The organism is Allobosea sp. WAO (assembly GCF_001509835.1).
In the GTDB taxonomy this organism is placed as follows: domain Bacteria; phylum Pseudomonadota; class Alphaproteobacteria; order Rhizobiales; family Beijerinckiaceae; genus Allobosea.
Genome location: NZ_JXTJ01000003.1, coordinates 1 through 115036, shown reverse-complemented (window position 1 = coordinate 115036; position 115036 = coordinate 1). Strand labels below are relative to the sequence as shown.

Sequence of the window (115036 nt, the reverse complement as noted above, 5' to 3'; positions counted from 1 at the left end):
GCCGATCTGGTGCCGGGCTCGACCGACGAGGACGCCTCGCTCGTCGTCGCGCCGCTCTCGCACGGCGCCGGCGTGCACCAGCTCGTGCTTTCGGCGCGCGGCGCGCCGAGCATCCTCCTGCCGACCGAGCGCTTCGACATCGACGAGGCCTTCCGGTTGGTCGCGAAGTACCGGGTCACCAACATCTTCACCGTGCCGACGATCCTGAAGATGCTGGTCGAGCATCCGGCCGTCGACCAGCACGATCACTCCTCGCTGCGCCATGTCATCTATGCCGGCGCGCCGATGTATCGCGAGGACCAGAAGACGGCGCTGAAGAAGCTCGGCAAGGTGCTGGTGCAGTATTTCGGCCTCGGCGAGGTCACCGGCAACATCACCGTGCTGCCGCCCTATCTGCACGAGGCCGAGGATGGGCCGCAGGCGAGGATCGGCAGCTGCGGCGTCGAGCGCACCGGCATCCAGGTCCAGATCCAGAACGACGAGGGCAAGGAACTCGCCCCCTTTGAGACCGGCGAGATCTGCGTGATCGGCCCGGCGGTCTTCGCCGGCTATTACGAGAACCCGGAGGCCAATGCGAAGTCTTTCCGCGACGGCTGGTTCCGCACCGGCGATCTCGGCCATATGGACGAGCAGGGTTTTGTCTACATCACCGGCCGGGCCTCGGATATGTACATCTCCGGCGGCTCGAACATCTATCCGCGCGAGATCGAGGAGAAGATTCTGACGCATCCCGCCATCGCGGAAGCCGCCGTGCTCGGCGTGCCCGATGCGGTCTGGGGTGAGATCGGCATCGCGGTCTGCGTCGCCCGCGGCAAGGGCCCGAGCGAGGCGGAGCTCGCCGAATATCTCGGCGAGAAGATCCCGCGCTACAAGATGCCGAAGCGCTTCTTCTTCTTCGATGAGTTGCCGAAATCCGGCTATGGCAAGGTGCCGAAACGCCTCGTCCGCGACGAGCTGGAGCAGCGCGGCCTGCTCGATTTCCTGCGCGCGCCGGGCTCCGGCACATGAGGACGGTCCGCCAGCCGGGGCCGGCCCAGCCCGAGCGCGTGCAATGGGCGCAGGCGCGCGGGCAGCGGCTGAGCCTCGAACTAAAGCCCGACCAGTTGCTGCTCGACGCGGTCAGCGAGGCCTTCGCGGCGCATGGCTTCAGCAGCGGCGTGCTGCGCCTGCCGGCAGGGCTGGCGCTCTCGCCCTTCGCCTATGTGATGCCGGCGCTCTCGGCGACGCCGGAATACGCCGCGTTCTACAGCGAGACGTTCAGGCCGGATGGCGTGGCACGGATCGAGACGGGCGCGCTGACCTTCGGCACGCGCGACGGAGCACCCTTCTTCCACGGCCATGCGCTCTGGCGCGAGGCCGATGGCCGGCGCAATGGCGGCCATATTCTGCCCGACCAGAGCTTTCTTTTCGAGCCGATCACGGTCGAGGCGGTTGGGCTAGATGGCGCCGGCTTCGTCGCCGGGCATGATCCCGAGACCAATTTCAAGCTGTTCATGCCGGCCCAAAAGGCGGAGTTCGTGCCGGCACCGCAGGATCGCTTCTTCGTATTGCGGCTGCGCCCGAACCAGGATGTGTTTGGGGCGCTGGAAGGGTTCTGCGCCGAGCGCGGCATCTCCCGCGCCACCATTCATGGTGGCGTCGGCTCGACGATCGGCGCGCGTTTCGTGGACGGGCAGGTCATCGAGCCCTTCGCCACCGAGATCGCGATAACGGCCGGCCATGTCGCGCCCGGCCGGGACGGCGGCCTGGAAGCCGAGATCGCCATTGCGCTCGTCGACTATACCGGCGGCATGGCGCAAGGCCCGCTCAAGCGCGGCGACAACCCGGTGCTGATGACGCTGGAGCTGGTGCTCGAAGCGGAATGAGAATGGGCGCAGCGCCATAGCGCGCCGCTGCGCCCGATCCAGACGTCGCTAAGCTCCCGCCGCCTTGGCATCCTCGCGGATCATCTGCGCGCCCTTCTCGGCGATCATCATCGTCGGCGCGGCGGTGTTGCCGGAGGTGATCGCCGGCATCACGGAGGCGTCGATGACGCGCAGGCCTTTGACGCCGCGCACCCGCAGGCGCTGGTCGAGCACCGCCATCGGATCATCGTCGCGGCCCATCTTCACCGTGCCCGCGGGATGGAAGATCGTCGTGCCGATGCGGGCGGCCGCCTCGGCGATCGCCTCGTCGGTGTCACAGCCGGGGCCGGGCAGGTACTCCTGCGGCCGGAAGCGGGCGAGAGGCGGCTGCGCGACGATGCGGCGCGCCAGCTTCAGCGCGTCGACCGCGACCTGCCGGTCCTCCTGCGTCGCCAGATAGTTCGGCGAGATGGCCGGCGCCGCCTTCGGGTCCGGGGTCTTGAGATGGACGCTGCCGCGGCTCGTGGGTCGAAGATTGCAGACGCTGGCGGTGAACGCGCCGAACGGGTGCAGGCCATCGCCCCATTTGTCGAGCGAGAGCGGCTGGAAGTGGAACTGGAGATTGGGCGTGGCGTAATGCGGGTCCGAGCGGGCGAAGGCCCCCATCTGCGAGGGCGCCATGGTCAGCGGGCCGGTACGACGCGCGGCATATTCGAGCGCCATCAGCGGCCGGCGCCAGAGCTTGGCATATTCGGTGTTCAGCGTGCGCACGCCCTCCACCTTGTAGATCGGCCGCAGTTGCAGATGGTCCTGCAGGTTCTCGCCGACGCCGGGCGCGTGCTGGACCGTCTCGATGCCGAGGCTCTGCAGGCGCGCGCCATCGCCGATGCCCGAGCGCTCGAGGATGGCGGGCGAGCCCACCGCACCGGCACTGAGGATGACCTCGCCGGAGACATGGGCGATGAAGCTCTCATCGGCATCGCTGATCACGACGCCGGTCACCCTGCCGTCCTCGACGATGATGCGCTCGACGGTGACGCCGAGCTCGACGCGGAGGTTTTCGCGGTCGAGCGCCGGCTCGAGAAAGCCGCGGGCCGCGCTCCAGCGCCGGCCGCGCTTCTGGTTCACCTGGAAATAGGAGGAGCCCTCGTTGTCGCCGGTGTTGAAGTCGTCGATCTTGCGAATGCCCGCCGACTCGGCCGCGTCGCGAACCGCGTCGAGGATGTCCCAGCGCACGCGCGGATGCTCGACGCGCCATTCGCCGCCCGAGCGATGGAAGGCGTTGGCCGGCGCGATATGGTCCTCCTGCTTGAGGAACAGCGGCAGGACGTCGTCCCAGCCCCAGCCTTCGAGGCCGAGCTGGCGCCAGCCATCGTAATCGGCCGACTGGCCGCGCATGTAGATCATCGCGTTGATCGCCGAGCAGCCGCCGACGACCTTGCCGCGCGGATAAGCGAGCGAGCGGCCGCCGAGGCCGGGCTGCGGCTCGGTCTGGAACAGCCAGTCGGCCCGGGGATTGCCGATGGCGTAGAGATAGCCGACCGGGATGTGGAACCAGACCCAGTCGTCCTTGCCGCCGGCCTCGAGGATCAGGACATTCTTGCGGCGGTCGGCCGAGAGCCGGTTCGCCAGCACGCAGCCGGCCGAGCCGGCGCCGATGATGACATAGTCGAAAGTGCCGATGCTGGTCTCACCCGCCATGCGCTTCCCGCCCTGATCTATCCCTTGCCTCCAGGGATAGGGCGTGCGGGCGGCGGCGGCAACGCGCCGCCAGTGCGAAAAGGCCTCGCTGCGAATGCGTCTTTGTCTTGGACTGCGGCGCCCCGGCGGGTTCAATGACGACAGTCGAGATCGGAGACCCCTGCCATGCTGCTGCGCATCGAGCCCTTCGAGGATCCGCAGACCGGCCGCTATGCCATCGCGATCCACTACCCGGCCGATGCCGAGCGGCCACTGGTGACGACCGCCCCACGCTACAAGAGCGCCGCCGCCGCCGAGCAGGACATGATCGCGATCCTCTCCGCCGCCGCGAACAATCCGCCGCCGATCGAGCCGCCGAACCGGCGGTGACGCTGCCCTTCCCCCGATGACTCCACCCTCATCCTGAGGAGCCGCGAAGCGGCGTCTCGAAGGATGCCTCAGGAGGTTCCCGCGGTGGCTGGACCATCCTTCGAGACGCGGGCTGACACCCGCTCCTCAGGATGAGGATTGGTAGGTCAGCCCACCCCGACCTGATGCTGCGGCCGGACCTCGCGCCCGCTTTCGGCTGATTCAAGGATCGCGAGGCAGATCTCCAGCGTCGCCATGCCCCATTCGCCGGAGTGCAGCGGCGCCACACCGTCGCGAATGGCTGCGAACATCTCGTCGATCACCTCGGCTCGCGGCACCGCGGGCGCCGGCAGCGGCTCGAACCAGCGCTCGGCATCGGCATAGACCATGACGCCGTCTGCAAGCGGGCGCAGATCGGCCCGCTCGCAGGAGATCACGACCTGACCGAAATGGTTGTGGGCGACGGGCGCGGCAGCGACCGAACTCTTGGCGACGCCGTAGGTGCGGGTGTTCTTGAGGGCCGCCTCCTCTTCCGGCGTCGCGACCCTGGCGAGGCCGCGTCGGGCCGCGCCGTAATTGTCGGGGTCGCGCTGCTGGCCGAGCTCGCCGAGCCAGCCGAACTGCTCGTCGCTGTCATAGCGGCCATAGCCGGAATAGGTCAGGCTGGCGCTGGCACCGCCTTCAAAGGTGAGCAGCGCCTGATAGGCACCCTCGGCCGGCCGGCAGGCATCCCAGCGCCCGGTGATCGCCCGCACGCTCTCGACCTTGCCGCCGGCGAGCAGGCGGGCGACATCGACCTGATGGGCGCCTTGGCTGAAGACGACGCCCCCGCCCTGGGCGGTGTCGAGTTCCTCCGGCCGGCGCGGGCGATAGAGGAAATCGGTGTAGTTCAGCGCCGAGATCATCCGGGCGGCGCCGAAGCGGCCGGAGCGGATCAGCGCCGCAGCATGGAGATAGGGCGTGTCGAAGGAGTGGCTGTGGCCGACCATGAGATGGACGCCGGCCTGCTTCGCCGCCGCGATCATCGCCTGGCAATCCGCGATGGTGAGCGCCATCGGCTTCTCGACCAGGACGTGCTTGCCGTGACAGGCGGCGAGTTCGACATGCTCGACATGGAACTGGTGTGGCGTCGCGATGTAGAGCGCCTCGACTTGCGGGTCGGCGCAGAGCGCCTCGATCTCGGCATAAGCCTTTGCGGGCGCGCCGGGCCGCGAGAAATCCGCCTCGAACTGCGCCCGCGCCTCAGGCCGCGGATCGGCAGCGGCGACCAGCCGACAGAGGGGATGCTGCGACAGGGTCGGCAGCATCAGCATGAAGGCACGCCCGAGGCCGAGGACGCCGAGGCGCAGGGGGTCGCTCATCGGCGGCTCCTCTAGAGGTCCAGCACCAGCTCGGACGACTTCGCCCGCGAGACGCAGATCATGATGTTGCGGGCGCGCTCGTGCTCTGACAGAGCGAGATCGCGATGGTCGGGCTCGCCGGCGATCAGCCGCGTCCGGCAGGTGCCGCAAGTGCCGCTCTCGCAGGAGCTGGGCAGGACCTTGCCGGCCTCGCGCAACGCCTCGAGGATCGACTTGTCGGCCGGCACCACGACGCTGCCGCCGCTCTTCTCCAGCCTGACCGTGAAAGGCCTGTTGTCTTCCGGTCTTGCCCTGGCGGCGCCGAAATCCTCAAAATGCACGGCGGAAGACGACCAGTGCCCGGTCATGTCGCGCACCGCCTCCATCAGGCCGCGCGGTCCGCAGCAATAGAGATGGGCGCCCTTCGGCTCCTCCAACACCGGCCAGAGATCATAGGCCCTGTCGGGATCGCCGCCGTCATGGTGGATCACCACCTTGCCGCGGAACTCCGGGGCGGAGAACTCCTCGCGGAAGGCCATCAATTCGGGCGAACGGGTGAAGTAGTAGAGCTTGAAGGGCTTCGCCCGGGTCGCCGTGAGGTGCTTGATCATGGCGCGGATCGGGGTGATGCCGATGCCGCCGGCGATGAAGATGTAGCTGGCCGGGCCGGACTTCAGCGCAAAATCATTGCGCGGCGTGCCGACTGAAATCGCGTCGCCTTGCTGCGCCTTCTCGATCAGGCAGACCGAGCCGCCGCGGCCGCCGACCTCCTTCTTGACCGCGATGACATAGCGATCGCTCTCGGCCGGATCGTTGCAGAGCGAGTATTTGCGGATCTCGCCATTGGGGACGGTGACGGAAAGATGCGCCCCGGCTGTGAAGGCCGGCAGATCCGAGCCATCGCCGGCCCGCAGTTCGAACAGGCAGATATCCTCGGCGATCATCGTCTTCTCGGCGATCCTGAGGGTGATCGCCCCGCTTCCGTCAGCCATGCGCACCGCCTTGCCCAGCGCCCCGCGCCTGCCTCTCTCGACAAGCGTTTTGAACCCGACTAATCTAAGACTTAGATAACTAAGTAATTTGCCTCTGGCTAGTACCGGGGCAAGCTCCGGGGAGGCCGCCATGCTGACGCATGAGGAGAACGAGATCCTGACCCGCGTCGAGGGCGATGCGCCGATGGGGCAGTTGATGCGGCGGCACTGGACGCCGGCGCTGCTCTCCGAGCAACTCGTCGAGAGCGATGGCGCGCCGGTCCGGGTGCGGCTGTTCGGCGAAGACCTCGTGGCCTTCCGCGACACGGATGGGCGGATCGGCGTGCTCGGCGAGTACTGCCCGCATCGCAAGGCCTCGCTGTTCTTCGGCCGCAACGAGGAATGCGGGCTGCGCTGCCTCTACCACGGCTGGAAGTTCGACGTGGACGGCAACGTCCTGGAGATGGTCTCCGAGCCGCCGGAGAGCGGCTTTGCCGAGAAGGTCAAGCACAAGGCCTATCCGGTGGAGGAGGCCGGCGGCTTCATCTGGGTCTATATGGGCCCGCCCGAACTGAAGCCGGACTTCGAGGCGCCGGCCTGGGCGCCGACGCCACAGGCCAAGGTCTCGATCGTAAAGATCGACCTGCCGGTGAACTGGGCGCAGATCATGGAAGGGCAGATCGACTCGGCGCACTCGTCGAGCCTGCACTCCTCCGACATGAAGCCGGCGCGCGTAACCTCGGCTGGGGCCAATGCGACGCACTGGACGCGGCCCTCGACCGACAAGAACCCCCGCATCCAGGTCCAGCTGACCAATTACGGCTTCCGCTATGCGGCGATCCGCCGACCGATCACCAATGCGCAGACGCATGACTACATCCGGCTGACCGTCTTCGTCGCGCCCTATACGGCGCTGATCCCGCCGAACTCGTCCTATAATGTCGCGACGGTGATCGTGCCCAAGGACGACGTCTCCAGCTATTTCCACTTCATCGCCTGGGGCAATGACGACTGCATCGACCAGGAAGCCTGGCGCAAGTTCTGCGTCGCGCAGGTCGGCATCGATCTCGACAAGAACTACCGCAAGATGCTGCGCAGCAAGGAGAACGACTATCTCCAGGACCGCAAGGCGATGAAGCTCGGCGACTTCACGGGCGTGCCCGGCATCCCCAACCAGGACATCATGATGTGGGAATCGATGGGGCCGATCGCCGACCGCACCAGCGAACGCCTCGGCGCCAGCGACATCGCGATCGTGCAGTTCCGGCGGGTGATGATCGACGCGGCGCGCAAGCTCGCGGCCGGCGGCGAGGCGATCGGCCGGATCGAGCCGCACATCCCGCAGGCGAGGCTTTCCTCCTATCAGGGCATCGTGCCCAAGAGCGAGGATTGGCGGAAGCTCGGCGCCTCCAACGAGGAGATCGCGGTTCTGGAAGGCTTGGAGCAGGACGAGACGGAGGCAGAAATGGCAGGCGCCGGGCGGCGCTGAGGCGTTCCCTGCGACCCCTCATCCAGAGGAGCGGGCTTCAGCCCGCGCCTCGAAGAATGCTCCAGCGCCCGACCGAACCATCCTTCGAGATGCCGCTTTGCGGCTCCTCAGGGTGAAGGCTGAGGATGTCTGCTCGACCTCGCCATCCAGTTTCCCGTATCGGTGCCCAATTGCGAAAGTCTTGGAATGCGAGGCGCGGCCGGGCGAGTGTCCCGACCAAGCAGCGCAGCAAGCCTAACGCATGGAAACGCCGATGCTCGACAAGCCCGCCCCGGCCGGCCGCAGCCTCCATTATGGCGGCGGCTGGCATCATCCGGCGTCCGGCCGCTATGCCTGGACGCTCGATCCCGGCGTGAACGAGCCGATCTGCGAGGTGGCGGAAGCCGGCGCCGCGGATGTCGACGCCGCGGTCGCGGCCGCCAGCGCCGCCTTCAGAGACTGGCGCCGCGCCCTCCCGCTCGAACGCGGCCGGATCCTCAAGGAAATGGCCGAGATCGTCCGCAGGAACGCGCGCGAGCTCGCCGCACTCGACGCGCAGAACTGCGGCAACCCGGTCACCGAAATGCTGGGAGACGCCAAGATCGCCGCTGCGCAGCTCGACTTCTTCGGCGGCCTCGTCACCGAGATGAAGGGCGACACCATCCCGATGGGGCCGGACGCGCTGAATCTGAGCCTGCGCCAGCCGCTCGGCGTGGTCGCGCGCATCCTCGCCTTCAACCACCCCTTCATGTTCTGCGCCGGCAAGATCGCGGCGCCGCTGGCAGCCGGCAACACGGTGATCGTCAAGCCGCCGGAGCAGGCACCGCTTTCGTCGTTGCGGCTCGCCGAACTGCTCGAAGGCCTGCTGCCGCCCGGCGTCTTGAGTGTGCTGCCGAGCGGGCGCGAGGCCGGCGCGGCTCTGGCCTGCCATCCCGGCATCGCCAAGATCGCGCTGATCGGCAGCGTGCCGGCCGGCCGCGCCGTGATGCGGGCGGCGAGCGAGACAATCAAGCCGGTGCTGCTCGAGCTCGGCGGCAAGAACGCGCTGATCGCCTTCGCCGATGCCGACCCCGATGCCGTCGCCGATGCCATCGTCAGCGGCATGAACTTCACCTGGTGCGGCCAGTCCTGCGGCTCGACCAGCCGCGCCTTCCTGCACGACGAGATCTACGAGGCGGTGCTGGCGCGGGTTCCGGCCAAGGTCGCCCGTTTCGTGCCGGGCATTCCGACCGAGCCTTCGACAACCATGGGTGCAATCGTCAGCGCCAGCCAGCATGAGCGCATCCTCGGCTTCATCGCCTCGGCGAAGGCCGAAGGCGCCCGGCTCGTCACCGGCGGCAAGGTACCGGACGCACCGGAACTCGCCCGCGGATTCTATGTCGAGCCGACCGTCTTCGCCGATGTCACGCCCGCCATGCAGATCGCCCGCGAAGAGATCTTCGGACCGGTGCTGGCCGTGGCGCGCTGGCGCGACGAGGCGGCGATGCTGGCGGAGGTCAACAGCGTCGAATACGGCCTGACCTGCTCGATCTGGACCCATGATCTCGGCAAGGCGCATCGCACCGCCATGGAGGTCGAGGCCGGTTATGTCTGGATCAACGAGGTCTCGAAGCATTTCCTCGGCGCGCCCTTCGGCGGCTGGAAGCAATCCGGCATCGGCCGCGAGGAATGCCTGGGCGAGCTGATCGCCTTCACTCAGGAAAAGAACATCCACATCAGCCTGAAGCAGGCGAAAGGTTGAGGGCCGATGTCAGACGCCGTCGCCCAGACCATCCAGGACATCGTCGACGCCAACCGGATTCTCGCCAATGAGGAGGTGCTCGACGGCTTCGGCCATGTCAGCGCCCGCCATCCTGAACGACCCGAGCGCTTCCTGATCTCACGATCGCGCAGCCCGGCCCTCGTCACCGCCGCCGACATCGTCGAACTCGACCTGAATGGCGAACCCGAGGCGCCGCTTTCGGTGGGGCTCTATGTCGAGCGCGTCATCCACGCCGCCTTCTACAAGGCGCGGCCCGATGTGATGGCAGTCAGCCACCACCATGCCGCTTCGGTGATGCCGTACTGCCAGACCGGGATGCCGGTCGTGCCGGTCTTCCATATCGGCGCGGTGATCGGTGCCGAAGTGCCGTTCTGGGACAGCCGCGACGAGTTCGGCGACACCAACCTCCTGGTCGAGAACATGGCGCAGGCGGATTCCCTGGCGCGGGCCTGCGGTCCACATTGGAGTGTCCTGCTGCGCCGCCATGGCGCCTGCAATCTCGGCCGCTCGGTCAAGGAGATGGTGTTCCGCTCGGTCCATCTGAAGCAGAACGCCGAACTGCAGTTCCAGTCGGCGATGCTCGGCGAGGTCTCGCCCCTCACGCCAAGGGAAATCGAGCTCGCTGCCAGCCTCAATCTCGGACCTCTGGTGCAGACTCGGCTCTGGGATTTCTGGAAGGCGCGGCTCGGCGCCTGAACGCCCCCACCAATGCCTGCGGAGACGTATTCATGATCGACATCGGCAAGGCCGGGGGCAAGCTCGCCGGCATCGACCAGCCCCTGCCCTCCGCCGACAATGGCGTCTGGGGCAGCGACGTCGTCGCGCAGATGCTGCGGGCGCTCGACATCCCCTATGTCGCGCTCAATCCGGGCTCCAGCTTCCGCGGCCTGCATGACAGCCTGGTCAACCACACCGGCAACCAGGCGCCGCAAATGCTGCTCTGCCTGCATGAGGAGCACGCGGTCGCGCTCGCCCATGGCTATGCCAAGGTGACCGAGCGGCCGATGGGCGTGATCCTGCACAGCAATGTCGGGCTGATGCACGGCACGATGGCGATCTACAATGCCTGGTGTGACCGGGTGCCGATGCTGATCCTCGGTGCGACTGGCCCGGTCGACGCTGCCCAGCGCCGCCCGTGGATCGATTGGCTGCACACAGCCAAGGACCAGGGCGCGCTGATCCGCCCTTACGTGAAATGGGACGACCAGCCGGTCTCCGTTCCCGCCGCGATCGAGGCGCTGACCAGGGCGGCCAACCTCACCCGCACGGCGCCCTGCGGGCCGACCTATGTCTGCCTCGACGTCTCGATGCAGGAGCAAGCGCTCGACGAGATGCCGACCCTGCCCGATCCGAATCGCTACGCCGTCGCCTCGGCCCCGGTTCCGGCCGCTGCCGATATCGGGACCGCGGCCGACTGGCTCGCCGCGGCAAGGATGCCACTCCTGCTCATGGGCCGGATGTCGCGCAACCCGACCGACTGGGCAAGGCGTGTCGCGCTCGCCGAGCATCTCGGTGCGAGGGTCCTGACCGACATCAAGACCGGCGCGAGCTTCCCGACCAACCATCCGCTCCATGTCACCAAGCCCGGCTTCTTCCTCGACGAAGCCGCCAGTGCGGCGATCCGCGCCGCCGATGTCATCCTGGCGCTCGATTGCGTCGATCTCGGCGGCATGCTGAAGCAGGCGGGCGGCCTGCCGGCAGCGAGGATCGTCAACATCTCGCCCGACCATCAGCTCCATAATGGCTGGAGCATGGACCATCAGGCGCTCGCTCCCGCCGATCTCCACCTCGCCTGCCCGCCGGACGCGGCCCTGCATCTCATCGCCGATGCGCTCGGCATCGACGCCGGCAAGGCACCCGGCGAGCTGCCCGCCCTCCCCGCCTTGCAGGTGGAGGAGGACCGGCCACTCGACGTCGTCAGCCTCGCCGCCGCGATGGGCGAGGCGCTGCGCGACGAGGTGATCTCGCTGGTCCGGCTGCCGCTCGGCTGGGCCGGCGAATCCTGGCATTTCCGGCATCCGCTCGACTATCTCGGCATCGATGGCGGCGGCGGCATCGCAGCCGGTCCCGGCATGCTGGTCGGCGCGGCGCTGGCACTGAAGGATACCGGCCGGCTTCCTGTCGCGGTGCTCGGCGACGGCGACACGCTGATGGGCGTCTCCGCACTCTGGACCGCCGCACACTACCAATTGCCCTTCATGGCAATCGTCTCGAACAACCGCTCCTTCTTCAATGACGAGATCCATCAGGAGCGCGTCGCCAAGCAGCGCCAGCGTCCAGTCGAGAACAAATGGATCGGCCAGCGCATCGCAGAGCCCGACATCGACATCGCCGCAATGGCGCGCGCCCAGGGCCTGGAAGGCATCGGCCCGGTGACGACGACGGCAGCGCTGACGCGGGCCGTGCGGGACGCCGCGCTACTCGCCCGGCAGGGTCGTCCGGTGCTGATCGATGCGCGCGTACTGCCCGGCTACAACCCCGCCATGGCGGCCAGCATGACGCGACATGCGAATGACAAGCCGTCCTACACCTCCTGACCAGCCGTCACGAAGGGGTTTGTGCCTACTCCGGAACCACCGAACGCGTCACACGCGCGCGAAGAATGCCCAGCACCTCGGCAAGACTGCCGGGCGGGACGAAAATATGCCCGCCGCTCTTCTGACGTGTCCACTCGATATGACTGGCTTCGAAAATCGGCAGGAAGCGCTTGTTGAAGGTGATCTTCTGCAGCCGCGGCGGACAGGCCTCCAGCCCGAGGGCGAAGACCCATGAGGCCGGTTCGTGGCTGCAAGAAAAGCTGATGTGAGAGCTCTGCCGGCCCTTGGGGTGGCCGTCCTGCCAGAGCTTCGACAGGCCAAAACGGATGGCGGTCTGGACCACGGCCGCGACCTCCTCGGTCATTTTCCAGCGCAGGGCGAGATATGACCGGCCATTCTGCGTGACAGTCAGCACGCCCTCCTTCTCGATGAGGAGGATGTCGTTCTCGGCATCGTGGAAACATCCTGACCGCAAGATCCCTGCCTTTCTCGCGCGACTTTTCCGGCGCGGCCTCTTCCCTGCCGCAATCGGCGACGATGACGCCGATCCGACTCGGCCGGTTTGACATATCGCAATATTATTTATATCCAACCGGTCGGATATTTTCAATGAGGGTATATGGGCCGCCATCGCACCATCGACCGGGAAGCCGTTCTCGACGCCGCCGAAAAGGTGGTGAGCCGGGACGGCGCCGCGCATCTGACGCTGGAAGCTGTCGCGGCCGAAGCCGGGATCAGCAAGGCCAGCGTGCTCTACGACTACAAGACCAAGCGCGCCCTGATCCGCGCGGTGATCGAGCGGCGCGTCGCCGTCGAGACGGACTACATCCAGACCTTCGTCGATGCGCTGGCCGGTGAGCCCGACGCGCTGATCCGCGGCCGGCTCGCTGCCGCCTCCCGGCCTCGTTCCGACGAGGAGCGCGCCGTGGCGTTCAACCTCTGCGCGGCGCTGGCCCAGGATGCCGGGTTGCGCGAACCGATCCAGCAGATCAACCGCGTACAGGTCGCCGAGATCGCCAGCCAGTCCACCCATCCGCGCGGAGCCATGCTCGCCTTCCTCGCCGCCCAAGGGCTGATGATGATGGAATGGTTCGAGCTGCATTGCTGGTCCGCCGACGAGCGCGAGCGCCTCGTCGCCGACATCGGCTGGCTGGTGGACCAATCTCCGACCTCGCCGGCTCGCTAGCAGACGGCCTTGCCGCAGCAGGCCCGACCTTCGCCCTTACTCATCCGAACCGTCCCCCTACGGATCCTCCGCATGACCTTCCAGATCTCGCACCTTGGCCGCGGCCTCCTGCTCGGCGCGCTCCTGCTCACCGCCGCCTGCTCCGAAGAAAAGAAGCCGGCGCAGGGCGCTGGCGCCCAGCGTCCGCCGGTCGCTATCGGCACCATCACGGTCGAGCCGGAGACCCTGCCGGTCACCAACAACCTGCCGGGCCGAATCGCGCCGACGCGGATCGCCGAAGTGCGCCCACGCGTTTCCGGCATCGTCGTCGAGCGCGTCTTCCAGCAGGGCACCATGGTCAAGCAGGGCGATGTGCTCTACCGGATCGACCCGGCGCCGTTCCGTGTGCGGGTCGCCAGCGCCGAAGCGGCGCTGAAGCGCGCCGAGGCGAGCCAGCTTCAGGCCCGCCAGCACTCTGACCGGATCGTCGAGCTGCTCGATCGCAAGGTCGCCAGCACCCAGCAGCAGGAGACGGCGGTCGCGCAACTGGCCCAGGCCGAGGCCGATGTCGCCGCCGCCCGCGCCGGCCTCGACGCAGCTCAGCTCGATCTGCAGTATTCCGAGGTGCGGGCGCCGATCAGCGGTCGGATCGGGCGCGCTTTGATCACCGAAGGCGCCCTTGTCGGCACCGGCGCCGCCGACATCCTGGCGACGATCCAGCAGCTCGACCCGGTCTATGCCGACTTCACCCAGTCGGCCGGCGAGTTGCTCGCCCTGCGGCAGGCGCTCAAGCTCGGCGCGCTGACCGGCCCCAATCCGGGCGCCGCCAATGTCCAGCTGCTCTTCGACAACGGTGCCACCTACAAGCACCGCGGCCAGTTGCTGTTCTCCGAAGCCACCGTCGACGTGACCACCGGACAGGTGACGCTGCGCGGCCAGTTCCCCAACCCCGACGGCGATCTGCTGCCGGGCATGTATGTCCGCGTCGTCCTCGAGCAGGGCGCGCAGAGCAACGCGCTCGCCGTGCCGCTGCAGGCGATCCAGCGCGATGGCGGCGGCCAGGCGCAGCTCTATGTCCTGAAGGCTGACGGCACGCTGGAGCTTCGTCCGGTCAGGACGGGGCGCACGCTCGACAACCGCCAGGTGATCGATGACGGCCTGAAGGCCGGCGAAGAGGTGGTGGCCGAGGGCTTCCAGAAGATCCGCCCCGGCGCCAAGTTCACCGGCACGCCATGGAAGCCGGCTGCCGCCGACCCTGCCGCCGCCACCGAAAAGCAGGGCTGAGCATCATGCCGAGTTTCTTCATCGACCGCCCGATCTTCGCCTGGGTCGTCGCGATCTTCATCATGCTCGCCGGCGTCATCACCATTCCGATGCTGCCGATCGCGCAGTATCCGAATGTCGCACCGCCGCAGATCACGATCAGCACGAACTATCCCGGCGCCTCGCCGGAAGACATCTACCAGAGCGTCACGCGCCCGGTGGAAGAGGAGCTCAACGGCGTTCCCGGCCTGCTCTATTTCGAGTCGACCTCGGAGGCGAACGGCCGGATCAACCTGACCGTCACCTTCGCGCCCGGCACGAAGATCGGCGAGGCACAGGTCGAGGTCCAGAACCGGATCAGCCGCGTCGAGCCGCGCCTGCCGCAGACCGTGGTGCAGCAGGGCATGCGCGTCGAGCCCGCCGGTACCGGCTTCCTGATGCTGGTGACGCTGACCTCGGCCGACGGCAAGGTCGATGCGGTCGGCCTCGGCGATTATCTCAGCCGCAACGTGCTGGGCGAGATCCGCCGTGTCGCGGGTGTCGGCAGCGCCCAGCTCTTCGCCACCCAGCGCTCGATGCGCATCTGGATGGACCCGGAGAAGATGCTCGGTCTCGGCCTGACCACGGCCGACGTCATCGCCTCCGTGCGAGCCCAGAACGCGCAGGTCGCAGCCGGCCGCATCGGCGCCCAGCCGAATCCGATCAACCAGCAGCTCTCCGCGACCGTGCTGGTCAAGGGGCAGCTGACCTCGCCCGAGCAGTTCGGCGCGATCGTGCTGCGCGCCAACACCGATGGCTCCTCCGTCCGCCTGCGCGATGTCGCCCGGATCGAGGTCGGCGGTGAATCCTACAACTTCTCGACCCGCCTGAACGGCCAGCCGAGCGCCGCGATCGGCGTCCAGCTCTCGCCGACCGGCAATGCGCTCGCGACATCGCAGGCGGTTCGGGCCAAGATGGATGAGCTCGCGCGCTTCTTCCCGGCCGGCCTGAAACACGACATTCCCTACGACACCTCGCCCTTCGTCGAGGTTTCGATCGAGAAGGTGATCCACACCCTGCTCGAGGCGATGGCGCTGGTCTTCGTGGTGATGTTCCTGTTCCTGCAGAACTTCCGCTACACGGTAATTCCGACGCTGGTCGTTCCCGTCGCGCTGCTCGGCACCTGCGCCATCATGTTCGCGGCCGGTTTCTCGATCAACGTCCTGACCATGTTCGCGATGGTGCTGGCGATCGGCATCCTGGTCGACGACGCCATCGTCGTGGTCGAGAACGTCGAGCGCATCATGGCCGAGGAAGGGCTTTCGCCGAAGGAAGCCACCCGCAAGGCGATGACGCAGATCACCGGCGCGATCATCGGCATCACCCTGGTGCTGACGGCGGTGTTCGTGCCGATGGCGTTCTTCCCCGGCGCGGTCGGCATCATCTACCAGCAGTTCAGCCTGACCATGGTCGTTTCGATCCTGTTCTCCGGCTTCCTCGCGCTGACGCTGACGCCGGCGCTCTGCGCCACCTTCCTGAAGCCGATCGCGAAAGGCCATCACGAGGAGAAGAAGGGCTTCTTCGGCTGGTTCAACCGCAATTTCGACAAGCTGTCGCGCGGCTATGGCGGCATCGTCGGCAAGATCACACATCGGCCCGGCCGCTACATGGTGGTCTATCTGGCGCTGCTCGTCGGCCTCGGCTGGAGCTTCATGCGCCTGCCCTCGGCCTTCCTGCCGAACGAGGACCAGGGCTACCTGATCGTCGACATCCAAGCCCCGCCCGAAGCCAGCGCCAACCGCACGCTCGACGTGCTCAAGCAGATCGAGAAGATCGCGCTCGCCGAGCCGGCGGTCGACCGCATGGTCGGCATCTCCGGCTACAGCTTCGGCGGCGCCGGTGAGAACGCGGCGCTCGCCTTCATCACGCTGAAGGACTGGAGCGTACGTGGGGCGAATGATTCCGCCGACGCGATCTCGGCCCGGTTGAACGGCAAGATGTTCCAGATCAAGGATGCGCAGACCTTCGCCTTGTCGCCGCCGCCGATCCAGGGCCTGGGCAACTCCAGCGGCTTCACCTTCCGCCTGCAGGACCGGGCGGGCATGGGCCAGGAGGCACTCGCGGCGGCACGCACGCAACTCCTCGCGGCTGCCGCACAGAGCTCGGTTCTGGCCGGTCTGCGCGTCGAAGGGCTCGCCGACGCTGCCCAGGTCATCCTGGTCATCGACCGCGAGAAGGCGAACACCTTCGGCGTCGCCTTCGCCGACATCAACGCGACGATCTCGGCAAATCTCGGCTCGTCCTATGTCAACGACTTCCCCAATGCCGGCCGCATGCAGCGGGTGACGGTCCAGGCCGATGAGAGCCAGCGCATGCAGACCGCGGACCTGCTGCGGCTGAACGTCCGCAACGCCCATGGCGGCATGGTGCCGTTCTCGTCCTTCGCCACCATCGAATGGTCGAAGGGCCCTTCGCAGGTGGTCGGCTATAACGGCTATCCGGCCGTGCGCATCAGTGGCCAGGCTGCCCCGGGCTATTCCTCGGGCGCCGCCATCGCCGAAATGGAACGGCTGGCGCGCGAGCTCCCGCCCGGCTTCGGCTACGAGTGGAGCGGGCAGTCGCTGCAGGAGATCCAGTCGGGCTCTCAGGCGCCACTGCTGATCGGGCTCAGCATCCTCCTGGTCTTCCTGCTGCTGGCGGCGCTGTATGAGAGCTGGTCGATCCCGCTTTCGGTGATGCTGGTCGTGCCACTCGGCGTGATCGGCTCGGTCGCGGCGGTGACGCTGCGCGGCATGCCCAACGACGTCTACTTCCTCGTCGGGCTGATCGCGATCATCGGGCTGTCGGCCAAGAACGCGATCCTGATCATCGAGTTCGCCAAGGACCTGCACGCTGAAGGCAAGCCGCTGCTCGAAGCCACGGTCGAGGCGGCGCATCTGCGCTTCCGGCCGATCCTGATGACCTCGCTCGCCTTCACGCTCGGCGTCGTCCCGCTGGCGATCGCGTCCGGCGCCAGCGCGGCGAGCCAGAACGCGATCGGCACCGGCGTGCTCGGCGGCATGATCTCGGCGACCGTGCTCGCGATCTTCTTCGTGCCGGCCTTCTTCGTCGTCGTCATGAAGCTGTTCGCTTCCAAGGAGCCGAAGCCCGAGCAGAAGCCGAAGCCGGAACCGGCGCAAGTCGCGATGGCGGCCAAGGACTGAACGACTGGCCCGGCCGCCCACATACCGACGGCCGGGTCCTCGCGGTGATTTCCGAAGGGAAGCCAAGCCGCCTTGCGGCAAGTCAATGTGCCGGCGGCGGCCTCGGGGTAGCAGATTGCGACCGCTACCCCGAGGCGCCCCTTGCAGATCGCGACCTTCCTGCTGACATCCGCTGCGATCCTGCTAACGCCGGGTCCGACCAACACGATTTTGGCCGCGTCCGGCGCTGCAATGGGCCTGCGGCAGGCCAGGCTGCTGCCGCTGGCTGAAGCGCTGGGCTATGCGCTCGCCATTGGCCTTTTTCTCTCGGTCGCGAACCTGCTCAAGGATGTGCCCCAGGCACTGCCGGCGATGAAGGCGATTGCTGCCTGCTGGCTGCTGCTCTCCGCCCGCAAGCTCTGGTCGCTGCCGGTCGTTCCCGACCTGCCCGCGCGCTCCGGCGCCTTTGCCCGAGTACTCGTCACCACCCTCCTCAACCCGAAGGCCATGCTTGTCGGGACGCTCTCGATCCCGGCCCTGCTGCCGGGGCAGCCGGCGCTCGGACTGCTGGCCTTCGTCGCGCTCTCGATTGCCGCCGGCTTCGGCTGGACGCTGCTCGGCGCAAGCCTGCCGGCAAGGCTGCGGCGGCATTCCTACAGGATGGCGGCAATGATCGTCTGCGGCTTTGCCGTCGCGGCGGCCGTCAGCGCGGCGCAGTGAGAAACTGAGCGGCGCCAGTCGAACGCGGCGCCGCCCTGCCCTGATGGCGCCTACGCGCCCTTTGCGTCCCGCCTGGCCTGAGCGCGCTTGCCGGCCTGCGAGACGCTGCCGACCTTGGCCCGGTTGACGCTGAAGCGACGCTTGCGGCTCTCGATCGCGATCATGCCGTCGCCCGCGGTCTTGTCGGCCGGCCGGGCCTTGGCCTTGCTGCCGGCCTTGAGCGCCAGCGCCCTGCGGGCAGCCTCCTTCATCTCCTCATGGGCGGCGATCGCCCGGCGGCGCGCCGTCTCGCGGTTGAGCCGCTTGGCGGCCTGCGCCCAGACCTGCTTGCGGCGGGACGGACGCTCCACCTCACCTGGAAAGCTCGCGCCACGCGCATCGGCCTTGCCGCGGATGCTACGGCGCATCTGCCGGACGAAGGTGCGCTCCTTCTCCTGCAGGTCGCGGATTCGTTTGCGCATCTCGGCCAGCGCCTTGTCGTCGGCATCGACGATGGCCGGGTAATGCGTCCCTGCGACGAAGGCGATCTCGTCCTGTTTGAGCAGGGAATTCTCGGTCTTGATCGACAGCGTCATCGCGTGCGCCTCCATGCTTGGCCGGGAGGCACAGTATTCGGCGGCTCACGCGCCCTGGCAACCGCGACGCAGGCGCGCGGGTTTCCCCGGCACCTGCGATCCTAGGCACAAGCGCGCGTTCACCGGACGACGGCGCCCGGCGCGGCGATAGCGTGGAGCGAGTTATGTTTGGAGGCCCGGAGGGCGAAGGCTCTCAGGGCTCCGGACTCAGGCGGCGCGCCCCGGCATCGTCGCAGGCGGCATGCCATCCTTGATGATGCCCCTGAGCTGCCCCCTCAGTTCCGGGCTGTCCTTGTGGCCATGCACGGCGATGGCATGCTGGACGGCAGCCTCCAGCAACTCCGTTTCAGAATCGGCGCTGATCGCGATCGAGCACTTCATCTCGCTCGGGAATGCACGGCAATCGATGAACTTGCGTCCCATGGCGTCCTCCCCTTTGGGAGACAATCGAGCACCCCTTCCCCGCCTTGTGGCGATGAAGGCTGCTCGGGCCAAGTATAGCTTATCCGAAGGGGCTTGGAAAAAGGCGACGTGCCCTTCCAGGGCGGCAAACGCCGGCCTACCGACGAACGAATCGGCCCAGCAAGGTCGACGAAGCAGGGAGATCAACAACCTGAAAGGGTTGGATGGTGCCGCAAGAGGGATTCGAACCCCCGACCCCCTCATTACGAATGAGGTGCTCTACCAGCTGAGCTATTGCGGCGACGGGTGGGGCTGTACCAGCCCGCCCCCCTTTTGACAAGGCGGACAAGCGCCACAAGGCACAGGGATTCAGCCTTGAGGGCGAAATTCCCGGAACCGCGGGAGCGCCGTACCTTCAGCCCTTCTTGAGCTTCTCCGTCTCGGCCTTCTCCTGGCCGAGCGCGACGATGCCGCGGCGGATGGCTCTCGTGCGGGTGAAGTGCTTGTGCAGCGTATCGCCGTCGCCATAGCGGATGGCGCGGGTGAGCAGCGCGAGGTCCTCGTTGAAGCGGCCGAGCATCTCCAGCACCGCCTCCTTGTTGGCGAGGAAGACGTCGCGCCACATGGTCGGATCGGAGGCGGCAATACGCGTGAAGTCGCGGAAGCCGCCGGCCGAGAACTTGATTACCTCCGACTGCGTCACCGCCGCCAGATCCTCGGCGGTGCCGACGATGTTGTAGGCGATCAGGTGCGGCAGATGGCTGGTGATGGCGAGGACAAGGTCATGGTGCTGCGAGCCCATCACCTCGACGATCGCCGCCATGCCTTCCCAGAACTGACGGGTGCGGGCGATCGCTGCCTCATCGGTGCCGGGCGGCGGCGTCAGGATGCACCAGCGGTTGAGGAAGAGGCTGGGGAAGCCGGCATCGGGGCCGGAATTCTCGGTGCCGGCAACCGGATGGGCCGGGACGAAATGCACGCCCTCGGGCAGATGCGGGCTGACCGCCTCAACCACCGCATGCTTGACCGAGCCGACATCCGAAAGGATCGCGCCGGGCTTCAGAACGCCGGCGATCTGCGCCGCCACCGCGCCGCAGGCGCCGACCGGCACGCAGAGCACGACATGATCGGCGCCACGTGCGGCATCAACCGCGCTCTCCGCCACCTCGTGGCCGAGATCGAGTTCGCGAGCGCGGCGCCGGACATCGGCGTCGCGGTCGCTCAGCACGATATGGCCGGCGAGGTTCAATTCCTTGGCCGCATGCGCGATCGAGGAGCCGATCAGGCCGATGCCGATGATGGCGAGCCGCCCGAAGAGCGGCTCGTCGCGGCGCGGCGCGAAGGTTTCGGCCGCGCTCACGCGGCCTTGCCCAGGAACTCGGTCAGGGCCGAGACAACGAGGCGGTTCGCCTCCTCGCCGCCGATGGTCATGCGCAGCGCATCGGGCAGGCCATAGGAGGCGACCGAACGCAGGATCAGGCCACGCTGGGTCAGGAAGGCGTCGGCCTCCTTCGCCGTCCTGCCGGCGGCAGCCGGGAAGTGGATCAGGATGAAATTGGCGACCGAGGGCGTCACGGTAAGGCCGAGCTTCTCGAGCTCGGCCGTGGTCCAGGCCAGCCATTTGTCGTTGTGCTCGATCGCCGAGGCGATGTGGGCATCGTCGGCGATCGCGGCGGTGCCGGCCTCGATGGCCGCGCCGTTGACGTTGAACGGGCCGCGGGTGCGGTTGAGCGCGTCGACGACCTCGGCCGGCCCGTAGAGCCAGCCGAGACGTAGATTGGCGAGGCCATAGATCTTCGAGAAGGTGCGCGTCATCACGACGTTCTCGCTCTCGGCGACCAGTTCGAGGCCGGAGGCGTAGTCGTTGCGGCGGACATATTCGGCATAGGCCGCATCCAACACCAGCAGCACATGCCGCGGCAGGCCGGCATGCAGGCGCTTGACCTCGTCGAAGGGCAGATAGGTGCCGGTCGGATTATTGGGGTTGGCGAGGAAGACGATCTTCGTCTTCGGCGTCACCGCCTTCAGGATCGCGTCGACATCCGTCTTCAGATCCTTCTCGGGCACGACGACCGGCGTGCCGCCCGCAGCGAGGATGGCGATCTTGTAAACGAGAAAGCCGTGCTCGGTGAAGATGCCCTCGTCGCCTTCGCCGAGATAGACCTTGGTGATCAGCTGCAGGAGCTCGTCCGAGCCGGTGCCGCAGACGATGCGGCCGGCATCGAGCCCGTAACGGCCGGCGATCGCCTCGCGCAGCTTCGTCGCCGAGCCGTCGGGATAGAGCTCGAGCTTGCCGGCGAGCGCGCCATAGGCGGCGACCGCCTTCGGGCTCGCTCCGAGCGGGGTTTCGTTGGAGGAGAGCTTGTGCAGCTTGACGCCCGCCGGGGCCGAGGACTTGCCGGGAACATAGGCCTCGATGTCGAGGACGCCGGGGCGCGGAACGGGACGGGAAAGCGAGGTCATGGCATGGGCTTTCGGTTTCAGGCGTTAGTACGAACCACCGAAGTCATCCCGGGCGACCGGAGGGAGACCGGAATCCATGCCGGAACGTTCTGGGCATGGATCCCGGATCGGCGCCGCTTTGCGGCTTGTCCGGGATGACGAAGAGGGTTCAGCGATGAGGGTTCATTTCAGGAGCGGGTGGATTTGAAGGCGAAGCGGGCGGCGTGACTGCCGATCTCGGCGAACTCGCTGAGGCCGGCCGGCACGAGCGCGCTCCGGATCGCCTCCGGCGAGGTCTCTCCGGAAGCGGCTACCAGCAGGCCGAGATGCGAGCCGTCAGCGGCACTGGCCGAAACCTCGGCGAGATGCTGGGCAAGGCCGGCGCGCAGCGTCTCCGACCAGCGCTCGACGCGGGCGGCATAGAGCACGATCTCGCGCATGGCGGCGTCCGCCAGCGGCTTGGCGATGCAGTAGACCGGGGTTCCCGCCGGATGGTCCGGCCGCTCGATGAAGGGCAGGCGGGCGATGATCTTCGGCTTGTCCTCGCCGATCAGATCACGCCACCAGACGCCGGCGCTGGCGCCGAGATCCATGCGGAAGATGCCGAGGTCGCCGGTCGATTCCGCGACCGCCTTGATCACGGCGCGCGCGTCTTCATGCGTGACGTAAGGCACGGTGAAGCCGAAATGGAAGCGGGCGCTGTCGCGCATCGCCGCATCGCCACCAGAGATGTCGGCATGGACCGAATAATTCGCCTGCACGAAGGTGAAGGTCGCGATGATGATGCGCCAGATGCTCTCGACCGTGTCGAGCGGCAGCAGGCCCTGATGGCGCAGCGCCAGGCGCTTCATCATATCGGCCTCGCGGCCGGGGCGGAAGGCGGAACCCGAAACCTGCGTCTTCTTGATGGCGATCAGCGTCTCGATGATCGAGGAGCGCTCCATCAGGAGGCCGTGCATGGCAGCATCGATACGATCGATCTCGCTGCGCAGATCGGCAAGGGTCGTCGGAGCGGCTTCGGCCATGGGGTTCGACCAACCTCCAGAAGGAACGGCCTCAAGCCCTCGCCCCGAGGAGCCGCGCAGCGGCGTCTCCAAGGATGGTCCAGATGGCGCTGGAACATGCTTCGAGACGCGATCCCTGGGGATCGCTCCTCAGGGTGAAGGCTGAGGTTTCTCTGGTCTCTTATCCGCGCCGGCCCGCCTTGGCAAAGCCGTCCGCGCACATCCGCGCGTTGACAGGGCACGAGCGGCGCGCCATCGGTTATGTCCGCTATTTCGAACAGGCCGGGCGACAAGAAAAATCGGAATGCCAAATCGGACGACCCAGGAAGACCAGGCCCTGGCCGACGCGCTGACCGAAGCCAACCGGCCATCGAGCCTGCTCGCGCAATTCGGCCCCGAACGGGCGCTCCAGCTCGATTCCGGCGCCGTGCTCGAGCATTGGCAGATCGGCTACCAGACCTATGGTTCGTTGAACGCGTCTCGGTCGAACGCCGTCCTGATCTGCCATGCGCTGACCGGCGACCAGCATGTCGCCAGCCGCAACCCAATCACCGGCAAGGGCGGCTGGTGGACGGCGATGGTCGGGCCCGGCAAGCCGGTCGACACCGACCGCTTCTTCGTGATCTGCGCCAATGTGCTCGGCGGCTGCATGGGCACGACCGGACCGGCCTCGACCAATCCGGAGACCGGCAAGCCCTGGGGCCTCTCCTTCCCGATGGTGACGATCCGCGACATGGTGCGGGCGCAGGCGCATCTCCTCGACTCGCTCGGCATCGACAGCCTGTTCAGCGTCGTCGGCGGATCGATGGGCGGCATGCAGGTGCTGCAATGGGCGGCGAGCTATCCGCAGCGGGTGTTCTCGGCGCTGCCGCTGGCGACCGCCGCCAAGCACTCGGCCCAGAACATCGCCTTCCACGAGGTCGGCCGCCAGGCGGTGATGGCCGATCCCGACTGGCGCGGCGGGCGCTATCTCGAAGAGAACACACGCCCGGCCAAGGGCCTGTCGGTGGCGCGGATGGGCGCGCACATCACCTATCTCTCGGAACCCGCTTTGCATCGCAAGTTCGGCCGCAGGCTGCAGGAGCGCAGCGCCCCGACCTTCACCTTCGATGCGGATTTCCAGGTTGAAAGTTACCTCCGCCATCAGGGCGTCAGCTTCGTCGAGCGCTTCGACGCCAATTCCTATCTCTATGTCACGCGCGCGATGGACTATTTCGACCTTGCCGCCGACCATGACGGCGTGCTGGCCAAGGCCTTCGCCGGCACCAAGACCCGCTTCTGCGTGGCGTCCTTCACCTCCGACTGGCTGTTCCCGACCAGCGATTCGCGCGCCATCGTGCATGCGCTGAACGCGGCCGGTGCCTCGGTCTCCTTCGTCGAGCTCGAGAGCGACAAGGGCCACGACGCCTTCCTGCTGGAGGAGCCGAACCTGTTCGCAACGACGCGCGGCTTCATCGGCGCAGCGGCGCGGGCGCGGGGATTGTGAGCATGTCGGCGGCGGACAACCACACCAACCGCATCGACCTGCGCCTCGTCGCCGAGATGGTGACGCCCGGCTCGCGCGTGCTCGATGTCGGCTGCGGCGACGGCGAATTGCTGGCGCTGCTCGCCGAAACCCGCGGCGTCGACGCCCGCGGCATCGAACTGTCGCGCGAAGGCGTCGCCGGTTGCGTCGCGCGCGGGCTCTCGGTGATCCAGGGCGACGCCGACACCGATCTCGCCGATTATCCCGACGATTCCTTCGACTATGTCATCCTGTCGCAGACCATCCAGGCGACGCGCAATCCGCGGCTGGTGCTGGAGCAGATGCTGCGGATCGGTAGGCGCGCCATCGTCTCCTTCCCGAATTTCGGGCATTGGCGCATGCGCAGCCAGGTCTTCTTCCTCGGCCGCATGCCGGTGACCGAGGCCCTGCCCTATTCCTGGTGGGACACGCCGAACATCCATTTCTGCACGATCCGCGACTTCGTCGTGCTCTGCGACACGATCGGCGCGGAGAAGGAACGCGCGGTGGCGCTCGACGTCGCCGGCGGCAAGGTCGGCGTCAGCGCGCCCTGGTGGTTCTGGAACCTGTTTGGCGCGCAGGCGGTGTTCCTGCTGAAGCGAGGGTAGCGCCGCCGCCTTTCCGGGGCAGGCCGAAGGCTTGAGCCGGAACCCAGAAGCGAGGCGCGTATTCATCGACGCACTGCGTCCGAACGCCCTGTCCTGGAACGGCATCGGCTCTGGGTTCCGGGCTAGCTGCTGCGCAGCGCCCCGGAATGACACCCCCTCAGAACGCCTCTTCCCAGTTGCGGCTGAGCCGCATCGCCGAATTGATCAGCCCGACCATCGAATAGGTCTGCGGGAAATTGCCCCAGAGCTCGCCGGTTTCGAGATCGGCATCCTCGGAGAGCAGGCCGAAGCTGTTGCGCCGCTGCAGGATGCGGCCGAACAGCTCCTTGGCTTCGTCCTTGCGGCCGATCGCATGCAGCGCATCGACATACCAGAAGGCGCAGATCAGGAAGCCGGTGTGCATGAAGCCGAAATCATCGGCCGTGCCATAGCGCAGGATCAGGTCGCCGCGGCGCAGGTCGCGGCCGATCGCCTCGACGGTCGCGATGTAGCGCGGATCATCCGGCTTGACGAAGCCGAGCTCGGCGATCAGCAGCAGGGTCGCGTCGAGATCGGCCCCGTCGAAGGTCGAGACGAAATGGCCCTTCTCCTGGTTCCAGATCCGGTCGGCGATGATGCCTTTCAGGCGCTTGGCCTCGCCGCGCCAGTATTCCTTGCGGTCGACCCGGCCGAGCGTGCCTGCGATGCGGGCAAGCCTGTCGCAGGCGGCCCAGCACATCACGCTGGAGAAAGAGTGGACGACCTGCTTCTCACGCAGCTCCCAGGGGCCGGCATCGGGCTTGTCGAAGACCTCGATCGCACGCTCGCCCATGCGTTCGAGCTGGCTGAAGAGCGTTTCCTTGCCCGGCTGAATCAACCGGCGGTCGAAGAAGGAATGGGTGGCGGCAAGCACGACCGCGCCATAGCCGTCATTCTGGATCTGCGTCGCAGCGCCATTGCCGACGCGCACCGGCTGGTGCCCGCGATAACCGGCGAGCTGCGGCACCTCGAATTCGCGGAGTTCGCCGCCGCGGGTGATCGGATAAAGCGGCGGCAGGTGCTCGGCGCCGTTCTCCGAGAAGGTGTCGACGATGTTGGTGATGAAGCCGAGATAATCCTCCATCGTCCGCGTCGTGCCGAGGCGGTTCAGCGCATGCACGACGAAATAGGCGTCGCGCAGCCAGCAGAAGCGGTAGTCCCAGTTGCGCTGCGTGCCCGGCGCCTCGGGGATCGAGGTGGTCAGGGCCGCTACGATGGCGCCGCTCTCCTCGAAAGAGCAGAGCTTCAGCGTGATCGCGGCGCGGATGACCTCGCGCTGCCATTCGAAGGGGATCGAGAGCGAACGGACCCAGTCGCGCCAGTAGTCCGTGGTCTTGTCGAGGAATTCGCGCGAGGTCGTCTCGATCTCGGCCCGCAAGGCTTCATCTGAGCCGATGAAGAAGGAGAAAGGCTTCTCGACCGCGAAGGGAATGCTCTCCAGCACATAGGAGATCGGTGCATCGGTGGTCAGGCGGATGGTTTGGTCCGCGCCGACGAAGCGGACATGGTTGGAGCCGCGGGTAATCTCGTCGGGCACCTCGCCCAGACCGAGGCACGGCTTCACGACGACACGTATGCGCGGCCGGCCGGAGATGCGCCTGACCCGACGGACCAGCTGAGGCGGCCGAAAGAACCGCTCATAGCGCACGAAACGCGGCGCGAAATCGAGGATCTCCAGCGCATTCCCCTGGTCATCGGAGAGGAGCGAGGAGAGGATCGCGGTGTTGTCGAGATAGCTCTGCTCGCAGCGGGTCATGCCGACCATCTCGATGGCGAAGACGCCCTTCTCGGGCATCGCATCGCCATCCTCGATCTTGTTGTCGATCAGCGAGCAGAAGACCGGGTCGCGGTCGAACCGCGGGAAGCAGCCCCAGACGATTCGGGCCTGCCGGTCGATCAGAGCGGCGATGGAGCAGTTGCCGATGACGCCGAGATCAAGCGAGGCCACGCCCGGCGGGGCGACGGTGGTGACAGTCATGCCTATCCCTGATGCAGCTGGTCTTGTTGGAAGGTTTAGTTCTGGAGGAAGGTTTCGAGCGTGAGGTCGCCGCCATCGGCGGCGCCGAGCAGGATACGGTGCAGTGCGGTCGGCGAAGCCAACCGGTGCCGGGCGCAAGTCTGCCCCTCCCCGATCCGGATCGACAGCCCCCCCGCGTCGTTGACCGCGGCGAATCCGTTCTCGTCGGTGATGTCGTCACCGACAAATATGGGTTGGCGGCCAGCATAGGCCTGCTGCTGCATGAGCCAGGCGATGGCACCGCCCTTGCTCGCCGTGGCCGGGACGAGCTCGGCGACCGCCTTGCCGCGCTGGAGGCGCATCGAAGGGCCGATCTCGGCCGCAAGCCGCTCCATCAGTTCCAACGCCTCGTCAGCCAGCGCGGGCGCCAGACGCCAGTGCAGCGCGACCGACTGGCGCTTGTCCTCGACGATGATGCCGACATTCGCATTGGCGAAGCGCACCATAGCCCGCGTCGCGACGTGCAGCGCCTCGGACGGCTCCGCCAGCGGCGCCTCCTCATCACCCAGTCGAATTTGCGCACCGTGCAAGCCGGCGGCGTCGAAGCGAAAAGGCGCTGTCATCGCGTCCAGAAACGCGACTGGCCGGCCTGACACCAACGCGAGCGCGCCATCGAGGCGCTGGCGCAGCGCATTCAGCGCGCCCGGCACGCGGCGGTCTAGCCTGACATCCTCGGGTGAGGGGGCGATCTCGACCAGGGTTCCGTCGAAATCGAGAAACAATGCTATTGATGAGGTGCGCACCGCAGGCGGGGCGTGCGGCTCGGCGGCTTCGGGGCTCTGAGCTTGCGACATGGCAGCCTTGCTAGGGGACGAAACGGGCAAAAGGACGACCGTCCGTCCCCTCGCCACATTCGGGGTTCAGGTTCCGGCGGTCGCCATCATCCGGTCACGGCGACGACGCGATCCGGCCAAGAAGGCCGGCGTGCACACGAAACATTACGTCTGCCAGCGCGTTCTGTTCCCGCGCCATCGCGGCATTCGTCAACGAACAGTGAGGCATTATGCGTCTTGTGGTGGTTTCCAACCGCGTCACCATGCCCGAACGTGGCGAAAAAGCGGCAGCAGGCGGGCTGGCGGTGGCGTTGCGCTCCGCTCTCGAAAAGCATGGCGGCCTCTGGTTCGGTTGGAGCGGAAAGACGAGCGCCGAACCTTCGTCCCGCGTCGACCCGGTGCGCGTCGGCAATGTCTCCTATGCCGTCGCGGATCTCACCGAGGCCGAGCGCCAGAGCTATTATCTCGGCTTCTCGAACCGGGCATTGTGGCCCTTGATGCACTACCGGCTCGGCCTCACCGAGTTCGACCGCTCCGACTATGCCGGCTATCTCGGCGTCAACCGCCGCTTCGCCAGGCTGTTGGTGCCGCAGCTCAAGCCCGACGACGTGATCTGGATCCACGATTATCACCTGATCCCGCTGGCCGCCGAACTGCGCCGCCGCGGCGTCACCAACCGGATCGGCTATTTCCATCATATCCCCTGGCCCTCGGCCGAGGTCTTCGGCGCCCTGCCCTTCAGCGCCACGCTGATCAGCACGATGACGGCCTATGATCTCGTCGGCATGCAGACACAGACCGATGCCGACAATCTGATCGGCGGGTTGGTGGCGCTACGCGGCGCCCATCGCGACGGAGAGCGGGTCAAGGCCGGACCGCGCGAAACCCTGATCCGGGCCTTTCCGATCGGCATCGACGTCGAATCCTTCCGCAAGCTCGCGGTCGCCTCCGTGCGCGCCGCCACCCAGCCGATCCGGGCGACCACCGGCCCGCTCGGCGGCCGCAAGCTGGTGATCGGCGTCGACCGGCTCGACTACTCCAAGGGCATCGTCCAGCGGCTCGAGGCCTTCGGCCTGTTCCTGCGCAGCCATCCCGAGCATCGCGGCAATGTCGGCCTGCTGCAGATCGCGCCGCCATCGCGCAGCGACGTGCCGGAATATGCCGAGCTCGACCGGCAGTCGGACGAAGTCGCCGGGCGCCTCAACGCCGCCCTGGGCGAGTTCGACTGGACGCCGATCCGCGTCGTCAAGAAAGCCTATTCGCGCAGCGCTCTGGCCGGCTTCTACCGGCGCGCCCAGGTCGGGCTGGTGACGCCGATGCGCGACGGCATGAATCTCGTCGCCAAGGAATATGTTGCCGCGCAGAACCCGGAGGATCCTGGCGTGCTGGTGCTATCGCGCTTCGCCGGGGCGGCGCACCAGATGGGCGAGGCGCTGATCGTCAACCCCTACGACACCCACGAGGTCGCCGAGGCGATCCGTACCGCGCTCGCCATGCCGCAATCGGAGCGCGTGCGCCGCTTCGAGCGACTCTACGCCACGATCGCGGCGAGCGATATCGGATGGTGGACCTCGCGCTATCTGGCCGCACTGACCGGCGCCGAGGCCAGCGACAGCGTGGCACCACCCGAGCCACAGCGGAAAGCAAGCGGAATCACACGCAAGCCGGCAGCGACGCGGCAGCGTGCGACAACCCGCCCAGCGGCGAAAAAGCCGGCCGCGAAAACCGCCTTGCAGCCGGCCCAGGCGGCAAATGACGCGCCTTTGGGCGAGAAGCGCGGCAGCTTCGGGCAACGAGCCGGTTCCAAGCCCTTGCCGAACGCCGCCTCACCTCGCTAGAAGCAGGCGCGGATCGGACCTCGCTTGCAACTCTGGCGCGACGATGTCAGGTCTGGAGCGACACGTCGGCCTGTTAGGCTGTGGAGGCGGGCGGAGGGCATTTGATGCGAGGCGCACTCGGGGGATCGGGCGTTCTGCTACGCCGGCTCCGCGAGGTGATGGCAGCGCCGGTCAGCCCGCAGGAGCGGCTGGACCGGCTCGTCGTCCTGATCGCCGGCAATCTCGTGGCCGAGGTGTGCTCGGTCTATGTCCTGCGCGAAGACGGCTCGCTCGAACTTTATGCCACCGAAGGCCTCAACCGCGAGGCGGTCCACCACACCACGATGCGCGCCGGCGAAGGCCTGGTCGGCCTGATCGCCAGCGAGGCCGAGCCGATCGCGCTCTCGGACGCGCAGGCGCACCCCGCCTTCTCCTATCGCCCCGAAACCGGCGAAGAAATCTACCGCTCCTTCCTGGGCGTGCCGATCCTGCGCGGCGGCGCGGTGATGGGCGTGCTCGTCATCCAGAACCGGGCCTCGCGGATCTACAGCGAGGACGAGACCGAATCACTGCAGACCACGGCCATGATCATGGCCGAGATGATCGCGGCCGGCGGGCTCAAGGCCCTGTCCAGGCCCGGCGCCGCGATCGGCCTCGAACGTCCGATCCACGGCATCGGCACGACGCTGGCCGACGGCGTCGGCCTCGGCTACGCGGTGCTGCACGAACCGCGCGTCGCGATCACCGATCTGATCGCCGAAGACCCGGCTTTCGAGGTCTCGCGACTGGAGGCGGCGATCGCGCAGATGCGCGCCGCGATCGACGAACTGATCGAGCGCGGCGATGTCGCCCATACCGGCGAGCATCGCGAGGTGCTCGAAACCTTCCGGATGTTCGCCCACGACCAGGGCTGGCTGCGGCGCATGCGCGAAGCGGTGATGACCGGGCTCACCGCGGAGGCCGCGGTCGAGCGCGTCCAATCGGACACGCGCGCCAAGATGCAGCGCCAGACCGACCCCTATCTGCGCGAGCGCCTGCACGATCTCGACGATCTCGCCAACCGTCTCCTGCGGACGCTGGTCGGCAAGCCGAACGGAGTCGCGCGTGAGCAGTTGCCTGAGAACGCCATTCTGATCGCCCGCTCGATGGGCCCGGCGGCGCTGCTCGACTACGACCGCTCCCATCTGCGCGGGCTCGTGCTGGAGGAAGGCGGCCCGACCAGCCATATCGCCATCGTGGCGCGGGCGCTCGGCATCCCGGCCGTCGGCGAGATCGCCAATGCCACGGCGCTGATTGAGGCCGGCGATGCGGTGATCGTCGATGGCCAGGCCGGCGAGGTCCAGATCCGGCCGCAGCCCGACGTCGAGAACGCCTACAAGGACAAGGCGCGGCTGCGCGCCCGCAAGCAGGAGCAGTACCGCAAGCTCAAGACACAGCCGGCGGTGACCAAGGACGGCGTCGACATCACCCTGCAGATCAATGCCGGGCTCTTCGTCGACCTGCCGAACCTGGAGGAGACCAATGCCTCGGGCATCGGTCTGTTCCGCACCGAACTGCAGTTCATGGTGGCGCAGCATATGCCGACCACCGCCGAGCAGCAGGCGCTTTACGGCGCGGTACTGGCGGCGGCCAATGGCCGGCCGGTGACCTTCCGCACGCTCGATATCGGCGGCGACAAGGTCCTGCCCTATATGGAGCGCGTCGAGGAGGAAAACCCGGCCCTGGGCTGGCGGGCGATCCGGATCGGGCTCGACAAGCCGCGCCTGCTGCGGGCTCAGGTCCGGGCCCTGCTGCGCGCCGGCGCCGGCTACGACATGAAGATCATGCTGCCCATGGTCGCGACCGTGAACGAGTTCCTGCGCGCCCGGCTGATCGTGCGCCGCGAGCTCGCCGTGCTGGAGCGCGACGGCCGCCCGGCGCCGTCCAGCCTGCAGCTCGGTGTCATGGTCGAGGTCCCGTCGCTGCTGTTCGAGCTGCCCGAAATCGCCCGCGAGGCCGACTTCCTGTCGATCGGCACAAATGACCTGATGCAGTTCCTGTTCGCGGCCGATCGCGAGAACCGGCGCGTCTCCGAGCGTTTTGACCCGCTCTGCGCCGCCGGCCTCAGGGCCCTGCGCGCGATCATCGACGAGGCCGGCCGGGCGGGCTGCCCGGTCACCGTCTGCGGAGAGATGGGCGGCAAGCCGATCGAGGCGCTGGCGCTGATCGCGCTCGGCTACCGCTCGTTCTCGATGTCGGCAGCCTCGGTCGGGCCGGTGAAGGCGATGCTGCGGGCGCTCGACGCCGGCAAGGCGCGCCAGCGGCTCGACGCCTGGCTAGCCGCCTCCGACGGCGCCGCGAGTCTGCGCCCGCTCCTCGGCGCGCTCGCCGCCGAAATGAAGGTTCCGGTCTAGCGACACTCACGACCGTGCCGGCCGGCAATTGCCGGCCTCCTTTTTCAAGCAAGATCGCATCACCGCCATGTCGCTCCTCCTCCCGCAAGACCGCCTCGACGGCATCGTCGCCCGCCACGCCGCCGCCAGCGATGCGATCAACCATGCGAACGAGCCGGCGCGGGTGGTGGAGCTCGCCAAGGAGCTGGCGGAGCTCGATCCGGTGGTCGCCGCCATCGCCGCCTGGCGCAAGGCGCAGGCCGGCCTCGACGAGGCGCTGGCGATGATCGACGACCCGGCGACCGATGCCGAGATGCGCGACCTCGCCTATGAGGAGCGCGACCATGCCCGCGCCGAGATCGAGGCACGCGGTCGCGAGATCCTGATCGCGCTGCTGCCGAAGGATGCCGCCGACGAGCGCGGCGTCATCCTCGAAATCCGCGCCGGCACCGGCGGCGACGAAGCCTCGCTCTTCGCCGGCGATCTGCTGCGAATGTATCAGCGCTATAGCGCCCACCAGGGCTGGAGCCTCGACATTCTCTCGGAGAGCGAAGGCACGGTCGGCGGCTTCAAGGAAGTGATCGCCGAGATTTCCGGCAAGGGCGTCTATGCAAGGCTGAAATACGAATCGGGCGTGCATCGGGTGCAGCGCGTACCCGACACCGAGGCGAGCGGACGTATCCACACCTCGGCCGCGACCGTCGCAACCCTGCCGCTCGCCAGCGAGGTCGACGTCGCCCTCGACGACAAGGACCTGCGCATCGACACGATGCGGGCCCAGGGCGCCGGCGGCCAGCACGTCAACAAGACGGAGTCGGCGGTGCGGCTGACCCATATTCCGAGCGGCATCGTCGTGCTGGTCCAGGACGAGCGCTCGCAGCACAAGAACAAGGCGCGCGCCTACGAGCTGATGCGCGCCAAGCTCTACGACATGGAGCGCAGCCGCGCCGATGCCGAGCGCTCGGCCGACCGACGCTCCCAGATCGGCTCCGGCGATCGCTCCGAGCGCATCCGTACCTACAATTTCCCGCAAGGCCGCGTCACCGACCATCGCATCAACCTGACGCTCTACAAGCTAGACGAGATGATGCAGGGCTTGGTGCTGGACGAAATCATCGATGCCCTGACGGCAGCCCGCCAGGCGGAACTTCTGGCCGAGCAAGGCACGGTGTGAAACCTCGCCCCGGTTCGTGCGTTACTGTTTGATCGGTAACATCGTCCGGGGAGGATAGACATGAAGACCCTGCTCAGCAGCATCGCCCTTGTCGCCGCCATCGCCTTGACGCCGCTGGCGGCCGAGGCCCAGACCGGATCGCAGACCGCGCGCAAGGTCTTCAGTGGCGAGCCGGCCCATCTGCAGAAGGCCAAGACCGAGAAACAGGCAAAGCAGGATTGCCAGCGCCAGTTTCGCGGCGCTAAGGAGAGCAAATCCGCATTGCGGATCAAGATGAACGCCTGCGTCCAGGAAGCGATGCAGGGCAACTGATCCGGCCTCGGGGCCGGCACCAAGGACCGATTTGCCGCACACCGGCCACCCTGCCGACAATCCCGCGCCCGCTGCCTCACCGGCGGCGGGCGATGCCGTTTCCGACGCCCGGCGCGCGCTGGCGCGGGCGCTGCGGCAGGTTGGAATCGCCGATTTCACCTTCGAAGCGCGCATCCTGATCGAAGACCTCGCGGGAAGCAGCGACACGCTCGACGCCGCCGCGGCCAGCCGCATTCAAGACGCACTGGCGCGTCGGCTCGCCGGTGAGCCGCTCTGGCGTGTTCTCGGTGCGCGCGAGTTCTGGGGCCTGAGCTTTTGCCTTTCGCCGGGCACGCTCGAGCCCCGCCCCGACAGCGAAACCTTGATCGAGGCCACCCTGCAGCACCTCGGCGAGCGCCGGCAGGAGGCGCTGAACTTCCTCGACCTCGGCGCCGGAACGGGCTGCCTGCTGATCGCAGCGCTGAGTGAGTTCCCGCGGGCCCGCGGCATCGGCGTCGACCTCTCGGAGGATGCGCTCGCGACTGCCGCTGGCAACGCTGCGCGTAACGGCGTCGCGCAGCGCGCCGAATTCCGGTTAGCGCGCTGGGACGAGGGACTGAGCGGCACATTCGATCTCGTCCTTTCCAATCCGCCTTACATCGCCACTGACGAAATCGCGCGGCTCGATGCCGACGTGCGCGAATACGATCCGTTGCTGGCGCTCGATGGCGGGCCAGACGGGCTCGATGCCTACCGCGCACTCGCTGCCTTGCTGCCCGCCCGCCTGGCGCCGGGAGGAAGAGCCGTGCTGGAGATCGGCGCTGGTCAGGAAGACGATGTATGCGCGCTGATGACGGCGGCCGGGCTGCGGCATTTGCGGTCGCATCGCGACCTCGGGGGTCATGCCCGCGCGCTGGTCTTCGCCGGAGAAATGTGATCCTGCACAGTTTCCTGCGCGAATTTGCTTGGAAGGGCGGAGAAAACCGGTTATGCACGCAATGTCTTGAAGACGGTGTCGTCAGCACATAGCCTTTAGCGAGGTCCAGCGAAGCGGCCTGGCTTTTGGATCACTGCCAAGACAGACGCTACTGGCACAGCAAGATCGAGACACCGAGCGCGCGAGATCGCCGCTCAGTCGGGAGCTGCAGAAGCTCCGTTGGAAAAGAGCGCGTGAAGACCAATATCGGCGCAGAGCCCTTTCAGGTCGGATTGCCTCAGCGCGGCGTCGCAACCCGCCGCGCGTCACGACATATGTGACGCCCTTGCAAGGTTGCCTTGAATGAACAGAACGCGAGATTGACGCGAATGAGACCAGGTCAGAACCGGCGCATGCGCGGCCGTAACAACAATAATAACAACAATAATAGCGGCAACCGGAAGTCTCCCAACCCGTTGCAGCGGAGCTACGAATCAAACGGCCCCGACGTCAAGGTCAGGGGCACGGCTCAGCATGTCGCGGAGAAGTACCTCCAGCTCGCACGTGACGCCCAGTCTTCGGGTGACCCGGTCGCGGCGGAGAACTATTTCCAACACGCCGAGCATTATTATCGGATCCTGCTCGCAGCGCAGGAGCAGATGGCCCAGCAGTTCGGCCACAGCTTCCCGCCCAACCGCGCCTTCAGCGACGACCCGGACGAGGGCGAAGAAGAGGGTGAGGAGGAGGCTGGCGCGTTCCAGCCCGGTGGCCAGCAGGCCGAGCGCCAGCCCTTCAACGGCAATGGCGTCAACGGTCATGGCGGGCAGAGACAGGACGGCGAGGGCGGCGAAGGCCAGCCCGGCGGCCAGCGCTTCGAGCGGCCGAATCGCAATGAGCGCAACTTCGACCGGAACCAGGATCGGAATCAGGATCGGAATCAGGATCGCAACGGCCAGCGCCGCTTCGACCGCAACGACCGGCAGGAGCGCGGCGAGCGGCAGGAGCGCGGAGACCGTGGCGAGCGCCGGTTCGACCGGCAGGACGGGCAGCCGGCCCCCTATACGCCGCGGCCCGAAGCCCAGCCGGGCGCCGAGCAGCCTGATTTCGCTCCGGCCCCAGCCCCAAGCCAGAGCGAGCGGCGTCCGGAACGTCAGCCGCGTGGCGAGCGCCAGCGTCGCTCCGAGGCTCCGGTCGTCGCGGCCGAGCAGGAGATCGCCGCTGCACTGCCGGCCTTCCTGACGACGCCGACGCGCGTGCCGATTGCCATCGCTTCCGACGAGCCGGAAGTCGCCGCTCCTGCGCCTGTCCCTGCCCCCGCCGCAGAAACTGCGGGGGAGACCGCCGACGCCGCACCCGAGAGCGAGAAGCCCAAGCGCGCGCCGCGCCGCCGCCGCTCGCCCCGCGAGGTCATGGATGCGCTCGGCTCGGACAGCGATACCGCGGCCGAGTGAGCGCGGGCTGCGGCCACGCGATCACCAAGAACGGATAAGGGCCCGCAAGGGCCCTTTTTCGTGTCAGGCTATGCTCGCCGATACAGGCTCGGACACTGCGACGGCTTCGAGCCGGGCTCCGCGGGACAAGGTGCCGCCAGCGAGAACCCGGCAGTAGATCCCGCAGTCGACATGGCCATAGGACTGCATCAGAGCTTTGGGGATCTGCAAATCGCGAACACCGGTTTGCGGATCGACATTGGTGGCGGCGCAGCGCTCGATCCGCTTGATCACCGAGAGACGCAAACCGCCCGGCCCCTGCAATTCTCTCCCGACCAGATCATTCTCGGCCCAGGCCGGCAGATCCTCGACCATGACATTGCCGCGGAAGCGCAGCGGATCGATGTTCGCGCCCATCCGCGCCGCGAGATCGGCGACGCTCGCCAGGTTGATGATCGAGAGAAAGCCCGAGCGCGAATCGGTGAAACGATAACCTTCCGGCGCCGCGAGCAGGCGTGGGCGGCCGCGCAGTTCGTCCGGCATGAACCCCTCGAAGAAAGCCGAGAGGCGTTCCCGGCCTTCCGGGCTTGCCGGCGAGATCTGCAGCTCCTCCTTGCCCTCCTGCGCGATCACCAGCTCGCCGCTAGCATCGTCATGGCGGGTTTTGAGCCGCGCGAGGGACTCGTTGCGCATCAGCATCAGGTATTTGATCTTGGGCTGGTGCACGGGCTCGGCCGGATCGAAGCCTGACGGGCCGTTCTCGATGGCGAAGAGCCGGTCTCCCGGGAAGTAGCCGCCGGTCGGCAGCGCCGCGCTCGCCAGAGGCTCCGGCGAGAGTCCCTTGACCGGATAGCGGTAGAGCGATGCGACGCGCATGATCTTGTCCTCGGTAGTGCGGCGGGGCGGGACCTTGCCATGCCAGGGTGCCGGCAATCCAGCGCCGAGCTTGCAGGGATCGATCAAATGCCTAGATCGGATCGATCAGGAGGCGGGCCCCTCGCCGCCATCCTCGTCGCCATCGGCGACGGAGCGCTGGCAACCCCAGCTTGAGAGCACGTCGTCGGTCTGGTCGACGACGAAGAAGCGCGCAGCGTCGCGCTCATAGCCTTCGGCGAGCAGCCGGTCGTAATCGGTGTGGCTGTGGCGGACATGGCTGCCGAGTGCAAGCCAGAGCGCCGTCTTCGGCGGCAAGGCCTTCATCTGGTTGCGCCCTGCGAGCTCCAGCACCATCTCGGCATCGCTGAGCGGAATGCCGGGCGCCAGCGCCCGCAGCGCCTTGCGAATCGCTTGTTGCCGCTTAGTCCCGACCATGGCCGCACGCTGGGCGGGGGCAGCAGCGATCGTCAATCCCAAACCGCCGCCGCCCCCCTTACGTTGCGCAGATGCAACACCTATCTGTCTGGACGAGGGGTCGCCCGACAGGGGGCTCCATCCTGATGAAAGGCAGCCGGCTCCGCCGCCACGGGGCGCGACCGGCGGGCGGAGGTATATTGATGAACATTGAGAAATACACGGACCGGGCGAAGGGTTTCCTGCAGGCCGCGCAGACCATCGCGATGCGCGAGGGCCATCCCCAGTTCACGCCCGAGCATGTGCTGAAGGCGCTGCTCGATGACGGCGAAGGCATGGCCGCGGGTCTGATCGACCGCGCGGGTGGCCAGTCGCGCCTGGCCAAGCAGATGGTCGACGCGGCGCTGGCCAAGCTGCCCAAGGTGAGCGGCTCCGGCGCAAGCGGCCCGCAGCTGACGCCTGCCCTGGCGCGCGTCTTCGGCACCGCCGAAACGGCCGCCGACAAGGCCGGCGACTCGTTCGTCACGGTCGAGCGGCTTCTGCTCGCGCTCGCGATCGAGAAGGAGACCGAGGCCGGCAAGGTGCTGGCCAAGGCCGGCGTCACGCCGCAGAGCCTGAATGCCGCGATCGAGGCGATCCGCAAGGGCCGCACCGCCGATTCCGCTTCGGCCGAGCAGAGCTATGACGCGCTGAAGAAGTACGCGCGTGACCTCACCGCGGCTGCGCGCGAGGGCAAGCTCGACCCGGTCATCGGCCGCGACGAGGAGATTCGCCGCACCATCCAGGTGCTGTCGCGCCGAACCAAGAACAATCCCGTGCTTATCGGCGAGCCCGGCGTCGGCAAGACCGCGATCGCCGAGGGCCTCGCGCTGCGCATCGTCAATGGCGACGTGCCGGAGAGCCTGAAGGACAAGGAGCTGCTCGCCCTCGACATGGGCTCGCTGATCGCCGGCGCGAAATATCGCGGCGAGTTCGAGGAGCGGCTGAAGGCCGTGCTCTCCGAGGTCTCGGCCGCGGCGGGCGGCGTCATCCTGTTCATCGACGAGATGCACACCCTCGTCGGCGCCGGCAAGACCGACGGCGCGATGGATGCCTCCAACCTGCTGAAGCCGGCTCTGGCGCGCGGCGAGCTGCACTGCATCGGCGCGACCACGCTCGACGAGTACCGCAAATACGTCGAGAAGGATGCGGCGCTGGCACGCCGCTTCCAGCCCGTCTTCATCGACGAGCCGACGGTCGAGGACACGATCTCGATCCTGCGCGGGCTGAAGGAGAAGTACGAGCAGCACCATCGGGTCCGCATCACCGACTCGGCGCTGGTCGCGGCGACGACGCTGTCGAACCGCTACATCACCGACCGCTTCCTGCCCGACAAGGCGATCGACCTCGTCGACGAGGCTTCGGCGCGCCTGCGCATGCAGGTCGATTCCAAGCCCGAGGAGCTCGACTCGATCGACCGCGAGATCGTGCGCCTGCGCATCGAGCAGGAGGCGCTGAAGAAGGAGAGCGATGTCGGCTCGCAGGAGCGGCTGCGGCGGCTCGAGGCCGAGCTCGCCGAGCTTGAAGCCCGCTCCGCCACGATCACGGCGCGCTGGAAGGCCGAGAAGGACAAGCTTGGCCAGGCCGCGGAGATCAAGACCAAGCTCGACAACGCCCGCAACGAACTGGCGCAGGCGCAGCGCAAGGGCGAGTACCAGCGCGCCGGCGAACTCGCCTATGGCGAGATCCCGCAGCTCGAGAAGGCGCTCGCCGACATCGAGGCCAATGGCGACTCGTCCGGCATGGTCGAGGAGGCCGTGACGCCCGACCATGTCGCGCAGGTGGTCAGCCGCTGGACCGGCGTGCCCGTCGACAAGATGCTGGAAGGCGAGAAGGACAAGCTGCTGCGCATGGAGGAGAGCCTAGCCAAGCGCGTCGTCGGCCAGGAGGAAGCGGTCGAAGCCGTCTCCAAGGCGGTCAGGCGCGCCCGCGCCGGGCTGCAGGATCCGAACCGGCCGATCGGCTCGTTCATGTTCCTCGGCCCCACCGGCGTCGGCAAGACCGAGCTGACCAAGGCGCTGGCGTCGTTCCTGTTCGACGACGAGACGGCGATGGTCCGGATCGACATGTCCGAATACATGGAGAAGCACTCGGTTAGCAGGCTGATCGGTGCGCCTCCCGGCTATGTCGGCTATGAGGAAGGCGGCGCGCTGACCGAGGCGGTCCGGCGCCGGCCCTATCAGGTCGTGCTGTTCGACGAGGTCGAGAAGGCGCATCCGGACGTGTTCAACGTCCTGTTGCAGGTGCTCGACGACGGACGCCTGACCGACGGACAGGGCCGCACGGTCGACTTCCGCAACGTCTTGATCATCATGACCTCGAACCTCGGTTCGGAGTATCTGGTGAACCAGCCCGAGGGCGAGGACAGCGATGCCGTGCGCGACGAGGTGATGGGCGTGGTGCGCCATGCCTTCCGGCCAGAGTTCCTCAACCGGATCGACGACATCATCCTGTTCCACCGCCTGCGGCGGTCGGATATGGGCGCGATCGTCGACATCCAGATGGCCCGCCTCGGCAAGCTCCTGACCGATCGCAAGATCGCGCTCGAGCTCTCCGACGAGGCCCGCGACTGGCTGGCAGACAAGGGCTACGACCCCGCCTATGGCGCCCGCCCGCTGAAGCGGGTGATCCAGAAGTCGGTGCAGGACCCGCTGGCCGAACTGCTGCTCGCCGGAACCGTCCGCGACGGCGAGAGCGTGCCGCTGACGGTGGGGCCCGCCGGGTTGATGCTGGGCGAATTCCCCGCGGCGAGCGAGGCACGGCCGGCCGGAGTCGCGCTGAACTGAACTTTTGCGCTGTCATGTGGAACGAAGGGCGTCGCGCGAGCGGCGCCCTTTTTTCTGCGGCGTCATTCTCGGCCGGGAAGACGAGACGATACCTCCAGGCACCTTCCGTCATGGTCGGGCTTGTCCCGACCATCCACGTCTTCCTTCGACAAGCGCGGTGTTCAAGACGTGGATGCTCGCCACAGGGGCGAGCCTGACGGGCTGCGAGGATTTCACTCCATCCTTGCGGCCGTGCGCATCACCGCGAGCGCGAGCGTCTGCGCGGCCGGGACGATGCTTTCGACCTCGAGGAACTCGTCCGGCGTATGGGCCATGCCGCCGACCGGGCCGACGCTGCACAGGGTCGGGCAGCCCTGCGCCGCGGTGAAGCCGGAATCAGCGCAGCCACCAGTGTATTCGGCGGTGACGGCAATGCCGAAACTGGCGGCCGCGTCGCGATAGGCCTCGTAGAGCTCGGCCGATTCCGCCGTCGTCTCCAGCGGCAGGAATTCGCCCTTGATGGTGAGCTGCGCCGAGGAGCCCTCGACCACCGGCGTCTCGACGATGGTGCGGATGGCGTCGACCAGCTCGTCGCGCTGCGCCTTGGTACGGTAGCGCAGGTCGATCTCGCACCAGGCATGCGGGGCGACGGTGTTGACCGTCTGGCCGCCACCGATCAGCCCGACATTGACGGTGACGCCTACCTCCAGATCGGTCAGCCCCTGGAGCTGCGGAATCTTGTGGCCGAGATCGACGATGGCCGAGACGCCCTTCTCGTAATTCGCGCCGGAATGGGCGGCCTTGCCCTGGAAATCGGCGCGCATGAAGACGCCTCCCTTGCGGCCGGAGGTGACCGACTGCCGGCGGTCGCGGTCGAACTCGGTGCCGGCCGGAAGCCGGCTCGGCTCGGCATTGAAGACGCAGCGCGACTCGCGCGCCGCCGCCTCGATCACCGGACGCGAGGATGGCGAGGCGATCTCCTCGTCGCTGGTGGTCAGCATCATGAGCGGCGCTTTCAGCCCGCCATTGGCGGCGAAGGCGGCGGCGACGAAAGCCTCGATGACGAGACCGGCCTTCATATCGGCGACACCTGGTCCGTAGGCGCGGCCGTCCCTGACGGTGAAGGGCCGGCGCGTCGGTTCGCCCTCGGGGAAGACCGTGTCGCGATGGCCGAGCAACAGCACCGGCCGCTGGTCGTTAGCGCCGGGGTTGGGCAGGCGCGCCTTGACCGCGTCGCCATAACGGGCGTCGGGCACGATCTCGACGCTCAGGCCGTTCGCCTCATGGAAGCGGGCCAGCACCTGCCCGGCCCGGTCGACGCCCGCCTTGTCGTACGAGCCGGAATCGGTGTCGACCATCTCGCGTAGGAGGTCGATCATCGCCTGCTTGCGTTCGCCGAGCCAGCTGGTCACCTTGGCTTCTTCGGCAGTCATGTCGCTCATCGTCGGCGCTCTCTGTGGTTCCGAATGCGGAGGAAGTCGAAGCTAGAGCATCAGTGCGGCGGCAGGGAACCGGCATTCGCGCCTGTCCTCCCCGTTGTGCCGGCAAGGCTTCGCCTGCTTCGCCTTCTGAAGGCCGTCATCGGCCATGATCATGCCGAGGGCATTCTGGGGCGGAGGATGCGAGGATGATGCTTCACATCGTCATTTCAGGCGTGGTTCAAGGCGTCGGCTACCGGCAATGGCTGCGGGAGCGCGCGCTCGCGGCGGGGGTTACCGGCTGGGTGCGCAATCGGAGCGACGGCATGGTCGAAGCCCTGCTCTGCGGCGCGCCGGAGACAGTCGAGACATTGGTGGCCGAGGCGAGAAAGGGCCCACGCGGCGCCAGGGTCGCCGATATCGAGCGCCGCGAAGCCTCGGCCTCGGCAGCTGCCCTTGCGAATGGCGATTTCACGATCGCGCGCAGCATCTGAGATGCCGCGCGGCGACCGGCGTTCAGCGCCGCGCCTCGAAGGCCATCCGCAGGGCAAAGCCGGCGAGCACCGTGCCCATCAGCCAGCGCTGGGCGAGCGACCAGAGCGGCCGGGTGCGCAGGAATAGTGCGATGCCGCCCGCGGCGAAGGTGATCAGCGTATTGACGCTGACGCTGACGACGATCTGGATCAGCCCGAGCAGGATCGACTGGCTGAGCACGCTGCCCGCCGCCGGATCGATGAACTGCGGCAGCAGCGCGAGATAGAACATCGCGATCTTCGGATTGAGCAGGCTGGTCAGCAAACCCATCATGAAGAGTTTGCGCGGCCCGTCATGCGGGAGATCGCGGACATGGAAGGGCGAGCGGCCACCCGGGCGCAGGGACTGCCAGGCCAGCCAGAGCAGATAGCCGGCGCCAAGCAGCCGGAGCGCATCATAGGCATAGGGCACCGCGAAGATCAGCGCGGTGATGCCGAAGGCGGCGCAGAAGACGTAGAACAGGAAGCCGAGCGCGATGCCGCCGAGCGAGACCATGCCCGCCATCGGCCCCTGCGCGATCGAGCGCGAGATCAAGTAGACCATGTTTGGCCCGGGCGTCAGCACCATCCCCAGGGCGACCAGAGTGAAGGCCAGCAAGGTCGATAGTTCAGGCATGGTGATCTCTCCGGATCCGATAGCCGAACCATGCGCAGAGCGTTCGAATCCGGACAAGACGCCACACATGCAGGAGCGGCATGGCCCATGGGCAAACGCCTGCGTCCAGCGAGGGATCGGCCGGGCTCAGCCGCGCATGTCGACCAGCACGAGGTCGGTATCGCCCGGCTTCACGCCAGCACCTGTCAGCATGGCGTGGACCTGGCCGCGATGATGGGTCTGGTGGTTGAAGAAGTGGACGACGAGTTGCGCCCGAGGCCGTGCAAGCTCGCGGCGCGAGATGCCGGAGACCCAGCTCAGGTCGCCGGCGAGCCATTCCGCAGAAAGCCCGGCCGCCCAGTCGCCGATCAGGGCGTCGGTCGCGCGCCGCTCGGCGATGAGCTCGTCCCAGTCCTCGATCATGCGGGCGGATTCGCTGCCGGGCACGTCGGGCTTCGGCGTGCCGGAGAAGCGGTGGAGCCACATCCGGTCGCCCCAGAGCAGATGGCAGAAGGTGCCGTGGATTGAGCCGAAGAAGGCGCCGCGATCCTGCCTGCGCGCCGCATCGCTCAGCGTCGCGGCGGCACCGTAGAGATTCTCGTTCTGCCAGGCGTTGTAGCGCGCCATGGTGACGGCATAGGCGACATCGATCACGGCGTTGCTCCCCTCGTTCTGGCTTGGATGTTCCCGCCGCCCTCATCCCGAGGAGCCGCGGAGCCTGCCTCAGATGATGTTGGCCTCACGCAGCGGCCGGCCGGCGACGATGCGCTCGTGCCCGAGATCGGCAAGGTCGAGGCTCAGATAGCGGCCGTGCGCGATATGCTCGGCGAGGCCGCGCCCGACTGCCGGCGATTGCTGCAGGCCATGACCGGAGAAGCCGTTGGCCAGATAGAGATTGCCCACCCCCACGGCGGGGCCGACGATCGCGTTGCCGTCGAGCCCGTTCATGTCATAGGGGCCGGCCCAGGCCCGGCCGGGGCGGATCGCCTCGAAGGCGGGGATGCGATGGGCCAGCGCCGGCCAAACCGTCTCCTCGAAGAAGGACCAGTCGACATCCTCGACATCGGCGGCCTTCTCGTCCCAGTCGGGATCTTGCTGCCCGCCCACCGGCGAAGCGCCGCAGATGAACATCTGCCCTTCGGCGCCGCGCTTGCCCTCCGGCCGGCAATAGGCACCGGAGGTGTCGATCAGCAGCGGGCAGTTGTCGACCTCGCCCTTGCAGGTGAAGGTGAAGACGTAGCGCTTCTTCGGCGCGACCGGGATCGAGACGCCGGCCGTCCCGGCGAGCCGCGCGCCGTGCGAGCCGGCGGCGTTGACCACCGCTCCGCAAGCGATGCGGCTGCCGTCGGCGAGCTCGACGCCGATGACCCGCCCGCCCTCGACGATATAGCGGCTGACCTCGCCCTGGCGGTACTCGACGCCCAGCGAGCGGGCCTTCTTGCGGAAAGCCTGGAGCAGGGCCCAGCCGTCGAACCAGCCCTCGCCGCTGACGCCATAGGTGCCGCAGGCGAGATCCGAGGTGTTGAGCCAGCCGAACTTGGCGCCGAGCGCTTCGGTCGACAGCAGAGCGATATCGGCGCCCTCGACCTGCTGCAGCCGCTGATTGGCCTCGAGCACCGGAGCGCCCTCGCCGCTCGCGACATAGAGATAGCCGCCCTCATGCAGATCGATGGCGGGAACTTCGCCATCGACCGAAAGATGGCTGCCGATGCCGCGTAGGAAGCCGATGCCATGCAGCGAGATGCGGATGTTCACCGCGCTCGAAAACTGCTGGCGGATCGAGGCCGCCGACAGGGCCGAAGCCGAATAGCGATAGGTCGGGTCCTTTTCGATCACCACGGCCTTGCCGTTGAAGCCGGGATCGGCCGCGAGATGATAGGCAGCGGAGGAGCCGATCGCGGCGCCACCGACGATCACGACATCTGCGGTTTCAGGAGCGGAGGGCATGCGGGGACCTGCGACTGCGAAGGGAAGGTTCGTGACCTTTTCGCATGATTGGCGCGGCTTTCCTATCCTGTCGAGAGGCGCTAGCCGGCGCCCTCGCATTCGCCGAGCAGCCAGTCGCGGAAGGCGATCACGGTCGGCAGGCTCGCCTTGGCTTCGGGATAGACGAGGTAGTAGCCCTCCGGACCGCGCACCGGCCGGTCTACGGGTATGACGAGTGCACCGGAGCGCAGTTCGTCCTCGACGAGGAGGCGCGGTACGATGGCGATGCCGAGACCGGCGACCGCGGCCTGCGCCACCATGGCGAACTGCTCGAAGCGCGGGCCCATCAGCGCACGCTCCGGCGGCAGGCCCTGTTTCTCCAGCCAGTCGGCCCAGGCTCGCGGCCGTGTCGACTGCTGCAGCAAAGGCTGGCGCAATAGGTCGGCGGCCTCGGTGAGGCCGGCGCGCGCGACCAGTGCCGGCGCTGCCACCGGCACGACCTCTTCGCCCATCAGCCGGTGCAGCCGCGCACCCGGCCAGACCGGATGGCCGAAATGGATCGCCGCATCGGCGGGATCATGGGCGAAGTCGAAAGGCACGATCCGCGTCGAGAAATTGATGGTGACGCCGGGATGCGCCTCGGTGAAGCGCGGCAGCCGCGGAATCAGCCAGCGCGTGCCGAATGTCGGCAGAATGGCGAGATGCAGCAAGCCGGCGGCGCCGCGAAAGGCCATAGCCGACAAGGTGGCTGCGGCGAGCCGGGACAGGCCGTCGCGGACTTCCGCGGCATAGGCGGCCCCGGCCGGTGTTAGGCTGACGCGCTTCTTGACGCGCTCGAACAGGCTCAGGCCGAGGCTCTGCTCGAGCAGGGCGACCTGGCGGCTGACCGCCCCTTGCGTCAGGTTCATCTCCTCGGCGGCGCGGGTGAAGCTGCCATGGCGCGCCGCCGCCTCGAAGGCTGCGAGCGCCGAGAGGGAGGGCACCGAGAGGCGCCCGGGCACGAGCTCAGACGTCATGAGAAAACCTCATCAATATATGAGAACATATCGGTTGCCCCCGACAACCGAAAGAGGGCATTCTCCGCCGCAACCGACAGGCTTTTCGACGCTCGCCTTCCGCCGCGGTCCACGCGGACCGGACGGCGATCCGTTTCATGCGCTTCTCCCCGCGCCGGGCAGGAGCGCCAGGCACAGGTACGAGATGACCACTTCCCTTCCCAAAGACGCCCTCGCCCTCCTCCAGCGCCTCGGTGTGCCGGAAGCCGCCTATGCCGGCGCCGGCCTCTCGGCCCGCTCCCCGATCACCAGCGAGACCGTCGCGACCCTGCGCGAGACCTCGCCGGCCGAGGCCGAGGCCGCCATCGGCCGGGCGCAATCGGCCTATCTCGCCTGGCGCAAGGTGCCGGCGCCGCGACGCGGCGAGTTCGTCCGCCTGCTCGGCGAAGAGCTGCGTACGCACAAGGCCGATCTCGGCCTGCTGGTGACGCTCGAAGCCGGCAAGATCACCTCGGAGGGCCTCGGCGAGGTTCAGGAGATGATCGACATCTGCGACTTCGCCGTCGGCCTGTCGCGCCAGCTCTACGGCCTGACCATCGCCACCGAGCGCCCGAACCACCGGATGATGGAAACCTGGCACCCGCTCGGCGTCTGCGGTGTGATCTCGGCCTTCAACTTCCCGGTTGCGGTCTGGTCCTGGAATGCGGCGCTCGCCTTCGTCTGCGGCGACAGCGTCGTCTGGAAGCCCTCCGAGAAGACTCCGCTGACCGCGCTCGCCGTGCAGGCGATCGTCGAGAAGACGATGAAGCGCTTCGGACCGGAAGCCCCCGCCGGCCTCTCCGAAATCCTGATCGGCGGCCGCGAGATCGGCGACATCCTGGTCCAGGACCATCGCGTCCCCGTCGTCTCGGCGACGGGCTCGACCCGGATGGGCAAGGAAGTCGGCCAGAAGCTGGCGGCGCGCTTCGCGCGGGCCATCCTCGAGCTCGGCGGCAACAACGCCGCGATCGTCGCCCCCTCGGCCGATCTCGACATCGCACTGCGCGGCATCGCCTTCGCAGCGATGGGCACCGCCGGCCAGCGCTGCACCACGCTGCGCCGCCTGATCGTGCACGAGAGCGTCTATGACGCGCTGATCCCGAAGCTGATCAAGGTCTACAGCTCGGTGAAGATCGGCGATCCCCGTGAAGCCGGCGTGCTGGTCGGCCCGCTGGTCGACGAGGCCGCCTATCAGGGCATGCAGAAGGCGCTGTCCGAGGCCAAGGCCGCCGGCGGCAAGGTCCATGGCGGCGAGAAGGTCGATGTCGGCTCCGGCGGCTTCTATGTCCGCCCAGCGCTGGTCGAGATGCCCGCGCAGACCGGCCCGGTCGAGCGCGAGACCTTCGCCCCGATCCTCTATGTCATGAAGTACAACAGTCTGGACCAGGCGATCGCCATCCAGAACGCGGTCGGCGCTGGCCTGTCCTCCTCGATCTTCACGCTGAACATGCGCGAAGCCGAGCTCTTCGTCTCGGATGAAGGCTCGGATTGCGGCATCGCCAACGTCAATATCGGCCCCTCCGGCGCCGAGATCGGCGGCGCCTTCGGTGGCGAGAAGGAGACCGGGGGCGGCCGCGAGGCCGGCTCGGACGCCTGGAAGGCCTATATGCGCCGCGCCACCAACACGGTGAACTACGGCACCACCTTGCCGCTGGCACAGGGCGTCAGCTTCGACGTGGATGCGTGATCGATAACCCGTCATTCTCGGGCGAAGCGAAACGCAGACCCGAGAATCTCAGGACCAGCTAGCCGGTTTCCGAGATGGTCGGGCCAAGCCCGACCATGACGATCCAAAAAAGCAGGGAGACGACCAATGGCCGAGGCCGCCCGCAAGACCGCCCATAGCCACAAGCTCGCGCAGTTCAGCTGGGAAGATCCCTTCCTGCTCGACGAGCAGCTCACCGAGGATGAGCGGCTGATCCGCGACACGGCCCGCCAGTACGCGCAGGAGAAGCTGCAGCCGCGCGTCGCGGAGGCCTATCTCGAGGAGAAGACCGAGCGCGGCATCTTCAACGAGATGGGCGAGCTCGGCCTGCTCGGCGTCACGGTTCCCGAGGACTATGGCTGCGCCGGCGCCAACTACGTCTCCTATGGACTGGTCGCCCGCGAGGTCGAGCGGGTCGACTCCGGCTATCGCTCGATGATGAGCGTGCAGTCTTCGCTGGTGATGTACCCGATCTATGCCTATGGCGACGAGAACCAGCGCAAGAAGTACCTCCCGAAGCTCGGCTCCGGCGAATGGGTCGGCTGCTTCGGCCTGACCGAGCCCGACGCCGGCTCGGACCCGGCGGGCATGAAGACCCGCGCCGAGAAGGTTGCCGACGGCTACAAGCTGACCGGCTCGAAGATGTGGATCTCGAACTCGCCGATCGCCGATGTCTTCGTCATCTGGGCGAAATCGGTCGCGCATGACAACGAGATCCGCGGCTTCATCCTCGAAAAGGGCATGAAGGGCCTCTCCGCGCCGAAGGTCGGCGGCAAGCTTTCCTTGCGCGCCTCGATCACCGGTGAAGTGGTCATGGACGGCGTGATCGTGCCGGAAGAGAACCTGCTGCCGAACGTCTCGGGCCTCAAGGGTCCCTTCGGCTGCCTCAACCGCGCCCGCTACGGCATCTCCTGGGGCGCGATGGGCGCCGCCGAGGACTGCTTCCACCGCGCGCGCCAGTATGGGCTCGACCGCAAGCAGTTCAACAAGCCGCTGGCCCAGACGCAGCTCTACCAGAAGAAGCTCGCCGACATGGTCACCGAGATCACGCTCGGTCTGCAGGGCTCGCTGCGCGTCGGCCGCCTGCTCGACGAGGGCAAGATGGCGCCGGAGATGATCTCCCTGGTGAAGCGCAACAATTGCGGCAAGGCGCTCGACATCGCCCGCCAGGCCCGCGACATGCACGGCGGCAACGGCATCTCGATCGAGTACCATGTCATGCGCCATGCGGCGAACCTCGAGACGGTCAACACCTATGAGGGCACGCACGACGTTCATGCGCTGATCCTCGGCCGGGCCGTCACGGGTCTGCAGGCGTTCTTCTAGTCCTCCCTCTCGGGTCGTTCCGGGCGAGCACAGCTCGACCCGGGACCCATGCCTGAACTGTTCCGGCATGGGTCCCGGCTCTCCGCTGCGCTGCGGCCGGGACGACGACGTGGATTCCCGCGATGACTTCGACCCCTCCCCTCGCCGGCCTGCGCGTCCTCGAGCTGGCGCGCATCCTCGCCGGTCCCTGGATCGGCCAGCTTCTCGCCGATCTCGGCGCCGACGTCGTCAAGGTCGAGAGCCCGGAAGGCGACGACACCCGCAGCTGGGGGCCGCCCTTCGTCGAGGGACTCGATGGCGAGCACCTTTCGGCCGCCTATTTCCATTCCTGCAATCGCGGCAAGCGTTCGATCACCGCCGATTTCCGCAGCGAGGAAGGCCGGGCCCTGGTGCGCCAGCTCGCCGGCCACGCCGATATCGTAATCGAGAACTTCAAGGTCGGCGGGCTCGCCAAATACGGGCTCGATGCCGCGAGCCTGCGCAAGCTCCACCCCAGCCTGATCTACTGCTCGATCACCGGCTTCGGCCAGGACGGTCCCTATGCCGAGCGCGCCGGCTACGACTTCCTGATCCAGGGCATGGCCGGCTCGATGTCGATCACCGGCCAGCCCGACGGCCAGCCGACCAAGGCGGGCTATGCCAAGACCGACATCTTCACCGGGCTCTATTCCACCGTCGGCATCCTCGCCGCGCTGCGCCGGCGCGACCAGACGGGCGAAGGCGCGACGATCGACCTCGCCCTGATGGACACGCAGGTCGCCGTGCTCGGCAACCAGGCGCTGAACTATCTGGTCTCCGGCAAGCCGCCGGCCCGGCTCGGCAACGCCCACCCCAACATCGTTCCCTACGAGGTCTTCCCCGTGGCGGACGGCCACATCATCATCGCCACCGGCAATGATGGGCAGTATCGCCGGCTCTGCGAGGTATTGGGCCGTGCCGATCTCGGCAGCAATCCCGATTATGCCGACAATAAGGGCCGCGTCGCCGGCCGTGCCGTGCTGATCCCGATGCTGGCCTCGCTGACCGCGCGCCGCCACAAGGCCGAACTGCTGACGGCGCTGGAAGTCGCCGGCGTCCCGGCCGGGCCGATCAACGATGTCGGCGAGGTCTTCGCCGACCCGCAGGTGATCGCCCGCGGCATCAAGACCGAGCTGCAGAGCGCCGCCGCCAGGGCCGGCGCGATCCCGACCGTCGCCTCGCCGATCGTGATCGACGGGGTGCGTCAGGTCGCCGGCCGGCCGAGCCCGAGGCTCGGCGAGCACCAAGACGAAATCCTCAACGACCCCACCTGGAGTGGACGACATGGCTGAACGGACCGGCGGGCAAATCCTCGTCGACCAACTCCTGATCCACGGCGCGACCGATGCGTTCTGCGTGCCGGGCGAGAGCTATCTTGCCGTGCTCGACGCGCTGCACGATGCCAATCTCAAGGTCACGATCTGCCGCGCCGAAGGCGGCGCGGCGATGATGGCGGAAGCGGCGGGTAAGCTTACCGGCAAGCCCGGCATCTGCTTCGTGACGCGCGGCCCCGGCGCGACCAACGCCTCGCCCGGCATTCATATCGCCGACCAGGATTCGACACCGATGATCCTGTTCGTCGGCCAGATCGAGCGTGGCATGCGCGAGCGCGAAGCCTTCCAGGAACTCGATTATCGCGCCGTCTTCGGCACGATGACGAAATGGGCAACCGAGATCGACGATGCCGCGCGCATCCCCGAGATCATCAGCCGCGCCTTCCATGTCGCGACCTCCGGACGGCCCGGCCCGGTGGTGATCGCACTGCCCGAGGACGTGCTGACCGACCTCGCCGACGTCGCCGATGCCGAGCCCTATCAGGTCACCGAGACGCATCCCTCCCTGTTGCAGACCATCGACCTGCAGAAGCGGCTCTGGGCGGCGAAGAAGCCGGTCGCGATCCTCGGCGGCTCGCGCTGGAATCCGCAGGCGATCGAGCGCTTCCAGCGCTTCGCCGAGCGCTTCGACCTGCCGGTCGTCGTCTCGTTCCGCCGGCAGATGCTGTTCCCTGCCGATCATCCGAACTTCGGCGGCGATCTCGGCATCGGTCCCAATCCGAAGCTGTTGAAGCGCATCCAGGAGAGCGATCTCGTCATCCTGGTCGGCGGGCGGCTGTCGGAGATGCCGAGCCAGTCCTACACGCTGTTCGGCATTCCCAATCCGGGCCGGCCGCTGGTGCATGTCCATCCCGATCCGGAGGAACTCGGCCGGGTCTACCGCCCGTCGCTCGCGATCAATGCGACGCCAACCGCCTTCTGCGCCGCGCTCGAGACCGTACATCCGCCGCAGGAAATCCCGTGGGCCGGTGCCGCCGCCGAAGCGCATGAGGCCTATCTCGCCTGGAGCGAGCAGCCGGCGCCGGTGCCGGGCAAGTTCCATCCCGGTGAGATGGTGACCTGGCTGCGCCGCAACCTTCCCGCCGACGCGATCATGTGCAATGGCGCCGGCAATTACGCGACCTGGGTGCACCGCTTCCACCGCTTCACCAAGTTCGCGACGCAGCTCGCCCCGACCTCAGGCTCGATGGGCTATGGCGTGCCGGCGGCGATCGGCGCCAAGCGGTTATTCCCTGAAAGAACGGTGGTTGCCTTCGCCGGCGATGGCTGTTTCCTGATGAACGGTCAGGATTTCGCGACCGCGGTGCAGTACGAATTGCCGGTGATCGTCATCGTCGTCGACAACGGCATGTACGGCACGATCCGCATGCACCAAGAGAAGCACTATCCCGGCCGTGTCTCGGCGACGACGCTGAAGAACCCGGACTTTGCCGCCTATGCCAAGGCCTTCGGCGGCCATGGCGAGCGGGTCGAGACGACCGAGCAGTTCGCGCCGGCCTTCGAGCGGGCGGTGACCTCGGGCAAGCCGGCGATCATCCATTGCCTGCTCGATCCCGAGGCGATCACGCCGGCCAAAACGCTCTCGACGATCCGGGCCGAGGCGATCGCGGCCCAGGCGTCACAGGGCGCCTGAGCCCGCGCGCCAAAACCATATCCGGCGCAGCAGCCGGTCCCGCCAGACGAACTGGTGAACCAGCGCCGCGCCGAGATGGAACAGTCCCAGCACCATGAGGCTGTCAAAAGCCAGCCCGTGCAGGCTGCGCATCAGCTCATAGGTCGCCTTGTCCGGGCCGATGGGATGAGGGATCGCGAACCAGCCGAAGTACAGGGTCGGGATCTGGATCGGCGCAGCCGAGACCATCAGCAGACCCGTGACCGGTAGCGCCAGCAGGCACAGATAGAGTCCGGCATGCACGGCCAGCGCCGCCCGGCGCAGCCAGGCGCTGGCGGGCAACGGCTCCGGATCCGGGACGACCAGCCGCAGGCCGAGCCGCATCACGACGAACAGGGCGACGGTCAGCCCGATCGATTTATGCCACTGATAAAGGACGAACCGGCCGAGAAGATCGCGGCTCTCGTCGCCCATCAAACGCGACAAGCCGTACTGGACTGCGATGAGCGCAACCGTCAGCCAGTGCAGGGCGACGAGGGCCGGATGCCAGCGAGGCGGCCTCGCGACCGCCGCGGTCATTGCCCGAGCCGCCCCTTGATCGCGATCTCGACCTGATCGTCGACGACATTGACCTCGCGGCCGATGCCGAATGCCGAGCGCGAGAAGGCAGCGCTGGCACGAAACTGCAGGCGACCACCGCGCTCGGCGGCCCCGACATCGTCCTCGGCGACGGCGGTCGCCGCCACCGGATGGGTGACCGAGCGGATGGTCAGCCGCCCCTGAATCGTCAGGCTGCGATCGCCCGTCCGGGTCACGCTGTCCGAGGTGAAGCTCGCGACCGGGTGATGGGCGGTGTCGAGCATGCTCTCGCCCTTGATGAAGTCGTCGACCAGCGACGCGCCGGTGTGCAGCGATGCGGTCTCTATGGTGATGCGGATCCGGCTGCGCTCCGGCCGTGCGAAGTCGAGGGCCACGACACCGTCATAATGCTGGAATTGGCCCGAGGCGGTCGGCACGCCGAAACGGCGCGCCACAAAGCCGACCTCGCTGGCTCCCGGCCGCAGCGACAGGGAGGTCTGGGCGACCGCCGCACCGGCCGCCAAAAGCGCGAGCATGGACACAGCAAGTCGGTTCATGGCGCGACGGACGGCCCGAAAGATGGCGTGGCGGTGGCAGACGCAGCCTCACACGAAGAGTTGACATCAGAAGCGCCGCGAAACGGCCGCAGCTGCGATCTCGCCACCCTGCCCCACCGGACCACCGCGCATCCTAGACCATGACGTCAATAAAGCTGATGCCGAACGGCTAGAGAAAGCGCGAAACAACAAAGGTCTCGAGCGCTCGTGCATTTCGTAGAAGCGGAGGAATACTCTGCCGACGGCCTTACAACGACCCGAGCGGCCAGGCTCCCCACCGCTCGGCTGCAACCAAGCCATACTCTCGTAGCCAAGCTCGTCCTGACTTTTCATACCCCAAATGGGGGATGCCTTTCGAATTCAGGTCGCTAGAATCGGCGAATCAAATGCACCTTCATCAATATTGATCGGCGCAATCACCTCGCTTGCCGTAGAGGATTTTTTTACTATTCAGTATACTTGTTGCAAAACAGCATCACTTCGAATTTTAGAACACCGCCCCGCCATCCGTTCATTGACTTCCCTGCGGGCTAATAAGCAATAGAAGAGCAGATTTTTGTAGATCTCGCCGCTTCGAAGGAAGCGCCCTGAAACTTCGACAAAGGCACATGATGTCGATCAAGCATCTCCTTACCGGCGGCATCGCCCTCGCATCCCTCATCGGATCGTCCGCGTTCGCGGCCGACCTTCCCTCGCGCAAGTTTGCGCCGGTCGCGCCGGTTGTTCCGGTCTTCACCTGGACGGGCTTCTACGTCGGCCTGAATGCCGGCGCTTCCTGGTCGCACGGCTCGACCGGCATCGCGGCTCCCGCTGCGGGCTGGTTCAACACGATCAACGTCAACGGCGCGTGGCGGAAGTCGGAAGACAACGTCAACTTCACCGGCGGCGCCCAGGCTGGCTATAACTACCAGACCGGCAGCTTCGTTCTCGGCGTCGAGACGGACTTCAACTACGGCAGCATCGAAAGCAAGCGCGACGGCTTCGGCCGTGTCGCCTTCGGCGCGTTCGCGAACGAGCAGACCTTCTCGACCAAGACGAAGGTCGAGTGGTTCGGCACCCTGCGTGCCCGCGTCGGCGTCACGCCGATGGAACGCCTGATGATCTTCGGTACCGGTGGTCTCGCCTACGGCAACGTCAAGGCCTCGGCGGCGGAGACCGACCGCTTCCTGTTCAACGGCGTGGCCGTCGCGACCGACAGCTGGCATGGCTCGAAGAACGACACGCGTATCGGCTGGACCCTCGGCGCCGGCGCCGAGTACGCGCTGACCAACAACCTGTCGCTGAAGGCCGAGTATCTTTACGTCGACCTCGGCAAGCAGCGTTACAGCTCGATCTACACCGGCTCGATCCCGGCTCTGGCCGGCACCGTGGGAGCGCGCGTCGACCACGACACGAAGTTCAGCATCGTGCGCGCCGGCGTGAACTATCGCTTCTGATCCCGAAGCGAGTTTCGGAAACGAACGAGAAGCCCGGCCGCAAGGCCGGGCTTCTTCGCATTGGCGACTATTGCTGTGACCGTCAGCGTCTTCAAAGCGCCCGGCGCCAGTTCGCGACTATCCCACCCCCATCCGGCAGACCGCGGGCGACGTCGCGCAGAAGTACCTGACGACCAGCCCCCATAGCCGCGCTTCGGCGACCTCATGCGCTGATCGTGCCGATCGAGCGCCCTGGCAAATCGAGCGTGATCGTCTCGGGACTCAGTGCCGAGACCGCTTCAAAGGCCATCCTCACCTGGCTTGATCCACCGAACACCAAGCTGATGATCCCGGAAGCGATCGCTCCCGCGAAAACCCGACTGCCAGTGCCATTGAACTTTCTGGCTCGCGCTTCGTTTGGAAGAGCAGGCAGGGAGTAACGACAATGTCACGGCGCATGGTACTGGCAATGGGACTGGCGGGAGCGCTCGGCCTCGCCATGGCTCCCCAGGCGCAGGCGGCCGGCTTCCTCGACGATCTGGCGCGCATCTTCGGGGCGCGCCCGACGCCGCCGGCGATGATCGGCCGCGATCCATTCATCGGCAGCGATCCCTTCGAGATGACGGTAAAGCCGAAACGGCAGAAGCCGCGCGCAGCGGCGGCGTCGACCAAGCCGGCGGAACCTGCGGTCAAGCTCGATCCGGCGACCGATCCTCACTGGTATCTGCACGACCCGACGCTACGCAAAGGCGATATCCTCGTGACGCGCGGGGGCGTCGTCGTCTTCGACGGCCGCAGCGCTTCGGAGCACTCGCCGGCAGCCTTCACGGCGCTCGGCGACACGAAGCGACTGCCGAAGGCGCAGCAGCAGACGCTGCAGGCCGCGGCTGCCGGCGGGCGGGCCTATTTCCGCAATGATGGCTCGGTCAGCCCCGCTGCGCTCATTCAGAAGGTCAACGCCGAGAACGCGATCTCGCTGGCTCAGTAGGTCGCGCGACCGCCGGACAGATCGAAGACGGCTCCGGTCGAGAAACTGCATTTCTCGCTGGCGAGCCAGGCGACAAGCTCGGCCAGTTCCTCGACCTTGCCGAGCCGCTTGAGCGGGCTCTTGCCGATCATGGTCGCGACCGTCTCCTCGCTCATCTGCTGGAGCAGCTCGGTCTCGATCGCTGCCGGAGCCACGGCATTGACCAGCACGCCGCTGCCAGCGAGTTCCTTGCCCTGCGCCTTGGTGAGCGCGATCACGCCGGCCTTGGCGGCGCTGTAGGCGGCGAGCGTCGGAGTGCCCTCCTTGCCGGCGAGCGACGCGATGTTGACGATGCGGCCATAGCCGCGCGGCGCCATCGCAGCCGCGACCGCCCGCGAGCACAGGAAGGTGCCGGTCAGGTTGACCGCCTGGACCTTCTGCCATTGCGCCAGCGGCGTCTGCGCAACTGTGGTCGACGGGCCGGTCAACCCGGCATTGTTGACGAGCACGGCAATGGCGCCGTGCTCGCTTTCCGTCCGGGCGAGAGCAGCAGCGACCTGCGCCTCATCGGCAACGTCGCAGGCGACGAAGGCTTGACCGCCCTCGCCCTGCGCGAGATCCCAGACCACCGGAACGAAACCGTCCGCGGCGAGGCGCTCGCAGACGGCGCGGCCAATACCCTTGGCGCCGCCGGTAACGACGGCGACCTTCGCGACAGTCGCTGCGCTCACGCCGCCTTGGCCTCTTCGAGCTTGGCCGCGACGAGCTTGCGCAGGCCGCGCAGGTCCTTGACGAAGCCGCGAATGCCCTCGGCGAGCTTCTCGGTCGCCATCGCGTCCTCGTTCATCGCGAAGCGGAAGGCCTTCTCGTCGAGCACGAGGCGCTCGGGCGCCTTGCCGATGCTGTCCGGGGAGAGCTTGCGCGGCAGTTCGCCGGTCGCGGCCTGGAGTTCGTCGAGCAGGCCGGGGCCGATGGTCAGCCGGTCGCAGCCGGCCAGCGCCTCGATCTCTCCGGTGTTGCGGAAAGAGGCGCCCATTACCACCGTGTCGATGCCATGGGCCTTGTAATAGCTGTAGATGCTCCGGACGGAGACGACGCCAGGGTCGGTCTCGGCCGTGTAGGGGCCGCCGCCGGCCTTGACGTGCCAGTCGAGGATGCGGCCGACGAAGGGCGAGATCAGGAAGGCCTTGGCATCGGCACAAGCGACCGCCTGCGGCAGCGCGAACAGTAGGGTCAGGTTGCAGTCGACGCCCTCGGCCTGCAGCACGCGGGCGGCCTGGATGCCTTCCCAGGTCGAGGCGATCTTGATCAGGATGCGCTCGCGACCGACGCCGCGCTCCTGGTAGGCCGCGATAATGGCGCGCGCCTTCTCGATCGTCGCCTTGGTGTCGAACGAGAGGTCGGCATCAACCTCGGTCGAGACGCGGCCGGGAACGATCTTGGTGAGCTCGACGCCGAAGGTGACAGCGAGCCGGTCGCAAACTGCCTCGACCGCGCCGGCCCCGCCCTGCCGCTTGCCCCAGGCGATCGCCTCGTCGACGAGGGCGGCATAGGCAGGGGTCTCGACCGCCTTCAGGATCAGCGTCGGATTGGTGGTGCAATCCACCGGCTTCAGCCGCCGCACCGCCTCGATGTCGCCGGTGTCGGCGACGACGGTGGTCATGGCGCGGAGCTGTTCAAGCTTGGAAGCGGTCATCATGTCATCCGTAAGCGTTGCTATCGGTCGTGCCTTCAGTATGAGGCCTGACGACCGTCATTGCGAGCGAAAGCGACGCAACCCGGCCCTGCTTACGCCCGGGCCGGACCGCTCCATCGATGCTTTCGTCAGCTCTTCACGGCACCCGAGGTGAGCCCCGAGACCATGTTGTTGCGGAAGCCGTAATAGATCACCGCCGGCGGGATGGCGTAGATCAGGCCGGCCGTCATCAAGAGGTTCCAGGGCGCGTCGTCGGCCGACAGGAACAGGCCGAGGCCGACGGCGAGCGGCAACTCCTTCTCGCTGGAGAGCAGCAGGAAGGCGTAGAGATACTCGTTCCAGGCGAGCAGCAGCGCATAGATGCCGATCACCACCATGGACGGCTTCATCAGCGGCAGATAGACCATGCGGAAAAGCTGCAGCGAGGTCGCGCCGTCCATGATCGCGGCTTCGTCGAGCTCCTTCGGCAATTTGTCCGACGCCTGCTTCAGCACCCAGATCGCATAGGGCGAAGCCAACGCCACCATGGCGAGGATCAGCGCCGTGCGCGTATTTAGCAGCCCGAAGGTGCCCATCGCCTTGTACATGGGTATGGCGAGGAAGGCGGCCGGGATCAGATAGGTCGCGAGCGCGAAGTTCATGATCGAACGGCCGCCCGGCGCCTTCAGCCGAGAGATGGCGAAGGCCGCGCAGGTCGCGATGAACAGGGTGAGCAGCCCGGTCGTGATCGCGATCAGGAAGCTGTTGAAGAGCTGCAGCCAGAAATTGGTCAGGTAGTAGTGCTGCTGCTTGAAGACGATCTGGAAGTTCTGCAGCGTCGGCTGGTCGGGCCAGAGCTTGCCGGCCAGCATCGATTCCTGGTTGGAGATCGACAGCACGAAGAGGTGATAGATCGGCAGCATCGTCCAGATCAGCACCGGAATGGCGATCAGGATCAGCTTGCCCTCGTCGAGGAGCCTTTTCATCATTCGGCTCCCTTCGAGAGACGCTTCACCATGAACCAGACCATGGGCAGGATCAGCGGCATGGCCACGATGATCGATGCGACGCCAAGGTCGAGATTGTTGTTGCGCATGTAGCGGATGCCGAGCGTCGCCAGCACGTGATTGAGGTCGCCGGGACCGCCGCCGGTGAGCAGGTAGACGCTGTTGAAGTCGCCGAGCGTCCAGATCATCGAGAGCAGGGTCGAGGTGACGTAGAGCGTCGCCAGCGACGGCCAGGTGATGAAGCGGAACTGCTGCCATTTATTGGCGCCGTCGACGCTGGCGGCCTCATAGAGGTCCTGCGCGATGGCGAGCCGGCCAGTGACCAGGATCAGCGTCCAAAACGGCAGCGACTTCCAGATGTGGACGACGATCGAGGATGCAAAGGCGAGCGTCGGATCTGTCAGCCAGCCCGGCCCTTCCATGATGCCGAACAGTTGAAAGAGCTGCTGGTTGATCATGCCGTTCTCGGGATTCAGCATCACCCGGAAGGACAGGATCGTCGGGATAGAGGGCACAGCCCAGGGCAGGATGAAGAGCACGAGGACGATGCGGACCCAGGCGCGCTGGGCGACGAAAAAGCCCGACAGGAACAGCGCGATCAGGAACTTCAGGTTCACCGCAACGAACAGGAAGATGATCGTGTTGATCACCGTGCGGAAGAAGATCGGATCGGCGAACAGCGCCTTGTAGGACTGGAAATTCAGGCCGATCCACAGGCCGTAGACGACCGGATAGACCACCATCACGGCGAAGACGAGGATATAGGGCGCGAGCATGAGCACGCCCCAGAAGGCGCGGTCGCGTGCCTGCCCCGAGGTCGCGTCGCTCGGAGCCGGGCTGGAGGTTGCCATCGTTGTGGCGGTCATCTTCTTGTCTCCTCTGCGCTCAGGCCATTTCGAGACGCGTCGGCATCCCACAGCGCGATCCGCTGCGGGATGCCTGTCTGGTCAGATAGAGCGGGGCGCGAAAAACTGGGAACCGATTCTTCGCATTGAACTCGCTCTAAACGCTTAGAATCGATCACGTTTCTGTGGCTTTGGGCCGATGGCCCAAAGCCGTCGTGATCAGCGCGCAGGCTGGATGTCAGCCGGCGATCTGCTTGATGCGGGCGATCATCTCGTCGGTCGCCTGCTCGGGCGAGACCTTGTCGACCAGAACGCGGTTGACGGCCTTGGCCCAGACGTTCTCGGCGTTCACCGCCGTGAACTTGTAGTTGTAGACGAACTGGAACGGCACGGTGCCATCCTTGTACTGCTTGTAGACGACGGCACGGTGCGGATCCTTGCCATCCGACCAGAACGGCGCCTCGATGCCGGCGAGCGTGGTTGAGACCCAGCGGCCGGCCGAGCCCTCGACGAACGGACGCAGGTTCTCGTCCTTCATCAGGAAGGCCATGAATTCCTTGCCGCGCTTCTTGTTCTTGCCGTCGGCGAAGACCACCGCGGTCTTGACCGCCGCGAGGTTGGTCATGTTGCTGCCGTCGGGCTTCTTCGGGAACTCGGCGGTGCGGATGTTGTCGTAATAGTTCTTCTTGGCCGCGTCGCGCTGTTCCTGCGTCAGGGCCGGGTTGTTCATGTCGTCCATATGCTTGCCGGCGATCGAGATGGTCGCGTTATGGGTCGCGATCGTCGTGCGGTTATGGAAGGCGACGTTGTTGTCCGGATCGAGCCAGTTCACCGAGGAGGGCGGCGTGCAGCCGCGCTGCATGATGTTGGCGTAGGACTTCACCGCCTCGATCATCGCGGCGCGGTTCTTCGGCTCGTCGAGCACGATCTTGCCGTTCTCGTCGACGATCTTCGCGTCATAGGCGTTGGCGAAGGTCAGGAAGCTGTAGAAGGTGTCGGACGCCGCGACGCCGAGCGGATGGCCGACGGCGTAGATGCGCTTGCCCTTGGCGCGCGCCGCGCCCTGGACCTTGTCGCACCAGAAGTCCCAGTAGCCGTTCCAAGTCTTCGGAATGTCGCTTTCCTTGAACCCGAACTCCTCCAGCATGTCCTTCCAGTAGGTGATGTGCATCATCTGCTGCTCGACCGGGAAGGCGTAATAGGCCTTCTTGTTGGTCTTGCCGTTCATCAGGAAGGTGGTGGCGAGCGCCTGCGGCTGAAACTCCCCCTTCATCGGCTCGATCACGTCGGTGACGTCCTCGAGCTTGCCTTCGAAGGCCCACTGCCCGGTGGTGCGGAAGTCATAGGTGGTGCAGAAGCCGACATCCGGCGGTGTGCCGGCCTGGACCGCGCCGACCGACTTGGTGACGCAGTCTTCCGTCGCATAGAGGGAGAGGTCGACCTTGACGCCGGTCGCCTTCTGGAATTTGTCGACGACGGAGAGCAGCGCGTCGTCCTCGCCCTTATAGAAGCCCTTGGTGAACCAGACGGTCACCGTTTCCTGCGAAAGGGCAGCTCCGGACCAGCCGACCGCCAGCGCGGCCAGGGCAGCACCGCTCACCAGATTGCGCATTGATTTCATCGAAAACCTCCCATTTAAAACGTTTAGATTTAGCGTTTCTCGCCGCCTGAGCGCGAAGCTAGTCGAAAACCCCCCTGATAAACAAGCCGTCCAAACGACCGAAATTCGCACGTTTCAGACAGCAGGCGGGCAGCGATGGCACTCCGCGTCGATGGTCGGTTCGGACCATGTGACCTCAATCCTGTCCCGCACCTCCACGATTGTCACGAATGTGTCGTCTACGCGGCCTAACGGCCTCGCAGAGGAGGCCGCGACACCGTCCTGCAAGAGCGCGGAGGCAGGCCTTCCACCCATAAGGTCCATGGAGACTGCCATGCGTTCCCACGCAATCGCCGCCGCGCTCGCGCTCGGCCTCGCCTTCCCCGCCATCGACTCGGCCGTCGCAGTCGAGGGCAAGCTCGTGCTCTATACCAGCCAGCCGAACACCGATGCGCAGCAGACGATCGACGCCTTCAAGGCCAAGCATCCCAAGATCGAGATCAGCTTCGTGCGCGACGGAACGCCGCGGGTGATGGCCAAGCTGCGGGCCGAATTCGAGGCCGGCGCGCCGCAGGCCGACGTGCTCTTGATCGCCGATGCGGTCACGATGGAAGGCCTGAAGAAGGAAGACCGCCTACTCGCCCATGACAAGGCGCAGACCGCGGCCTATCCGGCTGGCATCCACGATCCCGCCAAGTTCTGGTTCGCCACCAAGCTGATCACCACCGGCATCGTCTACAACACCAAAGCGACGCTGAAGCCGACGAGCTGGCTCGACCTGACCAAGCCCGAAGCGAAGAATCTGCTGGCGATGCCGAGCCCGCTGAACTCGGGCGCGGCGATGATCCACACCATCACCCTGACCGGCAGCCTGCCCGGCGGTTGGAGCTTCTACGAGGAGCTGCAGAAGAACGGCGCGCTCGCCGCCGGCGCCAATGGCGACATCCTGCGCCAGGTCGCCACGGGCGAGAAGCTCTACGGCATGATCGTCGACTTCATGCCGATCCGCGAGAAGGCCAAGGGCGCACCGGTCGAGTTCGTCTTCCCGAAGGAGGGCGTCTCGGCGGTCAGCGAGCCGGTCGCGATCCTCAAGACCACGAAGAACGCGGAAGCCGCGAAGGCCTTCGTCGACTTCCTGATCTCGAAGGAAGGCCAGGAGCTGGCCTTGAAGCAGGGCTATGTCGCGGCTCATCCGGAGGTGGCGCTGCCCGCCGGTTATCCCGCTCGCGGCGAGATCAAGCTGATGGCCTTCGACGCCGCTAAGGCGCTCGCCGACGAGCCGGCCGCCCGCAAGCGCTTCAGCGCGATCTTCGAGTGAGCTGCTTCGCGTGAGCCACCCTTGCGAACCCGGCGAGCGCGGATGACGCTCGCCGCCCCATCATCATCGGACCTGCCGCAACCCGGGCTGCGGCAGGCGCGCTTGCCGTTGGCCCTGCCGCGCCTTGGCTTGCCCGAGGGACTGGCCCTTCCGGCCGCGGTCACGCTCGTCGCGATGCTGCTCGGTGCCCTGCCCTTCCTGCGCCTCGCCGTCGCCGCCTTCGCACCGGGCGGGACGTTCGCGCCGGGCGCGGCGCTCGACGTGATGAGCAGCCGCTCGGCTGTCAATGCGACCCTGCACAGTCTCGAGACAGCCGGCCTCTCGGCGCTTGGCGCCCTTCTGGTCGGCGGCGGCTTTGCGCTGCTGCTCGCCGTCACGGACCTGCGCGGCAAGCGCCCGCTCGCCTTTTGCCTGGTCTTCTCGATGATGATCGCGCCGCAGGTCGCGGCGCTCGCTTTCCTCAGCCTGTTTGCGCCGAACTCGCCGGTGCTGGCGCTGGTCGGGCTTTCGCCCGCGCCCGGCACGCCCAATCCGCTGCTCGGCCGCGGCGGCATCATCCTCGTGATGGCGCTGCATCATGCGCCGCTGGTCGCGATCACGCTCTGGACCGGCCTGCGCAGCGTGCCGCATTCGCTGGTCGAGGCCGCGCAGATGGAAGGCGCCGCCCCGCAGACCATCGTGGCGCGAATCCTCCTGCCGGTGCTGCGGCCGCATATCGTCGCCGCCGCGCTGCTCGCCTTCGTCGCCGGCATCGGCAATTTCGGGATCCCGGCGCTGCTCGGCCTGCCGGTGAACTATCTCACCCTGCCGACGCTGATCTATCGCCGGCTCTCGAGCTTCGGCCCGGAAGGCCTGCCGGACGCGGCGGCCCTCTCGATCCTGGTCGCCGTCGTCGCCGGGCTCGGCATCCTCGCCGGCATGCTGGCGATGCGACAGGCCGGCGGCAAGGTCGAGATAGAACGCCCGCTGCAGCCCTTCTGGCAACTCGGCCGCGCCCGTCCCTTCGTCGCCGGCGGCCTCTGGCTGCTGCTCGCGCTCAAGCTCGGACTGCCGCTGCTCGCCCTGCTCGGCGAGGCGCTGACGCCAGCGCTGGGCGTCGCACTCTCCTGGCAGAGCCTGACCTTCGACAAATTCGCCGAGGTGCTGCTGCGGCAGGACGTGACCGTGCGGGCCTTCCGCAACTCGCTCCTCTTCGCCGGGACGGCGGCGCTGCTGCTCGCGCTGCTTTCGATCGCATTCGCCTATTCGCTGGAGCGGCGCATGGGACGGTTCAGGCGGGCCGTCGAACTCGTCATCGAGCTGCCCTATGCGCTGCCGGGCGTCGTCCTCGCCATCGCCTACATCCTGCTCTTCCTGAAGCCGCTGCCGCTGCTCGGGTTCAGCCTCTACGCCACGCCCTTCATCATCCTGTTCGCCTATCTCGCCCGCTTCCTGCCGCTGGCCTTGAAGGCCCCGGTGGCGGCGATGGCGCAGATCGAGGCGCATCACGAGGAGGCGGCCAAGCTCGACGGCGTCACGCTCTGGCAGATGCTCCGCTTCATCGTTGCCCCGATCCTCGCGCCGGCAGCGGCGGTCAGTGCGCTGATGGTCTTCCTCGTCGCGTTCAACGAGTTGACCGTCTCGGCGCTGCTCTGGTCTTCGGGAACGGAGACGCTCGGCGTCGTGCTGTTCAGCCTGAAGGAGGCGGGGCTCGCCGGCGAGGCGGCGGCGGTCGCGATCAGCGCCTCGGCCGTGATCCTGCTGACGATGCTCGGGCTCGACCTCGCCGGACGGCGCCTGCCGGCGCAGATCCTGCCCTGGCGAATCTGACTGCGAAGGGGACCATCGCGATATTCGCAAGCGGGCTGCGTTACTTAAGCGGAAATTAACGCGCTCGCCGGATGTTCGCCATTGATGGCATTCGCCTTCCGCTGCAAAGATTAGAGGGTCGAAGCCGCCATCCCGTGCGGCCTCGGTCAAGGACGTTCGAGCCCAATGGCCTACCGCGCCACCGACCGCCTCCCGCAAGGGCCCTACGCCGACGACCGCAAGATCCTCGTGGTGGAGGATTCGAAGACCTACTCGCTGGCACTCTGCCGCCGCCTCATCGAAGAGGTCGGCCTCGAACTCGTCGCCTGCCGCTCGCTCAACGAATTGCACGAGGCCGTCACCGAAAACGCTGCGGCCTACACCCTGGCTGTGGTCGACCTGAACCTGCCAGACGCCCCGCGCGGCGAGGCGATCGACTTCACGGTCCAGCGCGGCATCCCGACCATCGTCCATACCGGCAGCTTCGATATCGAGACGCGCAACCGGATCATGGAGCGCGACGTCATCGACTATGTCCCGAAGGACAGCGAGTTTGCGCTCGATACGCTGGTCCGCGCCGTCAAGCGCGCTCTGGCCAACCGGCAGACCCGAATCCTCGTCGTCGACGACGTCAAGGCGACCCGCAGATTGCTCGCCCATATGCTGACCGTGCAGCAATACGACGTCGCCGAAGTCGGCTCCGGCGCCGAGGCCCTGTCGTTCCTCGAAGCCAATCCCGATATCCGCCTGGTCGTCAGCGACTACAATATGCCGGACATGGACGGCTATGAGCTCACCCGTCATATCCGCCGCCGCTTCGCCGCCAGCGGCCTGCGCGTGATCGGCGTCTCGTCGTCGAGCGACCGCATGGTGTCCGTCGGCTTCCTCAAGGCCGGCGCCAACGACTTCATCTCGATGCCATTCGTGCCCGAAGAGCTGCAGTGCCGGATCGCGAGCAATGCCGAAACGCAGGAGCAGATCGCTCAGTTGCGCAATCTGGCCTCGCGCGACGCCCTGACCGGCCTGTTCAACCGCCGTCATTTCTTCGAGCAGGCGCCGGGATTGATCGCGGAAGCGCGGGCGCGCCGGCAGAAGAGCGCGGTCGCCATACTCGACATCGACGATTTCAAGCAGCTGAACGATCGCCATGGCCATGATCTCGGCGACCGGGTTCTGGCCGGGGTGGCGCGCTGCATCGCCCAATCGGTCGACGACAGCAGCAGCCTGCTCGCCCGCATCGGCGGCGAAGAGTTCGCCATCCTGTTTCCAGGCCTCGACGCGAAGGCGGCAATGCGCCGCAGCGACCATGTGCGGCTCGACGTCTCCCATGAGACCGTGATGATCGGCGATCATCAGATCGCCCTCACCGCCTCGATCGGCGTCGCCGAGATCGACGAGGACGGCAGCTTCGACCAGGCGCTGATCGCCGCCGATCGTGCCCTCTATGCGGCCAAGCGCGAGGGCCGCAACCGGGTCTGCGTTCAGGCGGCCTGAAGTAGCGCCGCCTCGGCACCCGCCGTCCCCGCACGAACCCATCGCCCTGTTCGGCGAGCGCCGGCCGCCTCCCACGCACGGTCCGAGCGCCCGCCCTGCACTGACAGCATGCTGACATCGCCGCCCGTTGCTTCCGGGGGGCTTGGCGGCATGCCACCTTCCGCCCGGCCTACGATTCGGGGGGAAACAAATCCATGATCGGAAATTCTGTTAGCTTGGCACGATCGCAAGCAAAGCGACTTCGCTCGCTCGGCGCCATCGTGCTCGCGGCCAGCCTGTTTGCCTCCCAGACCGCCTCGGCCTGCACCAGCTTCCTGATCCGGACCTCGGACAACGGCTCCGTCTACGGCCGGACGATGGAGTTCGGCTTCGAGCTCGAATCGCGTGCGATGGTGATCCCGCGCAATTACAAGCTCGCCAGCACGGGCGCGGGCGGCAAGCCGGCCGCCAATTGGACCGGCAAGTACGCCGCGGTCGGGCTGAACGCGCTCGGCGTGACCGCTCTGGTCGACGGCATGAACGAGAAGGGGCTCGTCGGCGGCATCCTCTATTTCCCGGGCTATGCCGGCTATGCCGATGCAGCCAAGTCCGACCCGGCGAAATCGCTCGCGCCCTGGGACGTCCTGACCTGGACGCTGACGAATTTTGCCACGGTGGCCGAGGTCAAGGCCGCGCTCGAGGGCATGACGGTGATCAGCGTCGAGCAGCCGCTGATGAAGATGGTGCCGCCCGTGCACTACACCCTGCACGATGCCTCGGGCGCCTCGCTGGTGATCGAGCCTATCGACGGGAAGCTCAAGGTCTATGACAACCCGCTGGGGGTAATGACCAATTCGCCACCCTTCGACTGGCATCTGACCAATCTGCGCAACTATGTGAAGATCTCGCCCCACAATGCGCCGCCGTTGAAGGTCGGCTCGCAGAGCTTTGCGCCGCTCGGCGAAGGTTCTGGCCTGCTCGGCATCCCCGGCGACCCGACCCCGCCATCCCGGTTCCTGCGCGCGCTCGGCTATACGCTCTCGGTCCAGCCCAGGCCCAGCGGCATCGAAAGCGTCCGTCTGGCCGAGCACATCGTCAACAATTTCGACATCCCGAAAGGCTGGATCAGGGCGGGCGAGGAGCCCCTGGAGTACACCCAGTGGTCGACGGTGGCGGACCTGACCAACCGCGTCTTCTACGTGAAGACCTATAGCGACCCGGTGCTGCGGGCGATCGACCTCAAGGGCTTCGACCTCGACGCCAAGACCATCGTCAGCGCCGAACTCAAGCCGGGAATGGCGGCGCCGGCACTTCCCTTCGTCAAGCCCTGAGCAGGCGAACAGCATCCGAGACGCCAGGGCGGCACCAGCCGTCCCGGCTTCCGACCAAGCCACAGCATTCCGGCCGGGGGGCCAAGCATCATGAAATCCAGATTCTCGCATGCCCGCTTCGGGCAGTTCGTCGGCGCGGCGGCCATCGGCCTTACAGCCTGGCTATCCTTTGCAGCGCCGGCCGGCGCCGCCGACGCTGCTGCGCCCAAGACAGTAGCGCCGCCGAGCACTGCCTCGGACTGGACCGTAACCGTCTCGCCTTATCTCTGGGGAGCCAGCCTGAACGGCGACGCGGCTGTGTTCCACCACAAGCGCGCGGTCGACGTGCCTTTCCGCGACACCGTGAAGGATCTCAAATTCGGGATCATGGGCGCGGTCGAGGTCCAGCGCGGCAAGCTCGGCTTCTTCGTCAACGGCCAGTACACCGACGTGGAAAGCCATGAGCGGTTGCGCTGGCTCGATATCGGCGTCGGATCGCAGAGCACGATGCTGGCCGCGGGCGCCAGTTACCGCCTCTTCGAGGCTGCGCTCGGCGGCGACACCGTCCATGGCACGCCGCGTATCTTCGCGCTCGATCCACTCGCCGGTGTACGCTGGACGCGCATGACTGGCAGCATCAGCGTCGCCGGGATCGGGCTCTCCAAGACCGAAAGCTGGCTCGATCCATTGGTCGGCGCGCGCATGACGCTCGATATCGACGAACGCTGGAACCTCTTCGCCGAGGCGGATGTCGGCGGCTTCGGCGTCGGCTCGCGGATCACCTACAACGCCCAGGCCCATCTCGGCTACCGCACCACCCTGCTCGGCCGCCCGACCATGCTGCGCGCCGGCTACCGGGCGCTGTACCAGGACTATCGCGACGGCGGCTTCCTATGGAAGGTCACACAGCACGGGCCGGTGCTCGGCGCCTCCATGCAGTTCTGACGGAAGCTCTGGCCGGGGCTGCGGCGCCTACGGCGCCGGCTGCTCCGCCTTCGCCTCCCCCATCAGCAGGCTGCGCGAAGCCTTCGCCTCGCGCACGATGAAATCGACGATGGCGCGCACCCGGGCAACCTCCTTGAGGTCGGCATGGACGAGGAGCCAGAAGGAGCGGGTGATCGAGACGCTTTCCGGCAGCACCGGCACCAGCCGTGGCTCGGACGGCACCATGAAATGGTGGATCACGCCGATGCCCGCGCCCGAGGCGACCGCATTCATCTGGGCGATGACGCTCGAACTCTGGATCTGGGCCCGCAGCCCCTTGGCGATCTCGTCGAGATAGTCGAGTTCGGGGGTGAAGATCAGGTCGTCGATATAGCCGACGATGCGGTGGGCGAAGAGGTCCTCCGGCGCCGTGATCGGCGGCATCGAGTCGAGGTATTCGCGCGAGGCGTAGAGGCCGAGCCGGTAGTCGCAGAGCTTGCGCGCCACGACCTTGCCCTCCTTGGGCGGCGCCAGCGTGATCGCGACATCGGCCTCACGCTTCGACAACGAGAGCAGACGCGGCATGGCGATCAGCTGCAGTTCGAGCCCGGGATAGGCCTTGGCCAGGGTCGCCAGGCGCGGCGCCAGGAAGGAAGCGCCGAAGCCGTCGGGCGCGCCGATCCGCACCGTGCCGGACAGCGCCATGTCGGCGCCGCCGATCTCGCTCTGGATGGCGAGCGCTTCGGTCTCCATGCTCTCGGCCTTGGCGAGCAGCTGCTCGCCATGGCCGGTCAGCGCGTAGCCCTGCGGCCGGCGCTCGAACAATTTGGCCTTGAGCGATTCCTCCAGCGAGGTGATGCGGCGCGAAACCGTGGCGTGATCGGCGCCGAGCCGGCGGGCGGCCGCCGTCAGGCGGCCGGAACGGGCGACTGCGAGGAAAAAGCGCAGATCGTCCCAGTCGAACCGTTCCATGACGCTTCCTCCATATCTGCTTTTATGCACGACAGGCGACTTAATCTCCCTATAGTCGTGCACAAACGATAATGGTAGGGGTAAGCGCAAGCAGAACTTTCGCAGCACAATCGGGAGGACGCCATGCGTCAGGTCGGGCATTTTATCGGCGGCAAGCATGTCGCGGGAACTTCTGGCCGCACGGCCGACATCTATCAGCCGATGGACGGCTCGGTGATCGGCCAGGTCGCGCTCGCCTCGCAGAAGGAGCTGCGCGCGGCGGTTGAGAACGCGCTGGAGGCGCAGCCGAAGTGGGCAGCGGTCAATCCGCAGCGCCGCGCCCGCGTGCTGATGAAGTTCCTCGACCTGATCGCCCAGAACAATGACGAGCTTGCCGAACTGCTCGCCCGCGAGCACGGCAAGACCATCCCCGACGCCAAGGGCGACATCCAGCGCGGCGTCGAGGTCGTCGAGTTCTCGCTCGGCGTGCCCAATCTGATGAAGGGCGAGTTCACCGACGGCGCCGGCCCGGGCATCGACATCTATTCGCTGCGCCAGCCGCTCGGCGTCGTCGCCGGCATCACCCCGTTCAACTTCCCGGCGATGATCCCGCTCTGGAAGCTCGGTCCCGCCATCGCCTGCGGCAACGCCTTCATCCTGAAGCCTTCGGAGCGCGATCCCGGCGTGCCGATGCGCCTCGCCGAACTCTTCGTCGAGGCGGGCGGCCCTCCCGGCATCCTCAATGTCGTCAACGGCGACAAGGAGGCGGTCGACGCCATCCTCGACGACCATGACATCAAGGCCGTCGGCTTCGTCGGCTCGACTCCGATCGCGGAGTACATCTACGCTCGCGGCTGCGCCAATGGTAAGCGCGTGCAGTGCTTCGGCGGCGCCAAGAACCACATGGTCATCATGCCCGACGCCGACATGGACCAGGCGGTCGATGCGCTGATCGGCGCCGGCTACGGCTCGGCCGGCGAGCGCTGCATGGCGATCTCGGTCGCCGTCCCGGTCGGCAAGGCGACCGCCGACGAGCTGGTCAAGCGCCTGATCCCGCGCGTCGAGAGCCTGAAGATCGGCCCCTCGACCGACACCTCGGCCGATTACGGCCCGGTCGTCACCAAGGCGGCGATGGAGAAGATCAAGTCCTATGTCGATGTCGGCATCGGCGAAGGCGCCAAGCTCGTCGTCGACGGCCGCGACTTCAAGATGCAGGGCTATGAGAACGGCTTCTATGTCGGCGGTTGCCTGTTCGACAACGTCACCAAGGACATGCGCATCTATAAGGAAGAGATCTTCGGCCCGGTGCTCTCGGTCGTCCGTGCCGAAACCTATGACGAGGCGCTGAAGCTGACCAACGACCACGAATACGGCAACGGCACCGCGATCTACACCCGCGACGGCGACGCTGCCCGCGACTTCGCCTCGAAGGTCCAGGTCGGCATGGTCGGCATCAACGTGCCGATCCCGGTTCCGCTGGCCTACTACACCTTCGGCGGCTGGAAGCGCTCCTCCTTCGGTGACCTCAACCAGCACGGCCCGGACTCGATCCGCTTCTACACCAAGACCAAGACGGTGACGGCGCGCTGGCCCTCGGGCATCAAGGACGGCGCCAGCTTCGTCATCCCGACGATGGGCTGAGGCCGACGGCGAAGGAGACCAGGGCATGTTCTCCCTCACCGAAGACCAGATCGCGATCCGCGACATGGCCCAGGGTTTCGCAACCGAAACCCTGGCGCCACATGCTGTGCGCTGGGACGAGGAAAAGCACTTCCCGGTCGAGGAAATGCGCGCCGCCGCGGCGCTCGGCATGGGCGGCATCTACATCCGCGACGATGTCGGCGGCTCCGGCCTGTCGCGGCTCGACGCGGCAGTGATCTTCGAGGCGCTCTCGACCGGCTGCCCGACGGTCGCGGCCTATATCTCGATCCACAACATGTGCGCCTGGATGATCGATCGCTACGGCTCGGACGAGCAGCGGCGGAAATTCCTGCCGAGCCTTTGCACCATGGAGCATCTGGCGAGCTATTGCCTCACCGAACCGGGCGCGGGTTCGGACGCTGCGGCGCTGAAGACCAAGGCCGTGCTCGACGGCGATCACTATGTGCTCGACGGCCAGAAGCAGTTCATCTCCGGCGCCGGCGTCTCCGACATCTATGTCGTGATGGTGCGCACCGGCGAGGCCGGCCCGTCGGGCATCTCGACCATCGTCGTCGAGAAGGACACGCCCGGCCTCTCGTTCGGCGCCAATGAGAAGAAGATGGGCTGGAACGCCCAGCCGACGCGCGCCGTGATCTTCGAGAACTGCCGCGTGCCGGTGGCGAACCGGATCGGCCCCGAAGGCATCGGCTTCAAGATCGCCATGGCAGGACTCGATGGCGGCCGGCTCAATATCGGCGCCTGCTCGATCGGCGGCGCACAGGGCGCGCTCGACAAGGCGCTCGGCTACGCGCAGGAGCGCAAGGCCTTCGGCGCCCGCATTGCCGATTTCCAGGCGCTGCAGTTCAAGCTCGCCGACATGGCGACCGAGCTGGAGGCCGCTCGGACCTTCCTGTGGCGCGCCGCGGCAGCGCTCGACGAGAAGACGCCGGATGCGACGAAGCTCTGCGCCATGGCGAAGCGGGTCGCGACCGATACCGGTTTCGAGGTCGCCAACCAGGCGCTACAGATCCATGGCGGCTACGGCTATCTCGCCGATTACGGCATCGAGAAGATCGTTCGCGACCTCAGGGTCCACCAGATCCTCGAAGGCACCAACGAGGTGATGCGGATGATCGTGGCGCGTTCGCTGGTCGGACGGGCCAAGGGGAACTAGCAAAGCCGGGGCATCCCGGGCGGACATAGTCCGACCCGGGATCCATTCCGGAACGGTTCAGGCATGGATCCCGGCTCTCCGCTTCGCTTCGGCCGGGATGACGACCCGAAATAAAGGCAGGGAGAGAACGAGCATGACCACGATCGCCTTCATCGGCCTCGGCAATATGGGCGGGCCGATGGCCGGCAACCTCGTCAAGGCGGGGCATACGGTCAAAGCCTTCGACCTGTCGCAGGCCTCCAAGGACGCGGCCTCGGAGCTTGGTGTCGGCATCGCCGCCTCCGCGAAAGTTGCGGTCGCAGGGGCCGAGATCGTCGTCACCATGCTGCCGGCCGGCAAGCATGTGCTCGGCGTCTGGGCCGACATTCTCCCCGCGGTGAACCCGGGCGCGCTGGTGATCGATTCCTCGACCATCGACGTCGAGAGCGCCCGCAAGGCGCATGCGCTGGCGGCCGAGCGCGGCTGCCTTTCGCTCGACGCGCCTGTCTCCGGCGGCGTCGGCGGCGCCAAGGGCGCAACGCTGACCTTCATGGTCGGCGGCAGCGCCGAGGCTTTCGCCAAGGGCGAACCGATCCTTTCGGCCATGGGTCGGCGGGTCGTGCATTGCGGCGATGCCGGCAACGGCCAGGCGGCGAAGATCTGCAACAACATGATCCTCGGCATTTCGATGATCGGCGTCTCCGAGGCCTTCGTGCTCGCCGAGAAGCTTGGCCTGTCGCATCAGGCGCTGTTCGACGTCGCCTCGACCTCGTCCGGCCAATGCTGGTCGCTGACCACCTACTGCCCGGTGCCCGGCCCGGTGCCGACCTCGCCAGCGAACAACGAATACAAACCCGGCTTCGCCTCGGCGCTGATGCTGAAGGACCTGAAGCTGTCGCAGGAAGCGGCCCAGGCGGCCGGCGCCTCGACGCCGCTCGGCGCCGCGGCGGCCCAGCTCTACGCCCTCCACAATGCCTGGGGCGAAGGCGGCACAGACTTCTCCGGCATCATCCATCTGCTGCGCGGCCGCGAGGGGAAGTAACGGCGCACCGGAGGATCATTTGCGCGCATACGAATTCTTCGTATTCGGCCGTTCCGGTCGAACCGAAAGCGCGCTAGGACGGGAGGCATGAACGACGCCTCCCGCCCCCGCGAACGCTCCGCCCTCACCGGCTTCGCCACCAATCCGCTCGACCGACGCGGCGACCAGCGCGACCAGCCCGATGCGGTCGCGCGCTATCGCGCGAGCCCGGGCACGCGCCATGCCGTCGTCGCCGGCGAGACGCCGATCCTGCGGCGAATCGGGCCCGAGGACCTGACGATCTGGTTCGACGAGGCGCAGGCCGACGGCGTCGGCAAGGCGCTCGACGAGGTCTTCCTCGGGATCCATCCGGAGGGGCAAGCCTGCTTCGGGCGGCTGATCGAGCGCCAGCTCACCGAGGCGCTGCGCGAGCGCGACGACCTCGTCGTCACCGATCTGCGCAGCGTCGCGCTGAAGCGCCTCGTGCCTGCCGAGGAAGTCGGCCCGCTCGGCGAGGCGAAGGCGATCCTCGACTGGCATTCGAGGCATCGTTTCTGCGCCAATTGCGGCGGCCCGGCGCTGATGGTCAGCGGCGGTTGGCGCCGCGAATGCGCGCAATGTGGCGCGCTGCATTTTCCGCGCACCGACCCGGTCGTGATCATGCTGGCGGTGCGCGGCGACAAGTGCCTGCTCGCCCGTCAGGCCCGCTTCGCACCGAAGATGTATTCCTGCATCGCCGGCTTCCTCGAACCCGGCGAGACGCTCGAGGATGCGGTGCGCCGCGAGACCTGGGAAGAAGCGGGGCTGCGCACCGGGGCGGTGCGCTACATCGCCTCGCAGCCCTGGCCTTTCCCGAGCTCGCTGATGATCGGCTGCATCGCCGAGGCGCTGAACGACGACATCGTGCTCGACGGCACCGAGCTCGAGGACGGTCGCTGGTTCAGCCGCGAGGAAGCGCTGCTGATGATCGACGGGCGGCATCCGGACGGCCTGACCTGCCCGCAGCACATCGCGATCGCCAGCACGATCCTCAAGGCCTGGGCGATCGACGGCGAGACGCCGACGGCCGGGGCCTGACGGCCACGGGCGTTACCGTCAGAGCGAGGGCGTCAACCAGAGCATATGGGCCTTGCCGTCATCGGCCAGGAAGATGCCACAGTCCAGCCTGCCATTGGCGAACTGGGCTTCGTAGACGTCGGCCGCATCCGGCCCGACGCCCTTGAAGACCAGCTGCCGCAGGTCGCCCTTGGCGTCGAGTTCCTCCTGCAGCATCGGGAACTGCTCGCCGACGACGATGGCAAGCTCTGGGCTCATCCGCTCCTCGCCTATACGCCCCTTCTGCTGCTCGACGATGATCGCATGCAGCACCGCGGCGCTTCCCGGCTGCGGTGTCCTGTTGCGGATGCGCGCAGCGACCGCGGCCTCCAGTGCCGCGGCCTCCTCAGCCGGCACGCGCAGGGCGAGAGTGTCGAAGCCACCCTGATGCAAGGTGAGGCTCTGCGACGACGCCCCCTTCGATGCCGCGAAACTGATCTGCGCCGGCACCGCCTTCAGGAAGAATGCGCCCTCCGCCTCCGCGAACAATTCGAGCGCCGGCTGCCCGGTGAGCTGGGCGAACAGGCTGTCGCCGCGTCTCGTGATCGTGATGATCGTGCCCGAGGGCAGCCGGTAATGGCCGACATGGCGCTCGAACAGGGAAGGATCGAGCTTGATCGGCGTGCGCGGTCTCGCCTGCTCGTAGCGGCGCCTAGCGACGCTGTCTTGTGTCAGCTCCGGCATATTGGCCTCCTTCGCCAGCTTGATGAGATCTTCGATGGAAAGCGTGCGGCCGGCGGCGAGTGTCGACCGGGCGGCCTCGACGAGGGCCAGCCCGCGCTCCGCCCTGGCGCGCTGCTCGGAGAGCGCCGCGGACTGCAATGTCAGCGTTCGGTCGAGGTCGATGGCCTTGCCTTGCAGCAGCGCGACGATGCTGGCGAGGCTCAGGCCGAGCCGCTTGAGAGCGAGAACTTCGTGGAGGCGGGCGATCTCGTCGGCGCCATAGAGACGCCAGCCCTTCTCCGTGCGCCGCGGCCGGATCAGCCCGCGCTGCTCATAGACGCGCAGCGCCCGCACCGTGATGCCGATGCGCCGGGCGCATTCATTCGCCGCGAGCCATTCTTTCACTGGGGCGCTCTGCGCCCGCGCCTTTTTCGCCATGGCCTGCCTCCTGCAGCAAGCCGTAGGCTATGACCCAGGGGGCGGCGCAAGCACCTGCCCCCTGGTTTCGTATCCCGGCCTGCCGTATCGGCAGTCGGCGGCGCTACTCGCCGGCTTCCGGGAAGGTGTCGCGGAAGGGATGGGCCGGATAGACGCCGAGGATCTTCATCTCTTTCGAGAAATAGGAGAGCTCGTCCAGGGCACGCTTCAGCTCGGGATCGTCGGGATGGCCCTCGACATCGCTGTAGAACATCGTCGCGGCGAATTGGCCGTCGACCATGTAGCTCTCCAGCTTGGTCATGTTGATGCCGTTAGTGGCGAAGCCGCCGAGCGCCTTGTAGAGCGCGGCGGGGATGTTCCGGACCTGCCAGATCAGCGTCGTCACCGTCTTTCCCGAACCATGGCGGGCGAATTCCGGATATTTCGAGAGGATCACGAAGCGGGTGGTGTTGTGCTTCTCGTCCTCGATATCCTCCATCAGGATGTTGAGGCCGTAGACATCGGCCGCGATGTGCGGCGCGATCGCGGCGCGGGTGAGATCGCCGGCTTCCGCGACCTGCCTGGCCGAACCTGCCGTATCGGCCGCGACCTCGGCCTTGAGGCCGAGCTTGCGGATGATCTTGCGGCACTGGCCGAGCGCATGGATATGGCTCTGCACCGTCTTCAGGGTCGCGAGCGTCGCGCCCTCGACCGCCATCAGATGGAAGCGGATCGGCAGGAAATGCTCGCCGATGATGTGCAGGCCCGAGCGAGGCAGCAGATGATGAATGTCGGCGACGCGGCCGGCGATCGAATTGTCGATCGGGATCATGCCATAGCGCGCCTTGCCCTCGGAGACGGCCGCGAGCGCATCCTCGAAGGTCGGGCACGGCAGGAGCTCGCAATCGGGGAAGGCCTGCAAGGCGGCCTGCGACGAGAAGGCGCCGGGCTCGCCCTGATAGGATACGACGACAGACATGGTCTTCAGGCTCCGGCGCGGGGGGTCAGGAACGCGCGGGCGCGGTCCAGGTCAGGGGGAGTGTCGACGCCGCGCGGGACGTGATCGATGATCATGGCGTCGATGCGCATGCCGTCCTCGAGGGCCCGCAGCTGCTCGAGCTTCTCGCGCAGCTCAAGTGGCGATTGCGGCAGCGAGACGAAGCGGTCGAGCGCGGCGCGGCGATAGGCGTAAAGGCCGACATGGTGGTAGAGCGGCCCATCGCCATAGGGCGCCGTCGCCCGGGTGAAATAGAGCGCGCGCATGCGGCCGGGCGAAATCTCGCTGCCGATCAGCTTGACGACGCTCGGCGCGGTCTTCTCTTCCTCGTCGGTGATCTCGCCGGCCAGCGTCGCGATGTCGACGGCGGGATCGGCGAGCGGCTCCACAGCCGCGGCGATCGCGGTCGGCGCCAGCGTCGGGAAATCGCCCTGAACGTTGACGATGATGTCGTGCCGGCGCTCGGGATCGACGATGTCGGCGGCTTCCTTGATGCGGTCGGAGCCGGTCTGGTGCGCCGGGCTGGTCATCACCGCCCTGCCGCCGGCCTGCTCGATCGCCTCGACGATGCGGGCCTCGTCGGTCGCGACCACGACTTCGCCCACGCCCGATTCCACCGCCCGGCGCCAGACGCGGACGATCATCGGCTCGCCGAGGATGTCAGCGAGCGGCTTGCCCGGAAGGCGCGTCGCCTGCATGCGGGCGGGGATCAGGATCAGCGGATTTGGCATCGTGGCGGGCTTGCTCGGCGGAAGCGTCAAATGGTCTCAAAGCGGAGCGTGCTTATACGAGTTGCAATGCAGCGCGCAAAGCGGTTAAGCAGCCTTCGAGTGCCGGAGTGCGCGAGCCTCCGGCCAGAGCGCTATCTTGCTTCGCGCGCGGCGAGGCCGGGAGTCCCGAGACGATGAATATCGAACTGAACAAGATCGCCGGCGCGGGCCTCTCGACGCTGCTCGTCGTAATGGCCCTCAACATGGGCGCCGGCATCGTCTTCGCCCCGAAGAAGCCGGCCATCCCCGGCTTCGACCTGCCGAGCCTGGAGCCGGCCGCTGCCGGCGGCGGTGCGGCCCCGGCGGCTGTGGCCGACGAGCCGATCGCGGTGCGCCTCGCCAAGGCCGACCCGGCCAAGGGCGAGAAGGCCGTCGGCGCCTGCAAGGCCTGCCACACCTTCGAGAAGGGCGGCGCCAACAAGGTCGGCCCGCATCTGTTCGACGTCTATGGCCGCGCCAAGGGCTCGGTCGAGGGCTTCGGCTATTCGGCCGCGATGAAGGGCAAGGCGTCCGAGAAGTGGGAAGCCGAACAGCTCGACGGCTTCCTGAAGAACCCGAAGGCCTACATGCCGGGTACCACCATGGCCTTCGCCGGCCTCGGCAAGCCCGACACCCGCGCCGATGTCGTGGCCTATCTCAACACGCTGGCTGACGCGCCGAAGCCGTTGCCGAAGCCCTGATCCGGCGGCAACCCTTGCACTGATGCGACTTTGCGAGCCGGGCCGAAAGCCCGGCTTTTGCTTGTGGTCGCCATCCAAATGCCGTCACCATGCCGGTCTATGCGCATGGCGCTGGCCTTGGCCCGCTCCAACGGGATAATCAGGGCACGAATCGCAAGGGGGACGGAATGGCTGTGCGGATCACTCGTCGCAGGCTGCTGGAGGCCGGTGGCGCCCTGGTCGGAGCCGCGAGCCTGCCGGGGGGGCTCGCTCTCGCGCAGGAGGCAGAAGTCCATGGCCTCTCGACCTTCGGCGAACTCGCGCTGCCGCCCGACTTCCCGCACTTCGCTTATGTCAATCCGCAAGCGCCCAAGGGGGGCTCGATCACCGTCCAGATCAAGCGGGCCGGCGGCAATCAGGGCTTCGACACCTTCAACACCCTCAACACCTATGTATTGCAGGGCGATGGCGCAGCCGGCATGGATGCCTGCTTCGACAGCCTGATGGCCGGCTCCGGCGACGAGCCCGGCTCGCTCTACGGCCTGCTGGCGAAAAGCGTCGCGGTCTCCCCGGACAAGCTGGCCTACCGCTTCCGCATGCGGCCCGAGGCGAAATTCCACGATAGCTCGCAGGTCACCGCCAGCGACGTCGCCTTCAGCCTTAACATCCTCAAGACCAAGGGCCATCCGAGCTACCGGCTGATCCTGAACGAGATGGAATCGGCCACCGCCGAGGGCAACGGCTTCGTCGTCGTCAAGCTCTCGCCAAAGCGCAGCCGCGACCTGCACCTGATCGTCGCCGGCCTGCCGGTGTTCTCGGAGAAGTATTGGTCGACCCGCAACTTCGAGGCCTCGACGCTGGAGCCGCCGCTCGGTTCCGGCGCCTACAAGGTCGGGCGCTTCGAGCAGGGCCGCTTCATCGAGTTCGACCGGGTGCCCGACTACTGGGCCAAGGATCTGCCGGTGAATGTCGGCACGAACAATTTCGACCGGGTGCGCTGGGAGTATTTCCGCGACCGGCAGGTCGCCTTCGAGGCGTTCAAGAGTGGCGTGATCACCTTCCAGGAGGAGTTCACCTCGCGGATCTGGGCGACGGGCTACGATTTCCCGGCGATCAAGGAAGGCAAGGTCAAGAAGGAAGCCCTGCCGAAGACCGAGCCGATCGGCTCGCAGGGCTGGATCTACAATCTCAGGCGCGAGAAATTCGCCGATCCGCGCATTCGCGAGGCGCTCGGCCTCGCCTTCGATTTCGAGTGGACCAACAAGAACATCATGTTCTCGTCCTTCTCGCGGGCGACCTCCTATTTCGAGAATTCGGACTCGAAGGCAGTGGGCATGCCCTCTCCGGAGGAGCTCGCCTTGCTCGAGCCCTTCCGCGGCAAGGTTCCGGACGAGGTATTCGGCGAGCCCTTCCTGCCGCCGGTCTCGGACGGCTCCGGCAGCGACCGCAACCTGCTGCGCCGCGCCGACGAGATGCTGCGCGCCGCCGGCTGCAAGCGCGACGGCAACGTGCTGAAATTGCCGAACGGCCAGCCCTTCGAGATCGAGTTTCTCGATTCGACGCCGTCGCTGCAGCCGCACACCCAGCCTTTCCAGGCCAATCTCAAGCGGCTCGGCATCAATGCGACGTCGCGTATCGTCGACGGCGCGCAGTATCAGCGCCGGCTCGACGAGTTCGACTTCGACGTCATCAGCCGGGCGATGAGTGGCAGCGCGATACCCAGCGACTCGCTGCGCGTCGTCTACGGCTCGGAGGCGGCCAAGACGCGCGGCTCGCGCAATGTCGGTGGCATTTCGAGCCCGGCGATCGACGCGATGCTCGATAGCATCGGCCAAGCCGACAGCTACGCCAAGGTCGTCGTCGCGGCCAAGTGCCTCGACCGGCTGCTGCGGGCCGGACGCTACTGGATCCCGATGTGGTGGAACGCCAGCGAGTGGCTGGCCTATTGGGACATGTACGACCGGCCGCAGACCAAGCCGAAATACTCCTCCGGAGCCCCTGCGATCTGGTGGTATGATCCCGAAAAGGCGAAGCGGATCGGGAAGGGCTGATGCTGGCTTACATCGCCCGGCGCTTGGCGCTGATGGTGCCGACCTTGTTCGGCATCCTGCTGATCTCCTTCGTCATCGTGCAGTTCGCACCGGGCGGCCCGGTGGAGCGCGTGATCTCGCAATTGCAGAACCCGAACAGCGGCGGCGCGGCCGATCGGGTCGGCGGCGGCGCCGGCGGCGACGCCGGGGCGCAGTCGATGGACGCGAGTTCGGCCTATCGCGGCGCGCAGGGGCTCGACCCGGCTTTCATCAAGGAGCTGGAGAAGCAGTTCGGCTTCGACAAGCCGGCGCATGAACGCTTCCTGAAGATGCTCAAGGACTATGCGACCTTCGATTTCGGCCGCAGCTATTTCCGCGATGCGCCGGTGCTGCAGCTGATCAAGGAGAAGCTGCCGGTCTCGATCACGCTCGGGCTGTGGATGACGCTGCTCTCCTATGCGATCTCGATCCCGCTCGGCATCCGCAAGGCCGTCAAGGACGGCTCGCGCTTCGACACCTGGACCAGCGCGGTGGTGATCGTCGGCTACGCGATTCCCGGCTTCCTGTTCGCGATCCTGCTGATCGTGCTCTTCGCCGGCGGCTCCTTCTGGCAGATATTCCCGCTGCGCGGCCTGACCTCGGAGAACTGGGCGCAGCTCGGCCCGCTCGAAAAGGTGCTCGACTATCTCTGGCACATCGCCCTGCCGGTGACTGCGATGGCGCTCGGGGCCTTCGCGACCTCGACGCTCCTGACCAAGAACTCCTTCCTCGACGAAATCAGGAAGCAATACGTCCTGACCGCCCGGATGAAGGGTCTGTCGGAGCGCAGCGTGCTCTACGGTCATGTCTTCCGCAACGCCATGCTGATCGTCATCGCCGGCTTCCCCGGCGCCTTCGTGCACGCGCTCTTCGCCGGCTCACTCCTGATCGAGACGATCTTCTCGCTCGACGGGCTCGGGCTCCTCTCCTTCGAGGCGATCGTCAACCGCGACTACCCCGTGGTCTTCGCCAATCTCTATATCTTCTCGCTGATCGGCCTCGTCGTGCACCTGATCACCGATTTGACCTACGCCTGGGTCGACCCGCGCATCGACTTCGAATCGCGGGAGGCCTGAGATGGGCGACACGCTGCTCGACGCTCCACCGCCTGCCCTGCGCAGCGCCGCCCCGGCAAGCGCCCCGGCCGCCGCGCAGCAGGGCTGGCTCAAGCTCTCGCCGATCAACCGGCGCCGGCTCAACAATTTCAAGGCCAACAAGCGCGGCTGGTGGTCGCTCTGGATCTTCCTGACCCTGTTCGCGCTCTCGCTGTTCGCCGAGTTCATCGCCAACGACCGGCCGCTGATCGTCCGCTACAAGGGCGAGACGCTGTTCCCGGTCGTGGTGAACTATCCCGAGGAGAAGTTCGGCGGCTTCCTCGCCACCACCGATTATCGCGACCCGGTCATCGCCAAGGAGATCGCGGCCCATGGCTGGGCGCTCTGGCCGGCGATCCGCTACTCCTACCGGACGCATAATCTCGACCTGCCGGTGCCGGCCCCTGCCCCGCCGACCTGGATGCTGAAGGACGAGCAGTGCCGCCCGATCGCCGAGCGCACGGGCGGCTCGACCTGCCGCGACCTCGAATGGAACTGGCTCGGCACCGACGACCAGGGCCGCGACGTCGTCGCCAGGCTGATCTACGGCTTCCGGATCTCGATCCTGTTCGGCCTGATTCTCGCCTCGATCTCCTCGGTAATCGGCATCGCCGCAGGCGCGATCCAGGGCTACTTCGGCGGCTGGACCGACCTGATCTTCCAGCGCGTCATCGAAATCTGGACCTCGATCCCGGCGCTCTACCTCCTGATCATCGTCGCGGCGATCATCACGCCGAGCTTCTTCGTGCTGCTCGGCATCCTGCTGCTGTTCTCCTGGGTGGCGCTGGTCGGCGTGGTCAGGGCCGAATTCCTGCGGGCCCGCAATTTCGAGTATGTCCGGGCCGCACGGGCGCTCGGGCTCACCGACCGCGCCATCATGGTCAAGCACCTCCTGCCCAACGCCATGGTCGCAACCCTGACCTTCCTGCCCTTCATCCTGAACGGCTCGATCACCACCCTGACCTCGCTCGACTTCCTCGGCTTCGGCCTGCCGCCCGGCTCGCCCTCGCTCGGCGAGCTCCTGGCGCAGGGAAAAGCGAACCTGCAGGCGCCCTGGCTCGGCCTCGCCGGCTTCGTGGTGATCGCCATGATGCTGTCGCTGCTGATCTTCATCGGCGAAGCGGTCCGTGACGCCTTCGACCCGAGGAAGACCTTCGCGTGACCGCTCCCCTCCTCTCCGTCCAGGATCTCTCCGTCGCCTTCCGCCAGGGCGGGCAGGAGACGCTCGCCGTCGACAAGGTCTCCTTCCAGATCGCCAGGGGCGAGACGCTGGCGCTGGTCGGCGAATCCGGCTCGGGCAAGTCGGTTTCGGCTCTGTCGATCCTGAAGCTGCTGAACTACCCGGCAGCGCATCATCCCTCCGGCAAGGTGCTGTTCGCCGGGCAGGACCTGATCGCCGCCGATGAGGACGCGATGCGCAAGGTGCGCGGCAACGACATCACCATGGTGTTCCAGGAGCCGATGACCTCGCTCAACCCGCTGCACACGATCGCGCGGCAGATCGGCGAGATCCTCGAGCTGCACAAGGGGCTGCGCGGCGAGAAGGCCCGCGCCCGCACGCTCCAACTGCTCAGCCTCGTCGGGATCCGGGACGCCGAAAGCCGGCTCGACGCCTATCCGCACCAGCTCTCCGGCGGCCAGCGCCAGCGCGTGATGATTGCGATGGCGCTCGCCAACGAGCCCGACCTATTGATCGCCGACGAGCCGACCACGGCGCTCGACGTCACCGTCCAGGCCCAGATCCTGACCCTGCTCAAGGAATTGCAGGAGAGGCTCGGCATGGCCGTCCTGTTCATCACCCATGACCTCGGCATCGTCAGGCGCATCGCCGACCGGGTCTGCGTGATGCTGAAAGGCAAGATCGTCGAGCAGGGCCCGGTCTCGGAGATCTTCGACCAGCCGCAGCACGAGTATACGCGGCGGCTGCTGGCGGCAGAGCCCAAGGGCCGGCCGGAGCCGGTGGCGGAGGGCGCCGCGACACTGCTCGAAGCCGGGCCGATCAAGGTCTGGTTCCCGATCAAGAGCGGCCTGCTGCGGCGCGTGACCGGCCATGTGAAGGCTGTCGATGGCATCTCGGTGAAAGTCCGCGAGGGCGAGACGCTCGGCGTCGTCGGCGAGTCCGGCTCCGGCAAGACGACGCTCGGCCTCGCCATCCTCAGGCTGATCTCGTCGGAAGGGCCGATCCTGTTCCTCGGCGACAGGATCGACGGGCTCAAGGCCGCAGCCGTCCGGCCGAAGCGCCGGGATCTGCAGGTGGTTTTCCAGGACCCTTATGGCTCGCTTTCGCCACGCATGTCGGTGGCCGAGATCGTCGCCGAGGGCCTGACCGTGCAGCAGAAGGACCTGAGCTATCAGCGCCAGCGCGAGATCGTGGCGCAGGCGCTCGCCGATGTCGGGCTCGACCCCGCCGCCATGGACCGCTATCCGCACGAATTCTCCGGCGGCCAGCGCCAGCGCATCGCGATCGCCCGCGCCATGGCGCTCGACCCGAAATTCGTCGTGCTCGACGAGCCGACCTCGGCGCTCGACATGTCGGTTCAGGCCCAGATCGTCGAGTTGCTGCGTGAGCTGCAGACGCGGCGCAAGCTCGGCTATCTCTTCATCAGCCACGACCTGAAAGTGGTCCGGGCGCTGTCGCACCGGGTGCTGGTGATGCAGAACGGCAAGGTCGTCGAGGAAGGGCAGGCCGAGGAGGTCTTCTCCCGACCGCGCGAGACCTACACGAAGGCGCTGCTCGCCGCCGCCCTCAACCTCGAGCCGGCCGAAGCGGCCGCGGTGCGGGACTGACGATGACGCGCGCCATCCTGATCGTACTCGACTCCGTCGGCTGTGGCGGGGCAGAGGATGCCGCCGCCTACGGCGATACAGGCGCCGATACGCTCGGCCATATCGCCGAGGCCTGCGCCGATGGCCGCGGCGACCGGAAGGGGCTCCGCAGCGGGCCGCTCGCGATCCCCAATCTCGCGCGGCTCGGGCTCAGCCATGCCTGCGAGGCCTCGACCGGCAAGCCGCTCGCCGGCGTTGTGCGGCCGGAAGCGCCCCAGGGCCAGCACGGCTACGGCGTCGAGGTCAGCCAGGGCAAGGACACTCCGTCCGGCCACTGGGAGATCGCCGGCTGCCCCGTCCCGTTCAAATGGGGCTACTTCACCGCGCTGGAGAACTCCTTTCCGGGGGAACTCGTCGCCGCCATCATCCGCGACGGCTCCCTGCCTGGCATCCTCGGCAACAAGCATGCCTCGGGCACCGCGGTGATCGACGAACTTGCCGAGGAGCACATCCGGACCGGCAAGCCAATCTGCTACACCTCGGTCGACTCGGTGCTGCAGATCGCGGCGCATGAAGAGCATTTCGGGCTGGAGCGGCTCTACGACCTCTGCAAGAAGGTCCGCCTCCTGGTCGACCCGCTCAGGATCGGCCGTGTCATCGCACGGCCTTTCATCGGCTCGCCCGAGACCGGTTTCACCCGCACCGGCAACCGCAAGGACTTTTCCATCCCGCCGCCGGACGAGACCATTTTGGACCGGCTGGCCCGGCATGGCCGTGCGACCGTAACCGTTGGCAAGATCGGCGATATTTTCGCCCATCGCCACACAGGCCGAGAGATCAAGCCCTTCGGCAATGCTGCGATGTTCGCAGCCGCGCTCGAAGCGATCGAGACGCTCCCCGATGGCGGCTTCTGCTTCGTCAATCTCGTCGATTTCGACACCGAGTACGGCCATCGCCGCGACATTCCCGGCTATGCGGCGGCTCTGGAGGCGTTCGATCGCGCCTTGCCTGCGCTGGAGGCGCGACTGAGGCCGGGCGACCTCGCTGTCATCACCGCCGACCATGGCAATGATCCGAGCTGGCCGGGGACCGACCATACCCGCGAGCATGTCCCGATCCTGGCTTTCGGACCGGACGTCGCCGCCGGGCCGATCGGTCGCCGCGAGAGCTTCGCCGACATCGCAGCGAAGCTCGCAACCTGGCTCGACATCGGCGCCGTCGGTCCGGGGCGGAGCTGGTAGGCAGGCCTTTTCAGGCGGCGGCTACCTTCTCGCAGAACTCGGCGACCTCGCGGCGGATCTTCGAAGCCTGCTGCGCCAGCTCATCCGAGGACTGCTGCAGCTCCTCCGCGGCGTCATGCGTGCGGGCCGTCACCGCCCGGAAGCCGCCGAGCGCCTCGGCGCTGCGATTGGCCCCGTCCGAAGAGATCTGCACCTCATGGGCGATCTCGTTCGTGGCGCGGTTCTGCTCCTCGACCGCATGCGCGATCGAGATCGAGACGGTCTCGACCTCGCCGATCGCCGAGACGATCGCACGGATCGACTTCAGCGAGCGCTGGGAGGCGGTCTGGATGGCGCCGATCGAGCGCGCCACCTCCTCGGTGGCGTTGGCGGTCTGGGTCGAGAGCGTCTTGACCTCGCTGGCAACGACGGCGAAGCCCTTGCCCATGGCGCCGGCGCGGGCCGCCTCGATCGTCGCGTTGAGCGCGAGCATGCTGGTCTGCGCCGCGACGCCACGGATGATCTCGACAACCGCTCCGACGCTTTCGCTGGTCCGGGCCAGGGCCTCGATCTCGGCGCTCGCGGCGCGGGCAAGCGCTGCGGCCGCTTTCGAGCTGTCGGCGGAATGCGTGACGCTGCGGCCGATCTCGGCGATCGAACTGGCGAGCTCCTGGGCCGCCGCGGCGGTCTGATCGATACTGCGTGTCGTCTCGCCGGAAGAATGGGCGACTGCGCTGCTCTGCTGACGCGCCTGCTCTGAAGCCCCCGTCAGGTCGCGGGCATTCGTCTGCATGGCCTCTGCCGCCCGGTCGAGCACGGCCATGGCGTGCTCCATCTCGCGGTGGAAGCCACCGACGATCTCGCGGATCGCCTGTGAGCGCGCGCCGACCTCTTCGACATTCTTCTTCTCGAGCTCGCTGGCGCGGCGCTCACGCATGACGAGCTCCTCGGCCCGGCGCAGATTGGCGTCGTTCTCGGCGAGGATGCGGGCCGTGATCACCGCGATAGCGGTCAGGAAGGTGGTCTCGACCACGACGATGACGGCGTGCAGCAGCACGCGGGCCAGACTACCGCCTTGATAGAACACGGCAGCGGGCAGGACGTATTGCAGGACGAGGTGGTGCGCTGCGGTGAGCGCCGCACCCATGACGATCGGCCGCCAGTCGCAGAAACCGGCCAGCAAAGCCAGCACAGCGAAGTAGTACATGTGGCTGTCGGGCTGCCAGGGATGGCCGGCGAAGCTCGCGACGAAGATCGAGACCTGCCCGATGAGGGCCGTCGCGATCATAAGCTGGGTCGCTGTCGTTGCGCCGCGCGCGCGATAGGCCAGGAAGGCCGCCGCAGCCAGCACGAAGGCGCCGGCAGCGGGAGCAAAGGCGGGATTGCCCAGGATCGACGCCGTGGCGGCCAGGATCGGCACATGGAGGAAGGCAAGGCCGATCAGGCCACGCGCCGTCAGGTCGCGCAGGCCGGGCAGGGTCAGAATCATGCGGCGCCTCCGCCGGAAAGACAGCCGGCCAGGCCCTCGAGCCGCAGCAGCAGCAAGGCCCCGGCAGGCCTGGCGGCTTCGTCCTCGCCCGCCGCGACGATCATCACGAAGGGTAACGCCCCGCTGCGCAGGACGCGCATGCCAGCGGCGAGACTGCTCGCCGCGGCCTCGGAGCTGCTGGTCCAAGGCGGGAACACCGCCGCCAATTCCTCGGCGCGCGCGTCGTTCCGCCCGGGGAGGCCGGTCAGTGCAATGAGGCCGGAGGAGATGATGAGCGCTGCGATCGCCGAACCGTCACGCAGACGGGCACGCCCCTCGGATCGCGTGTGTGAGGGGATAAGGCTTTGCCGCATATCGTCGTGGGCTTTCGGCGTAGCTAGGCACGGAGTTCGAACGCTTGGCTTGAGGCTGCCCGCTTAATTTTCCATGAAACAAGCGCACTTCACTGCTTTAGCCGGCCGTTAACCGTAACTAGCCGCTCGAAACGTTGCGTTTCCTGCTCGTCACGAGACGGCACAGGGATGACACCGCCTCCGGCTTCCAGCTTCACCCTCTCAGCCGCGCCTTGATCCTGCGCATCAGTCCGTCGCGGACGTCGCGATAGGCATCGAGCACCTGCTCGCGCGAGCCCTGCACCGCGGAGGGATCGGCCGTCGGCCAGTACTCGACCTCGGCGGCAGTGGTGCGGGTCAGGTCGAGCGCCTTGTGATGCGCCTCCGGCGACAGCGTGACGATGAGGTCGAAGTTGAGCCCCTCCCACTCCTCCAGTTCCTCGATCGATTTCGGCCTGTGCTTGCGGGCGTCGATGCCGATTTCATCGAGAACGGCGAGCGCGAACGGGTCGGTCTCGCCCTTCTTCGCGCCGGCCGACTGGACATAGATCGACTTGCCGAAGAAGTGTTTGGCCATCGCCTCCGCCATCGGTGAGCGGACTGCGTTCAGCGCGCACATGAACAGCACGCTCTGGAGCTTGCGGGAGGCCGGCTCCAAGCGTTCAGCCCTTCCAGTGCAGCGCGTAGATCAGGGTGAAGAGGCGCCGCGCCGTCTCGCGGTCGAGCTTGACCTTGCCTGCCAGACGCTCGACCAGGATTGCCCCCGCCTCGTCGTGCAGGCCGCGCCGGCCCATGTCGATCGCCTCGATCTGGGCCGGGGTCGCAGTCCTGATCGCGGCATAATAGCTCTCGCAGACCATCTCATAGTCCTTGATCAGCCGCTTCAGCGGCGTCAGGGAGAGATGGTGGGTGACGAGAGCGGTGCCGCCGGCGTCCCGGACCTCGAAGGCGAGGCGGCGCTCGACCAGCGCCAGATGAACCGCATAGGGCCCGCCATCGAACTCAGGCAGGGCGAAATGGTTGCGCTCGATCAGATCGTAGATGGCAATGGCGCGTTCATGCTCCTGATCCGGCGTGCCGCGCCCGAGCGAAGCTTCATCGAGCGTGACGCCGACCAGGCGGTTGGTTTCGGACATGTGCCCTCCCCTGCCGGCGCCGAAGGTGCGGAATCGCGATCGGCGCCTCAGTTCAGCCTGATCGTCACGGAACGGCCATGGGCCTGCAAGCCCTCGGCCTCGGCGAGTTCGACTGCCGCGCCCGCGAGCGCCCGCAAGGCACCGGCATCGCATTTCAGCAGCGAGGTCCGCTTCATGAAGTCGGGCACGCCGAGCCCGGAAGAGAAACGGGCCGAACGCGCCGTCGGCAGGACGTGGTTGGAGCCGCCGACATAGTCGCCGATAGCCTCCGGCGTATGGCCGCCGAGGAAGATCGCGCCGGCATTGCGGATGCGTTTGGCGAGGCGCTCGGGATCGGCAGTGACGATCTCAAGGTGCTCGGGCGCCAGCCGGTCGACCAGCGGGACCGCGGCGTCCAGCGTCTCGACAAGGATGACGGCGCCGAAATCGGCCCAGCTCGCTCCTGCGATCTCGGCCCGCGGAAGCGTCTTGAGCTGGCTTGCGACCGCACACTCGACTTCGCCGGCGAGCGCAGCATCGTCGGTGATCAGGATCGACTGCGAAGCGGTGTCGTGTTCCGCCTGCGCCAGCAGATCGGCCGCGATCCAGTCGGGATTTGCGCCGGCGTCGGCGAGGACCAGAACCTCGGAGGGACCAGCGATCATGTCGATGCCGACCGTCCCGAAGACACGGCGCTTGGCCGCCGCGACATAGGCGTTGCCGGGCCCCACGATCTTGGCGACCGGCGCGATGGTCGCCGTGCCATAGGCGAGCGCGGCGACCGCCTGGGCCCCGCCGATGCGGTAGATTTCGTCGATGCCGGCGAGCCGTGCCGCCGCCAGCACCAGAGGATTGCTCTGCCCGCGCGGGGTCGGGGCGACCATGACGAGACGCTCGACGCCGGCGACCTTGGCCGGCACCGCGTTCATCAGCACCGAGGACGGGTAGCTCGCCGTGCCGCCGGGGACATAGAGGCCGACGGCCTCGATCGCGCTCCAGCGCCAGCCGCTCTCGACGCCAAGCGCATCGCGAGACCAGGAATCGGCGGGCTTCTGGCGCAGATGATAGGCCTCGATGCGCGAGCGCGCCGTCTCGAGCGCCGAAAGCTGCGCACGCGTGCAGGCCGCGACGGCCGCGTCGATCTCGGCCTCGGTGACGCGCAGGGTCGCCGGCGTCAGGTCGAGCCGGTCGAAGCGGCTGGTGTAATCGAGCAGCGCCTCGTCGCCGCGCGCCCGCACCTCGGCGATGATCGAGGCCGCGACCTGGTCGACGTCCTCCGAGACCTCGCGCTTGGTCGCCAGCAGGGCGGCAAAGGCCTGCTCGAAACCGGCATCACGTGCATCAAGCCTGATCGGCATGGAAAGTCCTGAACGGAAGAGGAGTTCAGCCCTGATCGGGATGGGTCGGGGTGGCCGCGGCCTCCCAGATCGGTCCGAGATCCTTCATCTGGGCCTCGATGCATTCGACGCCGAGCCGGATCGCGGCCCCGTCGGAGAAATGCAAGGTGACCTCCCCGGCCGGGCTCTGCGCCTCGGCGAAGGTCACCGCGAGCAGGCTGAGGACCGCATCCTGGGCGCCGGGCTCGATCTTGACGCTGCGGGCGCTGGTGACGCGCTCGAAATGCAGCGCCGCGAGGCGACGGCGCTTCTGGCCGCGCTCCGCGCCCTCCCAGTCGAAGCGGCGCAAGGCGAGCGCGAAACGCTGCTCGGCCGGGAGCCAGGCGATGTCACCCTTGCGCACCACCGCGTCCTGGAGATGCGCCGAGACGACCGCGAGATCCTCGGCGTCGAGGGCGATCAGCTTCAGCGGCTCGGCGACAGGATCGGACATGCGCCCTATCTGGCCGGGACGCCTGCCGGCGTCAACCGCTGATGCGTTCGATCTGGGCGCCGCAGCGGCCGAGCTTGGCCTCAAGTGCCTCGAAACCGCGATCGAGATGGTAGACGCGGTTGATCATGGTATCGCCCTCGGCCACGAGCCCGCCGATCACCAGCGAGACCGAGGCGCGCAGGTCCGTCGCCATCACCGGGGCGCCGGTCAGCTTCTCGACACCGTCGACATAGGCGGCGTCGCCGTCGAGCCTGATCTTCGCGCCGAGCCGGGCGAGCTCCTGCACATGCATGAAGCGGTTCTCGAAGATCGTCTCGCGGATGCGCGAGGTGCCATTGGCCCGTGTCATCAGCGCCATGAGCTGCGCCTGAAGATCGGTCGGGAAGCCAGGAAACGGGTCGGTGGTGACGTCGACCGGCTCGAGCGCCGCGCCATTGCGGCGGATCCGGACGCCTTCATTGCTGGTCGAAACCTCGACGCCGGCCTCGGACATCACGTCGAGCGCTGACTGGAGCAGGTCGGCACGAGCGCCTTCGAGCAGGACGTCGCCGCCGGTCATCGCCACCGCCATGGCATAGGTGCCGGTCTCGATCCGGTCGGGCAGCACGGCATGATGCGTGCCGCCGAGGCGGCCGACGCCGCGAATGGTGATGGTCGAGGTGCCGGCGCCTTCGATCTTCGCGCCCATCTTGTTGAGGCAGTCGGCAAGGTCGACGACTTCGGGCTCGCGCGCGGCGTTCTCGATGGTGGTGACGCCGTCGGCGAGGACCGCCGCCATCAAGGCGGTGTGGGTGCCGCCGACCGTGACCTTCGGAAAGACGATATCGCCACCCTTAAGGCCCTTCGGAGCCCGCGCCAAAGCATAGCCGTTCTCGATGTCGATCTTGGCGCCGAGGCGCTCCAGCGCCATCAGCAGGAGATCGACCGGGCGCGTGCCGATGGCGCAGCCGCCGGGCAGCGAGACCTTGGCCTCGCCCATCCGGGCCAGGATCGGCGCGATCACCCAGAAGCTGGCGCGCATGGTCGAGACCAGTTCGTAGGGCGCGCAGGTGTCGACAATCTGGCGGGCGGTCAACGCGAAGGTCTGGCCGGTCTCCGAGGTCTGGCCGGCACGCTTGCCGGCGATCGAGCGATCGACGCCGTGATTGGAGAGGATGCGCGAGAGCGCGCTGACGTCCGAGAGACGCGGCACATTGGCGAGCGTCAGCGTCTCGTCGGTCAGCAAGCTGGCGATCATCAGCGGCAGCGCCGCGTTCTTGGCGCCCGAGATCGGGATGACGCCGTCAAGGCGCTGGCCGCCGGTGATGCGGATACGGTCCATCTGGCTCGTCCTGCTGGCGCGGCCGGCGTGGGAGCGCCGGCGGAAGGGAATTAGGTCAGGACCGGGAGGTTTCGGCCTGGGCGGGCGGCGTGTCGTCTGTCGCTTCCGTCTCGGCCGTCCGCCGCGCGCGCGCCTGCGCCTTGCGGCGTTTCAGGTTCTCGCGCAGGGCGGCAGCAAGGCGCGCCCTTTTCTGCTCGTCGGCTTCGGTCTGGCGGCTCAAGTCGTCAGCTCGTCGGAAATGTCCCGCCGCAGCGAGGCGTCGGGCGCTGGAATGGTTAGCCGCTCGGGCGCCTGCGGACAAGACAGCCGGCGCAGGAGAAGCGCCAACCGCTCTGCAAACCTTTTGGCAGGCCGATTGCGGCACAACTGCGACCAAACCGGCACAGACGCGAGACAGCCGCAGGCGCCGGCGACGGGGCGGCAAGCCTTCCGACCGCGGCTTCCTTCTCTGAATGCAGGTCGAGCGGCGGCGAAATCGCCCGTCAGCTCCCCTGGCACCGCCGGTTTCTTCTCTTCCGGGCACATGCACCGCTATCGACCGCAACCTCGGCACAACCATTGCGTGAGCCGGCAAACCGCAGGAACCCGTCGAGTTTTGGGGCGCCGACGCGTCGGCGCAGAGCGTGCCGAACTGCTTAGAAGGCTCACAAATCCTAATGGAATTAACCATTTCCGGGAGTTTGCGTTTACAGATTATTAACTTCACGTACCTTTCCGGCGGGTCGAGAGACGAGGAGAGCGGGATGTTCCAGAGCTATGCACCGGCGATCGGCGGCGCGCCGGCTCGGGGACTGACAGGCAAGGAGGTGATCGAGGCGATCCGCCACAGCGCCGGCTTCCTGCCGGAGGTGCAGCTCGCCTATGAGCCGGAGATCAGGACGCTCTGGGTCACGATCAAACCGGAGCTGAAGCCGGTCTTCACGCTGCAGTTGCTCGACAGTCTGGGTAAGGTGCAGCAGGCGATCATGGATCTCTGGAGCGCACCGGAGGATTACCACTCCGCGCCCGTGCGCTTCCTTGCCTTCCGTGGCACCGGCCCGTTCTTCACGCTCGGCGGAGATCTCGACTTCTATCTCGACTGCCTGGCCAAGAACGACCGGGCCGCGCTGCAGGAATATGCCCGCCTGTCGATCGAAGGAGCCGTCCGCAACGCAAGCGGCCTGAACGGGCTCGTGGTGACGCTGTCGACGATCCACGCCAAGGCGATCGGCGGCGGGATCGACGCGCCGCGCTCATGCAACATCATGATCGCCGAAGAGCAGGCCTCGTTCGTCTACCCCGAGATCAAGTTCAACCATTTTCCGATCACCGCGGTGGCGATCCTGTCGCGCCGCATGGGCGCGCGCGCCGCGGAACGGATGCTACTTTCGGCCGAAGAAATGAGCGCAGAGGAGTTCATGGCAGCCGGCGGTCTCGAAGCTGTCGTGCCGACCGGCACGGGCGAGGACTGGATCCGCAAATACGCTGCCGACTCGCTACCGATGCATGCCGCCAAGACGGCGCTGTTCTCGGCCTTCAACCGCCGGGCCGGCGATCTGCGCGAGGAACTCGAGCATCTCGGCCAGATCTGGACGGACTGCATGCTGCGCCTGCACCCCTCCGCGATCTCCAAGCTGCAGCGCATCGCCCAGACCCAGGACCGCATGCTCGCGCGCGTCTACCAACGGCAGGGAGAGCCCAGCACCTCCGGCTCCGGACGCCACTGAGGCGCAGCGCCCGGGCGGCACCGGGCGATCCCACGACTCGGTAGCGTAAATCTCACGGAACTTTTACCTTTCTGACCTAAAGCGGTTTAAGAACGAGGCGAACGACCAAGCTGTCGCTGCCTCCCCGTGGCCGTCGAAGGGCAGGAGTTTATGGCGGAAGCGCCGAACCGGCAGCGCGCGATGGATGTGCGCGGCGAGATGACGGAGCCGCCGGCCATCGCATATGGCAGCGCGGGCGAGGTCGATCTCGCCGATTATCGGCTGCTGGTTTCGTCCCTGTTCTCCTCGCCGGGCTCGATCATCCCGGGCGGCATCGCCGGCATCCTGACGCCCTATCTCTGCTGGCTCTCGACCGGCGCTCAGATCTTCATGACGCTGACGCTGTCGGTCGCGCTGGTGGTCGTGCTGCGCATCCTGACCGTGATCCGCTACCGCAGGCTCGATCATTCGGAGGATACCTACGAGGAAACGCGGCGCTGGGATCGCGAGTACTTCGCCGGCGCGACCGTCTTCAGCGCCGTGCTCGGTTACAGCTGCTATGTCGCGCTCGCGCACACCGACGATGCGGCGGCCCACATCACCTCGGTCGCTTCCACGATCGCACTTGCCTCCGGCTACGTCGCGCGCAATGCCGGCCGGCCGAAGTTCGTCGCTGTCCAGCTCCTCACCTTCTGCGTGCCGATGGCGGTGGGCCTGATCCAGGCCCACAACCCGTATTATCACTATATCGGCTATTTCGCCTTTCTTTATGTGGCGGCGAACATCGCGATCACCAACTCGCTGCATCGCAATCTCTTGGCGCTGAGCGACGCCACCAAACAATCCAAGGCGCTGGCCACGGCCCTGCATTCGCAGAACCTGACCCTCGATGCCGCACTGAACACCATGATCCACGGGCTCGCGATGTTCGATCGCAAGCTCGAGCTCGCCGTGTCCAACGCTCCGCATGCCGCGCTCTATGGCATGCCGGAGACGCTGACCCTGCCGGGCACGCCGATCACCGCCATCGCCCGCTTCCTGGTCGAGCGTCAGATCGCGAGCGCCGAGCAGGTCCGCGCGATCAAGACCGCGCTCGACCGGGTGCAGGCGACGCAGCAGGCCGCCATCTACGAGTTCCAGTCGCGCAACGGCCGCATGCTGGTGGTCACCATCGCGCCGGCAGCCGAGGGCGGTGTGCTAATGCTGACCGAGGACGCGACCGAGCGGAAGGCGACGGAGGCGCTGATCGAGCAGATGGCGCGCTTCGACGAGCTCACCGGGCTCGCCAATCGCTTCGAGTTCAACGGCCAGCTCGCCGAGGCGTTCAAGAAGCAGGAGCGCACGGGTCAGGCATTCGCGCTGCTGTATATCGACCTCGACGGCTTCAAGCAGGTCAACGACAATCTCGGCCACGACATCGGCGACAAGGTCCTGGTCCAGACCGCGGCACGGCTGAAGAGCGCCATCCGGCAGAGCGACATGCTGGCGCGTTTCGGCGGCGACGAGTTCGTGCTCATTCTGCCGGCTGCCGATGTCGATACGGTCAGGGTCATCGCGCAGCGGATGATCGAGGCCATGGGCCGCGCCTTCGTGCTCGATACCAAGACCGTCTACGTCACCGCCAGCATCGGCATCGCGCTCGCACCCGTGGATGGCGCCAACCCCGCCGATCTGCTGCGCCACGCCGATACCGCGCTCTACAAGGCCAAAGCAGCGGGCCGCAACACCGCGACATTCTTCGACCCGCTGATGGCCGAGGAGATGCTCGACCGTCACGAGATCGAGGTCGACCTGCGCCAGGCCAGCGCCGAAGGCACGCTCCAGCTCTACTACCAGCCGATCATCGACCTGCGCACGCAGCAGGTCGTGACCCGCGAAGCCCTGATGCGCTGGTCGCATCCGACACGCGGCATGGTTCCGCCCAACGTCTTCATCCCGATCGCCGAGCAGTCCGGCCTGATCGCGGCAATGGGCGACTGGGCGATCGCCCAGGCCTGCATCGACGCGGCGAAATGGCCCGACGGGGTTGGCGTCTCGGTCAACGTCTCGCCCTTGCAGTTCCGCGAGCCGCTGCGCCTGGTGCAGACCGTCAAGGACGCCCTGCTCGCGGCCGGCCTCGCGCCGGGCAGGCTGACGCTGGAAGTCACCGAATCGCTGCTGATCGAGGACAACAAGGCTACGCTCGAGCTGATCAACGAATTGCGCACGATCGGGATCAAGTTCGCGCTCGACGATTTCGGGACCGGCTATTCATCGCTGGCCTATCTTTCGACCTACCCGTTCTCGCAGGTGAAGATCGACCAGAGCTTCAGCCGCAACGTCAACGCCGACGAAGCCTCGAAGGCGATCATCGAAGCGGTCTGCCAGCTTGCCCGCCGTCTTTCGATGAATGTCGTGGTCGAGGGCATCGAGACCGAGGCGCAGCGCATGGCGGTGCAGTTGCTCGGGGCGCAGCGGGCGCAGGGCTATCTGTTCGGCAAGCCCGAGCCGGTCTCCGACTTCGTCAAAAGCGACTCTCGCAAGCGAGCCTGAACTCGTCCGGGTCTGCCGCCCGCGTTGCTCGATTCCTGCCCTTCACGACGATGCGGCCTTGATTCCGCGGTTCCGGCAACGCATCAGCAAAGCTAGGGAAACGAGTCCGGAGACGCGGCGTTGACCGAGACCGCCAAAGCATTGGCCAGCCCCGGGCCAATGACGCCAGATATCTGCGTCGTCGGCTCCGGCCCCGGCGCACTCACGGTCGCGACCACCGCAGCGCTGTTCGGCGTCTCCGTCGTACTGGTCGAGACCGCCCGCGGCTCCGACCGGTCAGGCGCCAGCTCCACCCCGTCCGCCGCATTCTCCGCCGCAGCAGAGCGGGTCCAGACCATCCGCGAGGCCCGGCGCTTCGGAATTTCCACGGGTGAGCCGCAGGTCGACGCAGCGCAGCTGCGCAGCCATGCCGGCCAGATCGCTGCCGCGCTTGCGGCCAACGGCTCGGCGGAGCGCCTCGCGGCTCTCGGCATCGTCCTGCTGAAGAGCGACGCGCATTTTCTCAACCGCCACACGCTCGCGGCCGGCGAGCACCGGATCAGGGCCAGGCGCTTCGTCGTCGCGGTCGGTGCGCAGCCGACCTTGCCGCCGATCCCCGGCCTTGCCGAGTTGCCCTGCCTCACCGGCGCGGCGCTCGCGGCCTTGCCGCGCAGGCCCGAGCGGCTGCTCGTCCTCGGCGGCGAACCGAACGGCATCGAACTGGCGCAGGCGATGCGCCGACTTGGCAGCGAGGTCGTCCTCGTCCTGCCAGACGGGCTGCTGCCGCAGGAGGACCCGGAGGCGACCGATCTCGTTCGGCGCGCCCTGCTGCGGGACGGTGTCGAATTACATGAAGGCAGCGCCGTCCTGCGGGCGGGGGCTTCCCGGCATCGACTGCGCCTCGTGCTCGCCTCAAGCGACGGCGGTGACGGCATCACGATCGAGGGCACGCACCTGCTTGTCGCTACCGGCCGGGCGCCGGCGCTCACGGAACTCGATCTCGACCTTGCAGGCGTAAGCAGCGACGCGGGCGCGATCCCGGTCGACCGCGGCCTGCGGACCGCGAACCGCCGCATCTTCGCGATCGGCGATTGCGCCAGCATCGCCGGAGCGCCACCCTCGGCCCATGCCGCCGAGCACCATGCGGCGCTGGTCGTGCGCAATGCGCTGTTTCGCCTGCCGATCAACGCCACAGGCCAGGCGATCCCCCGGCTGACCCTCTGCCAGCCTGAAGTGGCGAGCCTCGGCGTGTCCGAGGCCGAGGCTCGCGAGCAGGGGGCGATCGGTGTGCTACGCTGGCCCTATGCCGAGAACGAGCGGGCCCAGGCCGAACGCCACAGCGAAGGGCTCATCAAGCTCATCACCGACAAGAGGGGCCGGATTCTCGGCGTCACCATCGTCGGTGCTCAGGCGGGCGAACTGATCGGGCTCTGGTGCCTCGCGGTGCAGCAGCGCCTCGCCGTCAAGGACGTGGCCGGGTTGGTCCTGCCCTCGCCCACCCTATCGGAGATTTCCAAGCGCGCCGCCCTTTCCGTTCATGCGCCGCTCGCCTCCAAGCCCGGCATTCGCCGACTGATCGGCTTCCTGCGGCGCTTCGGATAGACTGCGCTTCATGCCGGAGAGAGATTTCGATCCCAACAGCCTGTCGATAAGCCAGCCGCGTAGCCTGACGCGCCTTGGCCTGTCGGCAAAGCTGCTGATTCTGACGACGCTCTTCGTCATGCTGGCGGAGGTGCTGATCTACCTGCCCTCGATCGCAAATTACAGGCGCAACTGGCTGAACGACCGTCTGGCGGCGGCGCAGATAGCCGTGCTGGTGCTCGAGGGCGCACCGAACGACAATTTGCCGGAGGGCAGCGAGGAGCGCCTGCTCACCGGCGTCGGCGCCCGCGCGATCGCGGCACGCGTCGGCGGGGCGCGCCGCCTGCTCAGCCTCGACGCGATGCCGCCCGAGGTGGCGCAGACGGTCGACCTGCGCAATCTCGGTCGGATGGCCTCTATCGCGGAAGCGGTCTCGCTGCTGCTGCGGCCTGCCCATAAGCTACCGATCCGCGTGGTCGGGCAGGCGGTCGGCGCCGCCGACTTCGTCGAGATGGTGATCGACGAGGCACCGCTTCGGCAGGCGATGCTGAAATTCTCCTGGAACCTGCTGCTGATCTCGCTGCTGATCTCTGCACTCAGCGCCGGGATGATCTATTTTGCGCTGAACTGGCTGATCGTGACGCCGATCCGGCGTCTCGCCGCCAATGTCATGGAATTCGAGAACGATCCGGAAAACCCCTATCGGATCATCACGCCGACGGACCGGGTCGACGAGGTCGGCGAGGCAGAGCGGGCGCTGGCACGCATGCAGGCGACGCTCGCCAGCGATTTGCGCGCAAAGAAGCACCTTGCCGAACTCGGGCTCGCGGTCAGCAAGATCAACCACGACCTGCGCAACATGCTGGCGGCGGCGCAGCTCATGTCCGACCGGCTGACCGAAACCCGCGACACCAAGATCCGCAGCTTCGCCCCCCGCCTGATCGCGACGCTGGACCGGGCGATCGAGTTCTGCCAGGCGACGCTGGCCTATGGCCGCGCCGCGGAGGCGACGCCGCGCCTGCGCGAGGTGGTTTTGCGCCAACTCGTCGCCGAGCAGGCGGAATTGCTCGGGCTGAGCGAGAGCGGCGCCGTCGGCTTCGCCAACCGGCTGCCGACCAGCCTCGTTGCCAACGTCGATCCCGACCAGATGGCGCGCGTGCTCTCCAACCTGATGCGCAACGCAATCCGGGCACTGGACGACGGCGCCGAGCAGGACGGCCGGGCGCCGATGCTGACGATCAGCGGCGGCCTCGAAGGCAACGAGCTGGTGCTGCGCGTCGCCGACAACGGCCCGGGGGTTCCGGCACGCGCGCGCCAGAACCTGTTCCAGGCCTTTCGCGGCTCGGTGACCCCCGGCGGTACCGGGCTCGGCCTCGCCATTGCCGCCGAGCTCGTCCGCCTGCATGGCGGCATGATCCATCTCGAACCGTCCGAGCTCGGCGCCGTGTTCAAGGTGACGTTGCCCGGGCACAATGCCCGAGCCTGAGCCCCGCTTCGTTAGGCCGGCAGAAGCAGGCTTCTCGGCAGGCCTCGCCTACTGGCTCGCCCAGATCACCCGCGCCATGAAGGCGATCTCGGACAGCGCCAGCACCCGGTCGGGATGCTCGGGATTGAGCGAAGCCAGCTCGACAGTCTTGGCGGTCTGGCGCCTGAGTTGCTTGGCCAGGACCTCGCCATCGACGGTCTTGACCACGACCCGGTCGCCACGCCGAACCGCAGCCGCTGGCGAGACGATGATGGTGTCGCCGTCGCGATAGAGCGGCAGCATCGAGTCCCCGGCGATCTCCAGCGCATAGGCCTTCTCGTCCGGAACGCCTGGAAAGGCGACCTCGTCCCAGCCGGAGCCGACCGGGAAGCCGCCATCGTCGAAGAAGCCGCCGGAGCCGGCCTGGGCGAAGCCTATCAGTGGGATCGTATGAACCGGCGCCGCGCCCTGCCGCACCGCATTCATGAACTGGTCGAAGCTGGCGCCGGTGGCGGCGAGGATCTTGGCGATCGATTCGGTCGAGGGCCAGCGCTCGCGTCCGTCGGAACCGATTCGCTTTGAGCGGTTGAAGGTCGTGGCATCGAGCCCGGCCTTGCGGGCAAGGCCCGACGGGGTGAGGCCATAGCGCTGGGCGAGCGCATCGATGGCGCTCCAGATTTGGTCATGGGACAGCATCGAGGAGGCCTCTTTCCTGACGGTGCCGACGGGCTAGTGGGGGTTTGAATAGGAAATATCCCCTATCGCGTAAGACTGCAATCCAAATCCTGCAGATTTATCGATCTCGGAGCCGGTTTCGGTACCGGACGAAAAGACTCGAGAGCAGCAGGGTGAGCCTCGGGAAATCGATGCCGCCCGATATTGCCGAACATGTTTTTGCGCTCAGGCTCGGTTTGGGCTTTTGCCGCACCGGCTCTGGCGATATGCCGTCAGCCATGCCTTCCGACCCCATGCCGCTGATCTACAAGATCTGCCCCGAGAGCCTCTGGCGTGAAGCCGAGAACGCCGGTGTTTTCGCCGGCGCCCCCGTCGACCTCGCCGACGGCTATATCCACTTTTCGACGGGCGCCCAGGCGCGCGAGACCGCCGCCAGGCACTTCGCCGGTCAAGGCGGTCTGCTGCTGATCGCCGTCGACCCGGCGAAGCTCGGCGGCGCCCTGCGCTACGAGCCGTCGCGTGGCGGGGCGCTGTTCCCGCATCTCTACGGGTCCCTCGATCCTGGCCAAGTCCGCTGGATCGCCCCGCTGTCGCTCGGGCCTGAAGGTCATCGTTTTCCGGAGGACGTCTTGTGATCGGCAAATTGTTCGGCCTCGCCCGGCCGCTGATCCACAAGCTCGACGCGGAGTCGGCGCACCGGCTCACCATCGCGGCGCTCGCCGCCGCCCCGCCGCTGCGGCCGGCGAGCGATGATCCTGCGCTCGCGGTCGAGGCCTTCGGCCTGCGCTTTTCAAATCCGGTCGGGCTGGCGGCGGGCTTCGACAAGCATGCCGAGGCGATCGACGGGGCGCTCGGTCTCGGCTTCGGCTTCGTCGAGATCGGCGGCGTGACGCCGCTGCCGCAGCCGGGCAATGCCCGACCGCGCGTCTTCCGCCTGCCGGAGGACGAGGCCGTGATCAACCGCTACGGCCTCAACAGCGAGGGCATGGAGGCGGTGGCGGCGCGGCTGGCGGCCCGCCGACGCCGTGGCGGGCTGGTCGGCGTCAATCTCGGCGCCAACAAGGATTCGGCCGATCGCAGCGCCGATTACGCGATCCTGACTCGCCGCCTGGCGCCGCTGGCGGATTTCCTGACCGTCAACGTCTCCTCGCCGAATACGCCCGGCCTGCGCGACCTGCAGGCGGAGAATGCGCTCGACGATCTGATCGCCCGCGTGCTGGCGGCGCGCGACGAGGCTTCCGCCGGCGGACGGCCGACACCGATCCTGCTCAAGATCGCGCCCGACCTCAGCCTGCCGGAACTCGACGGTATGGTCGGCGTGGCGTTGAAGCGCGGCATCGACGGCATGGTCGTCTCCAACACCACGGTGGCGCGGCCGGCGAGCCTGCGCGGCGCGGCGAAGGCCGAGACCGGCGGCCTCTCGGGCAAGCCGCTGTTCGAGCCCTCGACCCGGCTCCTCGCCCAGACCTTCCTGCGCGTCGAGGAACGTTTCCCGCTGGTCGGCGTCGGCGGCATCGATTCGGCCCGGACGGCCTTCGCCAAGATCCGCGCCGGCGCGGCGCTGGTGCAGTTCTATTCGGCGCTGGTGTTCAAGGGGCCGGGGCTGATCGGCGAGATCAAGCAGGGCCTCGCCAGCGAGGTGCGCAAGGCGGGCCTGCCGCGCCTCGACGCGCTGGTCGGCCGCGATGCGGCGGCGATCGCCCGCGGCGAGACCATCTGAGGGTAGAACAGCGTGGCCGGCGCATTGCCGGCCAGCCGACAGTTGCAAACTACCGCTTCGAAGCGAAGAGCCGGCTGATCAGCCAGAGCGGCACGACGATCAGCGCGCCGGCGATGGCCCAGCCGCCGACCTCGCGCACCGCGCCGAAGCCGAGATTGCCGAGCGAGCGCACGAAGCGCAGGGCGCTCTCATAGAGCCCCGTCGGCGACAGGCCGAGAAAGGCCATCGCCGCGCCGACCAGGAGCGAGATGAACAGCAGGCGCACGAGGACGCTGAGAACGGAGCCGCCGAGAAAGCGCTCGATGCCGCCATTGGCCATGCCGTAGTCCCCTTGCAAAGTGACGCCGAGACCAGCCATTCGTGGCTTGAACCAAGCCTGAACAGCGCCTCGCCTGCCTCAGCAGGTAACGCCAGCGCGTCAGCCCGGCAAGCGCCGTCTCAGCTCGTCGCGGAAGCGCCGGCGGCAGCCCAGCCGGCCCCGGCGATCTTCGCCGCCGCGATCACCGCCTGGGTGCGGCTGTCGACGTCGAGCTTGGTCAGGATCGCCGAGACATGCGCCTTGACCGTCGCCTCGGAGACGCCGAGCTCATAGGCGATCTGCTTGTTGAGCAGCCCTTCCGACAGCATCATCAGGACACGCACCTGCTGTGGCGTCAGTGTCGCCAGGCGCCGCACCATGTCGGCGGTCTCATGGTCGACCGGTGCGGACAGATCGACGCCGGGCGGAGTCCAGACCCCGCCATCGAGCACGGCGCGGATCGCCTCGCCCATCTGCGCGACCTCGGCGGTCTTCGGCAGGAAGCCGAGCGCCCCGAACTCGATGCAGCGGCGGATCACCGCCGGGTCGTCATTGGCCGAGACGACGATCACCGGGATCTCCGGATGAGCCGCGCGCAGGAAGAGCAGGCCAGAGAAGCCCTGCACGCCCGGCATCGTCAGGTCGAGCAGGATCAGGTCGAGATCGGCGGCCTCTGCCAGCGCCTGGCCCAAAGCCTCGAGCGAGCCGACCTCGCTGACCTCGGCCCCCGCCAGCGCATGCGAAACCGCCTGGCGCAAGGCGCCACGGAACAGCGGGTGATCGTCCGCGATCACGATCCGTGTCGGATGCCCCGTCATAGCCATCTCCAGCGCCGCCCCCCGGCTCGGGCACATGCGCGCCCGCTAAAATTTCAAGCGCCCAGGCTCCGGCGCTGTCAATGCCCAAGTGTCGGAGAATGTCGCGATCCGGCCTCTTTCAGCCTGCCGCGCCTCGCATTTTTTCAGTTCGCGGCCGGCAGCAGCGCCTCCAGCGCCTCGATCCGGTCGGCCTCGCCCGGCGGCTTGTCCCAGCGGATGCGGCTGATCCGGGGAAAGCGCATGGCGATGCCGGATTTGTGCCGCGTCGAACGCTGCAGGCCCTCGAACGCGACTTCGAAGACGAGGCCGCTCGAGGGCGTATGCGTCACCTCGCGCACCGGACCGAAGCGGTTTTCAGTGTTCTTGCGGACATAGCGGTCGATCTCGATCAGCTCCTCATCGGTGAAGCCGAAATAGGCCTTTCCGACAGGAACGAGCTCGTCCATGCCTGTGTCTCCGACGCGCCAGACGCCGAAAGTATAGTCGGAATAGAAGGAGGAGCGCTTGCCGTGGCCGCGCTGGGCATACATCAGCACGCAGTCGACAAGCCGGGCATCGCGCTTCCATTTGTACCAATAGCCCTTCGGCCTACCCGGCAGATATGACGAATCAAGCCGCTTGAGCATGCAGCCCTCGACCGCTTCCGCATCGCCCCCGGCTCCGGCTGATGCGGGATCGGCGCGGGCGGCGGCGAGTTCCTTCCAATGCGCGAAGGGAATCTGCGGCGAGAGATCGAAGCGGGAGTCGTCGAGCCTGCCGAGGAAGGCTTCGAGCCGGACGCGGCGCTCCACATAGCTCAGCTCGCGCAGATCCTCGGCACCATCGGCGAGAAGGTCATAGGCGCGGATATGGGCTGGGAATTCGGCCAGCATCTTCGCCGTCACCGCCTTGCGGTTGAGCCGCTGCTGCAGGGTGTTGAAGCTCTGGACGGCGCCCTCGCGCATCACCAGCAATTCGCCGTCGAGCGCCCCGTCCTGCGTCAGCGCCTCGGTGAGATCCGGAAAGGCGGCGCCGATATCCTCGCCGGTACGCGAATAGAGCCGGACGGTGCGGCTGCCATCCGCGCGCGTGCCGGCGACCGCCTGGACGCGGATGCCATCCCATTTCCATTCGGCCGCGAACTCACTGGCGTCTAGCTTCTCGAAATCGCCGTCCTCGATCGCATGCGAGAGCATCACCGGGCGGAACGGCGCCGGATCGGTCGCTTCGGGACGCGGCCCCCTGCCCTCGAGCCAGGCGAAGAGCGCGGCATAGGGCGGCTCGAGCCCGTGCCAGACCTGCTCGACCTCGTCGGGCGCGACACCGCCGAGGCTCGCGGCAGCGGTCTTGGCGAGGCGGGCGGAGACGCCGATACGCAGGGCCCCGGTGATCAATTTGAGCAGGGCCCAGCGGCCGGTTTCGTCAAGCGCGTCGAGCCAGGAGGCGATCAGGCGCGGCAGCTCGGTCTTGCCGGAATTGCGCAGCCCGGCGACGACGTCGGGCAGATGCGGCACGTCGTTGGCGCCGTGCCGGGCCGGCCACATCAGCGCGACCGTCTCCGAGAGGTCGCCGACATAGTCATAGGAGAGCGCGAACAGCACCGGGTCGGTACGCTCGGCGATCAAGGCGCGGATCAGGCCGGGCTTCGCGTTCTGGAACACCAGCCCGCCGGTCATCGCCGCGAGTGCATAGCCACGATCGGGATCAGGCGTGGTGCGCAGATAGTCGGCTATCAGCGCGAGCTTGCCGTTGCGGCGCGGCTCATAGGCGAGGCGGTCGAGCAGCCAGGCGAAACGGTTCATGGAGCAGCCTCCGCCGAACCGGCTTCCGCGGGCTTCCCCTCGGCTTCAGCCTCGCCCTCGTCGCCATAGCCGACGAGATGCAGCGGCATGCCCTTGAGGCCGACCGTGCCGCACCAATGCGCCAGCGCCTCGGCCTCGCCATGGGTGATCCAGATCTCGCCGGCCTGCACTTCCCGGATCGTTGCCTGAAGATCGTCCCAGTCGGCATGGTCCGAGATGATCAACGGCAATTCGACGCCCTTCTGGCGGGCGCGGGCCCTGACCCGCATCCAGCCCGAGGCGAAGGCGGTGACAGGGTCCGGAAAGCGGCGCGACCAGAGGTCCTGGATCGCGCTCGGCGGGCAGATGACGACTTCCCCCGCGAGCGCCTTGCGTTCGCCGGGCTCGACCTTGCGGATCTCCCCCAGCGGGATGCCCTCGGCCTGGTAGAGCTCGGTGATCTTCTCGACTGCGCCATGGATGAAAAGCGGCCGCTCGTAACCTGCCTCACGCATCAGCGCCATCAGCCGCTGCGCCTTCCCAAGCGAATAGGCCCCGACGATATGCGTGCGCTCGGGAAAGAGCCTGACGGAATCGAGCAGCTTGGCGGTCTCGGCACTCGCCGGCGGATGGCGGAACACCGGCAGGCCGAAAGTCGCCTCGGTGATGAAGACGTCGCAGGGAACCGGCTCGAAGGGCGCGCAGGTCGGGTCGCGCTCGCGCTTGTAGTCGCCGGAGACGACGATACGCAGGCCCTTGTGCTCGGCCACGATCTGGGCCGAGCCGAGGACGTGGCCGGCCGGGACGAAGCGAAACTCCACCGCGCCAATGCGAACGGTTTCGCCGGGCGCCGCCACCTGCTGTGTGCCCGCAAAGGCCTCGCCATAGCGCAACGCCATAATCGCCAGCGTCTCACGCGTCGCGAGGACCGCGCCATGGCCAGCGCGGGCATGGTCGGAATGGCCATGGGTGATCAGCGCCCGCGCCACCGGACGAACGGGGTCGATATGGATATCGGCCGGCGGGCAGTAGAGCCCGGCCGGGGTCGGCGTCAGCAGATCGGAAGGCTTCATCGTCTGGCCAGTGTTATGCACCTTCGTTAAACCCGCAGCATGATCGAAAAGGGCAGCAGCGTGTATTCCGCCAGTTCCGGCGATAAGCGTCTCGACCGCCGCTATGCCTGGGCCGAGGAGGCCTTGAAGGGTGGCGATCCGCAGGCGGCGATCGACATCCTCGATCAAACGCTCGCCGAGAACTACGGTTTCACCGCTGCCTGGCATCTCTATGGGCTGGCTCAGGAGGCGCTCGGGCACAATGAGGAGGCCGCGACCGCCTGGCGGCAATACCTCGACCTCGACCCGAGCGACCGTGTTGGCGCCAGGCTCGACCTCGCCCGCATCGGCGCGCTCGCCGCCGAGCAGGCGACCTCGGAGAGTTTTTCAGGCGCGCTGTTCGACGGTTATGCCGAGCGCTTCGACAGCCACCTCGTCGGCAGCTTGCAATACCAGGGCCCGGCGTTGCTGAAGCAGGCGCTGGCGCGCCATTGCGCACAGGCCAGCCGGCCCTTCCAGTTCGGAACCGCCCTCGACCTCGGCTGCGGCACCGGCCTGATGGGCGAGGCCATCCGCGCCGAGGCGGGGTTCCTCGCCGGCTGCGACCTCTCGCCCCGAATGATCGCCAAAGCGCAGGCCAAGAGGTGCGCAGATGGCAGCCCGCTCTACGACAAGCTCGCCACTGTGGACCTGACCGCCTTCCTGGCGAGCCGGCCCGACGCATCGGCCGACCTCGTCGTCTCCACCGACGTCTTCATCTATGTCGGAGACCTTGCTCCGAGCTTCCATCAGAGCGCGCGCGTGCTCAAAACGGGCGGCCTCCTTGCCTTCACGGTGCAGAGCCATCAGGGCGCTGGCATCATTGTGGGCCGGGATCGTCGTTTCGCCCATGCCGAAGGCTGGATCAGGGAAGCGCTCAGCCTGGCGCGACTGCGACCCATGCTGGTCGAGTCGCAGAGCGTCCGCATGGACCGTGGCGAACCGGTGCCGGGGCTGATCGTCGTCGCGGAGCACTGAGCCCGGCGTCATCACGAGCTTCTCTGGTCGTCGCTACGCGTCGCCCTGGAATGACGCGAACCCACCGTTCCCATTTCGTTCGGCAGGGCCTATCTCTGTCGGCGCATGGACGCGGTCGCCTCTCCCCTTCCCCCTGCTTTCGCCGCCTGGTTCGCCAGTCGCAGCTGGAACGTGCGGCCGCATCAGCTCGCGCTGCTGGAAGAGGCCCGGGGCGGACGCTCGACCCTGCTGGTCGCGCCGACCGGCGCCGGCAAGACGCTGGCCGGTTTCCTGCCCTCGCTGGTCGAATTGACGGAACGCGGCGGGGAGCGCGACGGGCTGCACACGCTCTATGTTTCACCGCTGAAGGCGCTGGCTGTCGACATCGCCCGCAATCTCGAGACGCCGATCCGCGAGATGGGGCTTCCGGTGAAGGTCGAGACCCGCACCGGTGACACCTCCCCCGCCAAGCGCGCCCGCCAGATCGAACGGCCGCCAGACATCCTGCTGACGACGCCCGAGCAGCTTGCGCTCCTGGTCTCGCATCGCGACGCGAAGCCTTTCTTCGCATCCTTACGCCGGGTTGTGCTCGACGAGTTGCACGCGCTCGTCACCTCAAAGCGCGGCGACCTGCTCTCGCTCGATCTCGCCCGCCTGCGCGGCCTCGCGCCAAAGATGAGCGCGGTCGGCTTGTCGGCCACGGTGCGCGAGCCGGCCGATCTGCAGGCCTATCTCGGCGGCGCCGGAACGCCGTCCGGCCTCGTCACCGTCAAGGGCGGCGCGAAGGCGCAGATCGGCATCATGGCGACCAGCCGGCGGCTGCCGCTGGCAGGGCACATCACCGCTCATGCCGTCGACGACATCTATGCCGCGATCCAGGCGCACAAGCTGACGCTGGTCTTCGTCAACACACGCATGCAGGCCGAGTTCATGTTCCAGGCGCTGTGGAGCGTGAACGAGGAGACGCTGCCGATCGCCTTGCATCACGGCTCGCTCGATGTCGGCCAGCGCCGTAAGGTCGAGGCGGCGATGGCGGCGGGCAAGCTCAAGGCCGTGGTCTGCACCGCGACACTCGATCTCGGCATCGACTGGGGCGATGTCGACCTCGTCATCAATGTCGGGGCGCCCAAGGGCGCGAGCCGGCTGATGCAGCGCATCGGCCGCTCCAACCACCGCATGGACGAGCCCTCACAGGCGTTTCTCGTGCCGTCGAACCGGTTCGAGCTACTCGAATGCCGCGCCGCGCTCGATGCGGTGACGGAGGCGGCGCAGGATACCCCGCCACCGCGTATCGGGGCGCTCGACGTGCTCGCCCAGCATGTGCTGGGGGTCGCCTGCTCCGACGGCTTCGAGCCCGACGTGCTCTACCAGGAAGTCCTGACCGCCTCGCCCTATGCCGATCTTACCCGCGCCGATTTCGACGCCGTCGTCGATTTCGTCGCGACCGGCGGCTATGCGCTGAAGAGCTATGAGCGCTTCGCCAAATTGCGCCGGGGCAAGGATGGGCTCTACCGGGCGAGCAATGCCCAGACCATCCAGCAATACCGGATGAATGTCGGCACCATCGTCGAATCGACGATGCTCAAGGTCCGGCTCGGGCGCTCGCGCCCGGCTCGCCCCGGCGGCCAGCAGATGCTCTCGCGCGGCGGACGCGTCCTCGGTGAACTCGAAGAGTATTTCGCGGAGACGATGACGCCGGGCGACACCTTCATCTTCGCCGGCGAGGTGCTGCGCTTCGAGGGCATCAATGAGAACGAGGTGGTCTGCTCGCGCACCGCCGCCGGCACCGATCCAAAAATTCCGTCCTATAACGGCGGCAAGTTCCCGCTCTCGACCTTTCTCGCCGCGCGCGTCCGCTCCATCCTCGCCACGCCGAAGGAATGGGCGAAGCTGCCGGACGAAGTCTCGTCCTGGCTGCATGCACAGCGCCTGAAATCGCGCCTGCCGAAGCCGGGCGAATTGTTGGTCGAGACCTTTCCGCGTGCCGGGCGCTTCTTCCTCGTCGCCTACCCGTTCGAGGGCCGCCTCGCCCACCAAACGCTCGGCATGCTGCTGACGCGGCGGCTGGAGCGCGCGCGGCTCAGGCCGCTCGGCTTCGTCTGCAACGACTACGGCATCGCGGTCTGGACGCTCGGTGACATGGGCGCTGCCATTGCGCGCGGCGCGCTCTCGCTCGACGAGCTCTTCGCGCAGGACATGCTCGGCGACGATCTCGAGGAATGGCTGGCCGAATCGGCGCTGATGAAGCGCACATTCCGCTCCTGCGCCGTGATCGGCGGCTTGATCGAGCGGCGTTTCCCCGGCCAGGAGAAGAGCGGGCGGCAGGTCACGATCTCGACCGACCTCGTTTATGATGTGCTGCGCCGGCACCAGCCCGACCATGTCCTGCTGCGCGCCGCACGCGCCGATGCCGCGACCGGCTTGCTCGATATCGGCCGTCTCGGTCAGATGCTGACACGGATCAGCGGGCGAATCGTGCATCAGCCGCTCGATCACGTCTCGCCGCTCTCGGTTTCGGTGATGCTCGAGATCGGCCGCGAGGCGGTGAGTGGCGAAGCGGCCGACGAGATCCTGGCCGAGGCGGAAGCGCAGATGCTCGAAGAGGCGATGGCGTGAACCTGGCGACGAAAGAGATGACGGGCGTTGCGGCCGAAGCCTTCATTCTCGGCCGGCTCGCCGTCGTGCCCGACCTTTCCGGCGCGCTCTATCTGCCGGACGAGCGCACCCTCGTCGTCGCCGACCTGCATCTGGAAAAAGGCTCGGCCTATGCCGCCCGCGGCGTTTTGCTGCCGCCCTATGATTCGGCCGCGACGCTCGCCCTACTGGGTGCGGCGATTGCGCGCTACCAGCCCGCGCGCGTGATCGCGCTCGGCGACAGCTTCCATGATCGCGGCGCCGAAGCGCGGATCGACGAGCGCTGTCTTGCGACGCTGCGGGCCCTCCAGGCCGGCCGCGACTGGCTCTGGATCAGCGGCAACCACGACCCCCAGATCTCGGCGGCGATGGGCGGAGCGGTGCTGGACGAGCTCGAAATCTCCGGCGTCACGCTGCGGCACGAGCCCAGCCTTGCCGCGGCGATGCCGGAGATCGCCGGGCATCTGCACCCCGCCGCCAAGGTCCGGATGCGCGGCCGGGCGCTGCGCCGGCGCTGCTTTGCGCTGTCGCCAACGCGCTGCGTGATGCCGGCCATGGGCGCCTATGCCGGCGGCCTCAATGTCCGCGACGCGGCCTTCCGGCCGCTGTTCGGCCTGAGGCTTTCCGCCCATATCCTCGGCGATGGCCGGCTGTTCCGCATCGACCAGCGCCTGCTCCTGCCCGATTGAAGGCGTCGGGCGGTGCGGCCTGATTGCGATCTGTGGACAAAAATCACGCCGCGCCGGCGAGATTCCACAGCCCATCAATTTCGGGCACAGAGATATGCGCGGAACAGGTTGCGTCGGGGCGGGGCTTGTGGCATCAGGACGCCGCTTCGGAACGACGCGGCGCCGGCAAGCCCTTCAAGGGCCAGGCGCAGACGGCACGATCCTGCTGCGGTAGCTCAGTGGTAGAGCACTCCATTGGTAATGGAGAGGTCGAGAGTTCAATCCTCTCTCGCAGCACCAGCCCATCCCCTTAGATCTGGCTGATACTCTTGACGGAAAAGGGCTTCTGTCCATTCTGACGTTACAAAACCTGTAACAGATCAGACGGACATTGATACCTAGGAAGGTCCGTCAGTATCTGCTCAACCGCGACTGCCGATTCTTCGCCAGCTTGGTCAGCCGAGCGCCCCTTCCCGATAAAATATCCTCAGCGCGAAATTGACGATCAGCCTGTAGAGGCGGACTGGCTTCGCCTCGACGACCACGGTTCCGACGATGGTCTGCCGCACCTGCGGATAGGACAGGGGCTCGATCGCGACGCGATAGACCGGGACTTCCGGAACGGCCTGCCGGTTCTCATCCTGGCGCACGGCGATGTGGCCACCATGAAGCGAAGCCAGTTCGCGATCCGGCAATGCCCGCACCGCCGTCTCGTCGATCGCGGCGACGCGGACGCCGATGCTGGCCTGCGACAGATCCGCCGGGATGAAGCTGCCACCGGCTCCGGGCGCGAGCCGGCTAAGATCGGCTTCCTCGACATAGGCGTCGATCCTGACGGCGGAGGCATCGACGAGATAGGCCACCGCCTCACCGGCCTTGAACCATTCACCGTTCCCGAGCGGTTCGGCGAGTTCCGCAACGATGCCGGCGAAGGAGGCCCTGACCACCAGGCGCGCGCTCTCCTGCTCAAGGGCCGCGACCTCGGAGCGTGCGGCCGCGAGCCGTTCCACCAGGACCGAAGCGCGCGCCGGATCGCCCGCTCCGGTCGCCATCGCCTGCATCTGGGCGGCGAGGCTCGTCACGTTTCGCCCGGCCTGGGCGAGCTTGAAGGCGAGGTCCGGCGATTCGAAGCTGACGATGGCCTGCCCTGCGGCGACGCTGTCGCCGACGCCGGCATGAACGGTCTTCACCCGCGCGGCAACGGGGAGATAGAGCTGGGTGCGCTCCCGCGCGGCCATGATCGCTGGCAGATGCAACGAGGTTCGCCACGGAACGAACAGGCCGGCGATCAAGGCGGCAAGCACTGTTAGGGTCACCAGGCTGCGCCGGTTCAAGCCGTCTTTCCGCAGCCGCTGGCTCCACTCCCGCAGCTCGCGCGTGACCGGCTTCAGGATGAAGAACCAGATCTCGATGGCGAAGAGCGCAAGGCCGAGCGCCTTGAAGAACATGTGATAGACGAGCAGTGCGATCCCGAGGAACAGGAAGAAGCGGTAGATCCAGGTCGCGACAGCCCAGGAGACGAGGAAGAGGCGGGTGCGCTCCGGCCAGTATTCGGGTGGCTCCTCGTCGAACGCGAACAGCAGCTGCCGGATGCGGTGCCGCGTCAGGGCGAAGGCACGCTCCTGCAGATTGGGAATCTCGACGATGTCGGAGAGCAGATAATAGCCGTCGAAGCGCATGAAGGGCGAGACGTTGACCAGGACGGTCAGGATCCAGGTGCTGGTCGCCCACAGATAGACCGCGCTGCGCAAGACGCCATCCGGCAGGAAATTCCACAGCAGCAGCGCATAGAGCGCGAGGTAGAGCTCGGCTGCGATGCCGGCGCTGCCAATGGCGAGCCGATGCCGGCGCTCGCGCAGGCGCCAGGCGGCGCTGGTGTCGGTGTAGAGCACCGGGGCCATGACGAGGAAGGCGACACCCATCGTCGGAACGCGGCAGCCATAGCGGACAGCGGTGAGCCCGTGCCCGATTTCGTGCAGTGCCTTGGCGGCGAACAGCGCCAGCCCCGCCACGACCATGCCTTCCAGCGAGAAGAACCATGGCAGCGCGGAGACGAAACTGTCCCATTGCCGCGTGACCAGGAAGAGGCCGGTCAGCCCCGCGAGCAGGCTCACGAGGAAGAATGCCCTGCCATAGACCCAGGGCACGGCGGCCAGCAGCGCCTTGAGCATCGGCTCCGGCCGCAGCAGCGGCACCCGCACGAAGAGGTAGCTGTGCAGGAGCACGCTCAGCCAGTCCTTCCGACCGGCCCGCCGGCGCGCGACGAGCTGGCCGGTGTCCTCCGGGGTGGACCGGCGCAGCAGCTCGGCCTGGTCCAGGAAGGACGATACCCTCTCGACATCCTCGGGCTCGATCGTCAGGGTGGTATCAGCATTGACGCTGCGCACGATCTCCTGCGGGCGGCGCAGGCGCCAGCGGCAGAGGATCTCGAACTCGACCCAGCTGATCCTGAAGAAGCGGTTGCGTGTGGGGTCGCAGAGCGTCCAGCTCGGCGCGCCGCCGCGCAGAACGGGGCCGGGTTCGAGCATGATCTCGTCGCGTAGCGGCGGCAGCGCGGCATCCGCGGACAAGGCCCCGGCGGCGGTCGCCATGGCTAGAGCCCGACCCATTGCCGCAGTGCCGCGAAGGGGCGGCGGAACAGGGCATAGGCCAGCGGCACGGGCTCGCCGTAGATCCTGGCGGTTCCCTTGAGGCCGATCCGCGGCTGCTCCTCGCCGGTCAGGCGTGCCTTGAGGCGATAGGCCAGCACGCCGTCCGTGCCCTGGACTGCCTGATAGGAGGACTGGCTGAGGACAGCATCGAGTGGCCGCTCCGGCGCGATGTTGAGGAACAGGCGCACCGGCGCTTCGTCGTCGAGCCGGATGGCATCGGCGACGGAGAGCCTCGCCTGCACCTCGACTTTCGCCGGGTCGGCGACGACCAGTACCCTCTCGCCGATCGCGACCGGCCGCCCAAGCCATTCATTGGGATCGTCGAGCACGGCGACGCCGCTGCGCGGTGCCCGCACCTCGATCCGCGCCAGCTGTTCGCGCAGATAGGCGATCTCGGCGCGCTGCTGATCGAACTTGCCCTGCAGCATGGGCAGCGTCGAGCGCACCTTCTGGTCGACGACGGCGAGCTGCCTTGCCTGCCGCAATTCGAGCTCGATCGCCTGCAAGGCGCCATTTGCGACGTCGAGCTGATTGTTCAGGCGGCGATCGTCGAGGTTGAACAGCACGTCACCTTCGGCAACGGGCTGGTTGGGTTTGACCAGAATCCGGTCGATCACCCCTTCCAGAGGCGCGCGGATGACCGCCGGCTCGCGTGGCACGATCTCGGCCGGCGCCAGCGCCGTCTGCCGCACCGGCAGGAAGGCTGCGAGCAAAGCGAGCGCCGCAGCGCCCGCCACGATCAGCCGTTTCCGGCGGGTGGCCAGGTTGAGCGAGCGTGCCGTGAGGCCGCGGGGGCGTTGCGCTGCCAGGGCATGGCCGTAGGCATCGACGAGGAAACCGAGCAATTGTCGATCGCCCTCGGCAAGGTCGGTCTCTCGTCCGAGGACGAGAACATCCGCCCCGTGCCCCAGTGGCAGCCAGACCAGATAGGGCGGCAGCCATTCCGGCCAGTCCTGCGTGAAGGCCTCCGGCACATCCTGGACGGTGAGGGTGCGCGGCCCGGACGCGTTCGAGCGTGCGATCGTGCCGAACAGTCTTTCGAGCCAGGCGACCATTGGCGCGTTGCGCTCGACCGTCGCGATCCCGGACATGGCCAGGATCCGCTCTTGCGGCGCCCCACTCCAAAGGAAGGCCTGTCGATAGGGCACAAGCCCGTAGGTCTCGTTCGCGATCAGGAAGGCGAGCTCGTCGCCTTTGGCCGCCCGCGCCCTCCGCTCGAGCTGCAGCAGCAGCGAGAGCCGCAGCAGCGGCTGGGACGACTGGCTGTTCATGGCGCGCGGGCGGGCGCCGCCAGGCGGGCGGCGCCGCTCATTCCGGCGACCAGTTCGGGACGGTCGCCCGCAATCCTGCCGTAGAGCTTCACCGTCTGGCTCACCGGGTCGATGCGCGGCACGATGCGCGTCACCTCGGCAGGATAGTCGCGCTGCAGCTCTTCGATCCGCGTCGTGAACGTGGTTCCGACCGTCAGCCACGAAATCCAGCGCGACGGCACGAGCAGCTCGATCTCGAGTTCGCGCTCGTTGAGGATATCGGCCAGCGGTTCGCCGCTCGCGACATACTGATAGCGTTTCACCCGCAACTCGGCGATGCGGCCGCTGAACGGGGCATGCACGGTGCAGCGGCTGACGTCTTTGGCCGCCATTTGCTGCTCGGCCTTGGCGGCATCGAACTCGCTTCCCGCGAGATCGACGTCGATGCGCCCCACCGCCTTGCGCTGATCGAGCAGGCGGATCGCCTCCAGCTTGCGTTCGGCGCCGCTCACTTTCGCGTCGGCGAGCTGGAGCCGGGCCCGATAGGAATCGCAGTCGAGCGAAGCGATCTCCTGCCCCTTCTCGAAGGCTTCACCCTCCCGGAAAGGCAGCTCACTGATCTTGCCGGCGATCTCGCTCGACAGAATGGTCGCATGGCGCGGGGTGATCTGCACCCGGACTTCGACGGCGGACTCGGCCGCGGCCGGCAGCACCGGCGTCAGGCCTGACAGCAGCGCGGCCGCGACGACATTGGCCGGGAAGCGCACCGCCCGCCCAGCCCTGGCCCGCGCGGGCCCGTCACGATCCGGTCGCGGCGAGGCCATTTAGTGTGCGTTGGCGGCGATCGTGCCCGGCTTTGCCGGCTGCTCGACCTCATCGATGCGCGGAACCGCGATGCGGCCGGCCCGCCATTCCTCATTGCGACGATTGATCTGCGCCGTCAGCTCGCCGAGATCGCGGCCAAAGGCTTCGGCCGGAACCGGGTCGAGGCCGAGGCTGACATTGATCGCGGCATGGGCGTTCTGCAGATCGGCATAGGCGCGGTGGCGGCGCAGCTCGGTCAGCGCCGAGGCGGCCTTCTCGCGGATCGCATCGAGCTCGGAGGTCGTCTGGGCCTCCTGACCGTCGCGCGAGAGCTGGGCAATGCGCCTGTTGATGGTCGAGATGGAATTGAGCCGCTCATAGCTCTTCCGCGCGATCTGGTATTGCTGGGCCGAGACCTGGACCTGCGCCAGGACCGCCATCGTCGTCGCCAGCCGCCGGGTTTCGGAGATTTCCGACTGGACCTCGTTGAGCTGGCTGATCTTGGGATAGTTGGTCACGATGCGGAGCAGGTTCGCGGCCACGCGCACTCCGCCTTCCTGCCAGTTGTTGAAGAGCAGGTAGCTGTTGCTGTCGTAATTCAGCGAGCCGAGCAGGGTGACCCCCGGAACGAGGCGTAGCAGGGCGCGATGGCCTTCGTTGCGGACGATGCGGGCGTTGTAACCCTCTTCGCGCAGCTCCGAGCGGTTGACGAGGGCGACCCGCTCCATCTGCTCGACCGACAGGCCGAACCGGCCGAGGCCGGGAAGCGTGGAAGGAACCGCGAGCTTGTAGGGCGCGCCGGGACGCAGGCCCATCAGCTGCGCGAGCTGAGTCTTGGCGATGGCGAGCTGGTCGTCGACGGCCTCCAGCTCCTGGATGAGTTCGAGCAGGTCGCGCTGGTAGCGCAGGGCCTGCTCCGGCTTCTGCTCGCGCTCGGCTTCCATCTGGCGCGAGGCGTTCTGGGCCCGCCGGGCCTCGGCAAGGACCGCGCGCAGCTGCGGCCGGACGCGTTCGGCGGCTACCGCGACCCAGTAGGCGTTGCGAACCTGCTGGAAGACGTTGTTGACGACCCGGCGCCGCTGCTCGTCGGCGATGTTGACCCGGTCAGCCTGCTGCTTGGCCTGGAGGTAGCTCAGGCCGAAATCGATGACGTTCCAGGACAAGGTCAGGTCGGCGAAGACCCGGTCGCGATCGACGGAGGTCGTCTCGAAATTCGACGGCAGCACGGTGCCGTTGCGATAGCTCGCGCTCGAGCTGACGAGGTGCTTGTCGCGCCCCGCATAGCCGGCGTTCGCCGTCAGGTTCGGCAGCATGTCGAGCTTCGTCAGGTCGAGCTGCTCACGCTGCAGGGCCGAATTGAACATCTGCAGGCGCGTGTCGAGATTGTAGCTGATCGCGCGGGCCTGAGCCTCCGCCAACGTCACCGGGCGGGAAGGCAGCGGGCTGTTCGCGCCGATGGCGCTGAGGTCGAGGGCAGCTCGCTTTTCGTTGTCGGCCTGAGTGAACGGTTCGGGCTGAGCGATACAGGCCGAGAGCCCGGCGGACAGGAGAAGGGTGGGAAGAATCAGGCGCATCGGGACTCTGGCAAAAATTGTGTTCGGAAGCGGGAGGACGGTGTCAGCTTCTCGGCGGGCGCTCGGGGGTCAGCGCTTCGAGAAGCCGCGCCGCCTCGATCATCTGGCCGGCGAGCCCGGAATTGATCAAAGACTGCGTCAGCGACCGGCTTGGCCGCTGCCCCTCACCAGAGAGCGCCGCGTTGCCGGCGGAGATGGCTTCCGCCGCTGTCGGTGCAGATGAGCGGGCCTGCTTGTCCGGGGCCTGTTCGGACGGAGCCTCTTGCTCTGGCTCCTGTCGCACCGGCTGGTCGCGTCGCGTCTCGCCGTCGGAGCCGGGTTCAGGCAGCTCGCCTCCCGCTGGGAGCAGATTGGGCAGGTCGATGGCGGGAACCGCCGCACGCAACTCGCGGACAGCCTCGTCGATATCGCGCAGGATCCGGAACGAGACCGAGGATTCGGCGTAGTTGCCGTTGCTGTCACGTGCAGTCACACGCACGAGATAGAGCCCCGGCGGGACATCGCGGGTCGGCCGCGCCGTTACCAGCTGCAGCGACGGATCGAAGCTGATCCAGGAAGGAAGCGGCTGGTCGATGCCCAGCGCCGCTTCATAGTGCAAGGTGCCCGGGGTCGAGGTGCCCCCCATCCGGAACAGGACCTGCTGCGACACCACCTGCCCGAAGGTGAGGTAGCGATCGTAGGGGCGCCCTTCGAGATAGGAGTTCGCCCCGAGTTCGACAAAACCGGCTCCCGGAAGTCGGCCCGGCAGCATCCCGGCACCGGCGTCCCGATCCGGCAGGATGGGCGCGGGGGGCTCGTTGCGTCCGGTAATCGTGATCGTCAGCGTCGCGGTCGACACGTCGCCGTCAGCGTCCGTGATCCGATAGGTGAACACCTCCGTCAGGGTCTCGCCGTCGCGCAGCCCGCTGACCGCGGCATTGTCGTTGTCGAGCGCGTAGCTGTAGCTGCCATCGGCGTTCAGCGTCAGCGCGCCGTAGGCTCCGGAGAGCGCGCTGCCGACCGCGCCGGTGGTCGCACCGAAGCCGACTTCGGTCACCGTTGCGCCATCTGCGCCGACGCGGTCCGCGCCTGCGCCGGTCGTGATGACGTTGCCCGCGACGGAGGGGGTATCCTCCTCGATGGTCGCGACATCGTTGCGCGCCTGCGGAGCGTCGTCGGCGATCGCGATCGTCAGGCTACCTGTCGCCGTGCCGCCGCCGGCATCGCCGATCGCCAGCGCGAACACGTCGCTGACAGCACCACCGCGATGGTCCTGTGCGGTGGTGAGCGTGTAACTGTAGCTCAGCTCGCCGGAGACCGGTACGCCACCGACCGTCGTGCCCGGCGTGAAGCCGTTGATCGTCAGAACGCCCTTCGGCGTGGTCACCGTGATCGGCGTCGTGCCCAGCGCCTGAAGCTCGGCGAGCGTGATCACCCGCCCGCCGACCGTCACGGTCGAAAGACCGTCCGGTGCCGCCACCGTCACCGCGCCGGTCGTCGTCTCGCTGGCGTCGCCGGTATCGCCGAGGCCGCGCTCGCTGACGCTGTTCTCGCCGCTCACCGCGCCGTTCATGTCTGCCGGGACGATCGTGGGTGCGCCGTCTGTTCGGCCGGTGATCGTGATCGTCAGCGTCGC

Annotated in this window: 98 protein-coding genes and 2 tRNA genes (1 of these 100 cut by a window edge); 52 read left to right on the top strand and 48 right to left on the bottom strand. The window is 67.2% G+C overall.

The window, feature by feature from the left end; genetic code table 11:
• Both DK26_RS02150 and DK26_RS02145 read left to right on the top strand, forming a co-directional pair.
• Nucleotides 1–1008, top strand: partial view of an acyl-CoA synthetase gene (locus DK26_RS02150; protein WP_157089474.1) — the 3' portion only. The gene continues 636 nt to the left of window position 1, outside the view; only the last 1008 of its 1644 coding nucleotides appear in the window; the start codon falls outside the window, past its left edge; the stop codon is at nt 1006–1008.
• Entirely contained in the window at nt 1005–1865 is an 861-nt protein-coding gene (locus DK26_RS02145) for a DUF296 domain-containing protein (protein WP_066467846.1), read from the top strand. The genes DK26_RS02150 and DK26_RS02145 overlap by 4 nt, the downstream gene beginning before the upstream one ends.
• A gap of 48 nt (nt 1866–1913) precedes the next feature.
• Here DK26_RS02145 and DK26_RS02140 read toward each other — a convergent pair whose 3' ends face one another.
• Nucleotides 1914–3545 (bottom strand): GMC family oxidoreductase N-terminal domain-containing protein, encoded by a 1632-nt coding sequence (locus DK26_RS02140; RefSeq protein ID WP_066467845.1) that lies wholly within the window; start codon nt 3543–3545, stop codon nt 1914–1916.
• 165 nt (nt 3546–3710) lie between these two features.
• On the opposite strand from DK26_RS02140, the gene DK26_RS02135 reads away from it, so the two are divergent.
• Nucleotides 3711–3914, top strand: a complete 204-nt coding sequence (locus DK26_RS02135) for a hypothetical protein (protein ID WP_066467844.1) — start codon at nt 3711–3713, stop codon at nt 3912–3914.
• Nucleotides 3915–4060: 146 nt separating this feature from the next.
• Here the strand turns inward: DK26_RS02135 and DK26_RS02130 are convergent, their stop codons facing one another.
• Nucleotides 4061–5254 carry a Gfo/Idh/MocA family oxidoreductase gene (locus tag DK26_RS02130; protein ID WP_066467843.1) on the bottom strand — a complete coding sequence of 398 codons (1194 nt, stop codon included), beginning with the start codon at nt 5252–5254 and terminating at the stop codon, nt 4061–4063.
• Between the two features lie 11 nt (nt 5255–5265).
• Nucleotides 5266–6225, bottom strand: coding sequence for a PDR/VanB family oxidoreductase (locus DK26_RS02125; protein WP_066467839.1), 960 nt, complete (start codon nt 6223–6225; stop codon nt 5266–5268).
• A 130-nt stretch (nt 6226–6355) separates the two neighbouring features.
• Between DK26_RS02125 and DK26_RS02120 the strand changes: the two genes are divergently transcribed.
• The 4 genes from DK26_RS02120 to DK26_RS02105 all read left to right on the top strand — a co-directional run bounded on the left by DK26_RS02120 (nt 6356) and on the right by DK26_RS02105 (nt 11971).
• Nucleotides 6356–7693: a Rieske 2Fe-2S domain-containing protein gene (locus DK26_RS02120; protein WP_066467837.1), complete on the top strand. Its 1338-nt coding sequence runs from the start codon at nt 6356–6358 to the stop codon at nt 7691–7693.
• A gap of 253 nt (nt 7694–7946) precedes the next feature.
• Entirely contained in the window at nt 7947–9413 is a 1467-nt protein-coding gene (locus tag DK26_RS02115; RefSeq protein ID WP_157089473.1) for an aldehyde dehydrogenase family protein, read from the top strand.
• Nucleotides 9414–9419: 6 nt separating this feature from the next.
• Nucleotides 9420–10130 (top strand): class II aldolase/adducin family protein, encoded by a 711-nt coding sequence (locus DK26_RS02110; protein WP_066467832.1) that lies wholly within the window; start codon nt 9420–9422, stop codon nt 10128–10130.
• Nucleotides 10131–10162: 32 nt separating this feature from the next.
• The gene (locus DK26_RS02105; RefSeq protein WP_066467831.1) at nt 10163–11971 is read left to right on the top strand and encodes a thiamine pyrophosphate-binding protein; all 1809 of its coding nucleotides are present in this window, start codon (nt 10163–10165) and stop codon (nt 11969–11971) included.
• A gap of 25 nt (nt 11972–11996) precedes the next feature.
• On the opposite strand, the gene DK26_RS02100 is transcribed toward DK26_RS02105, so the two are convergent.
• Nucleotides 11997–12386 (bottom strand): hypothetical protein, encoded by a 390-nt coding sequence (locus DK26_RS02100; protein WP_157089472.1) that lies wholly within the window; start codon nt 12384–12386, stop codon nt 11997–11999.
• A gap of 204 nt (nt 12387–12590) precedes the next feature.
• Here DK26_RS02100 and DK26_RS02095 point away from each other — a divergent pair, with 204 nt between their 5' ends.
• The 4 genes from DK26_RS02095 to DK26_RS02080 all read left to right on the top strand — a co-directional run bounded on the left by DK26_RS02095 (nt 12591) and on the right by DK26_RS02080 (nt 18280).
• Nucleotides 12591–13157 (top strand): TetR/AcrR family transcriptional regulator, encoded by a 567-nt coding sequence (locus DK26_RS02095; protein ID WP_066467829.1) that lies wholly within the window; start codon nt 12591–12593, stop codon nt 13155–13157.
• A gap of 72 nt (nt 13158–13229) precedes the next feature.
• Complete coding sequence (locus DK26_RS02090; RefSeq protein ID WP_066467827.1) at nt 13230–14420, top strand: efflux RND transporter periplasmic adaptor subunit; 1191 nt, start codon at nt 13230–13232, stop codon at nt 14418–14420.
• Between the two features lie 5 nt (nt 14421–14425).
• A complete protein-coding gene (locus DK26_RS02085; RefSeq protein ID WP_066467825.1) occupies nt 14426–17581 on the top strand; it encodes an efflux RND transporter permease subunit in 3156 nt (1051 codons plus the stop codon).
• Nucleotides 17582–17722: 141 nt separating this feature from the next.
• On the top strand, nt 17723–18280 hold the full coding sequence (locus DK26_RS02080) for a LysE family transporter (protein ID WP_066467823.1): 558 nt from the start codon (nt 17723–17725) through the stop codon (nt 18278–18280).
• A gap of 50 nt (nt 18281–18330) precedes the next feature.
• Here DK26_RS02080 and DK26_RS02075 read toward each other — a convergent pair whose 3' ends face one another.
• The 6 genes from DK26_RS02075 to DK26_RS02050 all read right to left on the bottom strand — a co-directional run bounded on the left by DK26_RS02075 (nt 18331) and on the right by DK26_RS02050 (nt 22724).
• Nucleotides 18331–18855, bottom strand: a complete 525-nt coding sequence (locus DK26_RS02075) for a hypothetical protein (protein ID WP_066467821.1) — start codon at nt 18853–18855, stop codon at nt 18331–18333.
• Between the two features lie 207 nt (nt 18856–19062).
• Nucleotides 19063–19278 (bottom strand): DUF1059 domain-containing protein, encoded by a 216-nt coding sequence (locus tag DK26_RS02070; protein WP_066467820.1) that lies wholly within the window; start codon nt 19276–19278, stop codon nt 19063–19065.
• 204 nt (nt 19279–19482) lie between these two features.
• A tRNA-Thr gene (locus DK26_RS02065) sits at nt 19483–19558 on the bottom strand.
• Nucleotides 19559–19672: 114 nt separating this feature from the next.
• Nucleotides 19673–20617, bottom strand: coding sequence for a prephenate/arogenate dehydrogenase family protein (locus DK26_RS02060; protein ID WP_066467817.1), 945 nt, complete (start codon nt 20615–20617; stop codon nt 19673–19675).
• Complete coding sequence (locus DK26_RS02055; RefSeq protein WP_066467815.1) at nt 20614–21720, bottom strand: histidinol-phosphate transaminase; 1107 nt, start codon at nt 21718–21720, stop codon at nt 20614–20616. The genes DK26_RS02060 and DK26_RS02055 overlap by 4 nt, the downstream gene beginning before the upstream one ends.
• A 167-nt stretch (nt 21721–21887) precedes the next feature.
• Complete coding sequence (locus tag DK26_RS02050; protein WP_066467814.1) at nt 21888–22724, bottom strand: chorismate mutase; 837 nt, start codon at nt 22722–22724, stop codon at nt 21888–21890.
• Between the two features lie 283 nt (nt 22725–23007).
• Here DK26_RS02050 and DK26_RS02045 point away from each other — a divergent pair, with 283 nt between their 5' ends.
• Together DK26_RS02045 and metW are read left to right on the top strand one after the other, a co-directional pair.
• The gene (locus tag DK26_RS02045) at nt 23008–24189 is read left to right on the top strand and encodes a homoserine O-acetyltransferase (RefSeq protein ID WP_066467812.1); all 1182 of its coding nucleotides are present in this window, start codon (nt 23008–23010) and stop codon (nt 24187–24189) included.
• 2 nt (nt 24190–24191) lie between these two features.
• The gene (gene metW, locus DK26_RS02040; RefSeq protein WP_066467810.1) at nt 24192–24815 is read left to right on the top strand and encodes a methionine biosynthesis protein MetW; all 624 of its coding nucleotides are present in this window, start codon (nt 24192–24194) and stop codon (nt 24813–24815) included.
• A gap of 157 nt (nt 24816–24972) precedes the next feature.
• Here the strand turns inward: metW and DK26_RS02035 are convergent, their stop codons facing one another.
• Together DK26_RS02035 and otsB are read right to left on the bottom strand one after the other, a co-directional pair.
• The gene (locus tag DK26_RS02035) at nt 24973–26811 is read right to left on the bottom strand and encodes a glycoside hydrolase family 15 protein (RefSeq protein WP_066467808.1); all 1839 of its coding nucleotides are present in this window, start codon (nt 26809–26811) and stop codon (nt 24973–24975) included.
• Between the two features lie 35 nt (nt 26812–26846).
• Entirely contained in the window at nt 26847–27644 is a 798-nt protein-coding gene (otsB, locus tag DK26_RS02030) for a trehalose-phosphatase (RefSeq protein ID WP_066467807.1), read from the bottom strand.
• A gap of 209 nt (nt 27645–27853) precedes the next feature.
• On the opposite strand from otsB, the gene DK26_RS02025 reads away from it, so the two are divergent.
• The 6 genes from DK26_RS02025 (at nt 27854) to DK26_RS02000 (ending at nt 35644) form a co-directional block, all read left to right on the top strand.
• Nucleotides 27854–29461 carry a trehalose-6-phosphate synthase gene (locus tag DK26_RS02025; RefSeq protein WP_157089471.1) on the top strand — a complete coding sequence of 536 codons (1608 nt, stop codon included), beginning with the start codon at nt 27854–27856 and terminating at the stop codon, nt 29459–29461.
• Nucleotides 29462–29565: 104 nt separating this feature from the next.
• Entirely contained in the window at nt 29566–31833 is a 2268-nt protein-coding gene (ptsP, locus tag DK26_RS02020; protein WP_066467805.1) for a phosphoenolpyruvate--protein phosphotransferase, read from the top strand.
• A gap of 67 nt (nt 31834–31900) precedes the next feature.
• The gene (gene prfA / locus DK26_RS02015; protein WP_066468717.1) at nt 31901–32986 is read left to right on the top strand and encodes a peptide chain release factor 1; all 1086 of its coding nucleotides are present in this window, start codon (nt 31901–31903) and stop codon (nt 32984–32986) included.
• Between the two features lie 60 nt (nt 32987–33046).
• Entirely contained in the window at nt 33047–33298 is a 252-nt protein-coding gene (locus DK26_RS02010) for a hypothetical protein (RefSeq protein WP_066467803.1), read from the top strand.
• 31 nt (nt 33299–33329) lie between these two features.
• Nucleotides 33330–34214, top strand: a complete 885-nt coding sequence (prmC, locus tag DK26_RS02005) for a peptide chain release factor N(5)-glutamine methyltransferase (protein WP_083532913.1) — start codon at nt 33330–33332, stop codon at nt 34212–34214.
• Nucleotides 34215–34606: 392 nt separating this feature from the next.
• On the top strand, nt 34607–35644 hold the full coding sequence (locus tag DK26_RS02000) for a DUF4167 domain-containing protein (RefSeq protein WP_083532912.1): 1038 nt from the start codon (nt 34607–34609) through the stop codon (nt 35642–35644).
• Nucleotides 35645–35707: 63 nt separating this feature from the next.
• Here the strand turns inward: DK26_RS02000 and DK26_RS01995 are convergent, their stop codons facing one another.
• Complete coding sequence (locus tag DK26_RS01995; RefSeq protein WP_066468715.1) at nt 35708–36499, bottom strand: MOSC N-terminal beta barrel domain-containing protein; 792 nt, start codon at nt 36497–36499, stop codon at nt 35708–35710.
• A 105-nt stretch (nt 36500–36604) separates the two neighbouring features.
• On the bottom strand, nt 36605–36934 hold the full coding sequence (locus tag DK26_RS01990; RefSeq protein WP_066467799.1) for a DUF2293 domain-containing protein: 330 nt from the start codon (nt 36932–36934) through the stop codon (nt 36605–36607).
• A gap of 182 nt (nt 36935–37116) precedes the next feature.
• Between DK26_RS01990 and clpB the strand changes: the two genes are divergently transcribed.
• Complete coding sequence (clpB, locus tag DK26_RS01985) at nt 37117–39738, top strand: ATP-dependent chaperone ClpB (protein WP_066467797.1); 2622 nt, start codon at nt 37117–37119, stop codon at nt 39736–39738.
• A 212-nt stretch (nt 39739–39950) separates the two neighbouring features.
• Here the strand turns inward: clpB and DK26_RS01980 are convergent, their stop codons facing one another.
• The gene (locus tag DK26_RS01980) at nt 39951–41150 is read right to left on the bottom strand and encodes a M20 family metallopeptidase (RefSeq protein ID WP_066468714.1); all 1200 of its coding nucleotides are present in this window, start codon (nt 41148–41150) and stop codon (nt 39951–39953) included.
• A 194-nt stretch (nt 41151–41344) separates the two neighbouring features.
• Between DK26_RS01980 and DK26_RS01975 the strand changes: the two genes are divergently transcribed.
• Complete coding sequence (locus DK26_RS01975) at nt 41345–41629, top strand: acylphosphatase (RefSeq protein ID WP_066467795.1); 285 nt, start codon at nt 41345–41347, stop codon at nt 41627–41629.
• 22 nt (nt 41630–41651) lie between these two features.
• Here DK26_RS01975 and DK26_RS01970 read toward each other — a convergent pair whose 3' ends face one another.
• The 4 genes from DK26_RS01970 to DK26_RS01955 all read right to left on the bottom strand — a co-directional run bounded on the left by DK26_RS01970 (nt 41652) and on the right by DK26_RS01955 (nt 45205).
• Nucleotides 41652–42284: a LysE family translocator gene (locus DK26_RS01970; RefSeq protein WP_066467793.1), complete on the bottom strand. Its 633-nt coding sequence runs from the start codon at nt 42282–42284 to the stop codon at nt 41652–41654.
• 126 nt (nt 42285–42410) lie between these two features.
• Nucleotides 42411–42917 (bottom strand): DinB family protein, encoded by a 507-nt coding sequence (locus DK26_RS01965; RefSeq protein WP_066467790.1) that lies wholly within the window; start codon nt 42915–42917, stop codon nt 42411–42413.
• A gap of 69 nt (nt 42918–42986) precedes the next feature.
• On the bottom strand, nt 42987–44210 hold the full coding sequence (locus DK26_RS01960; protein ID WP_066467788.1) for an FAD-binding oxidoreductase: 1224 nt from the start codon (nt 44208–44210) through the stop codon (nt 42987–42989).
• An 80-nt stretch (nt 44211–44290) separates the two neighbouring features.
• Entirely contained in the window at nt 44291–45205 is a 915-nt protein-coding gene (locus tag DK26_RS01955) for a LysR family transcriptional regulator (RefSeq protein ID WP_066467787.1), read from the bottom strand.
• A 184-nt stretch (nt 45206–45389) separates the two neighbouring features.
• Between DK26_RS01955 and DK26_RS01950 the strand changes: the two genes are divergently transcribed.
• From DK26_RS01950 to DK26_RS01935, 4 genes are all read left to right on the top strand, one after another.
• Entirely contained in the window at nt 45390–46910 is a 1521-nt protein-coding gene (locus DK26_RS01950) for an aldehyde dehydrogenase family protein (RefSeq protein WP_066467786.1), read from the top strand.
• 126 nt (nt 46911–47036) lie between these two features.
• Entirely contained in the window at nt 47037–48254 is a 1218-nt protein-coding gene (locus tag DK26_RS01945; protein ID WP_066467785.1) for an acyl-CoA dehydrogenase, read from the top strand.
• Between the two features lie 122 nt (nt 48255–48376).
• A complete protein-coding gene (locus tag DK26_RS01940) occupies nt 48377–49564 on the top strand; it encodes a CaiB/BaiF CoA-transferase family protein (RefSeq protein ID WP_066467784.1) in 1188 nt (395 codons plus the stop codon).
• Nucleotides 49557–51239, top strand: a complete 1683-nt coding sequence (locus DK26_RS01935; RefSeq protein WP_066467782.1) for a thiamine pyrophosphate-binding protein — start codon at nt 49557–49559, stop codon at nt 51237–51239. Before DK26_RS01940 ends, DK26_RS01935 begins: the two co-directional genes overlap by 8 nt.
• On the opposite strand, the gene DK26_RS01930 is transcribed toward DK26_RS01935, so the two are convergent.
• Together DK26_RS01930 and DK26_RS01925 are read right to left on the bottom strand one after the other, a co-directional pair.
• Nucleotides 51225–51797, bottom strand: a complete 573-nt coding sequence (locus DK26_RS01930) for a cytochrome b (protein WP_066467780.1) — start codon at nt 51795–51797, stop codon at nt 51225–51227. The genes DK26_RS01935 and DK26_RS01930 overlap by 15 nt on opposite strands.
• Complete coding sequence (locus DK26_RS01925; protein ID WP_066467778.1) at nt 51794–52333, bottom strand: YceI family protein; 540 nt, start codon at nt 52331–52333, stop codon at nt 51794–51796. Before DK26_RS01925 ends, DK26_RS01930 begins: the two co-directional genes overlap by 4 nt.
• Nucleotides 52334–52962: 629 nt before the next feature.
• On the opposite strand from DK26_RS01925, the gene DK26_RS01920 reads away from it, so the two are divergent.
• Nucleotides 52963–53790, top strand: coding sequence for an outer membrane protein (locus DK26_RS01920; RefSeq protein ID WP_066467776.1), 828 nt, complete (start codon nt 52963–52965; stop codon nt 53788–53790).
• A gap of 424 nt (nt 53791–54214) precedes the next feature.
• Complete coding sequence (locus DK26_RS01915; protein WP_157089469.1) at nt 54215–54757, top strand: hypothetical protein; 543 nt, start codon at nt 54215–54217, stop codon at nt 54755–54757.
• Here DK26_RS01915 and DK26_RS01910 read toward each other — a convergent pair.
• From DK26_RS01910 to DK26_RS01890, 5 genes are all read right to left on the bottom strand, one after another.
• On the bottom strand, nt 54751–55467 hold the full coding sequence (locus DK26_RS01910; RefSeq protein ID WP_066467774.1) for an SDR family NAD(P)-dependent oxidoreductase: 717 nt from the start codon (nt 55465–55467) through the stop codon (nt 54751–54753). The two genes, DK26_RS01915 and DK26_RS01910, sit on opposite strands and share 7 nt — an antisense overlap.
• Entirely contained in the window at nt 55464–56435 is a 972-nt protein-coding gene (gene tal / locus DK26_RS01905; RefSeq protein ID WP_066467771.1) for a transaldolase, read from the bottom strand. The genes DK26_RS01910 and tal overlap by 4 nt, the downstream gene beginning before the upstream one ends.
• A 125-nt stretch (nt 56436–56560) precedes the next feature.
• Nucleotides 56561–57400 carry a carbohydrate ABC transporter permease gene (locus tag DK26_RS01900; RefSeq protein WP_157089467.1) on the bottom strand — a complete coding sequence of 280 codons (840 nt, stop codon included), beginning with the start codon at nt 57398–57400 and terminating at the stop codon, nt 56561–56563.
• Nucleotides 57397–58194, bottom strand: coding sequence for a sugar ABC transporter permease (locus DK26_RS01895; RefSeq protein ID WP_349236320.1), 798 nt, complete (start codon nt 58192–58194; stop codon nt 57397–57399). Before DK26_RS01895 ends, DK26_RS01900 begins: the two co-directional genes overlap by 4 nt.
• Nucleotides 58195–58501: 307 nt before the next feature.
• On the bottom strand, nt 58502–59875 hold the full coding sequence (locus tag DK26_RS01890) for an extracellular solute-binding protein (protein ID WP_198162269.1): 1374 nt from the start codon (nt 59873–59875) through the stop codon (nt 58502–58504).
• A gap of 310 nt (nt 59876–60185) precedes the next feature.
• On the opposite strand from DK26_RS01890, the gene DK26_RS01880 reads away from it, so the two are divergent.
• The 5 genes from DK26_RS01880 to DK26_RS01860 all read left to right on the top strand — a co-directional run bounded on the left by DK26_RS01880 (nt 60186) and on the right by DK26_RS01860 (nt 66697).
• Complete coding sequence (locus DK26_RS01880; protein ID WP_198162261.1) at nt 60186–61181, top strand: ABC transporter substrate-binding protein; 996 nt, start codon at nt 60186–60188, stop codon at nt 61179–61181.
• A 42-nt stretch (nt 61182–61223) separates the two neighbouring features.
• A complete protein-coding gene (locus DK26_RS01875) occupies nt 61224–62990 on the top strand; it encodes an iron ABC transporter permease (protein ID WP_083532910.1) in 1767 nt (588 codons plus the stop codon).
• 165 nt (nt 62991–63155) lie between these two features.
• The gene (locus DK26_RS01870) at nt 63156–64463 is read left to right on the top strand and encodes a diguanylate cyclase (RefSeq protein WP_066467764.1); all 1308 of its coding nucleotides are present in this window, start codon (nt 63156–63158) and stop codon (nt 64461–64463) included.
• 194 nt (nt 64464–64657) lie between these two features.
• The gene (locus DK26_RS01865) at nt 64658–65773 is read left to right on the top strand and encodes a choloylglycine hydrolase family protein (protein ID WP_066467763.1); all 1116 of its coding nucleotides are present in this window, start codon (nt 64658–64660) and stop codon (nt 65771–65773) included.
• 90 nt (nt 65774–65863) lie between these two features.
• Complete coding sequence (locus DK26_RS01860) at nt 65864–66697, top strand: hypothetical protein (RefSeq protein ID WP_066467762.1); 834 nt, start codon at nt 65864–65866, stop codon at nt 66695–66697.
• A gap of 27 nt (nt 66698–66724) precedes the next feature.
• Here DK26_RS01860 and DK26_RS01855 read toward each other — a convergent pair whose 3' ends face one another.
• Nucleotides 66725–67648, bottom strand: a complete 924-nt coding sequence (locus DK26_RS01855) for a LysR family transcriptional regulator (protein ID WP_066467760.1) — start codon at nt 67646–67648, stop codon at nt 66725–66727.
• 123 nt (nt 67649–67771) lie between these two features.
• Between DK26_RS01855 and DK26_RS01850 the strand changes: the two genes are divergently transcribed.
• The 4 genes from DK26_RS01850 (at nt 67772) to nudC (ending at nt 72519) form a co-directional block, all read left to right on the top strand.
• Complete coding sequence (locus tag DK26_RS01850) at nt 67772–69268, top strand: CoA-acylating methylmalonate-semialdehyde dehydrogenase (protein WP_066467757.1); 1497 nt, start codon at nt 67772–67774, stop codon at nt 69266–69268.
• A 25-nt stretch (nt 69269–69293) separates the two neighbouring features.
• Nucleotides 69294–70442 (top strand): isobutyryl-CoA dehydrogenase, encoded by a 1149-nt coding sequence (locus DK26_RS01845; protein ID WP_066467755.1) that lies wholly within the window; start codon nt 69294–69296, stop codon nt 70440–70442.
• A gap of 133 nt (nt 70443–70575) precedes the next feature.
• Entirely contained in the window at nt 70576–71463 is an 888-nt protein-coding gene (mmsB, locus tag DK26_RS01840; protein WP_066467754.1) for a 3-hydroxyisobutyrate dehydrogenase, read from the top strand.
• Between the two features lie 87 nt (nt 71464–71550).
• Nucleotides 71551–72519 carry an NAD(+) diphosphatase gene (gene nudC / locus DK26_RS01835; protein ID WP_066467753.1) on the top strand — a complete coding sequence of 323 codons (969 nt, stop codon included), beginning with the start codon at nt 71551–71553 and terminating at the stop codon, nt 72517–72519.
• An 18-nt stretch (nt 72520–72537) separates the two neighbouring features.
• Here the strand turns inward: nudC and DK26_RS01830 are convergent, their stop codons facing one another.
• The 3 genes from DK26_RS01830 to DK26_RS01820 all read right to left on the bottom strand — a co-directional run bounded on the left by DK26_RS01830 (nt 72538) and on the right by DK26_RS01820 (nt 75345).
• A complete protein-coding gene (locus DK26_RS01830) occupies nt 72538–73638 on the bottom strand; it encodes a MerR family transcriptional regulator (RefSeq protein ID WP_066467752.1) in 1101 nt (366 codons plus the stop codon).
• Between the two features lie 103 nt (nt 73639–73741).
• Nucleotides 73742–74596 carry a prephenate dehydratase gene (locus DK26_RS01825; RefSeq protein WP_066467751.1) on the bottom strand — a complete coding sequence of 285 codons (855 nt, stop codon included), beginning with the start codon at nt 74594–74596 and terminating at the stop codon, nt 73742–73744.
• 5 nt (nt 74597–74601) lie between these two features.
• A complete protein-coding gene (locus tag DK26_RS01820) occupies nt 74602–75345 on the bottom strand; it encodes a 3-deoxy-manno-octulosonate cytidylyltransferase (protein WP_066468708.1) in 744 nt (247 codons plus the stop codon).
• Nucleotides 75346–75518: 173 nt separating this feature from the next.
• On the opposite strand from DK26_RS01820, the gene DK26_RS01815 reads away from it, so the two are divergent.
• From DK26_RS01815 to DK26_RS01790, 6 genes are all read left to right on the top strand, one after another.
• Nucleotides 75519–76064, top strand: a complete 546-nt coding sequence (locus DK26_RS01815; RefSeq protein ID WP_066467749.1) for a cytochrome c family protein — start codon at nt 75519–75521, stop codon at nt 76062–76064.
• A 167-nt stretch (nt 76065–76231) separates the two neighbouring features.
• Nucleotides 76232–78094, top strand: a complete 1863-nt coding sequence (locus DK26_RS01810; RefSeq protein ID WP_066467747.1) for an extracellular solute-binding protein — start codon at nt 76232–76234, stop codon at nt 78092–78094.
• A complete protein-coding gene (locus DK26_RS01805; protein WP_066467745.1) occupies nt 78094–79188 on the top strand; it encodes a microcin C ABC transporter permease YejB in 1095 nt (364 codons plus the stop codon). The genes DK26_RS01810 and DK26_RS01805 overlap by 1 nt, the downstream gene beginning before the upstream one ends.
• A 1-nt stretch (nt 79189) precedes the next feature.
• Complete coding sequence (locus DK26_RS01800) at nt 79190–80368, top strand: ABC transporter permease (RefSeq protein ID WP_184231602.1); 1179 nt, start codon at nt 79190–79192, stop codon at nt 80366–80368.
• On the top strand, nt 80365–81993 hold the full coding sequence (locus DK26_RS01795) for an ABC transporter ATP-binding protein (RefSeq protein ID WP_066467744.1): 1629 nt from the start codon (nt 80365–80367) through the stop codon (nt 81991–81993). The genes DK26_RS01800 and DK26_RS01795 overlap by 4 nt, the downstream gene beginning before the upstream one ends.
• A 2-nt stretch (nt 81994–81995) precedes the next feature.
• The gene (locus DK26_RS01790) at nt 81996–83213 is read left to right on the top strand and encodes a phosphopentomutase (protein ID WP_066467742.1); all 1218 of its coding nucleotides are present in this window, start codon (nt 81996–81998) and stop codon (nt 83211–83213) included.
• A 10-nt stretch (nt 83214–83223) separates the two neighbouring features.
• On the opposite strand, the gene DK26_RS01785 is transcribed toward DK26_RS01790, so the two are convergent.
• The 8 genes from DK26_RS01785 to DK26_RS29255 form a co-directional block, all read right to left on the bottom strand.
• Nucleotides 83224–84681, bottom strand: a complete 1458-nt coding sequence (locus DK26_RS01785) for a methyl-accepting chemotaxis protein (RefSeq protein WP_066467740.1) — start codon at nt 84679–84681, stop codon at nt 83224–83226.
• Nucleotides 84678–85034 (bottom strand): hypothetical protein, encoded by a 357-nt coding sequence (locus DK26_RS29260; protein ID WP_066467738.1) that lies wholly within the window; start codon nt 85032–85034, stop codon nt 84678–84680. Before DK26_RS29260 ends, DK26_RS01785 begins: the two co-directional genes overlap by 4 nt.
• A gap of 193 nt (nt 85035–85227) precedes the next feature.
• Nucleotides 85228–85632 (bottom strand): arsenate reductase ArsC, encoded by a 405-nt coding sequence (locus DK26_RS01775; protein WP_083532955.1) that lies wholly within the window; start codon nt 85630–85632, stop codon nt 85228–85230.
• A gap of 43 nt (nt 85633–85675) precedes the next feature.
• Entirely contained in the window at nt 85676–86149 is a 474-nt protein-coding gene (locus tag DK26_RS01770; RefSeq protein ID WP_066467734.1) for a UPF0262 family protein, read from the bottom strand.
• A gap of 47 nt (nt 86150–86196) precedes the next feature.
• The gene (hisD, locus tag DK26_RS01765; protein ID WP_066467732.1) at nt 86197–87486 is read right to left on the bottom strand and encodes a histidinol dehydrogenase; all 1290 of its coding nucleotides are present in this window, start codon (nt 87484–87486) and stop codon (nt 86197–86199) included.
• 25 nt (nt 87487–87511) lie between these two features.
• The gene (locus tag DK26_RS01760) at nt 87512–87958 is read right to left on the bottom strand and encodes a DUF2948 family protein (RefSeq protein ID WP_066467728.1); all 447 of its coding nucleotides are present in this window, start codon (nt 87956–87958) and stop codon (nt 87512–87514) included.
• Between the two features lie 31 nt (nt 87959–87989).
• Nucleotides 87990–89279, bottom strand: a complete 1290-nt coding sequence (gene murA, locus DK26_RS01755) for a UDP-N-acetylglucosamine 1-carboxyvinyltransferase (protein ID WP_066467727.1) — start codon at nt 89277–89279, stop codon at nt 87990–87992.
• A 55-nt stretch (nt 89280–89334) separates the two neighbouring features.
• A complete protein-coding gene (locus tag DK26_RS29255) occupies nt 89335–89499 on the bottom strand; it encodes a hypothetical protein (protein WP_184231603.1) in 165 nt (54 codons plus the stop codon).
• A 523-nt stretch (nt 89500–90022) separates the two neighbouring features.
• Between DK26_RS29255 and DK26_RS01750 the strand changes: the two genes are divergently transcribed.
• The 4 genes from DK26_RS01750 to DK26_RS01735 all read left to right on the top strand — a co-directional run bounded on the left by DK26_RS01750 (nt 90023) and on the right by DK26_RS01735 (nt 96542).
• Nucleotides 90023–90985 carry an enoyl-CoA hydratase-related protein gene (locus DK26_RS01750; RefSeq protein ID WP_066467726.1) on the top strand — a complete coding sequence of 321 codons (963 nt, stop codon included), beginning with the start codon at nt 90023–90025 and terminating at the stop codon, nt 90983–90985.
• A gap of 150 nt (nt 90986–91135) precedes the next feature.
• Nucleotides 91136–93496 carry an EAL domain-containing protein gene (locus DK26_RS01745; RefSeq protein ID WP_066467725.1) on the top strand — a complete coding sequence of 787 codons (2361 nt, stop codon included), beginning with the start codon at nt 91136–91138 and terminating at the stop codon, nt 93494–93496.
• A 120-nt stretch (nt 93497–93616) separates the two neighbouring features.
• Nucleotides 93617–95077: an FAD-dependent oxidoreductase gene (locus tag DK26_RS01740; RefSeq protein WP_157089465.1), complete on the top strand. Its 1461-nt coding sequence runs from the start codon at nt 93617–93619 to the stop codon at nt 95075–95077.
• A gap of 10 nt (nt 95078–95087) precedes the next feature.
• Nucleotides 95088–96542, top strand: coding sequence for a HAMP domain-containing sensor histidine kinase (locus tag DK26_RS01735; RefSeq protein WP_066467720.1), 1455 nt, complete (start codon nt 95088–95090; stop codon nt 96540–96542).
• 48 nt (nt 96543–96590) lie between these two features.
• Here the strand turns inward: DK26_RS01735 and DK26_RS01730 are convergent, their stop codons facing one another.
• Nucleotides 96591–97217 carry a helix-turn-helix transcriptional regulator gene (locus DK26_RS01730; protein WP_066467719.1) on the bottom strand — a complete coding sequence of 209 codons (627 nt, stop codon included), beginning with the start codon at nt 97215–97217 and terminating at the stop codon, nt 96591–96593.
• A 272-nt stretch (nt 97218–97489) separates the two neighbouring features.
• Here DK26_RS01730 and DK26_RS01725 point away from each other — a divergent pair, with 272 nt between their 5' ends.
• Both DK26_RS01725 and DK26_RS01720 read left to right on the top strand, forming a co-directional pair.
• Entirely contained in the window at nt 97490–97831 is a 342-nt protein-coding gene (locus DK26_RS01725) for a DUF952 domain-containing protein (RefSeq protein WP_066468703.1), read from the top strand.
• Nucleotides 97828–98916 (top strand): quinone-dependent dihydroorotate dehydrogenase, encoded by a 1089-nt coding sequence (locus tag DK26_RS01720; RefSeq protein ID WP_066467718.1) that lies wholly within the window; start codon nt 97828–97830, stop codon nt 98914–98916. The genes DK26_RS01725 and DK26_RS01720 overlap by 4 nt, the downstream gene beginning before the upstream one ends.
• A gap of 49 nt (nt 98917–98965) precedes the next feature.
• Here the strand turns inward: DK26_RS01720 and DK26_RS01715 are convergent, their stop codons facing one another.
• The 4 genes from DK26_RS01715 to DK26_RS01700 all read right to left on the bottom strand — a co-directional run bounded on the left by DK26_RS01715 (nt 98966) and on the right by DK26_RS01700 (nt 102865).
• Nucleotides 98966–99274 carry a DUF6460 domain-containing protein gene (locus DK26_RS01715; protein WP_248309845.1) on the bottom strand — a complete coding sequence of 103 codons (309 nt, stop codon included), beginning with the start codon at nt 99272–99274 and terminating at the stop codon, nt 98966–98968.
• Nucleotides 99275–99354: 80 nt separating this feature from the next.
• Nucleotides 99355–100032 (bottom strand): response regulator transcription factor, encoded by a 678-nt coding sequence (locus tag DK26_RS01710; RefSeq protein WP_066467715.1) that lies wholly within the window; start codon nt 100030–100032, stop codon nt 99355–99357.
• Between the two features lie 143 nt (nt 100033–100175).
• Nucleotides 100176–101813, bottom strand: a complete 1638-nt coding sequence (locus DK26_RS01705) for a cisplatin damage response ATP-dependent DNA ligase (protein WP_066467714.1) — start codon at nt 101811–101813, stop codon at nt 100176–100178.
• Entirely contained in the window at nt 101810–102865 is a 1056-nt protein-coding gene (locus DK26_RS01700) for a ligase-associated DNA damage response exonuclease (RefSeq protein ID WP_066467713.1), read from the bottom strand. Before DK26_RS01700 ends, DK26_RS01705 begins: the two co-directional genes overlap by 4 nt.
• A gap of 60 nt (nt 102866–102925) precedes the next feature.
• Here DK26_RS01700 and DK26_RS01695 point away from each other — a divergent pair, with 60 nt between their 5' ends.
• The 4 genes from DK26_RS01695 to DK26_RS01680 all read left to right on the top strand — a co-directional run bounded on the left by DK26_RS01695 (nt 102926) and on the right by DK26_RS01680 (nt 107442).
• Nucleotides 102926–103861, top strand: coding sequence for a methyltransferase domain-containing protein (locus DK26_RS01695; protein WP_248309844.1), 936 nt, complete (start codon nt 102926–102928; stop codon nt 103859–103861).
• 105 nt (nt 103862–103966) lie between these two features.
• Nucleotides 103967–106456 carry a ligase-associated DNA damage response DEXH box helicase gene (locus DK26_RS01690; protein WP_066467711.1) on the top strand — a complete coding sequence of 830 codons (2490 nt, stop codon included), beginning with the start codon at nt 103967–103969 and terminating at the stop codon, nt 106454–106456.
• Nucleotides 106453–107163 (top strand): ligase-associated DNA damage response endonuclease PdeM, encoded by a 711-nt coding sequence (gene pdeM, locus DK26_RS01685; protein WP_248309843.1) that lies wholly within the window; start codon nt 106453–106455, stop codon nt 107161–107163. The genes DK26_RS01690 and pdeM overlap by 4 nt, the downstream gene beginning before the upstream one ends.
• Before the next feature lie 204 nt (nt 107164–107367).
• Nucleotides 107368–107442, top strand: a tRNA-Thr gene (locus DK26_RS01680).
• Nucleotides 107443–107597: 155 nt separating this feature from the next.
• Here the strand turns inward: DK26_RS01680 and DK26_RS01675 are convergent.
• The 5 genes from DK26_RS01675 to DK26_RS01655 all read right to left on the bottom strand — a co-directional run.
• Entirely contained in the window at nt 107598–109733 is a 2136-nt protein-coding gene (locus tag DK26_RS01675) for an HlyD family efflux transporter periplasmic adaptor subunit (RefSeq protein ID WP_066467709.1), read from the bottom strand.
• A gap of 2 nt (nt 109734–109735) precedes the next feature.
• Nucleotides 109736–111064, bottom strand: coding sequence for an HlyD family efflux transporter periplasmic adaptor subunit (locus DK26_RS01670; protein WP_066467707.1), 1329 nt, complete (start codon nt 111062–111064; stop codon nt 109736–109738).
• On the bottom strand, nt 111061–111867 hold the full coding sequence (locus tag DK26_RS01665; RefSeq protein WP_066467704.1) for an efflux RND transporter periplasmic adaptor subunit: 807 nt from the start codon (nt 111865–111867) through the stop codon (nt 111061–111063). Before DK26_RS01665 ends, DK26_RS01670 begins: the two co-directional genes overlap by 4 nt.
• Nucleotides 111868–113421, bottom strand: a complete 1554-nt coding sequence (locus tag DK26_RS01660) for a TolC family protein (protein WP_066467702.1) — start codon at nt 113419–113421, stop codon at nt 111868–111870.
• Between the two features lie 43 nt (nt 113422–113464).
• Nucleotides 113465–115036 (bottom strand): VCBS domain-containing protein (locus DK26_RS01655; protein WP_198162260.1); only part of this gene is annotated, 1572 nt, incomplete at its 5' end.

Bases quoted from the DNA above. Each gene is read 5' to 3' on its own strand.
- DK26_RS01870 (WP_066467764.1), top strand. From the start codon at position 63,156: ATGGCCTACCGCGCCACCGACCGCCTCCCGCAAGGGCCCTACGCCGAC.
- DK26_RS01895 (WP_349236320.1), bottom strand. From the start codon at position 58,194: ATGCTCGCGCCCTATATCCTCGTCTTCGCCGTGATGGTGGTCTATCCG.
- DK26_RS01660 (WP_066467702.1), bottom strand. From the start codon at position 113,421: ATGCGCCTGATTCTTCCCACCCTTCTCCTGTCCGCCGGGCTCTCGGCC.
- DK26_RS02010 (WP_066467803.1), top strand. From the start codon at position 33,047: ATGAAGACCCTGCTCAGCAGCATCGCCCTTGTCGCCGCCATCGCCTTG.
- murA (WP_066467727.1), bottom strand. From the start codon at position 89,279: ATGGACCGTATCCGCATCACCGGCGGCCAGCGCCTTGACGGCGTCATC.
- DK26_RS01700 (WP_066467713.1), bottom strand. From the start codon at position 102,865: ATGAAGCCTTCCGATCTGCTGACGCCGACCCCGGCCGGGCTCTACTGC.
- DK26_RS02110 (WP_066467832.1), top strand. From the start codon at position 9,420: ATGTCAGACGCCGTCGCCCAGACCATCCAGGACATCGTCGACGCCAAC.
- otsB (WP_066467807.1), bottom strand. From the start codon at position 27,644: ATGTCGCAAGCTCAGAGCCCCGAAGCCGCCGAGCCGCACGCCCCGCCT.
- DK26_RS01810 (WP_066467747.1), top strand. From the start codon at position 76,232: ATGGCTGTGCGGATCACTCGTCGCAGGCTGCTGGAGGCCGGTGGCGCC.
- DK26_RS01725 (WP_066468703.1), top strand. From the start codon at position 97,490: ATGCCGCTGATCTACAAGATCTGCCCCGAGAGCCTCTGGCGTGAAGCC.
- hisD (WP_066467732.1), bottom strand. From the start codon at position 87,486: ATGCCGATCAGGCTTGATGCACGTGATGCCGGTTTCGAGCAGGCCTTT.
- metW (WP_066467810.1), top strand. From the start codon at position 24,192: ATGTCGGCGGCGGACAACCACACCAACCGCATCGACCTGCGCCTCGTC.
- DK26_RS01925 (WP_066467778.1), bottom strand. From the start codon at position 52,333: ATGCTCGCGCTTTTGGCGGCCGGTGCGGCGGTCGCCCAGACCTCCCTG.
- DK26_RS01950 (WP_066467786.1), top strand. From the start codon at position 45,390: ATGACCACTTCCCTTCCCAAAGACGCCCTCGCCCTCCTCCAGCGCCTC.
- DK26_RS02035 (WP_066467808.1), bottom strand. From the start codon at position 26,811: ATGACTGTCACCACCGTCGCCCCGCCGGGCGTGGCCTCGCTTGATCTC.
- DK26_RS01815 (WP_066467749.1), top strand. From the start codon at position 75,519: ATGAATATCGAACTGAACAAGATCGCCGGCGCGGGCCTCTCGACGCTG.
- DK26_RS02140 (WP_066467845.1), bottom strand. From the start codon at position 3,545: ATGGCGGGTGAGACCAGCATCGGCACTTTCGACTATGTCATCATCGGC.
- DK26_RS01775 (WP_083532955.1), bottom strand. From the start codon at position 85,632: ATGTGCGCGCTGAACGCAGTCCGCTCACCGATGGCGGAGGCGATGGCC.
- tal (WP_066467771.1), bottom strand. From the start codon at position 56,435: ATGATGACCGCTTCCAAGCTTGAACAGCTCCGCGCCATGACCACCGTC.
- DK26_RS02090 (WP_066467827.1), top strand. From the start codon at position 13,230: ATGACCTTCCAGATCTCGCACCTTGGCCGCGGCCTCCTGCTCGGCGCG.
- DK26_RS01890 (WP_198162269.1), bottom strand. From the start codon at position 59,875: ATGCGCAATCTGGTGAGCGGTGCTGCCCTGGCCGCGCTGGCGGTCGGC.
- DK26_RS02095 (WP_066467829.1), top strand. From the start codon at position 12,591: ATGGGCCGCCATCGCACCATCGACCGGGAAGCCGTTCTCGACGCCGCC.
- DK26_RS01800 (WP_184231602.1), top strand. From the start codon at position 79,190: ATGGGCGACACGCTGCTCGACGCTCCACCGCCTGCCCTGCGCAGCGCC.
- DK26_RS01865 (WP_066467763.1), top strand. From the start codon at position 64,658: ATGATCGGAAATTCTGTTAGCTTGGCACGATCGCAAGCAAAGCGACTT.
- DK26_RS02120 (WP_066467837.1), top strand. From the start codon at position 6,356: ATGCTGACGCATGAGGAGAACGAGATCCTGACCCGCGTCGAGGGCGAT.
- DK26_RS01770 (WP_066467734.1), bottom strand. From the start codon at position 86,149: ATGTCCGAAACCAACCGCCTGGTCGGCGTCACGCTCGATGAAGCTTCG.
- DK26_RS01935 (WP_066467782.1), top strand. From the start codon at position 49,557: ATGGCTGAACGGACCGGCGGGCAAATCCTCGTCGACCAACTCCTGATC.
- DK26_RS01915 (WP_157089469.1), top strand. From the start codon at position 54,215: ATGTCACGGCGCATGGTACTGGCAATGGGACTGGCGGGAGCGCTCGGC.
- DK26_RS01960 (WP_066467788.1), bottom strand. From the start codon at position 44,210: ATGCCCTCCGCTCCTGAAACCGCAGATGTCGTGATCGTCGGTGGCGCC.
- DK26_RS01730 (WP_066467719.1), bottom strand. From the start codon at position 97,217: ATGCTGTCCCATGACCAAATCTGGAGCGCCATCGATGCGCTCGCCCAG.
- DK26_RS02130 (WP_066467843.1), bottom strand. From the start codon at position 5,254: ATGAGCGACCCCCTGCGCCTCGGCGTCCTCGGCCTCGGGCGTGCCTTC.
- DK26_RS02135 (WP_066467844.1), top strand. From the start codon at position 3,711: ATGCTGCTGCGCATCGAGCCCTTCGAGGATCCGCAGACCGGCCGCTAT.
- DK26_RS01845 (WP_066467755.1), top strand. From the start codon at position 69,294: ATGTTCTCCCTCACCGAAGACCAGATCGCGATCCGCGACATGGCCCAG.
- DK26_RS02145 (WP_066467846.1), top strand. From the start codon at position 1,005: ATGAGGACGGTCCGCCAGCCGGGGCCGGCCCAGCCCGAGCGCGTGCAA.
- DK26_RS01705 (WP_066467714.1), bottom strand. From the start codon at position 101,813: ATGAACCGTTTCGCCTGGCTGCTCGACCGCCTCGCCTATGAGCCGCGC.
- DK26_RS01675 (WP_066467709.1), bottom strand. From the start codon at position 109,733: ATGGCGACCGCCGCCGGGGCCTTGTCCGCGGATGCCGCGCTGCCGCCG.
- DK26_RS02075 (WP_066467821.1), bottom strand. From the start codon at position 18,855: ATGACGCTGTCGATCAAGACCGAGAATTCCCTGCTCAAACAGGACGAG.
- DK26_RS01830 (WP_066467752.1), bottom strand. From the start codon at position 73,638: ATGGCGAAAAAGGCGCGGGCGCAGAGCGCCCCAGTGAAAGAATGGCTC.
- DK26_RS01760 (WP_066467728.1), bottom strand. From the start codon at position 87,958: ATGTCCGATCCTGTCGCCGAGCCGCTGAAGCTGATCGCCCTCGACGCC.
- DK26_RS01690 (WP_066467711.1), top strand. From the start codon at position 103,967: ATGGACGCGGTCGCCTCTCCCCTTCCCCCTGCTTTCGCCGCCTGGTTC.
- ptsP (WP_066467805.1), top strand. From the start codon at position 29,566: ATGCGAGGCGCACTCGGGGGATCGGGCGTTCTGCTACGCCGGCTCCGC.
- DK26_RS01745 (WP_066467725.1), top strand. From the start codon at position 91,136: ATGGCGGAAGCGCCGAACCGGCAGCGCGCGATGGATGTGCGCGGCGAG.
- DK26_RS01710 (WP_066467715.1), bottom strand. From the start codon at position 100,032: ATGACGGGGCATCCGACACGGATCGTGATCGCGGACGATCACCCGCTG.
- DK26_RS01665 (WP_066467704.1), bottom strand. From the start codon at position 111,867: ATGGCCTCGCCGCGACCGGATCGTGACGGGCCCGCGCGGGCCAGGGCT.
- DK26_RS01900 (WP_157089467.1), bottom strand. From the start codon at position 57,400: ATGATGAAAAGGCTCCTCGACGAGGGCAAGCTGATCCTGATCGCCATT.
- mmsB (WP_066467754.1), top strand. From the start codon at position 70,576: ATGACCACGATCGCCTTCATCGGCCTCGGCAATATGGGCGGGCCGATG.
- DK26_RS01930 (WP_066467780.1), bottom strand. From the start codon at position 51,797: ATGACCGCGGCGGTCGCGAGGCCGCCTCGCTGGCATCCGGCCCTCGTC.
- DK26_RS29260 (WP_066467738.1), bottom strand. From the start codon at position 85,034: ATGCGGCAAAGCCTTATCCCCTCACACACGCGATCCGAGGGGCGTGCC.
- DK26_RS01825 (WP_066467751.1), bottom strand. From the start codon at position 74,596: ATGTCTGTCGTCGTATCCTATCAGGGCGAGCCCGGCGCCTTCTCGTCG.
- DK26_RS01790 (WP_066467742.1), top strand. From the start codon at position 81,996: ATGACGCGCGCCATCCTGATCGTACTCGACTCCGTCGGCTGTGGCGGG.
- DK26_RS02115 (WP_157089473.1), top strand. From the start codon at position 7,947: ATGCTCGACAAGCCCGCCCCGGCCGGCCGCAGCCTCCATTATGGCGGC.
- prfA (WP_066468717.1), top strand. From the start codon at position 31,901: ATGTCGCTCCTCCTCCCGCAAGACCGCCTCGACGGCATCGTCGCCCGC.
- DK26_RS01805 (WP_066467745.1), top strand. From the start codon at position 78,094: ATGCTGGCTTACATCGCCCGGCGCTTGGCGCTGATGGTGCCGACCTTG.
- DK26_RS01785 (WP_066467740.1), bottom strand. From the start codon at position 84,681: ATGATTCTGACCCTGCCCGGCCTGCGCGACCTGACGGCGCGTGGCCTG.
- DK26_RS01850 (WP_066467757.1), top strand. From the start codon at position 67,772: ATGCGTCAGGTCGGGCATTTTATCGGCGGCAAGCATGTCGCGGGAACT.
- DK26_RS01955 (WP_066467787.1), bottom strand. From the start codon at position 45,205: ATGACGTCTGAGCTCGTGCCCGGGCGCCTCTCGGTGCCCTCCCTCTCG.
- DK26_RS01750 (WP_066467726.1), top strand. From the start codon at position 90,023: ATGTTCCAGAGCTATGCACCGGCGATCGGCGGCGCGCCGGCTCGGGGA.
- DK26_RS01995 (WP_066468715.1), bottom strand. From the start codon at position 36,499: ATGCGCGTCGCATCGCTCTACCGCTATCCGGTCAAGGGACTCTCGCCG.
- DK26_RS02045 (WP_066467812.1), top strand. From the start codon at position 23,008: ATGCCAAATCGGACGACCCAGGAAGACCAGGCCCTGGCCGACGCGCTG.
- DK26_RS01855 (WP_066467760.1), bottom strand. From the start codon at position 67,648: ATGGAACGGTTCGACTGGGACGATCTGCGCTTTTTCCTCGCAGTCGCC.
- DK26_RS01880 (WP_198162261.1), top strand. From the start codon at position 60,186: ATGGAGACTGCCATGCGTTCCCACGCAATCGCCGCCGCGCTCGCGCTC.
- clpB (WP_066467797.1), top strand. From the start codon at position 37,117: ATGAACATTGAGAAATACACGGACCGGGCGAAGGGTTTCCTGCAGGCC.
- DK26_RS01975 (WP_066467795.1), top strand. From the start codon at position 41,345: ATGATGCTTCACATCGTCATTTCAGGCGTGGTTCAAGGCGTCGGCTAC.
- DK26_RS01970 (WP_066467793.1), bottom strand. From the start codon at position 42,284: ATGCCTGAACTATCGACCTTGCTGGCCTTCACTCTGGTCGCCCTGGGG.
- DK26_RS01735 (WP_066467720.1), top strand. From the start codon at position 95,088: ATGCCGGAGAGAGATTTCGATCCCAACAGCCTGTCGATAAGCCAGCCG.
- DK26_RS01860 (WP_066467762.1), top strand. From the start codon at position 65,864: ATGAAATCCAGATTCTCGCATGCCCGCTTCGGGCAGTTCGTCGGCGCG.
- DK26_RS01875 (WP_083532910.1), top strand. From the start codon at position 61,224: ATGACGCTCGCCGCCCCATCATCATCGGACCTGCCGCAACCCGGGCTG.
- DK26_RS01940 (WP_066467784.1), top strand. From the start codon at position 48,377: ATGACTTCGACCCCTCCCCTCGCCGGCCTGCGCGTCCTCGAGCTGGCG.
- DK26_RS01945 (WP_066467785.1), top strand. From the start codon at position 47,037: ATGGCCGAGGCCGCCCGCAAGACCGCCCATAGCCACAAGCTCGCGCAG.
- DK26_RS01980 (WP_066468714.1), bottom strand. From the start codon at position 41,150: ATGACTGCCGAAGAAGCCAAGGTGACCAGCTGGCTCGGCGAACGCAAG.
- nudC (WP_066467753.1), top strand. From the start codon at position 71,551: ATGAACGACGCCTCCCGCCCCCGCGAACGCTCCGCCCTCACCGGCTTC.
- DK26_RS02070 (WP_066467820.1), bottom strand. From the start codon at position 19,278: ATGGGACGCAAGTTCATCGATTGCCGTGCATTCCCGAGCGAGATGAAG.
- DK26_RS02085 (WP_066467825.1), top strand. From the start codon at position 14,426: ATGCCGAGTTTCTTCATCGACCGCCCGATCTTCGCCTGGGTCGTCGCG.
- DK26_RS02055 (WP_066467815.1), bottom strand. From the start codon at position 21,720: ATGACCTCGCTTTCCCGTCCCGTTCCGCGCCCCGGCGTCCTCGACATC.
- DK26_RS02125 (WP_066467839.1), bottom strand. From the start codon at position 6,225: ATGGCTGACGGAAGCGGGGCGATCACCCTCAGGATCGCCGAGAAGACG.
- DK26_RS02025 (WP_157089471.1), top strand. From the start codon at position 27,854: ATGCGTCTTGTGGTGGTTTCCAACCGCGTCACCATGCCCGAACGTGGC.
- DK26_RS01990 (WP_066467799.1), bottom strand. From the start codon at position 36,934: ATGGTCGGGACTAAGCGGCAACAAGCGATTCGCAAGGCGCTGCGGGCG.
- DK26_RS02105 (WP_066467831.1), top strand. From the start codon at position 10,163: ATGATCGACATCGGCAAGGCCGGGGGCAAGCTCGCCGGCATCGACCAG.
- DK26_RS02000 (WP_083532912.1), top strand. From the start codon at position 34,607: ATGCGCGGCCGTAACAACAATAATAACAACAATAATAGCGGCAACCGG.
- DK26_RS01670 (WP_066467707.1), bottom strand. From the start codon at position 111,064: ATGAACAGCCAGTCGTCCCAGCCGCTGCTGCGGCTCTCGCTGCTGCTG.
- DK26_RS02050 (WP_066467814.1), bottom strand. From the start codon at position 22,724: ATGGCCGAAGCCGCTCCGACGACCCTTGCCGATCTGCGCAGCGAGATC.
- DK26_RS01820 (WP_066468708.1), bottom strand. From the start codon at position 75,345: ATGCCAAATCCGCTGATCCTGATCCCCGCCCGCATGCAGGCGACGCGC.
- DK26_RS01920 (WP_066467776.1), top strand. From the start codon at position 52,963: ATGATGTCGATCAAGCATCTCCTTACCGGCGGCATCGCCCTCGCATCC.
- DK26_RS01715 (WP_248309845.1), bottom strand. From the start codon at position 99,274: ATGGCTGGTCTCGGCGTCACTTTGCAAGGGGACTACGGCATGGCCAAT.